Genomic DNA, 115343 nt, shown 5'->3' with positions numbered 1-115343 from the left:
GGTCATAGTCGTTTTTATGGGTTAGGAAAGAGAAAAGACGCCCTCCCCGGCACTGTCATGCCGATGTCACCGATCCGGGTTATCCGGAGATGCGAGCAGCGCTCCCCTGTCGCTCGCGAAGGCCATCAAGGCTTTCCTTTCGGGTGCCGACCACGGATGTACTGGCGGCAACCCTCATCCCGGATGAGCCGGGCGAAAAAGCAGGCATGGCCTGCTTTTTGACGTTCTGGAGCCTGCAAACACCTTCCTTTCGGAAACCGGACCTGTCACCGGGACAGGTTTGTCATTGGCGCCGCAGCTCCCTGCTCCTATGAATAGGCTTTCTCTCCCCAACGATTCGACATTTCATGACCGCCATTGCCCAAGACGTCCTGCCGATCTTCATCCTCATTCTGTTCGGCTTTCTGCTGGTGCGGCTGAAGATCCTCTCGGCTTCGGTCGGTGACGGTCTCGGCGCCTTCGTGTTCAATGTGGCGGTGCCGATGTTGCTGTTCCGGACCATCGCCAATGCCGATTTTCACGGAGCCTCGCCTTTCCGCCTTTGGATATCGTATTTTGCCGGCGTCTTGGTTGCCTGGACCATCGGCCACCTGATCGCGACCCGGCTTTTCGGTCGGGATCGGCGGGAAGGCGTGCTGGCCGGCGTCTCCTCGGCCTTCGCCAACAACGTGTTTATCGGCCTTCCGCTGGTGGAACGGACGGTCGGGCCGGAGGGGATCGTCGCCATGTCGATCCTGCTCGCCATCCATCTGCCGCTGATGATGATCATCGGGACCGTGCTGATGGAACGGGCCGAGCAAAAGACGAGCGGGCAGCCATCGCATGGCATTCTCGCCGTCTCGCGGCAGGTGGGCCTCAACCTCCTGCGCAATCCGCTGGTGATCGGCCTGATTGCCGGCATGGTGGTCCAGATCATTGGCGGGCCGCTGCCGAAGATGATCGACGGGCTGGTGGGCCAGGTGGCCGGCACGGCAGCACCGCTTGCCCTGATATCGCTCGGCATGACGCTCAACAAATACGGAATGCTGGGCAATGTGCGGATCGCCGGCACGATATCGACGGTGAAGCTGGTGGTGATGCCGGCGTCGGTCTGGCTCACCTCGCATCTGCTGGGACTTTCGCCGCAATGGACGGCAGCGCTGGTGCTGACATCCTCGGTGCCGACAGGCATCAATGCCTGGCTGATCGCCAACCGGTTCGGCGTCGGCCAGGGGCTCGCCGCCTCCGTCATCACGCTGTCGACGGCGGTCGGCGTGCTCAGCGTTTCGCTCTGGGCCTTGTTGCTGCTCTGACGCTTCGGCAAAGAAAACGCCCGACCACGAGGGCCGGGCGAAAACTTGCACAGGATTTGAAACAATCAGTCTGCGGCGCCGATTACGGCGTTGCTGGCTGAGCCGGAGCCGGTTCTGCGGGTGCGGCAGGAGCCTCTGCCGGAGCGGCAGGCGCCGTTTCGGCCGGAGCCTCCGCAGGTGCAGCAGCGGCAGGTGCGGCCTCGGTGGCGGGTGCCGCTGCAGCGTCAGGAGACGGCAGCGGAACCGGGTTATCGGCCTGGGTGTGCAGATACATGATCAGGTTGGCGCGTTCGTCGTCCTTCTTCAGACCTGCGAAGCCCATGGCGGTGCCTGGGATGTGCTTCTTCGGCGCCGTCAGGAAGGCGTTGAGGTGGTCGAAGGTCCAGTGCTCGGTGCCGCCCTTGGAGAATTCGGTGATGGCCGCCGAATAGCTGAAGCCTTCGTGGCTGGCGATCGGACGGTCGACAACGCCCCACAGGTCGGGACCGACCTTGTTCGGCCCGCCCTTCTCGATGCTATGACAGCTCGCACACTTCTTGAAGACGCCTTCGCCGGCCTTGGCATCGGCGCTCGCCAGCAGGACGGCGATCGGCGTTGCAGCCGCAGCTTCTTCGGCAGCCGGTGCGTCCCCTGCTTCAGCGACGATGGCAAAGCCTTCCTTCTCGGGGGTTTCCGAGTGGAAGATGCCTTCCGAAGCGATAGACACGGACATCAGCACGAAGACGGTTCCCAGAAGGGCACCGACGGCCATATTCATTTTAGAGTTCATCTGCAAAGCTCCCCATGCAGCCGGCCGATCAGCAACCGGGCGATCTTGAAATCGCGCGGAACCTATGTCTTTTGCATAACACTTGCAACACGATTATGGTCCCGCAACTGGGACTTTTTGACACTTCCGTGCGGTGATTTGAAGGGGTTACGAGAATGAATGCCGGCAAAAGCGACGAAACGCTCGTCCTCATCCCCGCCCGCATGGCATCCACCCGTTTGCCAGGCAAGCCGCTGGCCGATATTGCCGGCCTGCCGATGATCGTGCAGGTGGCAAAACGGGCGCAGGAAGCCGATGTCGGGCGAATCATCGTGGCCGTGGACGATCAGCGGACCCATGACGCGGTCGAGGCCGCCGGCTTCGAGGTGGTGATGACACGGGTCGATCATCAATCCGGCTCGGACCGGATTTTCGAGGCGCTTACCAAGGTCGACCCGGATGGGCACGCCAAGATCGTGATCAATGTGCAGGGCGACCTGCCGACGATCGATCCACAGACCATTCGCGCGGCGCTGCGGCCGCTGGAGGACCCGGCGGTCGATATCGCGACGCTGACGGTCGAGATCGTCGACGACCACGAGAAGACCAATCCGAACGTCGTGAAGGTGGTCGGATCGCCGCTTTCCGACAGTCGTCTGCGGGCGCTCTACTTTACCCGGGCGACTGCGCCGCATGGTGCCGGTCCGCTCTATCATCACATCGGGCTTTACGCCTATCGCCGCGAAGCCCTTGAACGTTTCGTTGCACTTTCACCCTCGACTCTGGAAAAGCGGGAATCGCTTGAACAGCTGCGCGCGCTGGAAGCGGGCATGCGCATCGATGTCGAAGTGGTGAAGACGGTTCCGCTCGGCGTCGACACGCCCGCCGATCTCGACAAGGCCCGGCTGATCCTTTCAGCCTCCTCCAACTAAGGACCTCATTCCCTTGGCTCCCACCAACAAGATTTCCTTCCAGGGCGACTTCGGCGCCAATTCCGACATGGCCTGCCGGGACATGTTCCCGACCATGGAGCCCCTGCCCTGCCCGACCTTCGAGGATGCCTTCGTGGCGCTGGAGACCGGCGAAGTCGATCTCGCGATGATCCCGATCGAAAACACGCTGGCCGGCCGGGTCGCCGACATCCACTATCTCCTGCCGCTCTCGCGCCTGCATATCGTCGGCGAGTATTTCATGCCGATCCGCTTTCAGCTGATGGTGCTGCCGGGGGTGAAGCTGGACGAGATCCGGACCGTGCACAGCCATATCCATGCGCTCGGGCAGTGCCGCAAGATCATCCGCAGCCATGGCTGGAAGGCCGTGGTGGCGGGTGACACGGCCGGGGCTGCCAAGCAGGTGGCGGAAAAGGGCGACCGCAGCATGGCGGCGCTGGCGCCCCGGCTTGCCGCCTCGCTCTACGGTCTCGAGATCCTGGCAGAAAACGTCGAGGATTCGGAAAACAATGTGACCCGCTTCGTGGTCCTGTCCCGGGATCAGGACGAACCGAAGCGGACGAGCCCGGACGAACGCTTCATCACCACCTTCGTCTTCAATGTGCGCAATATTCCGGCGGCCCTCTACAAGGCAATGGGCGGCTTTGCGACCAATGGCGTCAACATGACCAAGCTCGAAAGCTACCAGATCGGCGGCAAGTTCATTGCGACCCAGTTCTATGCCGATATCGAAGGGCATCCGGAGGACGCACCGGTGAAACGCGCGCTCGAGGAGCTGCGTTTCTTCTCCGAGAAGGTGCATATTCTTGGGGTCTACAAGGCGCATGAAATGCGGGGGAAGCTGTAAGGCTCGAGAAAGAACGGCGGCTTACCCCATTGATGCGCAATTCCGGACGCAAAACCGGTTCCCACTTTTGCTGGAATTGCTCAGTGCCGCCATTCGTACCAGTCCTCGATGAGGCGGCGGGCGATCGTGCCCTTGATGGGGAGCGTGCGGCCATCGAAGGATCCCTCTGACAGCATGGTGCCGATCTCGTCGCGGTTGAACCAACGGCAGTCTTCGAGCTCGACGGAATCGAAGGTGATCTCCGTCGTCGTCGCCTCGCCGTAACAGCCGATCATCAATTGATGCGGCATCGGCCATGGCTGGGAAGCATGATAGCGAACGCGGCCGACGGTGATGCCGGATTCTTCGCGGGTTTCACGGCGTACGGCATTTTCGATGGTTTCGCCCGGCTCGATGAAGCCGGCGAGCGAGGAATACATGCCGGCGGGGAACCGTGGGCTGCGGCCCATCAGGCAGCGGTCCTTCTTTTCGTCCACGATGAGCATGATGGCGACCGGATCGGTGCGCGGGAAAATCTCGTTGTCGCATGCCGTGCAGATGCGCTTGTAGCCGCCGATGCGGGTTTCCATCAGGGAGCCGCAGCGGCCGCAGAACTTGTTGTCGGCATTCCAGCGCAGGAGGCTTAAAGCCTGGGCGACTTCGCCGAGCAGGTCTTCGCCGACGAGCGCGTCGCGGAACAAAGCGCGAGGGTCGGCGGGTTTGAACTCGGCCGACAATTCCTCCGGCTTCAGCGCGACGGGGACAGCGAGGCGCGGCTCGCCATTCGCCTGGTGGCCGAGCAGGATCGCCTGGTCGAAATCCGGCTGCAGGGCGGCGAGTTCATAGGGCGCAAAGAGTGGATCGAGGATCTGGCCGTCATGTTTCAGCACCAGCTGGGTGCCCGAAAAGGCGAGGATATGGGTGCCTTCGACCTTGAGCGCGGTTTCAAGCGAAGTTTCGTCGCGATGTTCGCTGTCGCGATCCAGGCGGTTGCCGGAAAAGGCGGTGAGTTCGCTCGGTTCAAGATGGGGGGCGCGATTGAGGAAAATCGAGTTCTTCATTGGAATGCTTCAAGGATCCTGTTCTTCATGGCCGCGATGGCCTCTTCCTCATAGGGGACTGACTGGCCGAAGCCCCAGATCGGGCTGGGCCAGTTGGTGTCATTTTCTACACGCGCGACGACATGGACATGAAGCTGGCGAACGATGTTGCCGATTGCGGCGATGTTGATCTTGTCGGCACCGGTCGCCTTCTTGAGGGCAGCGCCGACAGTGACCTGCTCGAAGGTCAACATCGCCTGATCGAGCGGGGTGAGATCGAAGACCTCGGAGACATTGGCGCGCTGGGGCACGAGGATGAGCCATGGCCAGCGGCTGTCCCTGGCCAGCCGGAGGTCACACAGGCCGAGCTTCATGATCGACACGCTGTCCTGCGCGAGGCGCGCGTCGAGGACGAATGGCTGCAAGGCGTTTCTCCCTTTCGTTTTTTGCGAGCCTAGCAGTTTTTTTCTGGCTTGGCTTGCATTTGGCGGCGTTATTGCCGATATGTCTCCTCGGGAGGTTGGTGGTGGACGAGCCACTCGCCAACCGGGTCAGGTCCGGAAGGAAGCAGCCCCAACGAGCGCGGCACGGGTCATCGTGCCAGCCTCCCACCTCATCTTCATTTCCGGCCTCTTTTTCGACAGGGGCCGTGCCATGCCCGGCTTTGGGCGGCAAGGGGAAGCTGGCAGCGCGATGAGCGATTTGGAGCCGACAGCAGAGGCCAAGGCCGCCCCCGGCGGATACCGCGTTCTCGCCCGCAAATATCGACCGAAGGATTTCACCGATCTGATGGTCGGCCAGGAACCGATGGTTCGCACGCTCACCAATGCGTTCGAGACCGGCCGTATTGCCCAAGCCTATATGCTGACCGGCGTGCGCGGGGTGGGCAAGACGACGACGGCGCGCATTCTGGCGCGCGCACTCAATTACAAGACGCCTGAGATCGACAAGCCGACGATCGACCTGCGCATCCCCGGCGAACATTGCCAGGCGATCATGGAAGGCCGGCATGTCGACGTGATCGAGATGGACGCCGCCTCGCATACGGGTATCGATGACATCAGAGAGATCATCGAGCAGGTGCGTTACCGTCCGGTTTCGGCGCGCTACAAGGTCTATATCATCGACGAAGTGCACATGCTGTCGACGGCGGCCTTCAACGGCTTGCTGAAGACGCTCGAAGAGCCGCCGGAGCATGTGAAGTTCATCTTCGCCACCACTGAAATCCGCAAGGTTCCGATCACGGTTCTCTCCCGCTGCCAGCGGTTCGACCTGCGGCGGATCAGTGCGGGCGATCTCGTCGGGCTGTTTTCGACCATTGCATCGAAGGAAGGCATCCAGGCCGAGGAAGAGGCGCTGGCGATGATCGCGCGCGCGGCCGAAGGTTCGGCGCGTGACGGCCTGTCGCTGCTCGATCAGGCGATCGCCCATGGCGGCGGCATGGTGCATGCCGATGCCGTGCGCGCCATGCTGGGTCTTGCCGACCGGGCACGCATCGTCGATCTCTTCGAGCATGTGGTGCGTGGCGACGTGGCGACCGCACTCTTGGAGTTCGGCAGCCAGTATGAGGCCGGCGCCAGCCCGTCGGTGGTGCTGACCGATCTTGCCGATTTCACCCATCTGGTGACGCGGCTTAAATATATTCCATCCGCCTCGCAGGACCCGTCGCTCTCCGAAGCCGAGCGGGTGCGCGGTGGCGAACTGGCAGACAGCGTGGCCGTGACCACGCTTTCGCGCATGTGGCAGATGCTGCTCAAGGGCATTCCGGAGGTGGAGGCGTCGTCTCGGCCGGCCGGGGCTGCGGAAATGGTGCTGATCCGGCTGGCGCATGCGGCGCATCTCCCCTCGCCTGAGGATGCGGCGCGACGCCTGCTTGAGATGTCGAATGGCGAAGGCGGCGACAGCGCGCCGTCGGCCCCGCGCCCGAATGGCAGCGGTGGCGGCGGCGCTTCGATGGCGATGCGGGTGCAGGCGGTGGGACAGCCATCGCAGGACAGCGCTCCGCGCCCGGCGATGAGCCAGCCGGTGGCGCATCTGCAGAGCGTGCCGGCGGGCGATGCGCTGCCGCGAACCCTGGAAACCGCTCAGCCTAGGGTGCAGGAGGCACCGGCGCCGCTGGTCGAGGTCAACTCGCTCGACGATATCGCCGACCTCTGCACGAAGAACCGAAGCCCGGTGCTGCGCGCACAGCTTCGCCAGTTCGTGCATCTGGTGAAGATCGAGCCGGGGCGGCTGGAGATCCGGCTGGAGACGCAGTGCCCACCGACCATCGTCAACGAGCTGAAGCTTCGGCTGACCGAGTGGACCGGGATCAACTGGTGGGTGACGCTGTCGAACGAAGCCGGCTCGCCGACCTTGGTGCAGACGGAAAATTCGACGCGTGAGGCACGGCTTCTCGACGCCCGGCAGGACCCTGACGTCGCGGCGATCCTGTCGCGCTTTCCCGGTGCCAAGATTACCGACGTGCGGATCAAGGCGGGTGCTGTCGAAGACGACGACACGCCGGTGACCCCGCCTGCGGCGGCAGAATCGGCGGAAGGTGACATTCTTCCGGGCGACGATATCGAATTCTAAGGGCGCCAGGTGCGCCAAACACCAATCGACACGAGACCAAGGAGACGACGATGCGCGACATCATGGGCATGATGGGCAAGGTCAAGGAAATGCAGGGCAAGATGGAGAAGATGCAGGCGGAAATCGCCGCACTCGAAATCGAAGGCAAATCCGGCGGCGGTCTCGTCAGCGTCGTCTTGACCGGCAAGGGCGAGCTGCGCAGCGTCAAGATCGATCCGTCGCTGTTCAAGGAAGACGATGTCGAGATCCTGGAAGACCTGATCGTGGCGGCCCACAAGGACGCCAAGGACAAGGTGGAAGCGCAGACCCAGGAAAAGATGGCATCTGTGACTGCCGGCATTCCGCTGCCGCCGGGCATGAAACTGCCGTTTTAATCCAAACGGCGATGCGGCCAGGGATTTATCCCCTCGCGCAGCCATAGAAGCGTATCGAGCCAGAAGCCGTTTTCATGGCGGGACCGGAAGAGGTCGAAATGGCCGATTTCGGAACCTCCGGCGTCTTCCGGCTTCAGCATGACCTTCTCAAAGGTCGCGCCGTCATAATAGGACGCGGCGCGACGCATGGCGGACGGGGTGGCGAAATCGTCATCCGTCACGCTGACCGCCAGGATTTCGGCGGCGACGGCCGAGAAGCGCGACCGGAGGTCTGACGCTTCGTCCGGGGTATAGCCCCGTTCGATGCGGCGACCGCGAAAGGCCCATTCGAGGGCCACCCCCCTGGGCAGGTCTTCCAGCCAGCCGAGCCTGCGGCCGGGGAAATAACCCAGCATCATGGTCAAAGCCGGCATCACGACATGCCATTTCAAGAGATAGCGCCGGCGCCTGGCGGGACGGTAATCGGGCCAGAAGGCATATTGCGCGCCGATCGTGAGCATGCGGCGGATGCGCGGGGCACGCGCCGCATAACCGGGCAGGAAGCCGCCGATCGAATGGCCGACCACGAGGATTTGGCTTTGCGGGAAATTTTCGGCGGCGAATTGCAGGACGGCATCGAAATCCTTCTCGCCCCAGTCGCGCCAGCGGAAGGCGACGCCTTTCAGCGTTTCCGGTCGTGACTGGCCGATGCCCCGATAATCATAGGTGATGGTGTGGAAGCCGTGGGCGGCGAGGAAGCGGGCATAGGCATGGTAAAAACGTGCGGCGACGCCGGTGGCGGCATTGATGATGACGACGGCTGTGGCCGGTTCACGGCACGGCCAGAGATGGCCGCCGAGGCGGATGCCGTCCGCGCAGCTGATTTCGATCTCTTCCGCATCCATGGCCGGCCTCCCGAACGTGCCGCCATCATCACCCGGTTCTTCCGTTGTGTATACTCACTGGTCAGTATACATTGGTCGCATGGCCAGCGAACGAACGACCCGCGACACCATCATCGATGCCGCCAACCGGCTGTTCTACCGCGAGGGGATCCGCGCGGTGAGCGTCGATGCCGTGGCCGAGGCCGCCGGGCTGACGAAGCGGTCGCTCTATTACCATTTCACCAGCAAGGATGAGCTGATCGCGGATTACCTTCGGCTGCGCGACCATCCGAACCTGCAGCGCTATGCCAGGTGGTATGGGACAGCAAAGGGCGGGCTTGCCGAGCGGATCGGCGCAATCTTCGAGCATCTTGCGACCGAGGCGCGTAAGCCGGGATGGAAGGGCTGCGGGTTCCTGCGCACGGCGGCCGAACTGGTCAACCAGCCGGGGCATCCGGCCCTCAAGATCGGCGCCGACCACAAGAAGCGTGTCGAAGCCTGGTTTGCGGAGATCCTTGCGGAGAACGGCGTGTCGGAGCCGGCGCGCGTCGCGAGACAGGTTTGCCTGCTGATCGACGGTGCGTTCAGTCAGGCGATGCTCTACCGCGATCCGAGCTATTTCCACGAAGCCGGACTTGCCGCGCAGGCGCTGGTCCGCTTTGCCGTGTCGGGTCCGTCGGCTGGTTCGATCTGAACCGGAGGCTCACATCTCGCCGGAGAGGATTGCATCCCTGGTCTTGTAATGCACGGGCGCAGAGAGGTAGCGGGCGCGATCTGTGTCGCTGAGTTTACGACCGTAGGTCGCCATCATGTCCGCCATCGTGACGCGCTCTCCAGCATAGGGGGTGTAGGTGACCGGCTGGCCGGCTTCGACCATGCCTCCCTGGAGCACCCTGGCATAGGCGCCGGGGCGGGCGGCCTGTGTGTAGCGCTTGACGATTTTCGGGTCGCCCATGTGGGCGGCAAAGGTGGCACAGGGCATGCGGGGCGAGGTGATTTCGAGCAGGACATCGCCGATTGAAAAGCGGTCACCGGCGGCGAGCATCTGGCTTTCCAGACCTTCGATCACGAGGTTTTCGCCGAACATGCCATGATGCAGTTCCCGGCCGAGCTCTTTGCTCCACCAGTCGATATCGAGGCTGCCCTGGATGTATACGGCCTGATCGACGCCGCCGTGATGCTTGCGGTCGAGGATTGCATCACCGACGAGGCCTTCGGCATCGATCATGATTGGCCCCTGGATGGCGAGCTTGTTGATGCCGGTCTTGTATTTCTTGCCGGCCAAGACTTCCGGTCGGCCAAGGCAAACGGCGAGGATTTTCATCGGAGATTTCCCTCTTCTGCGATTCCGTTCCTTCCTTATATGGGCTAGAAACACCGCCATGGCAAAACGAGTCACCGGTCCCGAAATCGAGAAGCTGATCCAGCTGCTGGCGAAAGTGCCGGGGTTAGGTCCCCGCTCGGCCCGCAGGGCGGCACTGCACCTGATCAAGAAGAAGGACCAGTTGCTCGGTCCTCTCGGCCATGCGCTGGGCGAGGCCTATGACAAGGTGAAGATCTGCTCGTGCTGCGGCAATGTCGACACGATCGATCCCTGCAGCGTCTGCACCGACGTGCAGCGCGACAGCTCCGTGATCATCGTTGTTGAGGATGTCTCTGATCTCTGGGCGCTGGAGCGGGCAACCGCGATGAACACGGCCTATCACGTGCTGGGGGGCACGCTGTCGCCGCTCGACGGGGTCGGGCCTGATGATCTCAACATCAAAGGTCTGATCGAGCGGGTGGCCAAGGGCGGGATCCGCGAGATCATCATCGCCGTCAATGCCACCGTCGAGGGGCAGACCACGGCGCATTACATCACCGATCATCTGGCCGGGCTCGACGTGAAGATCACGCGGCTGGCGCATGGCGTGCCTGTGGGCGGCGAGCTCGACTATCTCGACGAAGGCACGCTGTCAGCGGCGCTGCGCGCCCGCACGGCGATCTGACCGCTCCTTTGAGGAGGCTTTACATGCTGAGACTGACTTCCATTCCTGTTCGCCTGCTGTTGCTGGCGGGCCTCCTTGTCGGCTCAACGGTGGGTGCTTCCTCGGCTCCATCGAAAAGCCAGGTCGAAGCGCAGTTTCAGCGCTGGATCGCGACCGATCTCTGGCAGGCCGCGAAAACCGGGGGCATCGAGAAATCCGTCTTCGACAGGACGATGCAAGGGGCGGTGCTGAAATGGGATCTGCCGGATCTCGTACCGCCGGGCACCAAGCCGCCGAAGGAGCAGGCGCAGAGCCAGGCGGAATTTTCCTCACCGGCCAGCTATTTTTCCGAAAAGCGGCTGCAGGGGCTGGCGGCGACCGGACGGTCGCTCACCGCGCAATATGGTTCGACGCTGCGCAAGATCGAGGCGACTTATGGGGTGCCGGATTCGGTGCTCGTCGCGATCTGGGGGCGTGAATCCGGCTTCGGCAAGGCGAAGCTGCCCTATCGCGCAATCGACGTGCTGGCGACCAAGGCCTTCATGTCGACCCGCAAGCCGCTCTTCCAGCAGGAGCTGATTTCGGCGCTGCATATCATCGAAAGCGGCGATGTACCGGCCGAGCGGATGATGGGGTCGTGGGCGGGGGCGCTCGGGCAGCCGCAGTTCATGCCGGGCAGCTATCTGAAATATGCCGTCGACTTCGACGGGGACGGCAAGCGCGACATCTGGAATTCGGTGCCGGATGCGCTGGCCTCTATCGCCAATTATCTGGTGAAGAGCGGCTGGCAGAAAGGGCGCGACTGGGGCTACGAGGTTTCCATTCCCGACGGAGTATCCTGCGCGCAGGAAGGGCCTGACCGGGCTAAGCTGGTCTCGAGCTGGGCCGGCGAAGGCATAAAGCGGATTTCGGGCAAGGGCTTTCCCTCGAGCGAGACGAAACAGCAGGCGATGATGCTGGTCCCGGCGGGCACAAACGGGCCGGAATTTCTCGTCACGCCGAATTTCTATGTGATCAAGGAATACAACAATTCCGACCTCTATGCGCTGTTCATCGGCAATCTGGCCGACCGGATCGGTTCCGGTGGCGGGGCGTTCAAGGGCGCCTGGGGCGACGTCGGCAAGATGCTGCGCTCGGATGTGCTTGCCATGCAACAGGCGCTGGTGGCGCAGGGTTATGACGTCGGGAAAGTGGACGGGCTGCCGGGTTACAAGACCCGCCGGTCGCTCGGCGAATGGCAGGCCCGCCAGGGCATGCGGCCGACCTGTTATCCGAACGAGGGGCTGAAGGCGAAGCTGCGGTGATCGATCTGCCCCTCACGGGTGATCGACCGGGTGCTGGTGGAAGACGTCATCCGACGGCGGGATGGCCTGGCGCTCGATCATGCGATGCACATGCGGCGGGGACGCGCCGCGATGCAGTTCGAGCAGGCGGTCGGTGATCTCGGCATCGGCCTTGGTGCGGCGGTGGTTGTGGCGGACGTAGTCGACCCAGGTCGGCACGTGATAGGTCTCGGTCCAGATGTCAGGGTTTTCCAGGTCGCGCATCAGGGTCCAGTTGCGGGCACCATCGCGCAGGCGGATGCGGCGGCGTTCGACCATGACCCTCAAGAATTCCGGGACGTCGGCATCGGTGATCTCGAAATCGATCTGGATGACGATCGGGCCGCTGCGTGGGCGGATGTCGAGCCGGAGCGACGGTTCATTGAAGCGGTTGAGCGGATCGAGATCGAGGGTGGCGAAGGCCGGCATGGGCAGAACGAAGCCGATGGCGACGCCCACCATCATGAGAATGCCGGAGGCGACCAGCGCCTCTGACGAGCCGGCGTTTTCGGCGACGCTGCCCCAGAGCCAGCTTCCCGTTGCCATGCCGCCGAAGGTGGCGGTCTGGTAGAGCGAGAGTGCGCGGCCGACGACCCAGCGCGGGGTCGAGAGCTGCACCACCGTATTGAAGAGTGACAGGGCCAGCACCCAGCAGGCGCCGGCGAGCACAAGCGCTGCGGCCGTCAGCCAGATCGAAGTGCTGATGCCGGTTAAGGCAGCAGCGACGGCAAAACCGGCAAAGGCGGCGCGGACGATATCCTCCGAAGACAGAATTTCACGCAGGCGCTGGTTTCCAAGCGCGCCGAGGATGGCGCCGAAGCCGAAGGCGCCGAGCAGACCGCCATAGGCCAAGGCGCCGCCGGCTAGCTGGTCGCGCGCGACGATGGGCAAGAGCGAGAGGATGGCGGTGGCGGTCAGGCCGAAGACGAAGCCGCGGAACAGCACCTTGCCGAGATTGGGTGACATGGAGACGTAACGGAGGCCCGCCCAGATGGCCTGGCCGAGCTGTTCACGCGGCAGAGGGTTCTTCGGGAAATCCGGGCGCCAGCGGATGAGCGCATAAACAATGGCAAAATAGGAAAGCGTGTTGACGGCAAAGGCGGCCGCCGCCCCGGCGAAGGCGACGATCATGCCGCCGATCGCGGGGCCGACGCTGCGGGTGATGTTGAAGCCCATGCTGTTGAGCGAGACGGCGGCGGCGAGATCTTCGCGCGGGACGATATCGCCGACCGAGGCCTGCCAGGCCGGGTTGTTGAGCGCGGTGCCGCAGCCGATCAGGAAGGTGAAGCCAAGCAGGATCCAGGGAGTGATGAGCCCGAGCAAGGCAAAGAGGGTGAGCAGCGCCGACACCGTGATCATGAAGAGCTGGGCGGCGATCATCACGCGGCGGCGGTCGAAACTGTCGGCAATGGCGCCGGCGACCAGCGAGAGCAGCATGATCGGCCCGGTGTTGGAGGCCTGGACCAGGGCCACCATGTTTTCCGATGTCGAGATGGAGGCCATCATCCAGGCGGCACCGACGCCCTGGATCAGACCGCCGAGATTGGAGGATATGCTGGCGAGCCAGATGCGCCGGTAGAATTCGTTGCTGAGGGGAGAAAGCGGGGAACGTCTGTCGGGCACGGGTGGCTCGTCCTTTGACCGGGGGAGAACTGGCGGAAGCAGCCGGGGGTGAACTTGCAACGTGGAACGCACGAAAGGCAAGATTGTTTTTCGGCCCGGCGAAAAGCTTGCAATTGGCGGGTCGTTGGCGTATATGACATTCAAATTCTTGATCGACAGATGAAGGGTGGGCCCGGAAGGACCCGCTCTTTTTTATTGGCGATCGTATCCAATCGGGAGTAAAACGATTGTCCGAAGAGATGCCGCAGCCGGGTCCCGGCGAAGCACGGATCATCACCGAGACGGGGCTTGACCGTCGTATCGCCGACATCATCGAGCCCGTGCTCGTGGCGATGGATTTCAACCTGGTTCGCGTGCGCATGATGAACCAGAACGGCCTGACGCTGCAGATCATGGCGGAACGCACCGACGGCACAATGACCGTCGAGGACTGCGAAGCCGTATCGATGGCCGTATCGCCGGTGCTGGATGTCGAGGATCCGGTCGACAAGGCCTATCATCTTGAAGTGTCATCGCCGGGCATCGACCGGCCGATGGTGCGCAAGTCCGATTTCACCCGCTGGAACGGCCATCTGGTGAAGTGCGAGACCTCGATCCTGGTGGACAACCGCAAGCGTTTTCGCGGCAAGATCACGGATGTGAACCAGGATGGTTTCACGCTGGAACGCGATCAGGTTGCCTATGGCGAAGAGCCGCGGGTGGTGATCCCGTTCAATACGCTGGCGGAAGCCAAGCTGATTTTGACGGACGATCTGATCCGTGACGCGCTTCGGGCCGACAAGCTGGCCAAGGCGCAGGCCGCGAACCAGAACGACGAAGACGACAGCGAAGAATAACGTTTGACCCATAGCCCGAGAGCAGTTGCCCGGGTGTGAAGACGGAGACCTAAGACAATGGCAGTCAGTGCTAACCGGCTCGAGCTCTTGCAGATCGCAGATGCCGTTGCCCGTGAAAAGGTGATCGACCGCGAAATCGTGCTCGCCGCCATGGCCGACGCGATCCAGAAGGCTGCCCGTTCGCGTTACGGCACGGAAACGAACATCCGCGCCGACATCAACTCGAAGACCGGCGAAATCCGCCTGCAGCGTCTTCTCGAGGTGGTCGAGAAGGTCGAGGACTACTCGACCCAGATCGCGCTGGAACTGGCCCGCGACCGCAATGTCGACGCCAAGCTCGGCGACTTCATCGCCGATCCGCTGCCGCCGATGGATTTCGGCCGTATCGCTGCGCAGTCGGCCAAGCAGGTCATCGTGCAGAAGGTGCGCGAAGCCGAGCGTGACCGTCAGTATGACGAGTTCAAGGACCGCATGGGCGAGATCATCAACGGCACTGTCAAGCGCGTCGAATACGGCAACGTGATCGTCGACCTCGGCCGTGGCGAAGGCATCATCCGTCGCGACGAGATGATCCCGCGCGAAGCCTTCCGTTATGGCGACCGCGTGCGCGCCTATGTCTATGACGTGCGTCGCGAACAGCGCGGCCCGCAGATCTTCCTGTCGCGTACCCATCCGCAGTTCATGGTCAAGCTCTTCACCATGGAAGTGCCGGAAATCTACGACGGCATCATCCAGATCAAGTCGGTTGCCCGTGACCCGGGTTCGCGCGCCAAGATCGCCGTCATCTCGAACGATTCGTCGATCGATCCGGTCGGCGCCTGCGTCGGTATGCGCGGTAGCCGCGTCCAGGCCGTTGTCGGCGAGCTTCAGGGTGAAAAGATCGACATCATCCCGTGGAGCCAGGATCCGGCTTCCTTCATCGTCAACGCCCTGCAGCCGGCTGAAGTCGCCAAGGTCGTTCTCGACGAGGATGCAGAGCGCATCGAAGTCGTGGTTCCGGACGAGCAGCTGTCGCTTGCCATCGGCCGTCGCGGACAGAACGTGCGTCTGGCCTCGCAGCTGACCGGCTGGGATATCGACATCATGACGGAAGCCGAGGAATCGGAACGCCGCCAGAAGGAATTCAACGAACGCACCAACCTGTTCATGGATGCGCTCGACGTCGACGAGATGGTCGGCCAGGTTCTGGCGTCCGAAGGCTTCGCCCAGGTCGAGGAAGTGGCCTATGTCGATCTGAACGAAATCGCCTCGATCGACGGTTTCGACGAAGACACGGCACAGGAAATCCAGACCCGTGCGCGCGAATATCTCGACAAGATCGAAGCCGAAATGGATGCCAAGCGCCGCGAACTCGGCGTTGCCGACGAGCTGCGCCAGATCGACGGCCTGACCTCGGCCATGCTGGTTGCGCTCGGCGAAGACGGCATCAAGACGATCGAGGACTTCGCCGGCTGCGCCGCAGACGACCTGATCGGCTGGAGCGAACGCAAGGACGGCGAGACGAAGAAGTTCGAGGGCCTGTTCTCGAAGTTCGACATCTCGCGTGCTGAAGCCGAAGCCATGATCGTGCAGGCTCGCCTGTCGGCCGGCTGGATCACCGAGGAAGACCTGGCTGCCGAAACGGCTGAGGCCGAAGTGGAAGGCGAAGCCGACGTCGAGCAAGAGGCGTGATGACCGCGCTGACGCCCGACGCGCCGGAGACCGAGGACGACTTCGACCTCTCCGATGCGAACGGACGGATGTGCATCGTCACCCGTGACAGCGGGTCGCCCGATACGCTGCTGCGGTTCGTGGCGGCACCGGACGGAACAATCGTTCCCGACCTGAAGCGGACGCTTCCCGGTCGGGGATGCTGGGTCAGTCCTCGCCGCGAGGCGGTGGACAAGGCTGTGGCGAAGAAGCTCTTCGCCCGGGCCTTGAAGCGGGATGTGAAGGCGGATCCGGACCTCGGCGCCGCCGTCGAACGTCTGCTGATCGCCCAGTTGACGGGCATGATGAACATGGCGCGCAAGGCCGGCCAGTTCATCAGCGGCGCTGCCAAGGTGGAGGCCGCGGTCAGAAGCGGCGAGGCCATCGCGGTGTTCCATTCAAAGGACGCGGCGGCAGACGGCATACGGAAGATCGACCAGGCCCGAAAGGCCTGGCACCTCGGAACAGGAGCCGATGCGGAAATCCCCGCATTCCACCTTCTGACCGGGGCGGAAATGGACGAACTGATGGGCCAGAATGCGTTTATCCATGCTTGCGCGCTTGCAGGGCAGGCGGGTGAAGGTGTAGTGAAACGCGCAACTCTGCTCGAAACCTATCGCGGCCCTGTGCTGCAGGTCTCGAGCGCTGGCCCGAAACCACAATGACGCGGTCACCGTCGAAAGTCGGCCTCCGTGGTTTAGGACAGTATGTGAACGGCGTGGTCTGATGCTCGGCATCCGGCCTCGCTCGAAGGAACGGGAACGGAATGACCGACAACAAAGACGACAAGACTATCGGCGTGAAGAAGACACTCACCCTGAAGCCCTCGGGGATGAGCCAGGGTACCGTGCGCCAGGACATGGGGCGCGGCCGTACGAAGTCGGTCGTCGTCGAGACGGTGAAGCGCCGCCCGACCCGTCCGCTGGACGAAAAGCCGATTACTCCCATTGCAACACCTCCAGCTCAGGCCCCTGCTCCGGTGCAGGCTCAGGCACCGGCACCCGTTGCTGCCGCCCGTCCGGTGGCTTCGCCAACGCCGACGCCGACGCGCGTGCACCAGCCGACGCCGCAGCCGCAGCGTCCCCAGCAGCCGCAGCGCCCGCAGCCTTCGCAGCCGCCTCGTCAGCAGGAGCGCCCGCGTGGCGCCGTTCTGCACGACCTGTCGGCTGGCGAAATGGAAGCACGCCGTCGCGCCCTTGCCGAAGCGCAGGTTCGTGAAATCGAGGAAGCCAAGCAGCGCGTGATCGACGAGGCCCGCCGCAAGGCCGAGGCCGAAGAAGCTGCACGCCTGGCTGCCGAAGAGGCCGCACGCCGCGCTGCGGAACCGCAGCCCGAGCCGCAGCCGGAACCCGAAATCGCTCCGACCCCGGTCGCCGCTCCGGCCGCCAGTGCACCGGCGGCTGCCCGTCCGGGCGCAGCGCCTGCCGCTCCGACTGCTCCCGGTTTCGTGCGTGGCCGCAAGGCGAACGACGAAGACGAAGAGCGCGCATCGCCGCGTGCCGTTCCCGGCCGGGGCAAGGTTGCCATGCCGGTCCCTGCCAAGGTTCCTGCCCGTCCGAAGGTCGAGGAAGACCGTCGTCGCGGCAAGCTGACCGTCACCACCGCCAATGTCGATGACGACGGTACGTCGCGCGGCCGTTCGCTGTCTGCCATGCGCCGCCGGCAGGAGAAGTTCCGCCGCAGCCAGATGCAGGAAACCCGCGAAAAGGTCATGCGCGAAGTGATCCTGCCGGAAACCATCACCATTCAGGAACTGTCGCAGCGCATGTCTGAGCGCGCCGTCGACGTCATCAAGTACCTGATGAAGGAAGGCCAGATGATGAAGCCGGGCGACGTCATCGACGCCGACCTCGCCGAACTCATCGCCACCGAATTCGGCCACACCGTGAAGCGCGTTTCGGAATCCGACGTCGAAGAAGGCATCTTCAACGTCAAGGACGACGAAGGCGAACTCGTGTCGCGTCCGCCGGTCGTGACCATCATGGGTCACGTCGACCACGGCAAGACCTCGCTGCTCGACGCCATCCGCAAGACCTCGGTCGTCTCGGGCGAAGCCGGTGGCATTACCCAGCATATCGGCGCCTATCAGGTCGAACAGAACGGCCAGAAGATCACCTTCATCGACACGCCCGGCCACGCCGCGTTTACCGCGATGCGTGCTCGTGGCGCCCAGGCGACTGACATCGCGATCCTCGTGGTGGCCGCCGACGACAGCGTGATGCCGCAGACGATTGAATCGATCAACCACGCCAAGGCGGCCAATGTGCCGATCATCGTGGCGATCAACAAGATCGACAAGCACGAGGCAAACCCGGAAAAGGTTCGCCAGCAGCTTCTGCAGCACGAAGTCTTCGTGGAATCCATGGGCGGTGAAGTGCTCGACGTCGAAGTTTCGGCGAAGAACAAGCTGAACCTCGACAAGCTGCTCGAAGCCGTGCTCCTGCAGGCCGAAATCCTCGACCTGAAGGCCGACCCGACCCGCACCGCCGAAGGTACGGTCATCGAAGCACAGCTCGACCGTGGCCGTGGCGCGGTTGCAACCGTGCTCGTCCAGAAGGGTACGCTGAAGCCCGGCCAGATCATCGTGGCCGGCGACCAGTGGGGCCGCGTGCGTGCGCTGGTCAACGACCAGGGTCTTCATGTCAAGGAAGCCGGACCTGCGATGCCGGTTGAAATTCTCGGCCTGTCCGGTACGCCGGCTGCCGGTGACAAGTTCGCCGTGGTCGAAAACGAAGCCCGCGCCCGCGAAATCTCCGAATATCGCCAGCGTCTGGCCCGCGACAAGGCGGCTGCCCGCCAGTCCGGTCAGCGCGGTTCTCTCGAACAGATGATGAGCAAGCTGCAGAACACCGGCTTCAAGGAGTTCCCGCTGGTCATCAAGGGCGACGTGCAGGGTTCGATCGAAGCCATTATCGGCGCGCTCGACAAGCTCGGCACCGACGAAGTGCGGGCCCGCATCGTGCATTCGGGTGCAGGTGCCATCACGGAATCGGATATCGCTCTGGCCGAGTCTTCTGACGCAGCCATCATCGGCTTCAACGTCCGTGCCAACGCACAGGCACGCACCGCAGCCGAACGTGGCGGCATCGAAATCCGCTACTACAACATCATCTACGATCTGGTGGATGACGTGAAGGCGGCGATGTCGGGCCTGCTCTCTCCGGAACGTCGCGAGACCTTCCTCGGCAATGCCGAAATCCTGGAGGTGTTCAACATCACCAAGACTGGCAAGGTCGCGGGTTGCCGCGTCGTCGAAGGCAAGGTCGAGCGTGGGGCCGGCGTGCGCCTGCTGCGCGACAACGTCGTTATCCACGAAGGCAAGCTCAAGACACTCAAGCGCTTCAAGGACGAAGTGGCCGAAGTGCCGATGGGCCAGGAATGCGGCATGGCCTTCGAGAACTACGAAGACATCCGCGCCGGCGACACGATCGAGTGCTTCCGCGTCGAACACATCACGCGTACGCTCTAAGAGCGGCCGCTTCGAAACGATATACTTCGGGCGCCGGATCTTCCGGCGCTCGCTGTATTTTGAGACAATGTCGCCTTCGGGCATGACACTTCGTGACAGACTTCATCCGATGCATCCGGACGCAGCCGCCCTGTGGACTGCATGACCGATGCGAAAGGCAAGACGACTATGACAAAACCAACCTCTTCGGCACCTTCGCAGCGCATGCTGCGCGTCGGCGAGCAGGTGCGTGCCGCCATCACCCAGGTGCTTCAGCGCGGGGAAGTGAACGACGACGTCATCGAAAAGACGGTGATTTCGGTTTCGGAAGTGCGCATGTCGCCGGACCTGAAGATGGCGACCGCCTATGTGGCGCCGCTCGGGGTTTCCGACCATGACGCTGTCATCGCAGCACTCAACAAACATGCGAAGTTCATTCGCGGTCGCATCGGCGGCCAGCTTCGGCAGATGAAATACATGCCGGAAGTGCGCTTCCGCGACGATACAAGCTTCGACAACTACCAGAAGATCGATGCGCTCCTGCGCTCGCCGGAGGTCCAGCGCGACCTCGGTTCCGAAGACGACAAAGACTGAGAAACCATATAGATGTCCAAACCCAGAAAGCCCAAGGGCCGTCCGATTTCGGGCTGGCTCATCCTCGACAAGCCGGTGGATTTCGGCTCGACCGAGGCGGTCGGCAAGATCAAGTGGCTCTTCAATGCCCAGAAGGCCGGTCATGCCGGCACGCTCGATCCGCTGGCGTCCGGCATGTTGCCGATCGCGCTCGGTGATGCGACCAAAACCGTTCCTTACGTGATGGACGGCCGCAAGATCTATGAATTCACCGTGACCTGGGGCGAAGAGCGTTCGACCGACGACCTGGAAGGTGAAGTGACCCAGAGCTCCGACCAGCGGCCGAGCGAAGAGGCGATCCGCGCGCTGCTGCCTGATTACACCGGCGTCATCAACCAGATCCCGCCGCAGTTCTCCGCGATCAAGATCGCCGGCGAACGGGCCTATGATCTGGCGCGTGAAGGCGAGACCGTCGAGATCCCGTCCCGCGAGGTCGAGGTTCACCGCCTGACGCTTCTGAAATGCGAGGCCGACCGGGCGTTTTTCGAGGTCGAATGCGGCAAGGGCACCTATGTGCGTTCTCTGGCCCGCGACTTCGGACGAGAACTCGGCTGCTACGGGCATATCTCCGAACTGCGCCGCAGCTATGTGGCGCCCTTTGCCGAGGAGATGATGGTGCCGCTCGCCGAACTCGTGGCGCTTGAGGCGATCGAGGACAAGGACGAGCGTCTCGCGGCGCTGGATGCTTTCCTGGTGGATACGGCGGAGGCCCTGTCGGCCCTGCCGCAGCTGAGGATCACCGAGGACCAGGCGCATCGGCTGCGCATGGGCAATTCGATCATCGTGCGCGGCCGCGATGCGCCGGTGGCCGAACCCGAGGCGGTGGCCTTGTCCGGCAACAAGCTGGTGGCGATCGGCGAAATTGCCAGCGGCGAGTTTCATCCGCGCCGGGTCTTCAACTGACACACGGCCGCCGCCTGCTCTTTTCCATGGCATCTTTCCTTATGCCCGGGAATGGAGTATAGGCGGCACCAGCTTGTGCCCTTGGCGCATGCATTCACGGCCAATGCTGGACGACATCCCGGCGTTTGGCGACCTGTTTCTCCTTATTTAGAAAGGATCCACGATGTCGATCACTGCAGAGCGCAAGGCCGCCCTCATCAAGGAATATGCCATCAAGGAAGGCGACACCGGTTCTCCGGAAGTTCAGGTCGCAATCCTGACCGAGCGTATCACCAACCTGACGGAACACTTCAAGGGTCACAAGAAGGACAACCACTCGCGTCGTGGCCTTCTGACCATGGTTTCGACCCGCCGTTCGCTTCTCGACTACGTCAAGAAGCAGGACGAGGCTCGTTACACCAACCTGATCACCCGTCTCGGCATCCGCCGCTAAACAGTTCCCGGCGGGTCTTCTGTCCAGAAGATCCGCCGGTTGCCTTTCCAGGTCGGGCCAATGGACCCGCACCCCGTCCCGCGCATGGATTTGCCAGGGACGAATGACAGGCCGGATGGGCCGGACCTGTCGATACCAACCGATGACCTGTCATGGGGCAGGATTGTTGGATGCTTCCGCGCCAAAAGGGCGAATTTGCGGGACGACCCGCCGGATCCGAAGCCTCCCACTGTCTTGCCCGTGATCGCGTCAGCACATTGCAGATGCTGCGAGCCCCCTTAACCGGCGGCCCGGTGCTGCATATGAAGGACAAGATATGTTTGATGTTCACAGCGTTGAAATCGAGTGGGCAGGCCGCCCGCTGAAGCTGGAAACGGGCAAGATCGCCCGCCAGGCCGACGGCGCCGTTCTCGCCACCTATGGCGAAACCGTTGTTCTCGCCACCGTCGTTTCGGCCAAGTCGCCGAAGCCGGGCCAGGACTTCTTCCCGCTCACCGTCAACTACCAGGAAAAGACCTATGCCGCCGGCAAGATCCCGGGTGGCTATTTCAAGCGCGAAGGCCGTCCTTCGGAAAAGGAAACGCTGGTTTCCCGCCTGATCGACCGTCCGATCCGTCCGCTCTTCCCGGAAGGCTACAAGAACGACACCCAGGTCGTCGTCACCGTTGTCCAGCACGACCTTGAAAACGATCCGGACATCCTGTCGATGGTTGCCGCTTCGGCTGCGCTGACGCTCTCCGGCGTACCCTTCATGGGCCCGGTCGGCGGCGCACGCGTCGGCTACATCAACGGCGAATACGTTCTCAACCCGCATCTCGACGAGATGGATGAATCGGTTCTCGACCTCGTCGTCGCCGGCACCTCCGACGCCGTGCTGATGGTGGAATCGGAAGCCAAGGAACTGAACGAAGACGTCATGCTCGGCGCCGTCATGTTCGGTCATCGCGGCTTCCAGCCCGTCATCGACGCGATCATCAAGCTCGCCGAAGTGGCTGCCAAGGAACCGCGCGAATTCGAACCGGAAGACCATTCCGCTCTCGAAGCCGAAATGCTGTCGATTGCCGAGACCGAACTGCGCGCTGCCTACAAGATCACCCAGAAGGCTGATCGTTACGCTGCCGTCGACGCTGTCAAGGCCAAGGTGAAGGCGCATTTCTTCCCGGAAGGCGAAGAGCCGAAGTATTCGAACGAAGTCATCGGCGCTGTCTTCAAGCACCTGCAGGCGAAGATCGTTCGCTGGAACATCCTCGACACCAAGAGCCGTATCGACGGTCGTGATCTGGAAACGGTTCGCAAGATCGTGTCGGAAGTCGGCATCCTGCCGCGCACGCATGGTTCGGCCCTCTTTACCCGTGGCGAGACCCAGGCGATCGTTGTCGCCACGCTCGGCACCGGCGAAGACGAACAGTATGTCGATAGCCTCACCGGCATGTACAAGGAACGCTTCCTTCTGCATTACAACTTCCCGCCCTACTCGGTTGGTGAAACCGGCCGCATGGGCTCCCCGGGCCGCCGCGAAATCGGCCATGGCAAGCTCGCCTGGCGCGCCATCCGTCCGATGCTGCCGTCGGCCGACCAGTTCCCCTACACGCTGCGTGTCGTCTCCGAGATCACCGAGTCGAACGGCTCGTCCTCGATGGCAACCGTCTGCGGCACCTCGCTCGCTCTCATGGACGCCGGCGTTCCCTTGGCAAAGCCGGTCGCCGGTATCGCCATGGGCCTGATCCTCGAAGGCGAACGCTTCGCGGTTCTCTCCGACATCCTCGGTGACGAAGACCACCTCGGCGACATGGACTTCAAGGTTGCGGGCACTGCCGACGGCATCACCTCGCTGCAGATGGACATCAAGATCGCCGGCATCACCGAAGAGATCATGAAGGTTGCACTCGGCCAGGCCCAGGGCGGTCGCAAGCATATCCTCGGCGAAATGGCGAACGCCCTTTCGGAAAGCCGTGGCCAGCTCGGCGAATTCGCACCGCGCATCGAAGTGATGAACATCCCGGTCGACAAGATCCGCGAAGTCATCGGTTCGGGCGGCAAGGTCATCCGCGAAATCGTCGAAAAGACCGGCGCCAAGATCAACATCGAAGACGACGGCACGATCAAGATCGCATCGTCCTCCGGCAAGGAAATCGAAGCGGCCCGCAAGTGGATCCACTCGATCGTCGCCGAGCCGGAAGTTGGCGTGATCTACGAAGGCACCGTTGTGAAGACCGCCGACTTCGGCGCCTTCGTCAACTTCTTCGGTTCGCGTGACGGCCTCGTGCACATCTCGCAGCTCGCTTCCGAGCGCGTTGCCAAGACCTCCGACGTCGTCAAGGAAGGCGACAAGGTCTGGGTCAAGCTGATGGGCTTCGACGAGCGCGGCAAGGTCCGCCTCTCCATGAAGGCCGTCGACCAGACGACCGGCAAGGAAATCGTTGCCGACAAGAAGGATGGCGAAGCGGCTGCTGAATAAGCGCGCCTTCGCTCTACCCGATCCGAGGCGCGGGAGTTTATCCCGCGCCTTTTTCGTACGCACCATAACCGTTTCCGTCCGCCCGAAGAGAAGACCAAACCATGAGCCGCGACACGCTGAAGACCCTGTTCCATCCGTTCACCACCGAGGCGGTTCCGCTGCCTGGCGCGGATCAGCGCTATCTCTTCCTCGGCGCCGAGGCCGGCTTCGCAAAACCTGAAGGTTTTGCTGCGGAGCTGACCGTGGTGCAGGACTTCCGGCCGGAATTTCGACGCCTGGAATTGAGCCACCAGAAGCCGGTGGCGGCTGTCGAGGGCGACAATTTCGACGGAGCGCTCGTTCTGTGCAGCAAACACAAGGGTCTCAACGAGGATCATGTTGCCGAAGCCCTGCGTCGTGTGAAAGCGGGTGGCCTTGTCATGATCGCCGGAGCCAAGGAAGAAGGGATCCTTCCGCTGCGCAAGCAGCTCGATCGGCTCGGCCTCGCCCCGGACTCGACCCCGAAATATCACGGCGTTGCAGTCTGGTTCATCGTCCCCGATGACGCGACCGCCGCAATCGCGGCACTTTCATCCAAGACCGTCACCGTCGAAGGGCGGTTCGAGACCAAGGCCGGTCTTTTCTCGCATGCGCATGTCGACGAGGGCTCCGAACTGCTGGCCAGCCGCCTGCCGACCGACTTCGACGGCAATGCTGCCGATTTCGGTGCCGGCTGGGGTTATCTGTCGGTGATGCTGGCCGAGGCTTCGCCTCGCACCAACCGCATCGACCTGTTCGAGGCAAGCCACAGCGCATTGGAACATGCCAAGCGCAATCTCGCCCACAACCATCCTGACCTTACCACCCGCTTCTTCTGGCAGGACCTGGCGACTGAGCCGACCAAGGAGAAGTACGATCTGGTCATCATGAATCCGCCTTTCCATGAGGGCCATGCAGCCGAACCCTCGATCGGTGCAGCGATGATCAAGGGGGCCCATGATGCCCTGCGCAACGGCGGCAACCTGCTGATGGTCGCCAATCGCGGCCTGCCCTATGAGCCGGTTCTGGCCGCGCATTTCAAGCAGCACGGCGAAGTCTGCCGCAACGCCCGCTTCAAAGTTTTGTGGGCCAAGCGCTGAGGCGCCGAAGTCTCACGCCTCAGTGATGGAATGACGCGGGCGACGCGCTCGACTCCGGCTACGCCTTGGCTTACCATTTCATGCCAAGATCTTCCCTTTGGGCGGCATGGAATGGGATGGCGGGTCGGAACCTCACCGATGAACTGACAACCGTGGCCGGACTTGCATCCGCCGTGGTCGTGCATGCGCTGTCCTACGGGATCGACATCAATCCCATCTGCAAGGCGCTGGAGATCGATCCAGCCTGCTTCCAGGACATGACCGCCCGGATCAGTCTCGATCGCCTGTGCCGGCTTCTGGAGGCCTGTGCGCTGCTGTCGGATGACGAAGCCTTCGGGGTCACCAGCGTCAAGGCATATGAGGCGGGATCAAGTGGTCCGTTCGGCTATGGTCTGATGTCTGCCCCGACGGGCCTCGACCTCGTGCGCTTCGTCGATCAGCATATCCAATACGTGACCCATACCAGCTATTCGCGGCTGGTCATCGACGCGCAGGGCGCCCATCTCGCCTGGACATTCGCCCCCCTCATCGTCAAACGCGACCAGTATGTGGACATGTCGGTCGCGCTTGTCATGCAGCGCGTACGGGATCTGGCCGGGCTCACGGCGGATCTCGTCGAGGTCGAGCTGGAGCGACCGAAACCACGCAACCTGCAACCTTTTCGTCAGTTTCTCACGAAGAAGGTGAGTTTTGGCGCCAGCATGAACTGCGTGCATTTTCCCCAAGCCTTCCTGGATACACACAATCCCACCGGGGACCGGCGGCTGTTCGAGTTGATGGATCTGCAATGCCGGAGCCTGAGGCCCGCGACGGCGGAACTGCCGAGCGACTTCGTCGATCAAGTGCGCCGGCACCTGCTGGTGCATGTTTCGCAGGACGAATACCCGCTCTCCGAGATCGCCCCCTATTTCGGCCTCTCGGAGCGGACCTTCCAACGACGGCTGGCGGATCACGGGACAAGTCTCAACGAGCTGCGCGACGGCATCAGGCGCGAGGTGAGCTACAATCTGCTGACCGAGAGCGAGCTGCCGATATCGGAGATCTGCTACAGGCTCGGCTATTCCGCACCCAGCGCTTTTACCCGTTCCGTCACGCGCTGGTTCGGCTCCACGCCGACTGAAGTTCGGGAGCGAAAGTCGGCGTGAACCGCACCCTGCTTGACAAGTCTGGCTGGATGCTGTGTCATCCCCAGACCCTGAGAAACAAGCCTCTCCAGGAAGAGCTTAATTAGCGCGTGTCGATAATTTTTTGGCGCACAGGGGTAACGACAATCTCCTTGATCGCCGTATAACCGCGCGCTGACGCCATGGCTTGCATGGCATTCTCCCATGGTATTTTCCAGCAATGAAAATGATGATGACCGATCCCCAAACGGCGCTCGGGCAGGAGCCCGGTTTCTCCTTGCTGACCGACAGGGAAATTCGTTGTCTGCAACTCGTCGCCGAAGGCAAGCGGCTGGAGGATGCGGGCAATATCCTCGTGCTATCACAGGAAGACGTGAGCCATGCCCTGGCCTCCGCGCAGATCAAGCTCGAGGCACGCAACCTGTTTCATGCCGTCAGTATTGCGATGCTGATGGGTGTGATCCGGCATACCGATCCGTTTCAACCGGAGTAAGCCGTGCTTGCACGGCTGGCGGACCACTTCGGATGGCGATGGCCCGGTGCGGAGACGTACCAGGCCTTTTCTTTGACTCGGTCCGGCGCCCCCAAACGACAATGGGGCGGCCAAGGCCACCCCATCCGGTTTGTCAGCAAAGAGATCGCAGATCTCAGCTGTTGTGGCGCTGGAAGACCAGGGTGGCGTTGGTACCACCGAAGCCGAAGGAGTTTGACAGAACGGTATCGATCTTGGCGTTGTCGATGCGCTTGCGCACCACCGGCACGCCTTCGAATTCCGGATCCAGTTCGGTGATGTGGGCGCTCTCGCCGATGAACTTTTCCTGCATCATCAAGAGGCCGTAGATCGATTCCTGGACGCCGGCTGCACCCAGCGAGTGGCCGGTCAGGGACTTGGTCGACTGGATGTGCGGGATCTTGTCGCCAAAGACTTCCCGGATCGCGCCGATTTCCTTCGAATCACCCACCGGCGTCGAGGTGCCGTGCGTGTTGATGTAATCGACTTCGCCGGTGACAGTGGACAGGGCCTGGCGCATGCAGCGGATCGCACCTTCGCCTGAGGGGGCAACCATGTCGTAGCCATCAGACGTCGCGCCGTAGCCGACGACTTCGGCATAGATCTTGGCGCCGCGGGCCTTCGCGTGCTCCAGTTCTTCCAGAACCAGAACGCCCGCGCCGCCGGCGATGACGAAACCGTCACGCGAGACGTCATAGGCACGCGATGCGGTTGCCGGCGTGTCGTTGTACTTCGACGACATGGCGCCCATGGCATCGAACAGGCTCGACATCGACCAGTCGAGATCTTCGTGGCCGCCGGCAAAGACCATGTCCTGCTTGCCCCACTGGATCATCTCATAGGCATTGCCGATGCAATGGGCCGAGGTCGAGCAGGCGGACGAGATGGAATAGTTGACGCCGTGCAGCTTGAACCAGGTGGCAAGCGTGGCGGACGCCGTCGACGACATCGCCTTCGGCACCGCGAACGGGCCGATACGCTTCGGGCTCTTGTTCTGGCGGACGATGTCGGCCGCCTCTACGATCTGACGGGTGGACGGACCACCGGAGCCCATGATGATGCCAACGCGCTCATTCTGCTGATAATCGGCCTCCTCGAGGCCGGCATCGGCGATCGCCTGCTTCATGGCGACATGGTTCCAGGCGCCGCCCTGGGACAAAAAGCGCATGGCACGGCGATCGACCAGTTCGGTCGGGTCGAGCGTGGGCTTGCCCCAAACCTGGCACTTGAAACCGTTTTCGGCGAAATCGGGAGAAAAGGTGATGCCGGACTTGGCATCCCGCAGCGATGCGGTGACTTCGGCGGCATCAGCACCGATGGAGGACACGATGCCAAGACCTGTTACTACAACCCGTCTCATCTCTCAGACCTTTTTCATGAACTTCAGGTGTGGACGGGGCCGGTTCAGGCCGCCTTGTCCTTCGACAGACCGACCCGCAGGTCGGTTGCCTGATAGATAGTTTCGCCATCGGCCTTTAACCAGCCATCAGCGGTACCAAGAACCAGACGGCCACGCATGACGCGCTTGAAGTCGATGCCGTATTCCAGGAGCTTGGTGTCCGGACGGACCATGCCCTTGAACTTCACTTCGCCCGTGGACAGCGCCATGCCGCGACCGGGCTCGCCGAGCCAGCCAAGGAAGAAGCCGGTCAATTGCCACATGCCGTCGAGGCCGAGGCAGCCGGGCATGATGGGATTGCCCTGAAAATGGCAGGGGAAATACCAGTCATCGGGGCGCACGTCGTATTCGGCGCGGATGTAACCCTTGTCGAAGGCGCCACCGGTTTCCGAGATGTCGGTGATCCGGTGAACCATCAGCATGGGCGGCAGCGGCAGCTGCGCATTGCCGGGACCGAAGAGTTCGCCACGGCCGCAGGAGAGGATTTCGTCGTAATTGTAGCTGGATTGTTTCGTTGTCATCGTTCTTCTTCTTCCCCCCTCTGCTTCACGTATCCGGACCCAATAGACCAAGACGGCGCTAAAATGAAGCCTTTCCGAGTGATGGGCTGCAGACGCGGATATGCGCCGATCGCCGGCCAGACCGGTTTCTTCCTCGTCGCATACAGGAAGCAAATGACCATCACCAGACCCAAAGGGCCGAAAAAGCAGCACATGCCGGGCCTGCTTCGGCTTGTCCCCACCCAAACTATTGAAACCGCCTGACTTTGAGGCTATATCCATCGCAAGGGACAGATATGCCCGCAGACAACTTGGAGTTCGTCTTTGACGATGGCACCCTGCCAAACCGGCATCGAGCTAAAATTGCGCCGTTCGGGCTTGCGCCCGACACGGCAGCGCATTGCTTTGGCCGGCCTGCTGTTTGCCAAGGGTGATCGCCATTTGACCGTCGAAGAACTGCATGAAGAGGCGATCGCTGCCGATTTCCCGGTATCTCTCGCCACCGTCTACAACACGTTGCACCAGTTTACCGAGGCCGGCCTGATCCGGGTTCTGGCCGTCGAGAGCGCGAAGACCTATTTCGACACCAACGTCTCCGACCATCACCACTTCTTCGTCGAGGGCGAAAATACCGTGCTCGACATTCCCGTGAACAATATTTCCATCGACAACCTGCCGGCTCCGCCGGAAGGGATGGAAATCGCTCATGTCGACGTGGTCATTCGTCTGCGCCCCAAACAGGGCTGAACCTCACATCACTTCATCGGGATGTCGGCCAGGCCTGCGTTTGTAGGTCGGGAAGGTCCAACCGAAAAAGAGTGCGCCTCCCCTGATGGTGAAGGCCGCAACCACGCCGGCGAGCGATGCGAGATAAAGTGGCGCGCCCAGTTCATTGGCGAGCGTGAAGACGGCGGCGCCTGCAAGAGCGGCTGTGATGTAGATTTCCGGACGCAGCAGGACGGAGGGCTCGTTGGCCAGCAGATCACGCAACACACCGCCGAAACTCGCCGTCAGGGTGCCGGTGACGATCGCGATCGTCGGCGAACCGGTGGCGGCCAGACCCTTGACCGCGCCCATGACGCAATAGGCCGAGAGACCGATGGCATCGAGCCAGATCAGCAGGCGATAGCGCGATTCGACCAGATGGGCCGTGAAGAAGACCAGAACGCCGACCGCGCAGCAGACCAGGATATAATTGGGATTCAACACCCAGAAGACCGGGGTGCGGCCAAGCACGATGTCGCGCACGGTGCCGCCGCCGACGCCGGTGGCAACTGCGAAGAAGAGAAAGCCGATCATGTCGAGCTGCTTGCGGGAGGCCGCAAGCGCGCCGGTGGCCGCGAACAGCGCAACGCCGGCATAATCGAGATAAGACAGCAGCGACATTCATCCCTCCCCTGGCACTCCCACTGGCGCGCAGGGCCAGATTTGAATCACGCCGTTAACGCCGAGGCAAGCCGGAAGCGCTAGAGTTTTGACACTACCAGCAGCCATCTGATCCGGAGCATCCGATCGTGTCGTTCCTCAAGCACCTGTTCCTTGCCTTCACCGTTCTGCTGGTCGCATCGCATGCGGTGGCCCAGCAGGAACTGCTGAAGGATCCCGAGATGTATGAGAAGACCCACTACGCCAAGCGCTGCAGCGAAGCGAAGTTCGGCGCGGGTTTCATCGAGCGGATCGACATCAACAATGACGGCATCCCGGACGCCGTGACCAACAGCAGCGAGATCATGTGCGACGGCGTTCGCGGTCCGGATTGCACCGCCGAGGGCTGCCCGTTCAACTTCTACCTCCAGGTCAAGGAGGGCGGCTATTTCATGATCGCCACGGCACAGATGTATTCCTATGATTTCATCAAGCGCTTCGGCAACATGGTCTTCGTTCTGAAGATGCATCCACGCTATTGCGAACGCGACGAGGGCGCCGAGCCCTGCGAGATGACCGTGCGCGTGCGCGGCACGAAATTCCTGACCATCTCGAAGAAGTGACGGGCCTCAGGGCGCGGGGAAAATTGTGTCTATTCGCCCCATTGCCCAATAGGCCAGGAGGCCCAGCCATTCACGTGTGGCCGTCGCCATCTGCTGGGCGTTCAGTGTTGGCTGGGTGAAATCGAGGCCGAGGCCGACCTTGCCGGTCGTGCGGAAATCCGTCGGCCACGGCGTGACGGCGATATCCGCCTTGCGGAACAGACCGACCGAGCGCGGCATGTGGAAGGCCGAGGTGATCAGCAGGCAATCAGAGAGGCCGTTTTGCGCGAGAATCTGGCGGCTGTTCTGTGCGTTCTCGTCCGTGTTGCGCGAGGTGGTCTCGGTCACCAGACGATCAGCGGGCAGGCCGAAAGCTCCGAAGAAGCGCAGGGATGCCGCCGCATCCCCCTCATAGGCGCCGCTCAGCGAGCCGTCACCGCCCGACACGAGGATCTTCGCCTGCGGATGGAGCAGTGCCAGCCGGAGCGCCTCGATGAATCGGTCGGCGGACTGGTTGAGCTCGATGCCGCTTCTGGCCGTCGTCACCTCCGTCTCGAAGGCGCCGCCGAGCACGATCATGCAGGCGACATCGGCGGGATCCGAGGCCGGGCGGGGAAAACGGGCTTCGAGCACCTGCAGAAGATATGAGCCGGTCGTGGTGTAGAGCGTGACGAAGAGCAGCAGGAGGGCCGTTGCCAAGGCACCGGTCGCTGCACGGCGCCATCGGACCAGCATCAACAGAAGCGTGAGCAGCCCTAGCAGGAAGACCAGAGACAGGGGCTGGACGGCCATCCAGAAGAGTTTCGACAACACGAACATGGCGCGCTCCTTCGCTTGGACGAACCTTCCGCGTGCAGGTTCGACCCACAGGCTTCCGTAACGTCAGCTTCGCTCAAGCAGGCGTTACTAAACCCTCGTGCCACTGTCATCATTTGGATTTGCACTTTTTCAGGAGGGGACCATGCGCTTCGCCATCGACACCGTGGACGATTCCGGCAATGACCGCATCTATATCGGCACCCCCCTCGACGTCACCGACAACACGCTGCGCCTGCGCCTGCGCGAGGGCGAGGTGAAACTCGAGATCCGCAAGATTATTGATTGGTTCCAGATCGACCGCAGCGAGAACGGGGAAAAGGTGGAGTTGTTTCCGCGGTGAGAGGGTTATTCGTTAGTCGAGATACCAAGGCTATCTCGTTCTGATCGAGAGGTCTGTTACCTACTTGGGCGTATTAGCCTGGTCGCAGGTTGGACTATCCTCAGCTACCCAATTTCCGTTGTCTTGGCAGCGATTAACCGTTCCTTTCGTCACACATAAATAGGCCCCTGGCGAATAGTGCAAGTCGCCATAAATGCACATATTTTCCCGCCATTTGGACTTCTCATCTTGAGTACTGGCATCTTCGGCAAATGCCGAATTGTGCGAACCAAAAATGCCAAGCGCCAACGCAAAAACTATTAGACAATGCCCTCTCATTTGAAGATTTCCCTACCCAGATTTTAAGCCAATCTCACCATAGCATAGCATTGCCAAAGAACACAGCCATACTTATCCCGTCCGGTGGCTATGAAGGCTAGGAATTGGCGCCGCTTCATTTGAGTATACCTTCTCGAAGCGGCAACAAGCTCCGAAGTGGTCGCTTCTTTATCGCTAAAGAGGGAAATAGATTTTGGGGGTCTCAGCCTTCAGTTGCTCGCCCTCACGGACCACTGATATGAGGCAGCTTATAGCCAACTCACGGCCCACTTCGCTTAGAGCCACGAGGCCAGCCGGACGGCGGAGCATGAAGGCACCCTGACGCACGGGCGCAATGCCAGGCAGGAGGTCGCCGGGGCATAGTGTCTGGCAAACGGGGAAGGCCCCTCCCACCGGGGGGAAAGCTCGCCGCCGCTCCTAGGTGATAGGCTCTGAAATGTGTGACCTCTGTGTATCTCCGGGGGTCCCTTAGGGCTTCATGACCTTGTTCCAGTCGATTTCATAACCGACCGCCTGAAGCTCAGTTGCTAGAGCGGACTTCCAGTTCCCCTCATAGGCGGTGTAGATGACCCCATCAAAGTCGCTGGGGGTCTCCACGTCGCCCTTCTTGAGGGCGGCCACTCGCTCCGGTCCCAGTGCCCCCAGAAAGAAACCAAGCTCCAAGATTACGTTCTGTCGGGCGCGGCGCTGGCTCGCCGTTGTCTCATCGTCTGGCGACAAGAGCACCACTGCAAACCCAGCGGTCTGCGCGACCTCCCGAAACTTATGGATGATCGTGCGCCCTTTATTGGGCTGCTCGTGGAGAATGATGGGATCAAAACCGATGGCGGAAAGGAATCTCGCCACGCCTTCTTTCATGCCTTCGTCATGGCCATGCACGATGAACACCTTACGGGATGATAACCGCGATTGATCATCGTCGTCATCGGCTATCAAGGCAGGGGTCTCGCCAATCTCCTCAAGCTTTTCGCGCAAATAAGTGACGGCACTGTCAAGAAGTTGAATTGATTTGAGCCTCTCCTTACTGAGCGCCTCGACGATTTGATAACCAGAGACGGGGCCGGCCATCGAGATGGGATAGTAGAAGTATTGGGCCGTGTAGTACCGTTTGTACTCAATTGTCCCGGCGCCGAAAGTCTCAACCAATGCCGTATCGATTGCCGTACTCAGCGGCCTTGTGGAGGCGCTCGGGTCCCGAGGATCAATCGAACTGGGCTCGAATTGCTGGACACTATCCCGACACCTTTCCAGTCGTTTGATTCCACGCTCAATCTGAGCGCGGGTAAGCTGGGCTGGCCTGAGGTCTGGGGTTGTCGGGCGACTTACCAAATCTGTTCTCCTTTTGGTGATGAACAGGTTGCACCACGCGGATACATGGAGTCGAGACCGAGCAGGGCAGAACCCACGGGCGTTTTACGTGCACAAACGCAAATGGACCTTATCGTGGGACTTCTTTTGGACTTGCCACAAAGGGACATCCCGCGACACATTGGAAAGCATACTATTTTGGGAAGGCCTGAAAAATGGTGGAGCTAAGCGGGATCGAACCGCTGACCTCTTGCATGCCATGCAAGCGCTCTCCCAGCTGAGCTATAGCCCCATCAAGGGTACCGGGTAATTTCCGGCTCCGGGAACCCCGTGGAAAGCACCGCTTCCGGTGGGGTGGCGGCTTGATACTTCCGGTCGTCGGAGATGGCAAGCCGAAAAATGAAAGCCCGGGCATTTTTTTAGGCCCGGGCTCGAAATCCTTGAAAAATCAGACTTCGTCGTCGTCGCCGGGGACGCCAATGAGACCGGTCATGTCGTCATCGTCGTCGTCTTCGTCGGCTTCCAGGAAGGTGTCATCGTCGTCGCCATCGATCTCGACGTCGTCATCGCCCATGTCGGGGATGTCGTCGCCGGATGCCTCGTCGGCGTCCTCGAGCGAGACCAGTTCGACGTCGGTGTTTTCGGTGTCGACTTCTGCGACCTCCTCTTCCTCAGCCTTTTCCATGATGGCTGCGACCGAGGTTTCCTCAAAATAGGAAAGCGGCCAGGACTTGCCCGTGTACGGCGACACGATCGGGTCCTTGTTCAGGTCGTAGAATTTCTTGCCGGTGTCGGGGCAAGTGCGTTTCGTTCCAAGTTCTGCCTTCGCCACTGTCAAAGCCTCATGAAGTCGTGAAGAATAAGGGGCATGCGCCAAGCGCCCGGCGCGAGGCCGGCCAAACTGTAGTCGGTCCCCTTAATCGCTGGCACTGCGTCTGTCAAAGGCAATCTGCGGGGGAAAGATTGGCGTGGCGGCGATCGGTCCGCCGAGCCAGTGGTTATCGCTCGTCAAGCGCTCGATCTTCCGCACCGATCGCCGCTGGTGATGCCGCTTCGCTTGGCAAGCGGAGCCAAGCTTTGTATCACCCATCAAATTCAATTGTGGATCGAGAGGAACCGGCATGATCATCGCCATCGACGGGCCGGCAGCAGCCGGCAAGGGAACCTTGTCGCGCAAGATCGCCGAGACTTACGGCTTTCACCACCTCGATACAGGGCTGACCTATCGGGCAACCGCCAAGGCGCTGATCGATGCCGGGCTGCCGCTTGACGACGAAGCGGTCGCGGAGAAGGTGGCCCGCGAACTCGATCTCGGCGGGCTGGACCGTGAGGTGCTGTCTGCGCACGCGATCGGCGAAGCGGCGTCGAAGATCGCCGTGATGCCGGCGGTGCGCCGGGCGCTGGTCGAGGCGCAGCGGGCGTTTTCCACCCGCCTGCCCGGTACCGTGCTCGACGGGCGCGACATCGGCACGGTCGTTTGCCCGCAGGCGCCGGTCAAGCTCTATGTCACGGCCTCCCCCGAGGTGCGCGCCAGGCGGCGTTATGACGAGATCATCGCCAAAGGGCTGGATGCCGATTTCGAGGCGATTTTCGCCGATGTGAAGAAGCGTGACGAGCGCGACATGGGGCGGGCCGACAGCCCTTTGAAACCAGCCGAAGACGCGCACTTGCTAGACACCTCCGAAATGAGTATAGAGGCCGCATTCTCGGCGGCAAAGATCCTGATCGACGCTGCCCTGACGAAACTGCGCTGATCCGGAACCGGCCAAGCCGCTTTCCGTTTCAGTTGGCCACTTCCCCGTCCCCGCGCCGGACAGCTCTCCACAGAGAGCGGATGGAGGATTTGGTCCCGACCAACACGAACCACCGGCGCAATCCGCATCCCAATGGATGCGACTAGGAGATTTCATGTCTGTTTCTACCCCGTCGCGCGAGGACTTTGCTGCCCTCCTCGAGGAATCCTTTGCCAAGACCGACCTGGCCGAAGGCTATGTTGCCAAGGGCATCATCACCGCCATCGAAAAGGACGTCGCCATCGTTGACGTCGGCCTCAAGGTCGAAGGCCGCATCGCGCTGAAGGAATTCGGTGCACGCGCCAAGGACGGCACGCTCAAGGTCGGCGACGAAGTCGAAGTTTACGTCGAGCGCATCGAAAACGCTCTCGGCGAAGCTGTTCTGTCGCGCGAGAAGGCTCGTCGCGAAGAAAGCTGGATCAAGCTCGAAGCCAAGTTCGAAGCTGGCGAGCGCGTTGAAGGCGTTATCTTCAACCAGGTCAAGGGCGGCTTCACGGTTGACCTCGACGGCGCCGTTGCCTTCCTTCCGCGTTCGCAGGTGGACATTCGTCCGATCCGCGACGTTACCCCGCTGATGCACAACCCGCAGCCCTTCGAAATCCTCAAGATGGACAAGCGTCGCGGCAACATCGTTGTCTCGCGTCGTACGGTTCTCGAAGAGTCCCGCGCTGAACAGCGTTCGGAAATCGTTCAGAACCTCGAAGAAGGCCAGGTTGTTGACGGCGTCGTCAAGAACATCACCGATTACGGTGCGTTCGTTGACCTCGGCGGCATCGACGGCCTGCTGCACGTCACCGACATGGCATGGCGCCGCGTCAACCATCCTTCGGAAATCCTGTCCATCGGCCAGTCGGTCAAGGTTCAGATCATCCGCATCAACCAGGAAACCCACCGCATCTCGCTCGGCATGAAGCAGCTCGAGTCGGATCCGTGGGATGGCATCGCTGCCAAGTATCCGGTTGGCAAGAAGATCTCCGGTACCGTGACCAACATCACCGACTACGGTGCATTCGTCGAGCTGGAACCGGGCATCGAAGGCCTGATCCACATCTCGGAAATGTCCTGGACGAAGAAGAACGTTCATCCCGGCAAGATCCTTTCGACCACGCAGGACGTCGACGTCGTCGTTCTCGAAGTCGATCCGTCGAAGCGCCGTATCTCGCTCGGTCTCAAGCAGACCCTCGAGAACCCGTGGCAGGCATTTGCCTACAGCCATCCGGCCGGCACTGAAGTCGAAGGCGAAGTCAAGAACAAGACCGAATTCGGCCTGTTCATCGGCCTCGAAGGCGACGTTGACGGCATGGTTCACCTCTCCGACCTCGACTGGAACCGTCCGGGCGAACAGGTCATCGAGGAGTTCAACAAGGGTGACGTGGTCAAGGCTGTCGTTCTCGACGTCGACGTCGAGAAGGAACGCATCTCGCTCGGCATCAAGCAGCTCGGCAAGGATGCTGTCGGCGACGCCGCTGCTTCCGGCGACCTGCGCAAGAACGCTGTCGTTTCGTGCGAAGTCATCGGCATCAACGATGGCGGCATCGAAGTGAAGCTGGTCAACCACGAGGACATCACGTCCTTCATCCGCCGCAACGACCTGGCCCGCGATCGTGACGATCAGCGTCCGGAGCGTTTCTCGGTCGGTCAGGTTGTCGACGCCCGCGTCACCAACTTCTCCAAGAAGGACCGCAAGGTCATGCTGTCGATCAAGGCTCTCGAGATCGCAGAAGAGAAGGAAGCCGTCGCTCAGTTCGGTTCGTCCGACTCTGGCGCTTCGCTCGGCGACATCCTGGGTGCAGCGCTCAAGAACCGCAACAACGACTAATCCTCGCTGTTGACTGAATGCAAGAACCCGCCGGGATCGCTCCCGGCGGGTTTTTTGTTGGCCATCCTGACTCCGCGGGGTCAGGCGAAATCGGACAAGCGTCGATAGAGCGCCTGTGCCGGATCTTCGTCTGGAGGGGGCAAGGCCGGTCGCGCGTCCGCAGCGTCGAGCTGCGGTGCGGCCAGGCCGAGATCGATCCGGTCATCCGGGCCGCTCGCATCGCCTTCGAATACCAGGGTTTCCGTATCCTGGTCCGGGGGATCCTCGGCTGCGTCCTCATCCGAGCTTGGCTCCTCGTCTGCGGCTTCGTCAGGGTGTTCCTCCTCATGTGCGCCCCTGCGCACCGGACTGGCGGACTTGGTCTCGACTTCGCTGTCGATGACATAATTGACAAATGCAAGCGGCAGGCCATCCCCGACATCTGCTCTGCGCGCAGCCTCGCCCTGGTGCGAGGGGAGCGTGGAGGCTCCAAGAGCGAGACGCTCCTCCCACTGGATGGGACGATCCAGGGCGGGCGCTTCGCCGTTGTCCGCCAGAGTTTCGGCCGGCGGCGTGGTTCGGGACGGCAGGCGTTTCACATCCGTCTCTTCCGGTTCCGCCGGCATCAGCGCGTCGAGCGCGCGATCGACGACGTCCGTTTCAACCTCGCTTCCATAAAGCGCCAGCAGCGTTCTGATGAGATCGCTCTCAGCCATGTCGTCCAGAAGCTCACTCGGCAAGGTCGGGAGCGTTTGCTGAAGTGTTGGCGATCCAGCTTCGGGCTTTCCACTAGCTTCGTGCGGGTGAACCTTCGCATTGGGCGGTGAAGTCAGGGACGGCGCCATGGTCGGAGAGACCGGATCGGTGCTTCGTGTGGCGCCGGGTTGGGCATTGGCCATGAACGCTGCGGCGCGGTCTGCGGCTTTTCGCGCCGAGACTGGAATGCGGTCGGTTTGCGCGGGTTCGGCGGAAGCCGTCAGCCGATCACGCATCTGGCGGAGCACCCGCAGATTGTCGGAGCCGTCGTTCGCTGACGCCTGTTCTCGCCCTCTCAATGGTTCGCCAGCTGCATGACGCCCATCCTGCTCTCCAGCCCGTCGAACCGCAGCGGGTGGAGCCAAGGTCGCGGAGATCTCCACGGCGGCCGGCGTCATCTGGCTCGACAGGGACGCAGGGGATTGAGACGAAGGCCTGGCGGGCATGGGCACGGCCGGCGAAGCTTGCTGTCCGGCGGCACGGGCATCCCGTGCCGGTTGGCCAAGGGACATTCCGCCATTCTGGCGATAGGAGGAGATCACGGCGCGCGCGCCCGGATCGCGGTCCTTCTGGCGATAAAGTTCCAGATAAATCGCGAGCGTCGCGGCCTCCGGACCCTGCGGATTATGCAACGCCTGGAGCAGAGTTCTCAGCTGCAAGCCGGCAAAGGCATCCGAGAGCATGACCTTCAGCTTCTGCCGTTCCGCAGGCGCCAGTGACGTGATGGCTTCGATCAGGCGGGCGGCGAAAGCTGTCAGCGGCTCACCCGGCTCCTGCTTCATCTTCAGCGCGGCGGCGAGAACTTCGGTGAGCACCACGAGATTCTGCGAGATGCGCTCCGGCGCACTCAGCAGCATCATGTTGAGGTTTCCGGCGATGCTTCCGGCAGCACTGGCGGGATAAGGCTCGACGCCCGCTGCGACCGGCGGGCGTCCCGTTGTGCGGGTCTCGGCCTGGGTGCGGCTCTCCTGTGGCTGCTGATACAGGTTCGTCGGGGCGCTGACGGGACCGATCATGGCGACCTCTCGCGTTCAAGGTGCCCTTTTCCACACGGTCTCTGCCTCTCGCCGAAGCGATCGGGCGCGGGATCGCCAAGGACGGTGGCGGATCTGCCTGCTTTTCAAGGAGGAGATTGGCAAAACATGGTTAACAAAAAGCAAATCTACCGGAGCGGAATGCCGGAGGCTCAAGCTTCGCACATACCTGGACTGGCACCATGCCGGCCGGCGGCTTTCTGCCGCGCAACTTTTGATGGGCGCCAGCATGACATCCAATCTCATCCTGAACACGGATAGCTACAAACTCGGGACCTTTCTGCAGTACCCGGCAGATACACGTTCCGTCAGCGCCTTCGTCACGACGCGCGGCAGCTCGTTCCGCCCGGAGGTGATGTTCTTCGGGCTGCAGATGTTCCTCAAGGATTACCTGTCGCGGCCGGTGACCCGGATGGATGTGGCGGAGGCCGAGGAGGTGGCTTCGGCACATGGGCAGCCGTTCGACAAGGCCGGCTGGCTGCATATCGTCGAGGCCCATGGCGGTCTGCTGCCGCTCCGCATCGAGGCGGTGCCCGAAGGCACGGCGCTTCGCCGGGGCGTTCCGGTGGTCCAGGTGGTCAACACGGACCCTGCCCTGCCCTGGCTCACCTCCCACATCGAGACGTCGCTGCTGCGTGCCGTCTGGTATCCCTCGACGGTGGCGACCACGGCCTGGCGGCTGCGCATGGCGATCCTGCCTTTCCTGGAGCGGACCACGGATGACCCGCACGGCTTGCAGCCGAGCCGGATCAGCGACTATGGCTGCCGCAGCACGTCGAGCGTCGAACAGTCGGCAATCGGTGGTGCGGCGCATCTCGTCCATTTTCACAGCTCCGATTCGCTGCCGGGCATCCTGCAGGCGAGGCGGGCCTACGGGGCGGCCATGCCGGCCTTATCCATGCCTGCTGCCGAACACGGGACAATCACTGCCTGGGGTCCAGATCGTGAGGTCGAAGCCTATTCGCATCTCATCGACCGGTTCAGCGAATTCGGCGCCTATTCCATCGTCTCCGACAGCTATGACCTGCACAATGCCGTCACCGAAATCTGGGGCAAGAAGCTGCAGACAAAGGTGCGGGCGGCCGGTGCGACACTGGTGGTTCGCCCCGACAGTGGCGACCCGATCGACACGCCGGTCCAGGTGGTGGCGCAGCTCGCCTACGCCTATGGCACCCGGCTCAACGGCAAGGGCTTCAAGGTTCTGGACGCGAATGTGCGGGTGATCCAGTCCGACGGGGTGTCCATCCAGGACATCCAGATGATCCTGGGGCGGCTGGAGGGCATGGGCTTTTCCGCAGAGAACATCTCGTTCGGCATGGGATCCGGCCTGCTGCACAAGATCAACCGCGACACGCTGTCCTTCACCATGCGCCAAAGCGCGGCACAAAATGCTGGTGGGGAATGGCGGGAGACCGGTCGGCGGTCCACCCATCCGCAGGAAAAACCGCCGATGGCGGGACGCGTGGCGGCGATTGCCGACGGCACGGACATCGTGGCTATTCCGCTTGCGGAGCTCGGCGCACGCACGAACCTGCTGCAGCCGGTCTGGGAAAATGGCCAATTGCTGAAGGATTGGAGCTTCGACGAAATCCGCGCACGAGCGAGTGTCGCGAGCGTTTCCTCGTAACCGCCTAATCGATCAGGCGCAGGAACATCGGGTAGAGGCCGGCTTCATCCGAAGGGGCCGGGATGCGCTTGCCGAGCGGCTGGTCCGGGCGGCTGCGCTCGTCGACCATGAGGGCATCGAGCCAGGTGGCCGGTGCATAATGCGGGCCTGCATCTTCATCCTGCTGATCAAAGTCGTCGGTGTCCGGTCGGTCCGTATCATACGTGATGGTCGAGCGGGACAGGCTATCGAGAAGGCTATTGGCTGCTTCCGTCATGGTCGCTTTATTTCTACGCTTTGCTGCTGACGAGGCCCTTGAAACACGGGACACCGTTGCCGATTTCACTGCGGTCATGATGCAAAGTCGGAGTTAATGAAAGCTTGGCGCATTCGTTTCATTGCATCTCAATTATCGTCTACAAGAACAGCTAGGCCATGAGTTGTCGACCGCCCGCTTCCCTGCTCGCGTCCGCCTCCGGAGATCTGCTGTCCGCCCTCGACCAGGAGCTTGCCGGCGAGATGGCGGATGCACTCGGACGCGCCGGGCGGAAAGCCGAAATTGCCCTGCTTCACTGCGCCGAGGCGCGCGGCAAAAGCGCCGAGATCCTGTCAGCGGCTGTCGATGAGGCTGCGCAGGCAGTCTTTGCTCTTTCGGTGCAACGGGAATTGTGCGGCATGCGGAACCAGGCGGCGATGATCCGTCAATATGACATCCCGAAAGACGTGATGGCCCGCGTCGGCATCACCCGCAAAGCCTGAAGCGGCCTTTGCGCTCAGCTGTGGGCGAAGATATCCGTCTCGTCCCAGCCGAGCAGATCGAGCTTGGAGCGGGTCGGCAGGAATTCGAAACAGGCGTTCGCATGCTCCATGCGACCATCGCGGACAAGGCGCTCGGTCAGCTTGTCGCGCAGGGCATGCAGGTACAGCACGTCGGAGGCTGCGTATTCGAGCTGTGCCTGGCTCAGCTTCTGGGCCGCCCAATCGGAGGACTGCTGCGCCTTGGAGATGTCGACCTCGAGCAGTTCCTTCAGATTGTCCTTGAGTCCGTGGCGATCCGTATAGGTGCGGCACAGGCGCGACGCGATCTTGGTGCAAAAGACCGAAGCCGTGGTCACACCGAAGGTATGGTAGAGGACAGCGATGTCGAAACGGCCGTAATGGAAGATCTTCTGGCGGGAGGAATCGGCGAGAAGGGCAACCAGATTCGGCGCTTCGGCCTGCCCGGCCGCGATACGGATCACGTCAGCGGTGCCATCGCCAGGCGACAATTGCACCACGCAAAGACGATCGCGGCGGGGCACCAGACCCAGCGTTTCCGTATCGATCGCGATCGCGTCGGTGTACCGCGCCGCATCAGCCGCAGAAATATCGCCTTCGTGGTAGCGGATCGTCGCCATCTAAGTCTCCAGACATTCTCAGGTTCTGCCCGCTATAAAGGAAAGCTGGAGGAGGTACCATCCCGTAGCGGGCATCGGACGTTGGCCAAGAGCCCTGTTACTGAAATCTGAGCCATGCCTGATGCGCATGGAAATATCGGCATCAGTCAAGGGCGCGCAGGAAACGAAGGTTCACTTCATCGTGTAAGCTCAAATTGCGAAAGACTCGAAAGTCATTTTCGACTGCGCGGGCGGTTCGCGTTACGACTGGGCGAAGGAGGCATGCATTTATCGCACTGCTGCGTTGCAACAACGAGGATTGGCAGCCGCGAGGCTTTTGGATAAAACACAAGCATCGAAGCGGCGCACTCCTCCTCCCAGCGCCGCTCGGTAGGATCGGCAATACTCCTCCTCCTCCCAATTGCCGATCGAGTTTAAGAGCCTGGCGCACCTCCTCCCGCGCCAGGCTCTTTTCGTTTCGGCTTCTGCCGACTTCCAAATTGCCCTCTCCCCGCCGTTCGCCGGCATTCCGCTTGATGCTTTGCGGGTTGGCACCATATAAGCTGCTCCGAGCTACAGCGAGGGAGACAAAAATGACGGCAAAATTCGGGACCAGTGGCCTCAGGGGCCTTTCATCGGATCTCATCGGCGCCGTTTCAGCCCTTTACTCCACCGCTTTCGCCCGTTACCTCCTGGCCGAAGGGCTTGCGCAGGCCGGCTCACCGGTGGTGGTCGCGCGCGACTTCCGCCCGTCGAGCCCCGAGATCGCCGCGACGATCATGGCCGCCCTCCGGCGTGCCGGGCTTGAGCCGATCGACTGCGGGACCATCGCAACGCCGGCTCTGGCCCTTTACGGCGCTTCGCTGGGGGCGGCCGGCATCATGGTGACCGGATCGCATATCCCGGCAGACCGCAACGGCATCAAGTTCTACCGGCCCGACGGCGAGATCAACAAACAGGACGAGCAGGCGATCACACGGATCGCCGACGCGCTGGCCGACGATCCCGAGGCGAACCTCGTGGAGAGCGCCGTCGGCGATGAACAGGAAGGCCAGGCGAGTGCGCTGTTTCTAGATCGCAATCTCCATATTCTGCCAGCGGGGTGCCTGGAGGGGAGACGTATCGGCATTTACCAGCACAGCACCGTGGCCCGCGACATGATGGTCGACGTGTTCCAGCATTATGGGGCAACCGTCTTTCCGCTCGGCCGATCGGACGTGTTCATCCCCGTCGATACAGAGGCGGTTTCGGTTGATACCGTGACCCAGCTCGCACACTGGAGTGACGAGCTGGCGCTTGACGCAATCATTTCAACCGACGGCGATGGTGATCGACCGCTGGTGGCGGACGAACATGGTTTGCCGTTGCGTGGCGACCTGCTTGGACTGATTGCGGCGCGGTTTCTCAAGGCCGGCGTTGTCGCAACCCCTGTCACGTCGAATTCCGGCCTCGAACAGGATGGCGGCTTTTCAGTCATCCGCACGCGGGTCGGCTCACCCTATGTGATTGCCGCAATGGAGACGGCGCTGGCGGAAGGCCGCGAGCGCGTGCTCGGCTTCGAGGCGAATGGCGGCTTGATGCTGGGCTCGGACTTCACCGTGGAAGGCACCCTGCTGAAGGCGCTTCCGACGCGCGACAGTTTCCTTCCGGCGCTGGCGGCGCTCGGTATGGCTGCCCAGAACGGACAGTCGCTGTCCGACCTTGCCAAGGCCTTCAGTCTGCCGGTGGCATTGAGCGACCGGCTGGAGAACTTCGCGACAGAGCGGAGCACTTCGCTGATGGCCCATATCCGGCAATCGCGCGACAACCTTGCCGGCTTCCTCGCGCCGATCGGCGCCGTGGCCGGGGTGAGTGATATCGACGGGGTTCGCGTGACGCTTGCCGATGGGCGGGTCATCCATTTCCGACCGTCGGGCAACGCGCCGGAGATGCGGTGTTATGTCGAAGCCAAGACCCATGGCGAGGCCGAGGCACTAATGAAAACCGGGTTGGAACTCCTGCGCGGTTGGGCCGGTTAAACCGGCGGCCGATGCCTGGCGTATTGGTCATGACACAACGCAAGAGGATCTCATGACCAAATGTGCCTGGATTACCGGTTCGAGCTCCGGCATCGGCCGGGCACTGGCCAAACGGCTGGTGGACGACGGCTACCGCGTGGCCGTCAGCGCCCGTAATGCCGAGTTGCTTGCGGCACTTGCCGCCGAACACCCCGGCCGGATCGTTGCCTTTCCGCTCGACGTGACCGATGGCGAGGCCGTGCGTCGCGTCGCCGATGCCGTGACGACAGCCATGGGGCCAATCGATCTCGCGGTCTTTGCTGCCGGTTCCTATACCCGCGATTATGCCGACGACTTCAGCGTCGAGCGGATGCGACAAATGTTCGATCTCAACGTCATGGGAACCGCAAATTGTCTGGAAGCGGTAATGCCGGGCATGATCGCGCGCAAAGCCGGACATATCGCCGTCGTGGCGTCCGTCACCGCGTATGTGGGCCTGCCGGGAGCGGCGAGCTACGGCGCGACGAAGGCGGCGCTGAACAGCCTTTGCGAGGCGCTGCATCCAGAGCTTGCAAGCCATGGGGTCACGCTGAGCGTCGTGAACCCAGGATTTGTGGCGACACCCCTTACAGAGAAGAACGACTTTCCGATGCCCTTCCTCGTGTCGGCCGAAGAGGCAGCCGACATCATTGCCAGGGGTTTGGCCAGCGACACGTTCGAGATCATCTTTCCATGGAAGATGGCGCTTGCCATCCGCCTGCTGCATGCCCTGCCACACAAGCTTCGCTTCGCGCTGACGCGCAAGATGCTGCGCTCCTGAAGGCAGGTGCCGAAGTGGCCGGCTCCGCCTTTTTTGTTCAGGCTGGCTTGTCCAGCCTGAATTGAACCACATCGATGCGGCCGACGCGGAAGCCGACGGCGCAGTAGTGCAGATAAAGCCGCCACATCCGGTAGAAGCGACGGTCGAAGCCGAGGGGCTCGATCGACGACCAGCTGTTGGCGAAGGCATTGTCCCACGCAATCAGAGTCCGATCATAATCCCGACCGAAGCGGAAGCGGTCGCCGATCTCAAGGCCCGCACGGCTCGCATCGCGCTCGAAAATCGTCACGGAGGGCAGCATGCCACCCGGGAAGATATAGGTCTGGATGAAATCAGCGCTGCGGCGGTATTGCTCGAAGCGGCTTTCGTCGATCGTGATCGTCTGGATCATTGCCTTGCCGCCCGGGACGAGGCGTTCCTGCACGGCCTTGAAATAGACCGGCCAGTTCTCTTCGCCAACGGCTTCGAACATCTCGATCGAGACGATCTTGTCGAACTGTCCCTGACAGTCGCGATAGTCTTCGAGCCGGATGTCGACGCGGTCGGAAAGACCGGCTTTCTCCAGACGTTCGCGGGCGAACTTGGCCTGCTCGACGGACAGTGTCAGGCCTGTGACCCGGCAGCCGGTGGCGCGAATGGCGTGTTCGGCGAAACCACCCCAGCCGCAGCCGATCTCCAGCACGTGGTCATCCGGTCCGATGTTCAGCTCACGCACGATGCGGGCATATTTGGCTTCCTGCGCCTCGGCGAGAGACAGGCCGGGCGCCTCGTAGAGAGCCGAGGAATAGGTCATCGTGCGGTCGAGCCACTGGCTGTAGAACGCATTGCCCAGATCGTAGTGGAAGGCGATGTTTCGCCGGCTACCTTTTTTGGAATTCCGGCGCAGCTTGTGGCGCAGCCGCGCGATGCCCTCGAAAATGGCCGAGGATGAGAGGATCTTGCCGAGTTCGGCTTCGTTCGCCAGGGCGAATTCCACGACACTGCCAATATCAGGGCTGTCGAGGTCGCCATCGATGAAGGCCTGGGCGAAGCCCAGAGTACCGCCGGTCAGAATGCGAAGCACCGGCTTGGCGTTGCGAACGCACAGCGTGGCATGGGGACCCGGCAGCCTGCCGACGGCGACGTGTTGACCATAGCCTTCAAACTGGAGGGTCAATCGGCCAGCGGTAACACGGTCAGCCCAGCGGCACAGCAGACGCTGCCAGAACGGCAGGGAGGCGACTACGGACGGCATTTCTCGTTCGGCGTGACTCATCACTTGTTCATCCCATTCTGCAGAACGATCGTCGAGGCGATCGGCTTGGCTGCAGGCGCGTGGCGATAAACCGGAACCCCCTTCAGCCAGAGCCGCAGCGCTTCCCAATGTATCCCCCCCATCACTTTCAGGGTCATCAGGGGATAGGTCACCAGCATGCGCAATAAGCTCGCATCCGACAAGGGGGCGCGTTTGCCGGAAAAGAGCGCCGTCAATATTGGCCCTTCGCCATCGCTTTCACCAATGTGCACGCCGACCTTCTCATCGGGGGGATTGATGCGGAAATCATAGACGCAGTCCATGGGCAGGAAGGGCGAGACATACATTTCCTTCGCACATTGGTGCCTCAAAACCTCCTGCCCTTCCTCGACCGGGATGACATAGGTGTGGCGCTCGTTGAAGGTGTTGCAGACCTCGTAGAGCACGGCCTGCAATCGACCGTCGCGGTGATGGCAAAAATAGACGGTGAGTGGATTGAAGACGTAGCCGAAGATGCGGGGATAGCAGAGCATGCGGATCCTCGAACCCTTGGCCTCAAGTCCGGCCGCCTCAAGCCGCCCTTCGACCCATTGCCGCAACTGGCCGACATGACCATCACCGTGATCTGCGTCATAGACGGCATATAGGGATCGGCGGTTGTGGCCGAAAAAGCGAAGATCCCGGTCGAGATCCGCGATCTCATCAAGGTCGATCAGCAGGGAAAACACGCTGTAGCGCAGCTTGTGCTGCCTGGGGCGAGTACGCACATGCACGACATGGCCGGCATAAATGGCAGACTGCAAGCTCATTCGGCCGCCTCAAGGTGCCGGGTGATGACGATGCGGCCGGACTCGTTTTCGACAGACCAGGGACGGCGTATACCGCCGAGAGCCTCTGCTACCGCAAGGCCGGCCTGCAGGCCATCCTCATGGAAGCCACTGCCGAAATAGGCGCCGCAATACCAGGTGTTGCGATGGCCCTGGAGCTGCCAGATCTGTTTCTGCGCCCGGATGGCAGCGGCGTCGAACAGGGGATGTTCGTAGTTGAAGGTCTGGATCACCTTGGCCGGATCGATCGGGCGGCAGGGATTGAGCGTGACGAACAAGGGCGTTTCGGGATCGAGGGACTGGAGCTTGTTCATCCAATACGTGACGCAGAGCATTTCGCCGGCTTCATCCTTGCGGCTCGCGACATAGTTCCAGCTTGACCAGACAGATTTCCGCTTCGGCATCAGGGCTTCATCGGAATGCAGCACGGCGACGTTTGGCGTGTATTGGAAAGCTTCCAGCAGCTGACGCTCCCGCGTATCCGCATCCTGCAGCAAATCGAGGCTCTGGTTGGCATGGGTCGCGAGCACGACGTCGTCGAAGGTCTCGGCATGGCCGTGGATGTCAATCACCTCCACGCCAACAGCCAGGCGCCGAACATGGGCAACGGCGGTCGACAGGCGGACGGTGCCGCGAAAATCGGCAAGGATGCGCGCGACATATTCGCGGCTGCCGCCTTTCACCGTGCGCCAGCGCGGGCGATCGGTGAGCGTCAGCAGGCCGTGATTGACGAAGAAGCGGATGAAGGCTTGCAGAGGGTAAAGTCGCATCTCGGAGGCCGTTGTCGACCAGATCGCAGCGCCCATGGGCAGCAGGTGGTCTTCGACGAAGCTATCCGCATAACCGGCGGAGGCGAGGTAGTCTCCAAGCGAGACGCCATCCAGTTCCGGGCGATCCAACAAGGCAGGCGCTTCACGGTAGAAGCGCAGGATGTCCTTCACCATGCGCCAGAAGCGGGGACGGAGAAGATTGGTCTTCTGGCCGAGCAGACCGCCGAGGCCAGAGCCTGAATATTCGAAGGCACCATCACCGAGCGAGGCGGCAAAGGACATGTCGGATGCCAGCGTCGGCACGTCGAGATGCTCGAAGAGCTTTACGAGATTGGGATAGTTGCGATCGTTGTAGACGATGAAGCCGGTATCAACAGGCGTATCCTTGCCGCGCCCCGGCGCCAGGACCGTGTTGGAATGGCCCCCCGGGCGACCTTCGGTCTCATAAAGCACGACTTCGGCGCTGCGGGAGAGGAGCCAGGCGCAGGACAGGCCAGAGATACCCGACCCAATGACCGCAATCTTGCGCTTCCCGCCAAATGCGGCCCTCGTAACGCCAATATCCATAAACCACACATTCCCTTGTCGCGAAAATTCTGTTTGCATCTGACTACGCACAAGCTTGGCCAGTGGATCGACCGAAGCTAATAAATTCGTCACGGGTGATCCGATTTTCCGGCCAGGGCGTAGTCGGCTTCATGATCAACATGATTCCCATGCAGGCCGATGCGTGCCACAGTGGTCCCGGGCGTAACGCACGGCAGACTGCCGTGGCCAAGCCCCAGCGAGGGATAAGAAACGTTTCGATGACCGGATCGGTTGATGAGTTAGAGCCGCATAATTTCTCGCAACTCCTGGCTTCCGTCGGTCGTGATCGTGATGTCGAAGCGTTCGAGACAATCTTCAAGCATTATGGCCCCAAGGTGCGTGCCTATATGGCAAAGCTCGCGCGTGACGGGCAGGCCGCCGAAGAACTGATGCAAGAGACCATGCTCGCCGTCTGGAACAAGGCGGCGCAGTTTGACCCGTCACGCGGAAACGTCTCGAGCTGGATCTTCACCATTGCGCGCAACCAGCGCATCGACGCCTTCCGCCGCGCCAGGCGTCCGGTGTTCGATCCGTCGGACCCGGCCTTCGTCCCCGACGATGTGCCAGCCGCAGATATCGAATTCGAAGGGCGCCAGGAGGCAGATCGTCTGCGGCGCGCCATGGAAACCCTACCACCCGAACAACTCGAACTCCTCAAAATGTCATTCTACAGAGAAGCATCCCACAGCATGATTGCAGCCGAACTCGGCCTGCCGATGGGAACCGTCAAATCGCGGATCCGCCTGGCGTTTGCCAAGCTGCGCGCAGCGCTGGAGGAGCGGGCATGACGCTCCAGGTTCAACACCATATCAGCGACGAGCTGTTGCTCGATTATGCCAGCGGCACGCTTGCGGAAGGCTGGAGCATAGCCGTTGCCACGCATCTGGCGCTGTGCCCCAGTTGCCGCGACCGGCTGTCCTTCATGGAACATGCCGGCGGCGAATTGTTGGAGGCTGTCGACATCGATCAAACATCCAGCGCAACAGACAGCTGGCAGGCGATGAAGCGCAGGCTTGCCGCAGAGACGGACAAGCCGGCGGCTCAGGCGAAGCCTCGTGCGGCCGCTGCCAACGATGCGGTGCTGCCGGAACCGCTGCGGTCATATCTGGGCGCCGACGTGGACGGGCTGAAGTGGCGGGCGCTCGGACGTGGCGCCTATCATATTCCGATCAAGACCGGCGACACAGGGAGCCAAGTGCGGCTTTTGAGGATCCCGGCTGGCAAGCCCGTTCCGGAGCATTCTCACGGTGGACGCGAGCTGACGCTGGTGCTCAAGGGCGCCTTCACCGATGGCTCGAGCGTCTTCCGGCGTGGGGATCTGGAAGAAGCAGACGAGACGCTGACGCACCAGCCGGTGGCGACGCCGGAGGAGGATTGCATCTGTCTGGCCGTCACCGACGCGCCGCTCAAGTTCAAGAGCCTGATCGTCAGGCTGGTGCAACCCGTTCTCGGGATATGAACCCGGCAGGCTTCATACCTGCCCTTCACGGAGATGACGAATGATCTATCTGATCGCCTATGTATCGACGGCCGTCGTCTTCTTTGCACTCGACTACGTGTGGCTTACACGCGTTGCGATCGGATTTTACCGGCAGAATATCGGCGAGCTTCTGCTCGCCACGCCGAATTTCGCGGCGGCCGGGATCTTCTACCTCTTCTATGTTGTGGGTCTCGTCTATTTTGCCGTGATGCCGGCGCTTACGGCAAACAGCGTGGTAACGGCGCTGCTGCATGGGGCTCTGCTCGGCCTGCTCGCCTATGGCACCTATGACATGACCAATCTGGCAACGCTCAAGGGCTGGTCGCTTTCGGTCAGCCTCGTCGACATGGCCTGGGGTGCGGTTCTCTCCGCAACGGCTTCTGCCGCCGGCTATCTCGTCGTTTCGCGTTACGCCGCCTGACGACTGGCGGGCGCCGCCTGGCCGCCCTATGTTTCCTCCATGATCAAACCGGACCTCCTGCTGCACCCGACGCCGGGCGGGCTTTATTGCCCCATAGGCGATTTTTACGTCGATCCGGTGCGGCCGGTCGGGCGCGCACTGATTACCCATGGCCATTCCGACCATGCGCGCTCGGGGCATTCGCATGTGCTGGCGACGCAGCAGACCCTCGACATCATGGCGATCCGCTATGGTGCAGATTTTGCGGGTTCGTCGCAGGCTGCCGGATTTGGCGAGACGGTTGATGTCAACGGGATTTCCGTGCGGTTTCATCCGGCAGGTCATGTTCTCGGATCGGCGCAGATCGAGATCGAAAAGGATGGTACACGCATCGTTGTCTCCGGTGATTACAAGCGGGGCGTAGATCCGACCTGTGCCAGCTTCGAACCCGTGCCCTGCGATGTGTTCATCACCGAGGCGACGTTCGGGTTGCCCGTTTTCCATCATCCGCCACCTTCCGGCGAAATCGAGAAGCTTTTGACGTCGCTGCGGCAATTTCCGGAGCGCAGCCACCTGGTCGGGGCCTATGCGCTCGGCAAGGCTCAGCGGGTGATCTCTCTCATTCGCCGCGGAGGCTATGACCAGCCGATCTATATCCATGGCTCACTCACCAAGCTCTGCGACTACTACGAGAGCCAGGGCGTCGATCTTGGAGAACTGCGGCCCGCAACGACCGAGGATAAGAAGTCCGGGAGCCTGAAGGGCGCCGTGGTGATCGGACCGCCGTCAGCCTTCAACGATCGTTGGGCACGGCGTTTCGAAGATCCACTGCCGATCTTCGCCTCCGGCTGGATGATGGTGCGCCAGCGCGCCAAGCAGCGCGGGGTGGAGTTGCCGCTCGTGATTTCCGACCATTGCGACTGGCCGGAACTGTTGGACACCATCCGCGAGGTTGGGCCGCAAGAGGTCTGGGTCACGCATGGGCGTGAGGAAGCGCTGGTGCGGTGGTGCGAGCTCTCCGGCATCGCGGCGCGGCCGCTGCATCTCGTCGGCTATGAAGACGAGGGGGATTGAGCAATGAAGGCCTTTGCCAATCTTCTCGACCGCCTGGTGCTGACGCCGAGCCGCAACGGCAAGCTCACCCTGCTCGTCGATTATTTCAAGTCGACACCGGACCCGGACCGCGGTTATGCGCTGGCGGCGCTGACGGAGGGGCTTGATATCAAGGGCGTGAAGCCAGCCCTGCTCAAGGAACTGGTGCTGGAACGCATGGATCCGGTGCTGTTCCAATATTCCTACGACTATGTGGGAGATCTCGCCGAGACGATTTCGCTGGTCTGGGAGCCGTCCGACACTCAGGACGTGGCGGAAGCGGACGATCGACTGTCGACGATCGTGGAGCGGCTGCAGCGGTTGGGGCGGAGCGAAACGCGCGGGTTGATGCGGGCCCTGCTCGACCGGCTGGATACGTCAGAGCGCTTTGCGCTGATCAAGCTGGTGACGGGTGGTTTGCGAATCGGAGTTTCGGCGCGGCTGACGAAGCAGGCGTTGTCGATTTTCGGCAGCAAGGATGTGACCGAAATCGAGAGCCTGTGGCATGGGCTGAAGCCGCCCTATCTCGATCTCTTTGCCTGGCTGGAGGACCGCACGGACAAGCCGATCCTGGCAACACCGGCGATCTTTCATTCGGTGATGCTGTCGACGCCGATCGAGGACCGGGATATTGCCACGCTCGACCCGGTGGATTTCGCTGCAGAGTGGAAATGGGACGGCATCCGGGTGCAGCTCTCGTGTGCGGGCGGGCGCAACCGGCTCTATTCGCGTTCGGGCGATGACATCTCAAATGCCTTCCCGGACATTACCGAGGCGGCGCGGTTCGAAGGGGTGATCGACGGCGAACTGCTGGTCGGCGGGACCTCGCGGACGAATGCGCCGACGCGCACATTTTCCGACCTGCAGCAGCGGCTGAACCGCAAGACGGTGACCGCGCGGATGCTGGAGGACTATCCGGTCTTCATCCGGGCCTATGACATTCTCTTCGATGGCGCCGAGGATGTTCGACCCGAAGGTTTCCTCGCCAGAAGGGACCGCCTAACCGCCCTGATCGAGCGGCAGATGCCTGATCGGTTCGATCTGTCGCCGCTGGTGCCGTTTTCGACCTGGGAGGAACTGGAGCGGCTCAGGGCAGACCCACCCGATCCCGTCATCGAAGGGGTCATGCTGAAGCGATACGACAGCGTCTATCAGGCCGGGCGCGCCAAGGGGCCGTGGTTCAAGTGGAAGCGCGATCCGATGAATGCCGATGCGGTGCTGATGTATGCGCAGCGCGGGCATGGAAAACGCTCGAGTTATTATTCCGACTTTACCTTCGGGGTGTGGACGGCCGTTCCAGGCGAAGGTGATGTGCTGGTTCCGGTTGGAAAAGCCTATTTCGGCTTTACCGATGAGGAGCTGGAGGTTCTGGACCGCTTCGTGCGCAACAATACCGTGGAGCGCTTCGGCCCGGTTCGCAGCCTTAGGGCCGAGCCGGAGCACGGTTTCGTCGTCGAGGTGGCCTTCGAAGGGCTGGCGCGGTCAACGCGGCACAAGTCGGGAATTGCGATGCGCTTCCCGCGCATTGCGCGGCTGAGGCAAGACAAGCTGCCGAAGGATGCCGATCGGCTGGAGACGCTGGTCGCCATGCTTTGACGACCGGCGTGTTTTACAGGCTCAGCGGCTGGTGAGGCAGCGCGAGACGCTGTCCTGCCAGCCGGCGATGGCAGCTTCCCGTTCGCCCGTTGCCATTGATGGCTCGAAGCGGCGATCGCGCTTCCAGGTGGCGGCGAAGCCGGCCTGATCGGGCCAGAGACCGGCACGGGAGCCGGCAAGCCATGCAGCGCCCAAGACTGTGGTCTCAAGGACGACGGGGCGGTCGACCGGGGCGGCCAGAATGTCAGCGAGGCGCTGCATCGTCCAGTCGGAGGCCACCATGCCGCCATCGACACGCAGCACTGTCTTAGAGCTGGCGCCCATCCAGTCCTTCTTCATCGCTTCGAGCAAGTCATGAGTCTGGTAGGCGACGCTTTCGAGCACGGCGCGGGCAAATTCTGCGGGGCCGGTGCCGCGGGTCAGGCCGAAGATCGCGCCGCGTGCATCGGGATCCCAATAGGGTGCGCCGAGGCCGGTAAAGGCAGGCACGAGATAGACGCGCTGGTTCGGGTCTGCCTTGCTGGCGAGTGCATCGGTTTCGGAGGCTACCTTGACGAAGCCCATCTCGTCGCGGAGCCATTGCACGGCAGCACCGGCGATGAAGATGGAGCCTTCGAGCGCATAGGTGGTCTTGCCGTTCAGGCGGTAGGCGATCGTGCTCAAGAGACGGTTCGACGACGTGACTCGGTCGGTGCCGGTGTTAAGCAGCGCGAAGCAGCCCGTGCCATACGTGGACTTCATCATGCCCGGTTCGAAGCAGGCATTGCCAATGACGGCGGCCTGCTGATCGCCGGCGACGCCGAGGATCGGGATTTCGGCGCCGAGCACGGCCTTGTCGGTGATGCCGAAGTCGTCGGCGCAGTCCTTGACCTCGGGCAGCATGGCGCGGGGGATATCGAGGATCGCGAGAAGTTCGTCGTCGAAGCGGTTTTCGCCGATGTCGTAGATCAGGGTACGCGAGGCGTTGGTGGCGTCCGTAGCATGGACCCGGCCGCCGGTCAGCTTGAAGATGAGCCAGCTATCGACCGTGCCGAAGCAGATCTCGCCGTTGTCGGCGCGCGTCTTCAGGCAGTCAACATTCTTCAGGAGCCAGGAGAGCTTGGTGCCGGAGAAATAAGGATCAAGCAGCAGGCCGGTCTTCTCGGTGAAGAGCGCTTCCAGACCCTTGTGCTTCAGCTCGTCGCAGAAGCGGGCGGTGCGGCGGTCCTGCCACACGATGGCGCGGTGGGCGGGCTTGCCGGTCTTGCGGTCCCAGACGACGACGGTTTCGCGCTGGTTGGTGATGCCGATCGCGGTGATATCGGCAATCGTAATCTTTGCAGCAGTGAGAGCCTTGTCGATCGTCGCGAGCACACTCTGCCATATCTCGTCCGCATCATGTTCGACCCAGCCGGAATCCGGAAAATGCTGGGTGAACTCCTGCTGGGCGACGCCGACGATATGCATCGCGTGGTCGAAGATCATCGAGCGGGTCGAGGTGGTGCCCTGGTCGATGGCCAGAATGTAGCCGCTCATCCGTCTGAAACTCCCTTATAGAAGAAGCCGGGGCGTAGATATCGCCCCGGCGGTTGTCAATGATCAGAGACTGATCCGGATCACTTCTGCCAGCTCTTGACCAGTTCGTCGTAGTTGACGGTGATCGGCTTTTCCTTCTCGTTCTCGATCTTCAGCTGCGGTGCGAGGTTGCCCTTGGCGACTGCATCCTTGTTCCAGTATTCGAGATCATGCTCTTCGGCGAGCTTCGGACCGATGTCACCCTGGACGCCTGCACGCTCAAGACGCTGCAGGACCTTTTCCTGCTCGGCGCAAAGCGAGTCCATGGCTTCCTGGGCGGTCTTTGCACCCGAGGATGCATCACCGATCGCCTGCCACCACAGCTGTGCCAGCTTCGGATAGTCAGGGATGTTCGTACCCGTCGGCGACCACTGGACGCGGGCCGGCGAACGGTAGAACTCGATCAGACCCCCGAGCTTCGGCGCACGGTCGGTGAACGACTTGTGCTGGATCGTCGATTCGCGGATGAGCGTCAGGCCGACATGGCTCTTCTTCACGTCCACGGTCTTCGAGGTGACGAACTGCGCATAGAGCCAGGCGGCCTTGGCGCGGTCATCGGGGGTCGACTTCATCAGCGTCCAGGAACCGACGTCCTGATAACCGAGCTTCATGCCGTCCTTCCAGTAGACGCCATGCGGGCTCGGCGCGAAACGCCACTTCGGGGTACCGTCCTCGTTGACGACGGCGAGGCCTTCCTTGACGAAGTCGGCGGTGAAGGCGGTGTAGGTGAACATCTGCTGGGCGACGTTGCCCTGGGCAGGCACCGGACCGGCTTCACCGAAGGTCATGCCCTGGGCTTCCGGCGGTGCATAGGCCTTCAACCAGTCGAGATATTTCTGGATGGCGTAGACCGAGGCCGGGCCGTTGGTATCACCGCCACGGGCGACGCAAGAGCCGACCGGCTGGGACTTCTCGTTGACCTTGATGCCCCATTCGTCGACCGGCAGACCGTTCGGCAGGCCCTTGTCGCCATTGCCGGCCATGGAGAGCCAGGCATCGGTGAAGCGCCAGCCGAGCGACGGGTCTTTCTTGCCGTAGTCCATGTGGCCGAAGACCTTCTTGCCGTCGACTTCGCGACCGGTGAAGAACTCGGCGATGTCTTCATAGGCAGACCAGTTGACGGGAACGCCGAGGTCGTAGCCGTACTTGGCCTTGAAGTCGGCCTTGTTCTTCTCGTCGTTGAACCAGTCGTAGCGGAACCAGTAGAGGTTCGCGAACTGCTGGTCGGGCAGCTGGTAGAGGTCGCCGTCCGGAGCGGTGGTGAACTTGGTGCCGATGAAGTCATCAAGGTCGAGATTGGGATTGGTGACGTCCTTGCCTTCGTTGGCCATCCACTTGGTCAGCGAACGGGCCTGCTGGTAGCGCCAGTGGGTGCCGATCAGGTCCGAGTCGTTGACATAGGCGTCGTAGATGTTTTCGCCGGACTGCATCTGCGTCTGCAGCTTCTCGACGACGTCGCCTTCGCCGATCAGGTCATGGGTGATCTTGATGCCGGTAATGGCCTCGAACGCCGGTGCGAGCACCTTGGATTCGTATTCATGCGTGGCGATGGTTTCGGAGACGACCTTGATCTCCATGCCGGCAAAGGGCTTTGCCGCATCGATGAACCACTGCAGTTCGGCTTCCTGGGCCGCACGGTCGAGGCTCGACATGTCGCCGATCTCGGTGTCCAGGAATTTCTTTGCCGCGTCCATGTCGGCGAATGCCACGCCGGTCATGGCGAGCAGCATGGCCGCCGTCGTCGTCAAAAGGTGCTTTCGCATTTTCGTCCTCCCTAAGGTTGCGATTGCAGAGTTTCCAGTCCGTCAGGATGGCGACCTCCCGCCGCCATCCGCCGTTGTCCGGCTCTATACGTAGCGAAATACGCCGATGGCGTAGACCACGGACAGAGCGAGAGCCCACCACAGGTTCGGCCCAACAAGACCGAGCCAAGCGAGATGAATGAAGGCGGAGCCGAGCAGCGACACGAAGAGCCGGTCGCCGCGCGTAGTCTCAAAGCGCAGCACGCCGACACGCGGATTGCCGCCGGGTGAAAAATATTCCCAGACCGCCATCGAGACGATCAGCGTCAGGATCGCGATGAAGAAGAGCGCCGTCGGCAGCGTCCAGGCCATCCATGTGAAGTTCATCGACGCCTCCTCAGACGCGGCCCAGGGCAAAGCCCTTGGCGATGTAGTTGCGAACGAAATAGATGACGAGCGCGCCCGGGATGATGGTGAGCACGCCGGCGGCTGCCAGCACGCCCCAGTCCATGCCCGAGGCCGAGACCGTGCGCGTCATGATGGCGGCGATCGGCTTGGCGTCGGTGGTGGTCAGCGTACGGGCAATCAGAAGCTCCACCCAGGAGAACATGAAGCAGAAGAAGGCGGCGACACCGATGCCCGATGCGATCAGCGGAATGTAGATCTTCACGAAGAAGCGCGGGAAGGAATAGCCGTCGATATAGGCAGTCTCGTCGATTTCCTTCGGCACGCCGGACATGAAGCCTTCGAGGATCCAGACCGCCAGCGGCACGTTGAACAGGCAGTGGGCGAGTGCCACCGCGATATGCGTGTCGATCAGACCAAACGCCGAATAGAGCTGGAAGAAGGGCAGCGCGAAGACGGCGGGCGGCGCCATGCGGTTGGTCAAGAGCCAGAAGAACAGGTGCTTGTCGCCGAGGAACCGGTAGCGCGAGAAGGCATAGGCTGCCGGCAGGGCGGCCGCCACCGAGATCACCGTGTTCAGGCACACATAGATGATCGAGTTGATGTAGCCCTTGTACCACGACGGATCGGTGAAGATCACGGCATAGTTGGCGAGCGTCGGATTGACCGGCCAGAGCGATAGCGCGCCGGTGATTTCCGAATTGGTCTTGAAGCTCATGTTGACCAACCAGTAGATCGGCAGGAGCAGGAAGACGATATAGACCGTCGGGATGACGAAGCCGAAGCGCGAACGATCGTCGGAATTGCTCATCGAATGCGCCTCCTTACTGGCTCTTTGCGTCGCTGACGGTCATGACGGTGTAGAAGACCCATGACATCAGCAGGATGATCAGGAAGTAGATGATGGACATGGCGGCTGCCGGTCCTAGGTCGAACTGGCCGACGGCCATCTTGACCAGATCGATCGACAGGAAGGTGGTGGAATTGCCGGGACCACCGCCGGTGACGACGAAAGGCTCGGTGTAAATCATGAAACTATCCATGAAGCGGAGCAGCACGGCGATCAACAGCACCCGTTTCATCTTCGGCAACTGGATGTAGCGGAAGACGGACCAGCGGGAGGCGCCATCGATCTTCGCTGCCTGATAATACGCGTCCGGGATCGAGACGAGGCCGGCATAGCAGAGCAGCACCACGAGGCTGGTCCAGTGCCAGACATCCATGGCGATGACCGTGATCCAGGCGTCGACCGGGTCCTGGGTCAGGTTGTAGTCAATGCCCATGGCATTCAGCATGTAGCCGAGGAGGCCGATGTCGACGCGGCCGAAGACCTGCCAGATGGTGCCGACGACATTCCACGGGATGAGCAGTGGCAAGGCCATCAGCACGAGGCAGACCGGAACGCCCAGCCCCTTTTTCGGCATGTTGAGTGCGATCAGGATGCCGAGTGGCACTTCGATCGCCAGAATGATCATCGAGAAGATCATGTTGCGTCCGAGCGCATTCCAGAAGCGATCGGACGACAAGATCTCGGTGAACCAGTCGGTGCCGGCCCAGAAGAACTCATTGTTGCCGAAGGTATCCTGCACCGAATAGTTCACCACGGTCATCAGCGGGATGACGGCCGAGAAGGCCACCAGCAGGAGGACCGGAATGACCATGAACCAGGCTCTGTTGTTCCAGGTCTTTTCCATTGTCAGCCCTCCAAACCTACGCGCCAGGAATCAGCAAAGATGCCGATGCCTGGCGGGTCGAACGTGATTTTCGGATCGGTCGGGACCTCGGCATTTTCCGAGATGACGATCGACAGCGGCTGGTCGCAGAAGCGGGCGCGGACGATCTTCTGGCGGCCGATATCCTCGACCTTCGAAACCGTGACGGGCATGCCTTCGCGGCCGAGACGGACGAATTCCGGGCGTATACCGAGCTCGATTTTCGACTGAGTGCCGAGCTTCGGCGTGCCGGCGAGTTCAATCGCCTGATCGCCGACGGTGGCCGTCGCACCGGTGACTTTGGCCGGCATGACATTCATGCCGGGCGAACCGATGAAGTAGCCGACAAAGGTATGGCTCGGGCGTTCGAAGAGTTCGGCCGGCGTGCCGATCTGGACGATCTGGCCGTCATACATGACGACGACCTTATCGGCGAAGGTGAGCGCTTCGGTCTGGTCGTGGGTGACATAGACCATGGTGAAACCGGACTGGCGGTGAAGGCGCTTCAATTGCGAGCGCAGCAGCCATTTCATGTGCGGATCGATGACGGTCAGAGGCTCGTCGAAGAGGATCGCATTGACGTCCGAACGGACGAGACCACGGCCGAGCGAGATCTTCTGCTTCTGGTCTGCCGTCAGGCCTTGCGCCTTCTTGCGGGCCATGGGCTGGAGATCGATCATGTCGAGGATCTCGTTGACACGACGATGGACCTGATCTTCCGGCACATGGCGGTTGCGCAAGGGAAAGGCCAGATTGTCGTAGACGCTCATCGTGTCGTAGACGACCGGGAACTGGAAGACCTGGGCGATGTTGCGTGCCTGGGTCGGCAGGTTGGTGACGTCGACGCCATCGAATTCAATGCGGCCATCGGAGGGGTGCAGCAGACCCGATATGATGTTGAGGAGCGTGGTCTTGCCGCAACCCGACGGGCCGAGAAGCGCATAGGCGCCGCCGTCATCCCATTCGTGATGGACCTCCTTCAAGGCATAGTCTCCGGCGGCGCGAGCAGCCGGCGTGTAAGCGTGGCGGATATGGTCGAGATTGATGCGCGCCATGTCTATCCTCCCTCACGCTGCCAGTTCAGGCGCGACGCCAAGGGCGCGGCCCTCGGCATCGAAGGCCATCAGGTGTCGGGTGTCGATATAGACGTCGATCTCCCGGTCGGGTTCGATGTCGTGGATGCCATGCTCCAGGCTCACCCAACGGGCATTGCCATATTCGACATGGATGAAGCTCTCGGAGCCGGCGATTTCGGAAACCAGCGTGCGCGCCGCAAGGCCCGTAGAGCCGACCTCGCCAGACAAGGAGAGATGGTGCGGGTGGAAGGCAATGGTGACGGGGCCATCCGGGATCGCCCCCAGATGGGCCGGCACGGGCAATATCGGCCGGCCGTCGCGCTGGAACTGAGTGCCGACCTTGACGACGTCGAGCGTGTTCAGTGGCGGATCGGCGAAGATGCGGGCCGAGGCGAGATCGGCAGGCTTGCGGTAGACCGAGATGGTGCTGCCGAACTGGGTCACCCGACCTTCACTCAGGGTTGCGGTATTGCCGCCAAGCAGCAGCGCCTCCGAGGGTTCCGTCGTGGCATAGACGAAAATCGCGCCCGACTCAGCGAAGATTTTCGGCAGCTCTTCGCGCAGTTCCTCACGCAGCTTGTAGTCGAGGTTGGCGAGCGGTTCATCGAGCAGGACGAGATTGGCCTTCTTGACGATGGCGCGTGCGAGCGCGGTACGCTGCTGCTGACCGCCGGAGAGGCTGAGCGGCGTGCGATCGAGATAGGGCGTGAGCCGCAGCAAATCCGCAGCCTTGCGGACCTCGCGGTCGATCGTCGCCTGGTCGACTCCCGAGACGCGCATCGGCGAGGCAATGTTCTCGTATACGGGGAGGGCGGGATAGTTGATGAACTGCTGGTAGACCATGGCGATCTGACGCTTCTGCACCGGCACCCCGGTGACATCGACGCCATCGACGAAGACGCTGCCGGAGGTGGGCTTGTCGAGGCCGGCCATCAGCCGCATCAGCGAGGTCTTGCCCGAAAGCGTGGGGCCGAGCAGGACGTTCAGCGTACCCCGCTGCAACGTCAGATCGGTCGGGTGAATGTGATACTCCACCCCCACCTGTTTCGAGACTTTACGCAGTTCCAACATGTTTCCTCGGGCCTCCTCCAAACCGTCGGTCTTTTCCGTTGATGGCTCTCAGGCCGCAGCCATCAGCCCCATATAACCGTCCAGGCCTTCCGCCTCTTCAGGCGTCAGGAACAATCCCTGCTTGGTTCGCCGCCACAGCACATCCTCTGCCGTGACCGCCCATTCCCGCTCGATCAGCCAACGGACCTCCGCCTCGTAGAGCGTGCCGCCGAAATGGCGACCGAGATCCTCGATTGCCCGGGCGCCGGCGAGAATGGCATGGGCGTCGGTGCCGTAGCAGCGAATCAATCTTTCGGCATGCGAACGCTGCAGGAACGGGTAACTCCTGATCAGCTTTTCGACGGTTGCCTCATAGGCGGTGACACCGAAGTCGCCGCCAGGCAACTGGCTGCCGGCCGTCCAGGACGTGCCCTTCACGCCGATGGTCTCACCGATCTTTTCAAGCGCATGCTCGGCGAGCCGGCGATAGGTCGTCAGCTTACCGCCGAAGACGTTCAGCAGGGGCGCCTCGCCCTCATTACCTTCGACCTTCAAGACGTAATCGCGCGTCGCCTCCTGGGCTTTGGAGGCGCCGTCGTCAAAGAGCGGGCGAACGGCCGAATAGCTCCAGACGATATCGCCGGGCACGACCGGTTCCTGGAAATATTCGCTTGCGGCACCGCAGAGATAGCTCACCTCTTCTGGGCTGATGCGAACATCCTTGGGGTCATCGGTATAGTCGCGGTCGGTGGTCCCGATCAGGGTGAAATCACGCTCATAGGGGATAGCGAAGATGATGCGATTGTCCGGATTCTGGAAGAAATAAGCGCGCGCATCGTTGAACTTCTTCTTGACGATGATGTGGCTGCCCTGAACCAGGCGGACATTGTGAACATTGTTGCGGCCAAAGGCGCCGGCGAGCACCTGGTCGACCCATGGACCGGCGGCATTGACGAGCATGCGGGCGCGATGCGTCGATACCGATCCGTCGCGCTTGCGGGTGGTGATGACCCAAACGCCATTCTCGCGCTTCGCCGACGTCACGCGCGAGCGGCTGAGGATGGTTGCGCCGCGAATTTCGGCGTCGCGAGCGTTCAAGACGACCATGCGGGCGTCGTCGACCCAGCCATCGGAATATTCGAAGGCCTTGGAAAAGATCGGCTTCAAGGGTTTTCCGGCGGGATCGCGGCGCAAATCAAGCGTGCGGGTGGCCGGCAACAGCTTGCGACCGCCGAGATGATCGTAGAGGAACAGCCCGAGGCGGATCAGCCAAGCCGGGCGGATGCCCCCCTTCTGGAAGGGCAGAACGAAGCGCAGCGGCCAGATGACGTGCGGCGCCATGGCCCAAAGCACTTCCCGCTCCATCAGCGCTTCGCGTACGAGACGGAATTCGTAATGTTCGAGATAACGCAGACCGCCATGGATCAGCTTTGTGGCACCGGATGAGGTGCCCGAGGCAAAATCATTCATCTCTGCAAGAGCGACGGAGTAGCCACGGCCGGCCGCGTCGCGCGCGATCCCGCATCCGTTGATCCCGCCACCGATCACGAAGAGATCGTAGATAGGCTGCCCCGACATCTTTCCTCCCAGTTTTCGCACTGCAGCATTTGCTGCAATAGCGAAAGCATGGATATCTAAATCGAAATTTAAACGAATGTCAAACGAAAGTTAAAGTGAATCAGGCGTGGCTTCTATTGCGGCGGTTTCGATCATTCGGACATCGTTTTCCACGCAAATGGAGCGGATGCTGTCCGAGGGACAATGGTCGGTTATAAAGGTCTGAACCTGCGAAACATGGCCAATGCGCACCGGCGCCGTTCGCTCGAACTTGGACGCATCCGAGACGAGGATGACATGACGCGCGTTGGCGATGATGGCCTGTGCAACTTTCACTTCCCGGAAATCGAAATCGAGCAAGGCGCCATCTTCGTCGATCGCCGACACACCGATTACGGCGAAATCCACCTTGAACTGGCGGATGAAATCGACAGCTGCTTCGCCGACAATGCCACCGTCGGACCCGCGGACCACGCCACCGGCGATGACCACCTCGATCGACGGAAATACACGCAAGCGATTGGCAACATTGATGTTATTGGTGATGACCATCAATTCCTTATGGTCCACAAGTGCGTCGCCTACAGCTTCCGTGGTGGTTCCGATGTTGATGAAAAGAGAGGAGTTGTCGGGGATGAGGGCGGCCGCTGCCCGACCGATCGCCTGCTTTTCCGTCGCTGCCATGGATCGGCGCGCTTCGTATTTGACGTTTTCATTTCCGGTCGGGAAGACTGCACCGCCATGGATCCGGTTCAGCGCTCGGGCGTCGCACAGATCGTTGAGATCCTTGCGGATGGTTTGCGGTGTGACTGCGAAGCGGGCGGCCAGCTCATCGACGAGCACGCGCCCGTATTCCTTGGCAAGCGCCATGATTTCCGTCTGTCGGGCCGAAAGCAGCATCTCCATCCCCTACTCTTTCGTTTTTCTTCAACTTAAGTGAAAACGAACCAAGGGCAACTGAAAACTCAAATGATGTCAGCGGCGCCTCAACAGCAGGATGAAGGACAGTCCGCCAACGAGCCCCGTGATGACACCGATCGGTACGTCCTCCGGCGCCATGATGGTGCGGGAGACGACGTCTGCGAGGATCAGCGCGATGGCGCCGACCAGGGCCGACAGGGGAATGACACGGACATTGTCACTGCCGCCCGTCAGCCGGACGAAATGGGGCACCAGCAGACCGACGAATCCGATGGCCCCGGAAAAGGCGACCATCACCCCGGTCAGCAGAGCCGTCACGACGAAGAGTTCGGCCCGGAAGCGGGAGACCGGGACCCCCAGGGTAACGGCTGTTTCGTCGCCCATGGCGAGCGCATTGATTTCCCGGGCGCGCAGGACGAGGAAGAGAAGGCAGACAGCCAGGGTCGCGGCAGGATAGACGAGGTGGCCCCATTCGGCGAGGCCGAGGCCACCCAACATCCAGAAGATCACGGTATGCGCGGCGCGGGGATCGCCAAGGAAGATCGCGAGATTGCCGAGTGAGGTGGCAATGAAGGCAACCGCGACGCCCGAGAGCACGAGTCGATCCGGCGCGGCACCCGTCATCCGGGTCACGGCGACGACAGCCATGGTCGCGACCAGCGCCCCGGCAAAAGCGAACAGGGGAACGGTGACGGCCCCGAAGATCAGGCCCGTATGCAGCAGCGCAACGATGGCCCCGAGTGAGCCGCCCGAGGATACGCCGAGCAGATGCGGATCAGCGAGCGGATTGCGTGTGATGGACTGCAGCACCGCGCCGACGACCGCGAGACCGGCGCCGACAAGGGCTGCCAGCAGCACACGCGGCAGGCGTACTTCCCAGACGATGCTGTCGCGGCCAGCCGACCAGGTCTGCTCGAACAGGCCGGGCGCCACATGGTGGCCGAGGATCTGCCAGACCATGCCGACCGGAATGCGCGCCGAGCCGAGCGAGACGCCGAGAGTGACTGAGAGGAGCAGCAGACCAAGCGAGCCTACGGTCCAGAGCAAGATCCTGCTGCCGCGCATTCTGTTCCTGTTTCTATACTGGATTCAATCCGGTCGCGGCCCCGGCGCGCGCCGAGGCCGTTCGGCCCGATTACATGTTGCGCGGGTGGAAAACCTCAGCGAGGCGCTCGATTGCCGCGACATTGCGTGGTCCCGGCGTTGCCTCGACATAGGCGAGCACCACGAAGCGATCGGCCTTGACCGCGTCGAGGTTCTTGAAGGCCGGGTTTTCCTTCATGAAGGCGATTTTCTGCTCTGCAGTGACATCGCCGTAGTCGACGATGACGATGACCTGCGGATTGCGGTCGATGACCGGCTCCCAGGAGACTTCGGTCCAGCTCTTTTCGACATCGTCCATGATGTTGATGCCGCCGGCGGCTTCGATCATGGCGGTTGGGATGCCGAAGCGGCCTGACGTGAAGGGCTTTTCCGTGCCGGAATCGTAGACGAAGACGCGGACGGGTTCCTTGATCGTGCCGATGCGCTCCTGGATCTTTGCAAGTCCATCCTTGTAGCCGGCGACCAAGGCTTCTGCCCGATCCTCGACACCGAAGATGCGGCCGAGGTTGAGCAAGTCGACAAACATGTCGTCCATGGTCGGCTTTGCCTTGGCCATGATGTGGCTGCAGGATTCCGTCAGCTCATAGACCTTGATGCCGAAGGGGCTCAGCGTCTCGGGGGTGACTTCGCCACCGACCTTCATGCCGTAGTTCCAGCCGGCGAAGTAGAAATCGGCATCCGCCTCGAGCAGAACTTCCTTGCTGGGATATTTCGGCGAAAGCTCTGGCAGTTCCTGAACACCTTCACGCAGACTTGCGTCGAGCGTTTTCCAGCCGGAGATGCCGGTATAACCGACCATGTGGTCCTGCAACTTCAGGGCGAGCATCATTTCGGTGAGATTGACGTCGTTGGAGACAGCACGCTTCGGCGCCTCGTCGAAGGTGACATCACGGTTGCAGCTCTTGACCGTCACCGGGAAGGCGGCCGCTGCGGAGGCGACAAGAACAGCGCCGAGGATGGTGGAGATGGAGAGAAGGCGGGGCGAGATCATGGTGCTTCTTTCGAAATCAGGAACTGGCAAGGGAGAAGGAAAACTGCGAGGAGGCGGAGCCGGCGAAACGCTGGCGTGAGGCAAGCACGCCGAAGATGCCGGAGATGGCATGATCGGTAAGAACGTCGTCCGGATGGCCGAATGCCGTCATCCGACCCGACTGCATCAGAGCGACATGGGTGGCAAAATCGGCGGCGAGGTTGATGTCGTGCAGGCTGGTGACGATGGTCAACCGAAGCGTGGCCAGCAGAGCCAGGATCTCGAGCTGATGCCGGATATCGAGATGATTGGTCGGTTCGTCGAGAATGACGATCTCCGGGTTCTGGGCGAGCGCGCGCGCCACGAGAACACGTTGCTTTTCACCGCCGGACAGGGTCGAAAATTGCCGTCTTGCGAGACTGAGCAGGTCCAGATGCCCGAGCGCATGGCGGGCTTCTTCACGGTCCTGCTCCGTCCAGCCGGTGAGGCCTTCGCGCCAGGGGACGCGGCCCATGAGGACGACATCCTGCACGGTGAAGGGAAAATCGGCCGGCATTTCCTGCAGGACAACGGCGACCCGGCGCGCGACCTGGCGGGGTGTCAGATCGGCCATGTCCTGACCGTCGATCTCCACCCGGCCCTCAAGCGGTGCCACGCCGCGATAAAGGCAACGCAGAAGTGTCGTCTTGCCGGCACCATTCGGACCGACGATGGCAAGGCGGTCACCGCCTTCGATGGCGAAGGTGACGTCACGCAACAGAAAATGGGAGGACTTCGGCCCCCAGCCGAGCCCGACAGACCGCAGGGAGATCCCCTTCGTGTCACAACTCATCGACAGCTCTCCCAACCTGGAAGGCGGTCGAATGTCGCCACGTCACCCGCCGAGCGCAAGGCTCATTGCTGCAGATATCCGGCATAGTTTTCCTCCGCAGGACTTCTCCGGAGGCAAAATGGCACCGATAAACGCACGCCACAGGCGCGGTTTGCAAGCCAGATCGTATCCATCGGAACACCCCGTCCGCTACGTTTCTCATTCACTTGACGGCAGGTCTCCTGGCTCGCGAATATCTGTCGTCCATCTGCCTTCCCACGATCACTCGCAGTGGCCCGACGCTTTCGCGCCGCGAGAATGGACGGCAATCCGCTTACAGTTGCGGGGGCAGCCACGGTCTTGGTCCCTTATGGGTCTTCCGCACCGTGTTCCCTATTAATCCCCTCGGAGTCATCCGGTGGGGGAACCGTCCCCTCCTGAATAGAGCCTCTCTGACCGGACGGTCAAGCGGGATCCTTCGTCGTTCGTGCTTGATATGTAATAACATTACATACGTCAATGGGAGTATGATAGAATTTCGCATCATCAAACTGAGCTGGGCGCCGAATGTCTGCGACACTTTGCATTCGGGATTTTCCGAATGCCCGATTTTTGTTCCATCCTGATGGAACAAAGGGAACATCGAGCCGTTTAGTCGTCACAGTCTTTCCTCCCCCAACCTCCCCCGGTAGCGTCAGCGCTCCCACCTCGATCCCGCTCCGGCGGGATCTTTTTCTTGCGGCGGCGATCTTTCCCCTGCCAACGCCCTCCCCCGATCCCTGGCCCGATTTGACAGCAGGCGGCAAAATTGGCAGCACTGTTCCGCAAAGGGAGGCGAGAGCGAATGGCGCGGCGGAGTGAAGGACAGACGAGGCTGGACGATGCCGCGCGCGCGGGCTGGCTCTACTATGTCTCCGGGCGAACCCAGGACGAAATTGCCGCTCTCATGGGAATTTCGCGACAAAGTGCGCAGCGCCTCGTGTCACTCTCGATTGCCGAGCGGCTGATCAAAGTCCGGCTGGATCATCCGATCGCGGCCTGTCTCGAACTGGCGGAAGCGCTGAAGGAGCGCTACGGGTTGCGGCAGGTGGAGATCGTTCCTTCCGACCCCGAATCGGAATCGGCAACAGTCGGCGTCGCAGAAGCAGGCGCAGCCGAGCTTGAGCGCTGGCTCAAGCAATCGGATCCGCTGGTGATCGCCATGGGAACCGGACGCACGCTTCGCGCCATGATCGACCAGCTGTCCCCGATCGAATGTCCGCAGCACAAGATCGTCTCGCTGACAGGGAACATCAGCCCCGATGGATCGGCCGCCTACTTCAACGTCATTTTCTCGATGGCGGACGCGATCAAGGCGCCGCATTTTCCGATGCCCTTGCCGGTTATCGTGTCTTCCCCCGAAGAGAAGGCGCTGCTTCATGCGCAACCACTCGTCGCGCCGACCATCGCGCTCGGACAAAAGTCGGACGTTACCTTCGTCGGCATCGGCGACATGGCGATCACGGCACCGCTTCTGGTCGATGGCTTCCTGAAGCCCGACGAGATGGAAGATCTGCTGCGCGCCGGAGCCGTTGGCGAGATCTGCGGCTGGATCTTCGGCGCAGATGGCAACCTGCTCGACCACCCCGTCAACGACCGCGTGGCCAGCCTCCATATTCCCTCGCGTGAGCACTCGACCGTCATCGGCATGGCGCGCGGCAAACGGAAGCATGCCGCCATCCTCGCCGCCGTGCGAGGGGGGCACATCAATGGCCTTATCACCGACGAAGAAGCGGCCAGGCGGCTTTTGAAGCGCTGACGGGCCAAGTTTTTCTCATTCATATTCATACGTTTGGGCGATTTATGCGGCGCTGCAGCAATGAATCCCGCTTGACTTTGCGCGCGCCACAACTGAGTAATTGCCCATGAGCAAATCGAATGCTCATTTTTCTTCTGGGAGGAAGACATGACATTGAAGACGATTTTGCTGGGCGCCTGCTCGGCGCTGGCGCTTGCCGGCATGGCCTCTGCCGAAACCCTGACGATCGCCACCGTGAACAATGGTGACATGATCCGCATGCAGGGCCTGACCTCGGAATTCACCGCCAAGAACCCCGATATTCAGGTCGAGTGGGTTACACTGGAAGAAAACGTCCTGCGCGAGCGCGTCACGACGGACATCGCCACGAAGGGCGGCCAGTATGACGTGATGACGATCGGCACCTATGAAGTTCCGATCTGGGCGAAGCAGAACTGGCTTCTGCCGCTCGACAACCTTGGCGCCGACTATGATGCCGCCGACATCATCCCGGCGATTGCCGGTGGTCTGACGGTTGACGGCAAGCTCTATGCAGCCCCGTTCTACGGCGAAAGCTCGTTCATCATGTACCGCAAGGACCTGATGGAAAAGGCCGGGCTGACGATGCCCGACGCTCCGACCTGGGACTTCGTGGCCGAGGCGGCCCGCAAGATGACCGACCGCGCCACCGGCGTGAACGGCATCTGCCTGCGCGGCAAGGCCGGTTGGGGCGAGAACATGGCGTTCCTGACCGCCATGTCTAACTCGTTCGGCGCGCGCTGGTTTGACGAAAACTGGAAGCCGCAGTTCGACCAGCCCGAATGGAAAAACACGCTCGACTTCTACGTCAATCTGATGAAGGACGCAGGCCCGGTTGGCGCCTCCTCCAACGGCTTCAACGAGAACCTGGCGCTGTTCCAGCAGGGCAAGTGCGGCATGTGGATCGACGCCACCGTGGCGGCTTCCTTCGTGTCGAATCCGAAGGACTCCACCGTCGCTGACAAGGTCGCTTACGCGCTCGCCCCCGACACCGGTCTCGGCAAGCGCGGCAACTGGCTCTGGGCGTGGTCGCTGGCTGTTCCGGCCGGCACGCAGAAGGCGGAAGCTGCTCAGAAGTTCGTTTCCTGGGCAACCAGCAAGGCCTATCTCGAACTCGTCGCTTCCAAGGAAGGCTGGGCCAACGTTCCTCCGGGCACGCGCTCCTCGCTCTACGCAAACCCCGAGTACCAGAAGGCCGCTCCGTTTGCGAAGATGACGCTGGACTCGATCAACGCTGCCGACCCGACCAAGCCGACCGTCAAGCCGGTGCCTTATGTCGGTGTCCAGTTCGTCGCCATTCCTGAATTCCAGGGCCTTGGCACGACTGTCGGCCAGCTCTTCTCGGCGGCTCTGGCCGGCCAGATGTCCGTTGACGATGCGCTCAAGCAGGCACAGGACGCCTCGACAGCGACCATGACCGAAGGCGGCTACATCAAGTAGTCTTCTACAAAATGAGAGCGGGGCCGCAGTCGACAGACCGGCCCTGCTCCGACCGCCCGGAAGGGGCGCTCAGCTCTCTCAATGTCTGGAATGCGCAAAGTCATGGCTGATTGCAGCCTTGCGACGGTTTCAGGCGTGCATGACGGTTTAAGAGCAGCAAGAGACCGAACGGTCCAGATCAATCGGGAGGGAACCATGGCGACGCGACAGACCCAAACGCTTGCCAGACTGATGATGGCACCGTCCTTGGTGCTGCTGTTTATCTGGATGATCGTGCCACTCGGCTTCACGCTGTGGTTTTCGTTCCAGCAATACAACCCGCTGAACCCGATCCGCGACGGCTTTGTCGGCTTTGCCAATTACGCGCTGTTCTACTCGAATCCCGCTTTTCTCTCCTCGATCATCAACACGCTGCTGATCGTGGGCAGCGTTCTGCTGATCACGGTCATCGGCGGCATTCTCCTGGCCCTGCTGCTCGACCAGCCGATCTTCGGCCAGGGCATTGTGCGCATCCTGGTGATCTCCCCGTTCTTCGTCATGCCACCGGTGGCGGCACTCGTGTGGAAGAACATGATCATGCATCCAAGCTATGGGGTCTTTGCCGATATTTCCCGCTTCCTCGGCGTGCAACCCGTGGACTGGTTTGCCCAGTATCCGCTGTTTTCGGTCATCATCATCGTTGCCTGGCAGTGGCTGCCCTTTGCGACCCTGATCCTCCTGACCGCGCTGCAATCGCTGGACAACGAGCAGATGGAAGCAGCCGAAATGGACGGCGCCGGTTTCCTATCCCGCTTCTGGCATCTGACGCTGCCGCATATGTCGCGAGCGATCACCGTGGTCATCCTGATCCAGACGATCTTCCTTTTGGCCGTCTATGCGGAGATCCTCGTCACCACCAATGGCGGACCCGGCTACGCCTCCACCAACCTGCCCTTCCTCGTCTACCAGAAGGCCTCGCTCGAGTTCAAAATCGGCCAAGCATCGGCCGGGGGCATCATCGCCGTCATCCTTGCCAATATCGTCGCCTTCTTCGCCATGCGCGCAGTCGGCAAGAACCTGGACCGCTGAGCGGAACTAAGAGGACACGTCAATGGCACGCGCTATCAGCACGAAACGCAAGGCAGTCTTCACGGTCACCGCCTGGATCGTCGCCCTGATCATCTTCTTTCCGATCCTGTATACGATCATCACGTCGTTCAAATCGGAAACCGAGGCAATTGCCGGCTTCAATCTGATCCCGTCGGGCACACTCGAAAGCTATGCCGAGGTTCAGGGCCAGTACAATTACTTCAAGCCCTTCATGAATTCGGTGATCCTGTCGGTGGGCTCCACGCTGCTTGCCCTCCTGATCGCCATTCCTGCGGCCTGGTCGATGGCCTTTTCGCCTGGCAAGCGCACCAAGGACATCCTGATGTGGATGCTGTCCACCAAGATGATGCCGGCCGTTGCCGTGCTGTTTCCGATTTACCTGATCTTCCGCAATCTCGGACTGCTGGACAGCCGCATCGGTCTCACCGTCATGCTGACGATGATCAATCTGCCGATCGTGGTGTGGATGCTCTACACCTACTTCCGGGAAATTCCCTCCGAAATCCTGGAAGCAGCTCGCATGGACGGAGCCTCGCTGTGGAACGAGATCGTCTATGTGCTGACGCCGATGGCCGTTCCGGGCATCGCGTCGACGATGCTCCTCAATATCATTCTTGCCTGGAACGAAGCCTTCTGGACGATCCGGCTGACGGCCACCAACGCTGCGCCACTGACGGCCTTCATCAGCTCGTTCTCCAGTCCGCAAGGATTGTTCTGGGCCAAGCTTTCCGCCGCCTCGACGCTCGCCATCGCCCCGATCCTGATCATGGGCTGGTTCAGCCAGAAGCAGCTCGTGCGCGGACTGACATTCGGCGCCGTGAAATAAACCGGTCAGCGGGCCAACAAGCCGAAACGGCTACGGGGAGACAACACATGGGTAACATCGTCCTCAACAAGGTCACGAAATCCTTCGGAGCGACCACCGTCATTCCGGGGATCGACCTGGAGATCAAAGAAGGCGAGTTCGTCGTCTTCGTCGGCCCCTCCGGCTGCGGGAAATCGACCCTGCTGCGCCTGATCGCCGGGCTAGAGGATACCACGACCGGCCATATCGTTATCGACGGCCGCGATGTCACCGACGAAGCGCCCGCCAAGCGCGGCCTCGCCATGGTATTCCAGTCCTATGCGCTCTATCCGCATATGAGCGTGCGCAACAACATCGCCTTTCCCTTGAAAATGGCCAAGCTTGATCCCGCTGTCATCGAGAAGAAGGTGACGGACGCCGCCCGCGTGCTGAACCTCACCAACTACCTGGACCGTCGTCCGGGCCAGCTCTCCGGCGGCCAGCGCCAGCGTGTGGCAATCGGCCGGGCGATCGTGCGCGAACCGTCCGCCTTTCTCTTCGATGAGCCGCTGTCCAACCTCGATGCGTCGCTGCGCGGCACCATGCGGCTTGAAATCAGCGAACTGCACCAGCAGTTGAAGACGACGATGATCTATGTCACCCACGACCAGGTGGAGGCCATGACCATGGCCGACAAGATCGTTGTGTTGAACGCCGGTCATATCGAGCAGGTCGGCTCGCCGCTTGAGCTTTACAACAAGCCCGACAACATCTTCGTCGCCGGCTTCATCGGCTCGCCGCGCATGAACTTCGCCACGGGCGAAGTGGCCGCACCCTACAATGCCCACACGATCGGTTTCCGTCCGGAACACGTCAAGCTCTCTGCGGAGAGCGGCACCTGGGCGGGCGTGGTCGGCGTCGCCGAGCATCTGGGATCCGATACCTTCCTGCACGTGAATGTCGACAAGATCGGCATGGTGACTGTCCGCACCAGCGGTGACTTCCCTGTCTCCCATGGCGACAAGGTTTTCATCACGCCCGATCCAAACCGCATGCACAAATTCAACGACAAGGGACTGGCCCAATGACTGGCAGACTGAACGGAAAATCGGCGATCATCACGGGATCGGCACGCGGCATCGGTCGCGCCTTCGCCGAGGCCTATGTACGCGAGGGGGCAACGGCCGTTGCCATCGCCGATATCGATTTCGACCGCGCCTCGGCGACGGCTGCGGAAATTGGTCCTGCCGCCTATGCCGTGCGCATCGACGTTTCGAACCAGGAGTCGATCGACGCGGCAGTCGCGGCTTGCGTCGACAAGGCTGGCGGCGTGGACATTCTCGTCAACAATGCCGCGATCTTCGATCTGGCCCCGATCGTTGAGATCACGCGCAAGAGCTACCAACGGGTCTTCGACATCAATGTCGGCGGATGCCTGTTCACGCTGCAGGCATTCGCCAAGCAGATGATCGCCCAGGGCCGCGGCGGCAAGATCATCAACATGGCAAGCCAGGCCGGTCGCCGAGGCGAAGCACTGGTCGGCGTTTACTGCGCGTCCAAGGCCGCCGTCATCTCGATCACGCAATCGGCCGGGCTCGACCTCATCAAACACGGCATCAATGTCAACGGCATCGCGCCTGGCGTTGTCGGCAGCGAGATGTGGGACGAAGTGGATGCGCTGTTCGCCAAATACGAGAACCGGCCGCTCGGGGAGAAGAAGAAGCTGGTCGGAGAGGCAGTTCCCTTCGGCCGCATGGGACGCGCGGAAGACCTGACCGGCATGGCGGTGTTTCTGGCGTCTGCGGAAGCCGAATACATCGTGGCGCAGACCTACAATGTCGACGGCGGCAACTGGATGAGCTGACGGCCACAAGGCCGCGCTCATAGCCAAGGAACGGGATCATGACGACCAGACTTTCCCTTGCCCATCTCGCCGAAATCTCGGCCAAGGCCTCGGTGCCGACCTATCGGCGCGAGGACATCACGCCCGGCATCCTGCATTTCGGTGTCGGCAATTTCCACCGGGCTCATATGGCGGTCTATCTGCACGAGCTGTTCAACCAGGGGCGTGATCTCGACTGGGGGATCATCGGCGCCGGCGTGATGCCGTCGGACCAGAAGATGCGGGATACGCTGAAGGCACAGGATTTCCTCACCACCGTGGTCGAGCAGGATACAACGCGTTCGGCAGCAACCGTAACGGGGCCGATGCTCGACGTGATCACCGCGCCGGACTTCGACCGTATCATCGCGACGCTCGCTGAACCCGCCATCCGCATCGTTTCGATGACGATCACGGAAGGGGGCTACTTTATCGATCCGGCCACGGGAAAGTTCGATCCCCATCATCCCGCGATCGTTGCAGACGCACAGAGCCCGGACACGCCACAGACCGTGTTCGGCCTGATCATTGCCGGGCTGAAAGCCAGACGTGCGGCAGGGCATCCTCCCTTTACCGTCATGTGCTGCGACAATATCCCCGGCAATGGCGAAGTGACAGAGGCGACGCTCTGTGGCCTTGCGAAGCTCTTCGATCCTGATTTTGCGCACTGGATCCACGAAAATGTGGCATTTCCGAATGCGATGGTCGACCGCATCACGCCTGCAACAGGGCAACGCGAGATCGGCATGACGCGTGATACCTATGGCATCGAAGATGGCTGGCCGGTGTTCTGCGAGGAGTTCAAGCAATGGGTGCTGGAAGACAAGTTTCCGCTCGGGCGCCCGGCTCTGGAGGCAGTCGGCGTCACGTTCGTGGCGGATGTCGCGCCGTATGAACTGATGAAACTCCGGATCCTGAACGGTGGTCATGCGGCCATCGCCTATCCGGCAGCGCTTCTCGACATTCACTTCGTGCACGAGGCGATGGAGCATCCGCTGATCCGCGCCTTCCTGTCGAAGCTCGAACACGAGGAAATCGTGCCGGTCGTGCCGCCCGTGCCGGACACGAGTCTATCGGATTATGTCGATCTGATTGAACGGCGTTTCCTCAATCCGAAGATCGGCGACACCATTCCGCGGCTGGCCCAGGACGGCTCGAACCGGCAGCCGAAATTCATTCTTCCGTCGACGGCAGACCGACTGGCCAAGGGGCTCGACGTGCAGGGTCTGGCGCTGGTTTCTGCGCTGTGGTGCCGCTATTTCGAAGGGGTCTCCGACAACGGCAAGGCACTGGTGTTCAACGATGCCAACGCGGAGCGGCTGCAGACGGCAGCGCTTGCCTCCCGCTCGAATCCGGATGCCTTCCTGGGGCTTACCGACATCTTTGGTGCGATCGGAAGTCACCCGCTTTTCCGCAACCGTTTTCTTTCCGCGATCAATAGCTTGCGTAGTCAGGGAACGGCCAATACCCTCCAGCGCTACCTGGATGGAACCCTGTCTGACCCATGATGCCAATGCAGCCGATACAACTGGTGATCTTCGATTGCGACGGTGTCCTCGTCGACAGCGAGCCGATCGCACTCGAGGTCCTGGTGGACATGCTGGCGGTAAAAGGCATCACGATGGATACGGACGGGGCGGCGGAGCGCTTTCTCGGGCGCAGTATTGCCTCGATGGCCGAAGTCGTGAAGGAGGAATTCCGGGTCGAAATCGATCAGGTCTTTCTCAGCCAGATGCGCGAAGCGCTCTATGCGCGGTTCAGGCAGGAACTGCAGCCGATCGCCCGCATCGAGCGGGTGATTGCTGGGCTGAAAGACAGGGGCATCGCATGGTGCGTCGCGTCGTCCAGCCAGCGCGAGCGGATCGAGCTGTCGCTGACGGCGACCGGTTTGCTTGACCACTTCAAGCATGCCATTTTCAGCGCCACCATGGTCAAAAACGGCAAGCCGGCACCGGATCTGTTCCTATATGCGGCCGCAGCCATGGGGACCGACCCTTCGGCCTGCGTGGTCGTCGAGGACAGTCCGGCGGGTATCGTTGCGGCCCAGGCGGCTGGCATGGCGGTTTGTGCCTTCACGGGCGGATCGCATACGAACCATGCCTCCTATCAGGCCGCACTCCTTGCGCTGCATCCCGACGCACGGTTTGACGCCATGGAAGAATTGCTCCACTTTGTCGGCGGAGCGAGGAGACCGGAAGACCATTCTGATGCGTGAGCACCTCATGGCCGTGGATGTTGGCACGGGCAGCGCGCGAGCCGGTATCTTTGACCTCGCGGGCCGCCAGCTCGCCCGATGTGTGGTGCCGATTTCCGTTTATCGGCCGCTGCACAACCACATGGAACAGGACAGCGAAGAGATCTGGTCTGCCGTCTGTACGGCGTCCCGGGAAGCACTGTCTGCTGCGGGCATCGGCGAAGAGACCGTCGGCGCCATCGGCTTCGATGCCACGTGTTCGCTGGTCGTGCGCGACCGGGACGGGGCGCCGCTCTCCGTCTCCACCACCGGCACATTGAAACAGGACACCATCTTATGGATGGACCATCGTGCCATTGCCGAAGCGGCTGAATGCAATGCCATCGACGATCCTTTGCTTGCGCGGTTCGGCGGACGGCTCTCGGTCGAAATGCAGCTGCCAAAGCTCCTGTGGCTGAAGCGGCACATGCCTGAAACCTGGGAAAAAGCCGGCCTGATCTTCGACCTGAGTGACTTCCTGACGTGGCGAGCAACCGGCATAGACATGCGAAGTCACTCGCCGCTGGCGTCGAAATGGGGGTACCTCCCACAGCCGCCCGGCGCGCGACCTGATGAATTCTATGCACGCATCGGACTGGCTGATCTCGCGGAAAAGGCAGGGCTTCCGGCGACCTCCCATCCTATCGGCCTGCCCGTCGGCTCCCTGTCGGACGGAGCGGCAGCGGCGCTCGGCCTGACTGCGGGGTGTATCGTTGCGCCGGGGCTAATCGATGCCTATGCCGGGGCCGTCGCGCTGTTCGGCACAAGCCGCTCTCCTGTGGGTGACCATGCAGCGCTGATCGCGGGCACTTCGAGCTGCATCGTGATGTTGTCGGAGAAGCCGATCTCAGGGCCGGGTTGCTGGGGCGGATTCCGCGATGCGGCGCTGCCAGGGCTCTGGCTGACCGAGGCGGGACAATCGGCGTCCGGTGCCTTTCTCGACCACATCGTGAAAGACCATCCAGCAGGGGGCACGCCGACGAAGGATCGCCATCGCGCCCTGCTCGATCAGATTGCCGAGCGGCTGGCGGAAGAAGGACCGGATTTCGGTCTCCCCATCAGCGTATTGCCGGACTTTCACGGGACGCGGTCGCCCGTCTCCGACCCGCTTCTGACCGGCACCATTGCGGGGCTCGACCTCGACCGAAGCCTGGAGGGCCTGCTGCGTCTCTATTGGCGCAGTTGCGTGGCGCTGGCCTGCAGCATCCGCAACATCATCGATCATCTGCCTGAGCAGGCCGGGAACCCGCAGAATCTCTTCCTCGCCGGCGGCCTTGCCGACCATCCCCTGCTTTCGCAACTCTACGCCGATGCGACCGGTTGCGTGATGCATGTTCCGGATGGTTGCGATGCCGTCCTGCTCGGTTCGGCTTTTCATGCGGCCGTGTGCGCCGGCATGTTCGATGGCACCGAGGTTGCCGGCGCTGCCATGCGTTTTCCGCTCAGGGCCGTGCATCCGGATCCGACACGGCAAAAGGCCTTGGCACGGGATCATGCGTTGCTGCGCACCATGATCCGCCATCGAAACGAGTTGGCGGCTCTGCGGTGAGCTGGATCCGCAAGTCTGGCGCGGATCGCGTGAAGTTCGACCATGGCATTCGGCACCGTGCCGTTGGCATTGGTCACAGGTAAAGCACGCGGTGTGTCGCGTTCATCCATAGCGAAAAGGGACCAGCCTCGCGGCCAGCCCCTTTTTCCACATCCGACAGATCGTTGTCGATCAGTCGCTCAACGTGTCGAAGAAATCCTTCATGCGAGCGAAGAAGCCCGTCGATTCCGGATTGTTTTCCTTCGACGACAGCTGCTCGAATTCCTGGAGCAGTTCCCGCTGGCGCTTGGTGAGCTTCTGCGGTGTCTCGATCTGGATCTGAATGTAGAGATCCCCCGTCTGTGCCGACCGCAGAACCGGCATGCCCTTGGCTTTCAACCGGAACTGCTTGCCGGCCTGGGTGCCTTCCGGAACGGTCACGCGCGACTTCGTGCCATCGAGCGTCACCACATCGAAGGTGCCTCCGAGAGCGGCCGTCGTCATCGAGATCGGCACGGAGCAATAAAGGTCTGCCCCGTCGCGCTGGAAGAATTCGTGCGGCTTGACCGACAGGAAGATATAGAGATCGCCGGAGGGACCACCTCGAAGACCCGCCTCGCCCTCGCCCTGCAGGCGGATGCGCGTGCCATCCTCGATGCCCGCCGGTATATTGACGGAGAGCGAGCGCTCCTCGGTCACGCGGCCGTGGCCGTGGCACTTGGTGCAGGGATCGGAGATAGTCTGGCCGCGACCGTGACAGGTCGGGCAGGTCCGTTCGATCGAAAAGAAGCCCTGGGCTGCCCGCACACGCCCGGAACCCTGACAGGTTGAGCAGGTCGTCGGCTTGGTGCCGGGCTTCGCGCCGGTGCCGGTGCAAAGATCGCAGGTGATCGAGGTCGGAACCCGGATCTGTGCCGTCTTGCCCGTAAAGGCCTCTTCGAGGCTGATTTCCATATTGTAGCGCAGGTCGGCCCCGCGTTCGCGGCCGCCCGTGGAGCGAGCACGACCACCGCGACCACCACCCATCATCTCGCCGAAGATGTCTTCGAAGATGTCGGAGAAGCCACCGCCGCCGGCAAAACCGCCGCCACCACCGCCGAAGCCGCCACCACCCTGTTCAAAGGCAGCATGGCCGAAACGATCATAAGCCGCGCGCTTCTGCGGATCCTTCAAGGTCTCGTAAGCCTCGTTGAGTTCCTTGAACTTCTTTTCCGCTTCATCGTCGCCCGGATTCTTGTCCGGATGGTATTTCATCGCAAGCTTGCGGAAGGCGCTCTTCAGCTCCTTTTCATCCGCCGTGCGGCCGACCCCGAGGGTCTCGTAGAAATCTGCCTTTGCCATCGTCTTACAAAGCCCTCAAAGCTTTCCCAACGCTCGTGTGACCGGACGCCGGCTTGCCGGCGAGCTTGTCACAGGCCTGCATGTCTTTTTGAAAGTCGGAAGCCGCTGCCATCGCATCGTCCATCAGGAGCTTGCGCGCATCGCCCTTGCTGATCACGCCATCGGCTGCTGATACGGCAACGAAAGCCAGCGAATGGGCGGCCATATCGCAAGCCGATACCGAACCGCCATTCTCGCGCCGCTGCAGGGCCGCCTCAATGATCTTCCCGAGTTCGCTGCCGATCCGGGAAAGAGAACGCGAGTCCTTCGCAGACAGGGCCTTGGCAACCTTGGCCTCGGCACTGCTTAGCTGCCGATAGACTGCGCCAATCTGCGCGTCCTGCGCAACAACTGACGTTGCCATCATCAATGCGATACAGGCTGGCCCGAAGGCCAGCCCGCTCGATACGATGCGCGTGAAGCGAGCCGGCATCAGGCCGACTTCTTCGCGTCTTCGTCCTTCACTTCTTCATAGTCGGCGTCGACGACATTATCGTCGCCGGCTTCGGCATTGCCACCCTCGGCCTGCTGGGCCTCGTAGATGGCCTGACCGAGCTTCATGGAGACTTCCATGAGGGCCTGGGTCTTGGTGCCGATGTCTTCCGGCGAGGGATCGGAGGCTTCGAGCGCGCCCTTCAAAGCGGCGATCGCATCTTCGATCGCCTTGCGGTCGGTTTCGGAGACCTTGTCGCCGTAGTCCTTCAGCGACTTTTCAGTCGAGTGGACGAGGCTTTCCGCGCTGTTCTTGGCTTCAACCACCGCACGACGCTTCTTGTCGGCTTCGGCATTGGCCTCGGCGTCCTTCACCATCTTTTCGATGTCGGCGTCAGACAGACCACCCGACGCCTGGATGCGGATCTGCTGTTCCTTGCCGGTGCCCTTGTCCTTGGCCGAAACCTGGACAATGCCGTTGGCATCGATGTCGAAGGTGACTTCGATCTGCGGAACGCCACGCGGCGACGGCGGCAGGCCGACGAGGTCGAACTGGCCAAGCAGCTTGTTGTCCTGTGCCATTTCGCGCTCGCCCTGCGAGACGCGGATGGTGACGGCCTGCTGGTTGTCTTCCGCGGTCGAGAAGGTCTGGCTCTTCTTCGTCGGGATCGTCGTGTTGCGGTCGATCAGACGGGTGAAGACGCCACCGAGCGTTTCGATGCCGAGCGACAGCGGGGTCACGTCGAGGAGGAGAACGTCCTTGACGTCGCCCTGCAGAACACCGGCCTGGATGGCGGCGCCGAGTGCAACGACTTCATCAGGGTTGACGCCCTTGTGCGGCTCCTTGCCGAACAACTGCTTCACCACTTCCTGGACCTTCGGCATGCGGCTCATGCCGCCGACGAGAACGACTTCGTCGATATCGGCAGCGGTGACGCCGGCATCCTTGAGGGCTGCCTTGCACGGTGCGATCGTGCGCTGGACGAGATCGTCGACCAGGCTTTCGAACTTTGCACGGGTCAGCTTCATCGTCAGGTGCTTCGGACCGGACGCGTCAGCCGTGATGAAGGGCAGGTTGATTTCGGTCTGCTGCGAGGACGACAGCTCGATCTTGGCCTTTTCAGCGGCTTCCTTCAGCCGCTGCAGGGCAAGCTTGTCGCCCTTCAGGTCGATGCCCTGGTCCTTCTTGAATTCGGCTGCGAGATATTCGACGAGACGCATGTCGAAGTCTTCACCGCCGAGGAAGGTGTCGCCGTTGGTCGACTTCACTTCGAAGACGCCGTCGCCGATTTCCAGAACCGAGATATCGAAGGTACCACCACCCAAGTCGTAAACGGCGATGGTCTTGCCGTCCTTCTTGTCGAGGCCGTAAGCGAGAGCGGCAGCCGTCGGCTCGTTGATGATGCGGAGCACTTCAAGACCCGCGATGCGGCCGGCATCCTTGGTTGCCTGGCGCTGCGCGTCGTTGAAGTAGGCGGGAACGGTGATGACGGCCTTTTCAACCTTTTCGCCGAGATAGGCTTCTGCCGTTTCCTTCATCTTCTGGAGGATCATGGCCGAGATCTGCGAAGGCGAATAACCCTTGCCCTGGGCTTCGACCCAGGCATCGCCGTTGTCGCCCTTGATGATCGGGAAGGGAACGAGGCCCTTGTCCTTTTCAACGGTCGGATCTTCGTGGCGGCGGCCGATCAGGCGCTTGACGGCGAAGAGCGTGTTGGTCGGGTTGGTGACAGCCTGGCGCTTGGCCGGCTGTCCGACGAGGCGTTCGCCATCGTCCGAAAAAGCCACCATGGAAGGCGTGGTGCGTGCGCCTTCGGAATTCTCAATGACCTTCGCATCCTTGCCGTCCATGACGGCGACGCAGGAATTGGTCGTTCCAAGGTCGATACCGATTACTTTTGCCATGTCATTCTCTCCTTGAAGCAGGCCGTCGGAACCCCAATCAGGCATTCCTGACAGCCCCTCGACGTGGATGGTCTGGGATTTGCTACAGCGGTGCTGTGGCTATGACGCGTATATAAGAAGCGGTTTTTCCGACTGCAAGGCTGGAATTCCGCTGAAAATCAGTAAAAAGAAGAGATTGGGCGGCAATCTTCAGGCCGATTTCCACACCACCTCAAGCCGTGTTCGGCATGCCCCATACCATGTCGGGCTTGCCTCTGGCAGGCGCAATGCCTGCCAACGTCAAAATCCTTATTGCCCGAGGATAAGATCGAGCAGCGTGGTGCGCCTGCGGGCACCTTCCTGCGGCGCCTGGCCCACATCGCCCGGCGGTACAGGGCCTTCCAGTACAGGCCAGTTGCCCTGCTGATCCTGCTCGGCAGGCGACTCGCCATTGGCCTGCGGCTGGGCCGGGTAGCGCTCTTCGCCTCCACCGCTCAAAACGTCCGAAATGATCGCGCCGATGGTCGGATCCTGATCGACAGGTGCAGGTTCCTGATAATCACCGCCCGGCAGGGGTGCCGGCGCCAGTCCCTGATGGGCTGCCGCCATGAAGTCGTGCCAGGCGCGCGCGGGCAGACCGCCGCCGGTGACCTTCTTCATCGAATCACCATTGTCATTGCCGAACCAGACACCGGTGGTGAGATTGCTGGTGTAGCCGACGAAGAGCGCATCGCGGAAAGACTGGGTGGTGCCGGTCTTGCCGGCGGCTTCCCAGCCCTTCAACTGCGCCTTCTTGCCGGTGCCCTGATTGATCACGCCCATCATCATCTGGTTCATCTCGGCAACGACCTGGTCACTGATGACACGGGGCGGCTCGATATAGTTGTTCTCGTAGAGCACCGTGCCGTCCGCCTTGAGGATACGCTGGACGATATGCGGGGTCGCCTTGTAGCCGCCGTTCATGAAGGGGGCGTAGGCAGCAGTCAGTTCCAGCAGCGAGACTTCGGATGTGCCAAGCGCAATCGAGGCATTGTTCTGCAGGTCCGAATCAATGCCCATGCGATGCGCGAGCTTGATCACCTGATCGGGACCGACTTCCATCACCAGTTGGGCCGCGATCGTGTTGAGCGATTCGGCGAGCGCATGGGCAAGGGTCACGGGGCCACGATACTTTTCATCGTAGTTCTGCGGCGTCCACGATCCGATGCGGATCGGCGCATCGTTGCGTGTGGAGCCGGGTCGCAGGCCGATTTCCATGGCGGCGGCATAGACGAAGGGCTTGAACGCTGAGCCCGGCTGGCGCTTGGCCTTGACCGCGCGGTTGAACTGGCTTTCCGCATAATCGCGCCCGCCGACAAGGGCCCGGATGGCGCCGGTGCCGTCGATCGAGACGAGCGCTGCCTGGGACGCATTCACCTTGGCGCCTTCGGCGGCCAGTGATTCGGTCAGTGCCGCTTCAGCCTTCTTTTCGAGCGTCATGTCGATTGTGGTTTCGACGACGATGTCTTCAGTGACCTTGCCGATCAGTGCGGTTACGTCGTCGCGCACCATGTCGGCGACATACTGACCAGCCCCGCTCCAATAGCGTTTTGCCTTGGTGGGCGATTGCGACATCGCCGTCTTGATCTCGTCGTCGGTGATGTAGCCCTCTTCCAGCATGGCCTGGAGCACGACCTGGGCGCGGGCTTCCGCCGCCTCCGGGTCACGGGCGGGGGACAACCTGGAGGGGGCCTTCAGAAGACCTGCCAGCAGGGCAGCCTCGCCGAGGTTCACGTCGCGGGCAGACTTGTTGAAATAACGCCGGGCGGCGGCTTCCACGCCATAGGCATTGGACCCGAAATAGACGCGGTTCAGATACATCGCAAGGATCTGATCCTTGGTGTATTTCTGCTCCAGCCAGAAGGCGAGCAGGACTTCCTGAACCTTGCGCTCGACCGTGCGTTCCGGCGAGAGGAAGAGGTTCTTGGCCAGCTGCTGCGTCAGCGTCGATCCGCCCTGCACGGCGCGGCCACTCACCACATTGGTTACGATGGCGCGGGCGAGACCCAAGGGATCGATGCCGAAATGCGAATAGAAGCGTCGGTCTTCGATCGCCATCACCGCCTGGGGAATGAAAGGCGACATTTCTTCCAACGGAAGCGCCTCGCCGCCGGTCGCGCCGCGATTGGCAATCACTGTGCCCTCGACAGAAACGATCTTCATGTTCGGCGGGCGCTCGGGGATGGACCAACTGCTGGCGCTCGGCATCTGTGAGCCGTAATAGGCGATGAGAGCTCCGAGACCGATGGCGCCCCAGATCGACAGGACAAAACACCAGTAGATCAGGCGTCCAAGACCGAAGCCGCCCGAGGTTTCTCGCTTGCGGGGCTGCGATTTCTTACCCTTGTTGGGTCGAGCAGCAGGGGCCGAACGCTTGCCTGAAGAGCGCGCCTTTCGGCCTCCCGCAATGCGATCGTCTGCATCCAGCCGCAGATCCTCGTCCTCGCTCTCCTCGTCGAAGCTCGGCTCAATACGGTCGCGGGAGTTGCCTCGGCTCACCATTCCGGTGGTCTTGCTCCAGATGCTCGTGTGGCCGGCCGGGCGACAAGGTCTGACGCTCGCCTAATGCCGGGTCAATTGGTGTGAAAACCGCCCTTTGAGCCGGTGCGGACATTCATCCGATTGCACAGTAATTGCGGCGATTTAAGGGGTGGTTAAGACGCGGTAAACAGCCGAAATCAAACCCGCTTTACTGGCAGAGATCGGCCCATTCCGCGTCGACCAGCGCTGCCATGCGGTCAGGCGCGATCCGCACCGCAGCATTGGTCGCACCAGCAGCGGGGACAACTTCGGGCCAAGTTTTCAGCGAGATGTCGCAATAGATCTTCAGCGGCGCTGGAAGGCCGAAAGGACAGACGCCGCCGACCGGATGGCTCGTCGCTTCGACCACAGCCTCTGCATCCAGCATGCGCGGCTTGACCCCGAACCGATCTTTGAACTTTCTGTTATCAAGGCGCTTCGTGCCGGCGGCAACGACGAGTACCACGTCCTCGCCGATCCTGAGGCAGATCGTCTTGGCGATCTGGTCCTGCTCGACGCCATGGGCTTCGGCGGCGAGCGCCACCGTGGCGGAACTCGCCTCAGTGACGATCACGGAGAGATCAGGGGCATGGTCGCGGAGAAACTGTCGGACGGATTCAAGGCTCATGCCAGCATCTTAGTCGGGATCGGCTCGATTCTTCAACTGCGCATGCTTGCGGGTCTTGAAACGGGCGGCCGCCTCCACCATCTACAGGTCACCAAGCGATGGACGCGCCGATTTGGTGCCAGGACGGCATGAAATACGAGGCGCATTAAGGAATTGTTCATCATCCCGCGCGATCCTGTGGATCTGGGATGAGTTCGCCACGGCGAGCAGACATCCGAAGCATCGCATGGCACGTTTCCACCCCTGACCACGGATGTACTGGCAGGACAGTGTTGAAACGTAAAGGAAAGGCCGGTTTTCACCGGCCTTTTTGCTTTTCTGGCTCAGGTTTTCACTTGCTGGCAAGCGCATCCAGGATGCGAATCCACGAGCGGATACCCTTGTGGAACGAGTTGAGATCATATTTTTCATTGGGCGAATGGATGCGGTCATCGGTCAAACCGAAACCGACCAGGAGCGAATCCATGCCGAGCATCTTCTGGAAATCGCCGACGATCGGGATCGAGCCGCCCATGCCGATGATGACGGCCGGCTTCGGCCACTCATCCGACAGAGCGTTCTTCGCCTTGGTGAGTTCCGGCGAATCATAAGACAGCTGAATTGCGGGCGAACCGCCATGTTCATGGAAATCGACCGAGCAATCGCCCGGGATGCGAGCCTGAACAAAGGCGCGGAAGCTTTCGCGGATCTTGGCAGGATCCTGGGTGCCAACAAGGCGGAAAGAGATCTTGGCGGAAGCCTTGGCGGCGATCACCGTCTTGAAACCCTCGCCGGTATAACCACCGATGATACCGTTCACTTCCGCCGTCGGGCGGGCCCAGGTCAGTTCCAGAACCGAGCGGCCCTTTTCGCCTGACGGGATCGACAGACCGACTTCGCCGAGGAAGCTTTCGGCGGTGCGGCCGAGGCTGTCCCAGGATGCCTTGATGTTGGAAGGCGTTTCTTCAACGCCATCGTAGAAGCCTGGCAGGGTAACCTTGCCGGTTTCGTCATGCAGGTCGGCGAGGATTTTCGTCAGGATATGTACGGGATTGGCGGCAGCACCGCCAAAGAGGCCGGAATGCAGATCGCGGTCGGCGGCTGTTATCGTCACCTCTTCGCCAACCAGGCCACGAAGCGCTGCGGCGATTGCCGGCGTCTCGCGATCCCACATGCTGGTGTCGCAGACCAGGGCAAAATCGGCCTTCAGCTCTGCGGCATTGGCTTCGAGGAAGGGCTTCAGCGACGGCGAGCCGGATTCTTCTTCGCCCTCGAAGAGAATGGTGATGCGTACCGGCAGGGAGCCCTTGACCGCCTTGTAGGCGCGGCAGGCTTCAACGAAGGTCAGCAACTGGCCCTTGTCGTCCGAGGTGCCACGGCCGGTGATGATCTTGCGGCCATCCTTCTCCTTGATCGCAGGGGCGAAGGGATCGTCTTCCCAGAGGTCCAGGGGATCGACCGGCTGAACATCGTAGTGGCCGTAGAAGAGGACATGCGGCGCGTCGGCGCGATCCGCGGCGTGATGGGCGACGACCATGGGATGGCCGGGCGTGTCCCGCAACGAGGTGTCGAAGCCGAGTTCGGTCAGTTCCTTCACCAGCCATTCGCCGGCCTTGCGGCATTCGGCCTTGTAGGCGGGATCCGTCGAGATGGAGGGGATCCGGACGAGATCAAAAAGCCGATCGAGGCTCTTGGGGAGGGTTTCATCCGCCTTGGCAAGAATGGGAGAGAGATCGGTCATGGGGAATGTCCTGCAGAATTGAAATCGCGGCGGACCATAGAGCAAAGGATCTGATGTTTCGAGGCACAACCTCTGCGAAAATAGGGGTGCGGCAATTTACAGGTCACCGAGAGTCGGCTGCTCAGAGCTTTCGTGCATTGGCGATCGCCCAGCGGATATACTCCTTCAGCAATTCCTTTTCGAAACGCCGGAAGCCGGAAAAGACCGCATCTTCGGCCTCGCACGCCAGTGCAAGGGCCTCTTCGCGCATGGCGCGGGCCTTCTCGGTCAGGAAGATCTGCTGGGCGCGTTTGTCGCGGGGATGGACCCGCCGCTCGATCAAACCGTCGCGTTCCATGCGGGCCAGCGTGTTGGCAATCGTCGCCTGCTCCACATCAACCCGATCGAGCAATTGGCGCTGGGTCAAGCCCTCCTCCTCCCAAAGCTCCAGGAGAACGGGGAATTGGCCCGGAGAGAAACCGAGACGTACGGCCCGGCTCTGCAGAGCGCGGGTCACACTGCGGGCGAACTGCATCGCCAGTTGCGTGGCAGATTCCGGGCGGTCATTGGCCATGGCTCGACAATGTCGCAAGAGAGAGATTCGGAATATGTGTCGGTGACTGTAGCGCGGAAAAACATCGCAGGCGATGCATTCCTATGGCTTACCATTCAGCAGATGCGTGAGGGATTTCGGAGGCCGCCGTGGCTTTGGGCGGGGGGACTGCCACGACGGCTCCGGAATATGGGGACAAAGGCCCGGAGAGGGGGATAAGGCCTTTGCCCGAGTCTGACGCGGCGGGGGACGAGCCTCATTCAGACTACGGCGTGATCAGACGCCGATGACTGGGATTTGTGGTTCCAAATGTGGTTTTTCAAGGGAAACGGGCATTACAAATCGGTAAGCTTTTTGTGAGCAGCGCAATTTGCGGGAGAGAGGTCGAAGCGCCCGGTGCGTCCGGGTTTTTCCGCTGCCGGAGCCAAACCGTCATGGACGTTTCGCCTGCCCCGCGCTATCCATGCCGACATGAAAAAAGGCGATCATCTCTTTCTCGTCGACGGCTCGGGTTTCATCTTCCGCGCTTTCCACGCCATTCCGGCCCTGAACCGCAAGTCGGACGGGTTGCCTGTCAACGCGGTTTCAGGCTTCTGCAACATGCTGTGGAAGCTCTTGCGCGACGCGCGCAACACGGATGTCGGGGTCACACCAACACATCTCGCTGTCATCTTCGACTATTCATCCACGACCTTCCGTAAGGAAATCTACCCGCTCTACAAGGCAAACCGCTCGGCACCACCGGAAGACCTCATTCCGCAATTCGGTCTGATCCGTCATGCGACGCGGGCCTTCAACCTGCCCTGCATCGAGACCGAAGGTTTTGAAGCCGATGACATCATCGCGACTTATGCGCGGCAGGCCGAAGCGGCTGGTGCCGACGTCACGGTCGTCTCATCCGACAAGGACCTGATGCAACTCGTCACGGCGAACGTGCACATGTACGACGCGATGAAGGACAAGCAGATCGGCATTCCAGACGTTGTCGAGAAGTGGGGCGTTCCGCCGGAGAAAATGATCGATCTCCAGGCGATGACGGGAGATTCGACCGACAACGTGCCCGGCATTCCCGGCATCGGCCCGAAGACAGCGGCTCAGCTTCTTGAAGAATTCGGAGACCTGGAAACGCTGCTGGCCCGCGCCGGCGAGATCAAGCAGGTCAAACGTCGCGAGAACATCCTTGCCAATGCCGAGCTTGCACGTGTGTCACGACAGCTGGTCGAACTGCGTACCGACGTGCCCCTGGACATGGACCTCGATGCCCTGGTGCTGGAACCGCAGGACGGGCCGAAGCTCATCGGCTTCCTGAAGGCCATGGAGTTTACCACATTGACGCGGCGCGTGGCCGAAACCTGCAATTGCGACGCAGGCACGATTGAGGCTGCAGTGGTGCCAGTTGAATGGGGCGACGCCGCGCGTGGACCTGATCTCGATGCGAGTTCCACCGCAGCGGTGGACGCCAATCCCACCACGAGCAATGCGGCGCCGGCATCTGGCGCTGGCGCCGCCAGTGGCAAGACGCCAGCAGATCTGGCGCGCAGCCGCGCGGATGGATTTGCCGCCAATCCGATCGATCGATCGACCTATGTCACCATTCGTGACCTGCCGACCCTTGAGCTCTGGGTTGCGGCCGCGCGGGAAACCGGCCTTGTCGCCTTCGATACAGAAACGACGTCGCTCGATCCGATGCAGGCGGAGCTGGTCGGTGTATCGCTCGCGATCCAGGACAACGTGCTGTCACCGGGCTCGACCACTATCCGCGCCGCCTATGTCCCCCTCGCCCACAAGACCGGGATCGGCGATCTCCTGGGCGGTGGTCATGCAGAGGGCCAGATCCCGATGGGCGAAGCGCTCGATGCATTGAGGGGGCTCCTCGAAGACCCTTCGGTGCTGAAGGTCGCGCAGAACCTGAAATACGACTACCTCGTGATGAAGCGCCACGGCATCACGCTACAGGCTTTCGACGACACCATGCTGATGTCCTATGTGCTGGATGCCGGCAAGGGCAATCACGGCATGGACGGGCTGTCGGAAAAATGGCTGGGCCATACGCCAATCGCCTACAAGGATGTTGCCGGTTCCGGCAAATCCTCCGTTACCTTCGATCTCGTCGATATCGATCGCGCCACGGCCTATGCCGCCGAGGATGCGGATGTGACACTGCGCCTCTGGCTGGTGCTGAAACCGCGCCTCGCCGCCGAAGGGCTGACCCGTATCTACGAACGGCTCGAGCGGCCTTTGGTGCCTGTGCTTGCCCATATGGAAGAGCGCGGCATTACCGTAGACCGGCAGATCCTGTCGCGCCTTTCCGGCGAGCTTGCCCAGAAGGCGGCGGCGGCCGAGGACGAAGTCTATGAACTGGCCGGCGAACGCTTCAACATCGGCTCGCCAAAACAGCTCGGCGACATCCTGTTCGGTCGGATGGGACTGCCCGGCGGCTCCAAGACGAAGACCGGACAATGGTCGACGTCGGCTCAGGTGCTCGAGGATCTTGCAGCGGAAGGTGCTCCGCTGCCGCGCAAGATCGTCGACTGGCGGCAGCTGACCAAACTCAAGTCTACCTATACCGACGCCCTGCCCGGCTATGTGCATCCCCAGACCAAGCGGGTCCATACCGGCTATTCGCTCGCCTCGACCACCACCGGGCGGCTCTCCTCGTCCGAACCGAACCTGCAGAATATTCCGGTCCGGACAGCCGAAGGGCGCAAGATTCGTACCGCCTTCATCTCGACGCCGGGGCACAAGCTTCTGTCGGCCGATTACAGCCAGATCGAACTGCGCGTCCTTGCCCATGTCGCCGATATCCCGCAGCTCCGCCAGGCCTTTGCCGACGGCATCGACATTCATGCGATGACGGCGTCGGAAATGTTCGGGGTACCGGTCGAGGGCATGCCGTCCGAGGTTCGTCGCCGGGCCAAGGCGATCAATTTCGGCATCATCTACGGCATTTCCGCCTTCGGCCTCGCCAACCAGCTGAGCATCGAGCGCTCTGAAGCGGGCGACTACATCAAGAGGTATTTCGAACGCTTCCCGGGCATCAAGGACTACATGGAATCCACCAAGACCTTTGCCCGCGAGCATGGTTATGTCGAAACCATCTTCGGCAGACGAGCGCATTATCCCGAGATCAAGTCGTCCAATCCCTCCATGCGCGCCTTCAACGAGCGGGCCGCGATCAACGCGCCGATCCAGGGTTCGGCGGCCGACATCATCCGCCGTGCAATGATCCAGATCGAGCCGGCGCTCAACGCCGCCGGCCTATCCGAACGGTGCCGCATGCTGCTGCAGGTGCATGACGAACTGATCTTCGAGGTGGAAGACGATGCCGTCGATGCCGCAATGCCCGTGATCGTCGATGTCATGGAGAATGCGGCCATGCCGGCTGTCTCCATGCGGGTGCCGCTGAAGGTCGACGCCCGCGCTGCCCATAACTGGGACGAAGCCCACTGAATTTCAGGCACGCCGTTTTGGGCGCGCCGGCACATACAAACAGGGCGTCACCGATCATACTTCCAACGCCCTCTCAACGGAGGATACGCTTTGGCGTTCAAGACCATCAACGGCCATGTCATGCACTACGAACTGATCGGGGAGGCCAAGTCTAAGAACCTGATCGTGTTTTCCAATGGGCTTGGCACGGATTTCCGGATCTGGCTGCCGCTGTTCGACGAGCTCGGTGAGGATGTTTCGGTCCTGCTCTATGACAGCCGTGGGCACGGGCTTTCCGGCGGAGCGGATGCAGCCTTCGGCATGGACGAGCTGGTGACGGATCTTGCCGCCCTTTGCGACGAGCTTGGGATCCGCAAGGCGACCTTCTGCGGGCTTTCCGTCGGTGGTCTTGTCTGCCAGGGTCTCTGGAAGGCACGGCCGGATCTGTTCCGCAAGCTGGTGCTGTGCGACACAGCCCCCCAGATCGGCAGCCCGGCGATCTGGGGCGAGCGCATTGCCGGCATCGAAAAGGGCGGACTGGAGAGCGCTGCGGACAACGCAATGGCGCGCTGGTTCACACCCGGCTTCCATGAAGATCGCGCTGACGAGCTTGCAGGCTATCGGCTGATGATGACACGGCAGTCTGTGGCCGGCTATCTCTCGACCTGTGCAGCGCTTCGCGACACCGATTTCTCTGAAATCCTGCCAACAATCACCGTGCCAACGCTGGCAATCGTCGGCGATCAGGATGGCTCGACGCCGCCGGAGACGGTGAAGAAGGGAGCGGAGCTCATTCCCGGTGCCCGGTTCGAGATCATCGAGGATTGCGCCCACCTTCCGTGCATCGAGCAGCCGGAGGCGCTGGCCGAACTGATCCAGGGCTTCATGCGGCAGAACTGAATGGCCGCGCAAGGTTGACAACCAGCCATCGGGCTTATGCCCGGTGGCGTGGAAGGACGTCCGATCTGGAAAGATACTCCAAAACGAAAAAGCCTGCCGCGGGAGGAGGTGCGGCAGGCTTTCCGAAAAGTTTGAACACCGACTGGGAGGAGGAGTGCCAGTGTTCAATAGAACGGCCTTGGGAGGAGGAGTGGCCGCTCTGCGTCGAAGCTCTGCGGGAGGAGGTGCATTGCTTCGATGACTGTGATCATACGCCGAGTTCTGCCGTTTCCAAGACTTAATGCTGCACTGCAGCTATGCGGAAAGCGCAATGCTGGATGACTAAGAATTAGGCAGAACTTTTGCGCCTCAATACCTCCCGACAGATTTTCCAGGCGTGTCAGGTGTTCCGGATGGAGAGCAGCATGCGGTGCTGCAGCGATGATCTCACGTGCCGGCGCGCTGCGTCTTCGGCTGCCTCGCTGTTGCGGGCCAGGAGCGCGGTGACGATCTCCTGGTGTTCCTTGCAGGCGTCAGCGGCCCGCGTTCCGCGCGACAGCAGGCTTGGCAGGAGGGACATCGTTACAGACAATTGGCTCAGGCTGCGCAGAAGATAGCGGTTGTGCGCGGCCAGCATGGTCATCCGGTGGAACTTGACGTTGATCTCCCCGAGCTCATCAAAGTCTCCGAGATGATCCGATTCCGATTCGGCAATTTCGGCGATGGTGCGAAGCTCGATATCGCTTGCGCTCTGGGCAGCCTGGCGCGCCGCCGCGCCCTCCAGCACTTCCCGCATAAAATAAAGTTCGACGATCTGCTGATGACTGAGGTCGGTAATGATCAGGCCGCGCCTGGGTTCGTTCGTCAGGAGGCCGTCCGCCTCCAGCCTCACGATTGCATCTCGAACCGGAGTTCTCGACACGCCGAAGCGGGTCGCCAGATCCGCCTCGGTCACGCGCTCGCCAATCGAGAGCGTGCCCTTCCGGATCGCATCGCGCACCTTGTGATAGACTTCAGAGGTCAGGTCTCCAGATCCAAGCGGATACTCTCCCGGCTTGGTCTCTGCAGCGGGCTCCTTTTTGTCACTTTTCAGCTTCGGCCGCGCCGCCATTTGTGCCCCACTCATCTGCTCAATGCCGGACCGGTTTCTTAGGGGAAAATGCCAAATGTGGCAAGGACCGCCAGGTACAACCGAATACATCTGCATGGCGCCAGACATAAGCACGAGCGATATCAATCTTCGCCGACAGGTCGGCGAAGATTGAATTCAGGCCTTCCGATCTGTCTTTGCAGCAAGAAGGCGGGACATGGCCGGAATGGATTCCCCGCCGGTGTCAAACTTCGTGATCAGCTCAAAAAGTTCCTCACACGCGGAGGAGCCGAGCACCGGTTCGACGAGCCCCTTGAACTTTTCATGGATATCGGTCCAGCTCAGGGGTTTGTCGGGGTGGCCGAGAACCACATCGACGGAGGTTAGCAGCTGCTGCCCATCGGAAAGGCTGATTTCGAGCCTTGCTGCCACTTCCGACTGGCCCTTCACCGGAATGCATTCGATCTTCGGCAGCAGGTCGGCGATGAAGGGGTCGTTGAGCGTCGTCTCGTTGAAATCAAAGGCGCTCAGACGGTAGCCGGCGATCCCCATTGCGATGCAGAAATAGGTGCTGAACCGGCCTTCAAGACCGGTCTTCGGTGCCGGGTTTCCAGCCGCGATCAAGGCAATCGGGTTCACATATGCGGTGATCTTGGTGATCGTCCGGTTGCCCAGCTGATCTTTGACGCCCCGTGCAGCCTCGGCGGCCGCATGCGTGGCCCTGCAGCTCGCAAACAGCTTGTAGCCGTTTTGCAGAAGGTACCATTGCTTCTCGAAATCAAGTTCGGGGATGACAAAATCCGCATCCTTCAAAAAGGACGGAAGAATCCCCTTGTCCGCTTCGTAGAGGTCTGCTGCAGCAATGAAGCCAGCCTTGGCCATTTCGGCAGCGAGGACGCCGTCCATGGCGGCTTTTCCCGCATGAAACGGCTTTGAGTGCGTTCCGAAGGAACCGACCAGGCCGCCAGCGGTGGTCGCTGCCACACCCAGGGCGTTCGCGGCCCCTTCAGTATCGAGACCGAGAACGACCGACGCTGATGCCGCAGCGCCGGCTCGGCCGAAGATGGATGTCGGGTGAAAGCCGTGTCGCTGAAGGGTCCGCCCGACACCGCTTTGCCCACCGCCGCCGAGCCGTGCCATCACCTCGTAACCGGTGACGAACGCCTTCAGCGCCGTCTCGTCGGATGAACCGAGATGTTCCGCCAGAGACAGCGCTGCCGACCAACACGGACCGCTTGGGTGTCCGCCACCGGCGTAATGGACATCGTCCAGATCCATGGCATGGGTCATGGTGCCATTGAGCAGGGCTGCCATCGCCGGCTGGGTTTGCCCACCCAAGAAAATGCGCGCTTTGCCAGGAGCATTCCAGCTCGCAGCCAGGCGCCTCAGCGATTGAACGGCCGGATCTTCGTGCCCGGCAATGGAAACGCCGATGTAGTCTGCCAGGGCTTGACGCCCCGCCTCCTTGACGTTGGCCGGCAAGCTTGCATCGCCGGCACCGGCGACGAAGCGCGCCAGCGTAGCCGACCGGTCTTTTTGGATGGTCATCTCGTTCATAACTTTTCGCTCCGGCGCTATCGAAACACGCATTGCACTCAAATCAAAACATATGTATGCATCGGTATACACTATGTCAATCCTCGCGGCATTGGCGATCGATGAACGTCGAAAGTCCGAAGCGATCCAGATCGCCATTGCCTGATTTCCGCCTCGATAGCCGGAGCATGAAGCATGTCACTCGCCCTGGAACTCGCCACGCGCGCCGGCGCACTCGATTTTGAGAGATTCGACCCGGAGGCCATCAAGTGGGCCAAGCAGGCGATGGCCGACATGGTCGGTTGCGCACTTCTGGGAGCGAATACGGATACGACCACCATGGCGATCGAGGCGGGGGCCTTCCCTCCTGGGAACTGCCTCGTGCTGGGGCGGAAAATGCGACTTGGAAAACTCGAGGCCGCCTTCGTCAACGGCACCTCTGGGCACGCCCTGGATTATGACGACACCAGCAAATCGCTCTCCGGACATCCGACCGTGATCATCGTCCCGGGCCTTCTGGCATTGGCCGAAGAGCTCGGTTCCACCGGCCGGGATTTCGTCGACGCCTATATTGTGGGTGTGGAAACCGCGACGCGCATGGCCCGTGGTCTCAACTTCTACCACTACGAAAAGGGCTGGCATCCGACCGCGACACTGGGAATTTTCGGGGCGATTGCCGCAGCGGCTCGCCTCATGCGTCTGTCGGAGAAGCAGATGGCGGATGCCCTTTGCATCGGTGCCTCCCTGGCGTGCGGGGTCAAGGCGAATTTCGGCACCCCGGTAAAGCCCATGCATGCCGGATTGGCCGCGCGCAACGGGCTGTTTGCGGCCCTCCTAGCGCAAGAGGGTTTTGAGGCCTCGCCAACGGCGCTGGAAGGCAAGCAGGGCTTCCTTGAGGTCTTCAACGGTGCGGGGAATTACAACGTAGACAAGATGCTTGACGGATGGGCGCGCCCTCTCGATTTGCTGGAGCCGGGAATCTCGATCAAGAAATACCCCTGCGTCTACAGTGTTCACGGGGCAATCGACGCTGCCATTGCCCTGCAAGCGGCGATCAAGCCGGCAGATGTCGAATCCGTGATGGTGCGCATGCATCCGCGTCGCATGCTACCCCATGTTCTCAACCCGGCGACCAGCGCGCTCAATGCCAAGTTTTCGCTTTCCTATGCCGTCTCGCGGGCCCTGGTGAATGGGGCTGTGACGCTCGATCATTTCGAGGATGAAGCGCTTCACGATCCCGATGTCGTCCGCATCATGAATCTGATCCAGATGAAACCTCTGGAAGACCTCTCCCATGACTACGGCGCGGAGGTCACAGTCACACTCAAAGACGGATCGACCCTCACCAATTTCGTTGCGGCTCCCCTTGGCCGAGGGCCCGAAGTGCCCATGCCGGAGACGATGCTGGCGGCCAAGTTCCTGGACTGCGCCGATCGTGCGGTGACGCGGCAGAGCGCCCAGACCGTTTTCGAGATGCTCATGGCACTCGATACCCTCCCGTCGATGCGAGATCTGACCGCCGAAATCAATGCCGGGACGCTGAAGTGATGGCTGCCACCCGCGAGGAGACCCCTACCATGACCTTTGCCCAGGAACTGGCCAAACGCGCCAATGCCATCAGACTGGCCACCGCGCCGGTGGAAGCCGTGCGAGCCGCCACTTTCGCCATTGCGGACACGCTCGGCGTTGCTCTTGCCGGCTCGTCTGCGCCTTATCTCGATGGTCTGGCGTCAGCACTCGGTGCCGCAGGCAATCATGGAGCGGCCAGTCGGATCGGTCGCAAAGGACGTTATTCCGCGCTTCATGCTGCGCTGCTCAATGGGACCGCTGCACACGCGCTCGACTTCGATGACTGCAGCGTCGTCATGTCCGGCCATCCGTCGACGCCCGTCGTCGCGGCGCTGCTGGCGTTGGCCGAGGAACGAGAAGCCAGTGGTGGGGCGGTGCTGGAAGCCTATCTGGCCGGGGTCGAGGTGGAAATGCATCTGGCCCGCGCCGTGATGCCGCATCATTACGACAAGGGTTGGCATCCGACCGCGACGCTCGGCGTCTTCGGCGCGGCAACGGCTTCGGCCCGTCTGCTGGGCTTTGATGACGACCAGTTGGCCAGCACTTTGGCGGTTGCCGTCTCAATGGCGAGCGGGATCAAGTCCAATTTCGGTAGCCCGGTCAAGCCGTTGCATGTGGGGCAGGCCGCATTCAACGGTCTACTTGCCGCAAAAACGGTGGCACACGGGATGACATCGAATGTTGCTGCGTTCGAGCATACCTACGGGTTCTTCGAGGTCTTCAACGGAGCCGGCACCTTCGATCCCGAGAGAGCGCTTGAGGGCTGGGACCGGTTCGAAATCCTCGATCCCGGTATCGCGGTCAAGCAGCATCCGTGTTGCGGCAGCGCCCATTCTGCAATCGACGCCGCCCTTTCGATCCGCAAGGCCTGGGGTCGAGACGTCGGCGACGCCATCGAGACAATCGAGATCTGGACGCACGAGCGGCGCCTGGCGCACACCAACCGGTCGATGCCAGCCACGGGGCTGGAGGCGAAGTTCAGCGTTCAGTTTCTCACCGCGAAAGCACTTCTCGACGGCATGATCAGCCTCGGCGATTTCGATGATGCGCGCTTTATGACGCCTGATGTCAAAGCTCTTCTGCCGCGCGTGGTCGCCCACTCCCATCAGGAGAAGAACGAGTATCTGGGACGCGTTCGGGTCGTCATGAAGGATGGAACGGTCCTCGAAGATAGCGCGACGACAGAACTCGGGCGCAATTCCTTCGACCTTCACGCCAGCGGCGAATTGGAGCGCAAGTTCCTGGATTGTACGCGCGGCCATCTGGGTGAGGCGGAAGCACGGTCGCTGCTCTCCGACATCCTCGCCGTGCAGGAGGCGCCCAATTGGCTCCCCATCATCCGGGCTATCGCAAACGAGAAAAGGGTATGAACATGCTGAAAATCTATGGACGTTCGGATTCTTCGAATTCGGCCAAGGTCTATTGGCTGCTCGACGAAATCGGTCAGACATATGAACGCATCGACTGCGGCGGAAAGTTCGGTGGAAACGACCAGCCCGCGTATCTCGCCATGAACCCCAACGGCAAGGTGCCGACGGTCGTGGACGGTGATGTGGTCGTCTGGGAAAGCAATGCTATCCTTCGCTACATCGCTAGCCGGCACAAGGCGGTTTCGCTGTGGCCGGAGGACGCAGCGGGACGGGCCGCGATCGACATGTGGATGGATTGGAGCGCGACGACGCTGACGCCGCCGCTCGGACGTCTTCGCAAAGCCCTGAAGGCCGGCGAAGAATTTGCCACCGCCCCCGTCTTCGCTGCTTTTCAACTCCTGGACACGCATTTGGAAGGCAGCAGGTACATCGCCGGAAATCAATTCTCGATCGCAGACATTGCCGCTGGCGCCAATATTCATCGTTGGACGTTGCTATCGCTCGAAAAGCCGGAACTCAAGAACATTGCGGCCTACCACCATCGCCTTCTCGAGCGCCCGGCATTCGTCAGCCGCATTGCCCAGTCTTTGAGCTGATCACAGATGGCGGCAGATGTGCCGGAGTGGACAGTCCAGCAGAACGCTGGCTCACTTACGGTACCTGCCGCATCTGCCCGTGATGGCCGCAGGCAATATCTGCGGGCTAGAATTTGGTAAATTTCAACCGGATGCGGTAGCCGTTTGCGATATGCCGGCGCGCGGCCGCTTCCGCCGCATCACCGTCGCCGGCGGCGATGGCGGCCACGATTTCCTCATGCTCCTCCTGGGCGCTCGCGACGCGTTCAGGCAAAGTGTAGGTGGACGCCGGGAGCAGGCTCAAGTGGATACGAAGGTTGTTCAGGGCGTCGATCATGTATTGATTGTGCGACGCATTGGCGATGTAGCGATGCAGCTGCTTGTTTGTCTCACTCAATTTCGCGGGATCGGTCACGCCCCGGTCGTTCTTGACCATCTGCTTCATGACGTCGATTTCATATGGTGACGCATGCTGTGCTGCCAGTCGCGTTGCCATTCCCTCAAGACCTTCGCGCACGGCAAAGAGCTGGCGCGTCTGATCATAAGAGATTTGAGCCACGACAAGGCCGCGCTGCACGCCATGTTCGGCAAGGCCCATGGCGTGCAGACGATGCAGGGCCTCTCTCACCGGGGTTCGGCTAATCCCCAGCTGTGATGCCAGATCCGTTTCCCTCAGGCGTGTGCCGGGAGGCAGGTCCCCCTGCTCAATCGCGTTGAGCAGAAGTTCCAATGGTGAGCTCTTCTCCGGCTCGCCATCTATTCGCAGATCCATTCCTGCACCCAATTTCTCGATAGCATCACTCAGTCTTCAAGAGCGATGATCTAAATGCTGCGTAATTGTATGCATAGAATTTTCTTGCAGCCATCCCGGTTGACTGAAGACGTTACGCGCTCTTCAACCGGGCGAAGCCGGCTTCGATCTCGTCAATGAGATCAGCCGGGTCCTCAAGGCCGACGTGGATGCGGATCGTTTGCCCGCCCGGTGACCACTGAGTGGCGGTACGATACACGGAAGGATTGCTCGGAACCATCAGGCTTTCAAATCCACCCCAGCTCGACCCCATGCCGAAGAGCGTGAAGCCGTCGAACATACGTGCGAGCGCGGTGCGATCAGTCTCGCGGATAACGAAGCCAAAGAGACCGGAAGAGCCGGTGAAATGACGTTTCCAGACATCGTGGTATGGGTCGCTTGCTCGGCCCGGATGCATGATCCGGATCACCTCATCCCTGGACGCCAGCCAGTCTGCAACAGCGAGCGCATTGGTTTCGTGCTGACGCATACGAACGCCCAGGGTGCGAATTCCACGCATGGCGAGGAATGCATCGTCAGGGCTGACACATACGCCGAAGCGAAGATAGGTCTCACGCAGCCGCTCATAGACCGATGCCGTGCAAGCAATGGTGCCAAGCATGATGTCACTGTGGCCTGAGATGTACTTGGTGCCCGCCTGCAAGGAGATGTCGACGCCCTGAAGGATCGGCTTGCAGAAATAGCCGCCTGACCAGGTGTTATCGATGGCTGTCACAACGCCCTTTTTACGGGCGATCGCCGTGATTGCGAGAACGTCCTGAACCTCGAAGGTCTGAGAGCCAGGCGATTCCATCCAGATGAGACGGGTCTCAGGGCGGATCAGCTCCTCGATGCCGGCGCCGATCGACGGATCATAATAGGTGGTCTCGACACCGAAGCGGCTCAGCAGCTGGCTGCAAAATTTCCGCGTCGGGCCGTAGCTGTTGTCGCTGACCAGAAAATGGGCGCCCTGATCCGCAAAGGACATCAAGACAACGGAGAGCGCCATCACACCCGACGGGGCGATCAGGGCGGCATCCGCCTCCTCCAGAGCGCAAATCGCATCCTCCAGCGAATGCGTGGTCGGCGTGCCTCTGCGGCCATATCGCAGTTTGGCTCCATCCTTCGCGTCCAGTTGGCCAAGCGTTGGGAAGAGGATAGTCGATGCGCGATATATCGGTGTGTTTACAGCACCATAGTGTTGTTCAGGGTTGCGTCCACAATGCGCAATTATCGTTTCCTGGCCATGTTTTTTTTGCATGCTGGTTTGCTCTCGATCGACTGAGTGACGCTTGAAATTGTTTGTTGCATCCAACGAAGAACATTTGTATACAAATGTTGCTCAGGCGTCAACCTAAGCGGCGGCCAAGAGGAAAAGGCCCGCTGCAAATGCCAGGTACTCAACGAAGGGGATCCAATGCGTACTTTGAAAGCATGCCTACTCGCCGCAACCGTCGCACTGGCAGCAATGCCGGTTTCTTCCGCATTGGCGGCCAATGGAGATACACTGAAGCAGGTCAAGGAGCGCGGCCTTGTCCTTTGCGGTGTGCACCCTGCCCGCCATGGTTTTGCCGCCCCAGATAGCAAGGGTGTCTGGGAGGGGTTTGAAGTCGACTTCTGCAAGGCGCTTGCGGCCGCCGCCCTCGGCGACGCGGAAAAGGTCCGTTACGTTCCCCTGTCATCACAGCAGCGTTTCCCGGCGATCCAGTCCGGCGAAGTCGATGTGCTCGCCAGAAACGTCACCGCCAACCTGTCGCGCGATACCGCGCTGGGCCTCAATTTTGCGCCGCCGATTTTCTATACGGGTACGGGCTTTCTCGTGCGGGCCGACTCCGGCGTCAAAAAGGTCGAGGATCTTGACGGCGCTGTCATCTGCATGGCGCCGGGAAGCACCACCGAGCGTAACGTCGCGCAGATCTTCGCTGCCCGCGGCCTCAAGTACACGCCTGTGGTGATCGAGAATAACAAGCAGCTCGTCGACGCCTATGTCACAGGTCGCTGCGATGCCCTGACGAAGGATAAGGCGGCGCTTCCGGGCGTGCGTGCGGTTGATACACCAAATCCGGCCGAACACGTCCTGCTGGAAGGCATCTACTCGAAAGAGCCGCTGGCAATGGCAGTCCGTCAGGGCGACGACCAGTGGTATGACATCGTCAAATGGGTGGTCTTCGCAACATTCAATGCCGAAGAGATGAAGGTCTCTCAGGCCAATGTCGACGAGATGCTGAAGTCGGATGACCCTGACATCCAGACCCTTCTCGGGGTGATCGGCGACAATGGCAGCAAGCTGGGACTTGACCAGAAATGGAGCTACAACATCATCAAGCAGGTCGGGAACTATGCCGAAATCTATGAGCGGCACTTTGGCCCGAACACGCCGATCGCACTCGACCGGGATCTGAACCGCCTGTGGAATGATGGCGGCATCCTCTACGGCCAGCCGATGAACTGATTGTGATGCTGCGCCGCGATCGCCGGCGCAGCATGCTCCCTTGGATGACGGCTCGTCATTCCCCTATGTTCAAGGAAAGACAATGTCCTCTTTAGATCCGCCCACAGGGTCGTCTCTCCCGCGCAGCAGCATCTCCGGGATTCTATACAGTGCGGCCTTTCGCTCCATCGCCTATCAGGTGGCCATGGCGATATTCGTTCTCCTTGCGGGATATTACCTCTATTCCAACGTCACGGAGAACCTGCGGGCCCAGAACATCGCCACAGGTTTCCGCTTCCTTTCCGAGGTTTCCCAGTTCGAGATCGGTGAAGCCCTGATCGACTATTCCTCCCGCGATACTTATTTCCGGGCTCTTCTGGTCGGCCTCTTCAATACGCTGGCAGTGAGTGCTGTCGGGATCGTGGTGGCAACGGTGATCGGCTTCTCCGTTGGCATCGCGCGCACCTCGGACAACTGGTTGCTCAGCAAGCTGGCCCGGTTTTACGTGGAGATCGTTCGCAATATTCCCGTTATCCTCCAGGTGATCTTCTGGTCGGTGGTCATCCGCAACCTACCGGCACCTCGTGGCGCATTCGAATTGTGGGGCGCTGGCTTCCTCAGCAATCGCGGCCTTACCATTGCGATGCCTCTCGGCCATCCATCCCATTTCTGGATGCTCATCGGCCTTGTCGCCGGCGTGGTCCTGTCGATCGGCGCCGCGCGACTCGTCAGGCGCTGGAATGAACAGACCGGCAAACATGTCGACAGCCTGTGGGTGTCCCTGGCACTCATTCTGGGACTGCCTTTGCTGATCTGGCTCGCCTCAGGCGCGCCGCTTGACATGAGTGTTCCCGCCCGCACCGGCTTCAGCTTCTCGGGTGGATCCACGTTGTCGCCGGAATTCGTGGCGCTGCTGATGGGGATTTCCATCTATGCGTCCGGCTTTATCGCCGAAATCGTCCGAAGCGGTATCCAGGCGACCCCACGGGGGCAGATCGAGGCCGCCAAGACAATTGGTCTGAAGCCTTGGTTCATCACCCGCTACATCGTCATGCCGCAGGCGCTGCGCGTCATCGTGCCGCCGCTGACGAGCCAGTATGTCAGCCTGAGCAAGAACAGCTCCATCGCCGTGGTCGTCGGATATCCGGACCTGGTCAACATTGGCAATACGGTCATGAACCAGACAGGTCAGGCAGTCGAAGCGGTCGCCATCATGATGATCGTGTACCTGACGATCAGCGTCTGCACGTCCCTGCTGATGAATTTCTACAATCGTCTTGTTGCGATCAAGGAGCGATAGACATGGCTCAGACGGAGATTCTTGAACGATCGACGGATCTGCCGCCGATCTCGGCGTCCGGTCCGGTTCAGTGGGCACGGCGTCATCTCTTCAGCAGCATTGGCCAGACCTTGCTGACCCTCGCTGTGGCAGCCGTCTCGGTCCGCGTTGCGTGGTTCCTGTTGAACTGGGCCATCCTCGATGCCGTGTGGTTCACAACAGATCCGCAGGTCTGCCGCGATGCGGCTGGCGCCTGCTGGGCGGTGATCGTCGAGAAACATCGGCCGATCTTGTTCGGCATGTATCCCTACGATCAACACTGGCGGCTTGTGCTGGTCATCGTCATCTATCTGGCGACCGTCATCGCATCGCTGAGCCCGGTTTGCTGGAGCCGCAGGATTTTGCTGCCGCTCTGGACACTTTCCATCGCTGCAATGACGATTTTGATGTTCGGCGGCGTGCTGGGCTTGACCTATGTGCCGACCAGCGAATGGGGCGGATTGCCGCTGACCATCATCCTCTTCACGGGCTCGGTTCTGTTCGGCATGCCGATCGCCGTGGTCCTCGCCCTGGGCCGACGTTCGCCCTTGCCGGTTGCGAGGGGGCTGTCGGTCATCTTCATCGAGAGCCTGCGCGGAGTGCCGTTGATCACCATCCTCTTCGTCGCCGTCAACATCTTCCCGCTTTTCCTGCCCGCCGGCATGGAGGTGAACAAGCTCCTTCGCATCACACTCTCGATTGCGGTGTTCTTCGCGTGCTATCAGGCGGAGGTTATCCGCGGTGGTTTGCAGGCCATCCCGCGAGGTCAGTTCGAGGCCGCCGCGTCGCTCAACATGACGTATTGGCAAACCACCAGACGCATTATCCTGCCACAGGCCCTGCGGATCTGCTTGCCGGCCATGACCAACCACGTCATTGCGGCGATGAAGAATACGTCCTTCGTCATCATCATCGGCCTGTTCGATATCCTGACGGCGACAACTGCAGTGATGCAGGACCCATTGTGGCGGCAGTTCTACATCGAAGCCTATCTTTTCGTCGCGCTCATCTACCTCGTCTTCGGCCTGGCGCTTTCCAGCTATGCGCGCCGTGTCGAGAGCTGGGTTGCGGTTGGTCGCATCTGAGATCATGAAAGGTCATCTCGTGACAGCTAACGATTCTTCTCCCATGGTCATTCAAATGAATGGCGTGTCCAAATGGTACGGTACCTTCAAGGTGCTCAATGACATTTCGTTGGAAATTCGCAAAGGTGAACGCGTCGTGATGTGCGGACCTTCGGGGTCTGGCAAATCGACCCTGATCCGCTGCATCAACCGCCTTGAAGAGCACCAGAAAGGGCAGATCTTCGTCAAGGGCATCGAACTGACCGACAGCATCAAGAACATCGCGGCGGTTCGCAGCAATCTCGGCATGGTCTTTCAGTCCTTCAACCTTTTCCCTCACCTTACCGTGCTCGAAAACCTGACCATAGGCCCAACGCTCGTCCGGCAGATGAAGCGCAAGGAGGCTGAGGAACTTGCCATGCATTTCCTCCGCAAGGTTCGTATTCCGGAGCAGGCGCACAAGTATCCGCTTCAACTGTCTGGCGGACAGCAGCAACGCGTGGCGATCGCCCGCTCTCTGTGCATGGAGCCGGAGATCATGTTGTTCGACGAACCAACCTCGGCACTTGATCCAGAGATGATCAAGGAAGTGCTCGATACCATGATCGAATTGGCTGAAAGCGGAATGACGATGATCGTCGTCACGCATGAAATGGGCTTTGCCCGCACCGTTGCCGACAGTATATTTCTGATGGCAGACGGTAACATCGTGGAGCGGGCCGGGCCGGAGGAATTCTTCGCCAATCCGAAGCACGAGCGAACGCGAAACTTCCTGGATCAGATATTGAAGCACTGAGCGCTTGGCGGAAAGGGAAGCTCTCACGAGCATTTCGTCGAGAGCTTCCCGTCTGGTCCTGTCGCGATTGACCGCCTTGAAGGGATCCGAACCGACGACCCGTCATAACTTCGGATCCAAGCAGGCAGATCAAGAAGCTGGTTCGACCGAATGTCGGGAAGGCAGCCGTATAGCCGTCCGTCCGCTTCTGTCTTTGAATGAACAGAAGCGGACATCTCAAGTCGGCGCGCATTCGGATCTGATGCCAGCTCTACGCTTCAGGCCTCGATGACGCAGCCTTGCTTATGAAGTGCAGCGTCGACCCAGGTCCGATCGTTTTTGCCTGCACGAATGTTCTCCATCTGCCTGGTCTCGGCCTCGTGTTTCTTTTTCGCTGCGAGGTAGATAGTCTCGGCATCATCGATCGGCACGCTCAGCAGGCCATCGGGATCACCGCAGACCAGGTCGCCTGGATTGATGACCATGCCGCCGATGGAGATCGGGACATTCACCTCGCCGGGGCCGTCCTTGTAGGGACCTCTATGAGTGATACCACAGGCGAATACGGGGAAGGAGCCGACGCTCAACTCGGCGCTGTCGCGGATCGCGCCGTAGATGACAATGCCGCCAAGGCCGCGCTGGGCGGCGTGGGCCACCATCAACTCACCGATGATGGCATTGGTCAAATCGCCGCCTGCATCGACCACCACGATGTCGCCGGGTTCGGCAATATCGAGCGCCTTGTGGACCATGAGATTGTCTCCGGGGCGCGCCTTGACCGTGATCGCCGGCCCGACCATCTTGCTCCCCGTGTAGTATGGCCGAAGTGCCGCTCCCGCCGCAGTCATTCGGCTCATCACGTCGCCGACATTGGCGACAGGCAACTGCCGATATGCCTCGACCCACTGTGCGTCGACTTTGCGCTTGCGACGGCAGACCCGAAATCCAATCATTCCAATCCTCCTTTTGGACCGACCGCACATGTCGCGGCGGCTACGAGTTCCCTGTTGGCGACCGCACAGCTGTTATAGCCTCGCCCCTCAAGCACGCCGATGATGTGTTCGGCACTCTGGACGGCCATGTTGCGGAGAGCCGAACGGCTGGCTCCGCCGACATGTGGCGTCGCGATGACCTGCGGCAGTGTCCAGAGCGGGTTGTCCGGCGCAGGCGGCTCGACTTCGAAACTGTCGAGCGCCGCTCCCGCGATCACCTGCGACTTGAGGGCTGCAACCAGAGCCGCTTCGTCGATCACGGCACCACGGGCGGTATTCACCAGAAAGGCACTGGGTTTCATCATCGCAAGGCGATCGGAATTGATCAGGTGGTGGGTCTGCGGAGACAGGGGGCAGTGAAGACTGACGACGTCAGCGACCTTCAAGACGGCGTCAAGGTCCCGTTCGACCTGGACATCGGCCGTGCCTTTCGAGAAAGGGTCATAGGCCACGATGCGCATTCCGAGCCCGCGGGCCAGCGATGCGGCCCGTTGCCCGATTTCCCCGTAACCGACGACGCCGAAGACGGCGCCTGCAAGGTCGCGGCCGACATATCTGGTTTTAGGCCAGTCCCCATTCTTCACCGCCGTGTTCAGCGGCACAACGTCTTTCATCAGACTGATGGTCAGCGTGATTGCGAGTTCGGCAACGGACTGGGCGTTTGCAGCAAGGGCGCGCAAGACGGGAACGCCTCTTGCCGTGGCCGCCAAGAGATCGATGTTGTCCACGCCACTGCCATGCTTCGCGATCACCTGCAGTCGCGGAGAAGCGTTGATGACCGATTGGTCGATCTGCCCCTGGCGGACAAGGATCGCATCGACGTCCCGATCCCTGGCAAGAGCGGCCAGATCGTTTGATGTCGAATAGGCAGGGGCGTAGATCATCTCGATGCGATGGGCGGCAAGCAGATCTCTTGCCTCTTGGACCAGTTCCGCACCGGTCACCATCACCCGCCTCGGCCGCATGTCACCGGATTCGGCTGCCGCTCTCATCTGCTCCTCCATCGCATTCCAACACCTTAACTCGACCACGGGATGGCCCGTTGACGAAAACCATTTATCGCGTATTGTACCAAATGAAAAGATGTTGTACCTAGTACAACGTACAACATCTTTCGGAGGAACCAATGCCTGGAAATTCAGCCGGCGTCGCAGCCGTAGAGCGCGCTGCATCATTGCTGGAAGCCTTCACCGACCGCGACTTCTCACTGTCGCTGGGCGAACTTTCGCGACGTGTGGAACTCGACAAGTCCACCGTCTTGAGGATCGCGCGGTCGCTCGCGAAATTCGGCCTGCTCATTCGCAACGAGGATGGAAGCTGGCGACTGGGACCCAAGCTGATGAAGCTCGGCAACATCTATCAATCGACGTTTCGGGCCGCCGATATCATCGAGCCCCTCCTGGCCCAGCTAGTGGATCAGACGGGCGAAAGTGCCGCCGTTTACGCCCGTGAGGGAGACGAGCGGGTCTGCCTGTTCCGGCATGATTCCCATCAATCCATTCGTCATTCTGCGCGTGTCGGGGACCTGCTGCCTCTTGATCGCGGTGCGCCGGGACGCGTCATACTCGCTTTCACAGGCAAGACAGGCACAGTCTACGACGAGACCAGAGAGAAGGGCTTTTACGTCGCGTTCGGCGAACGTGACCCACAGGTTGCGAGCATAGCGGTGCCGATCTTCCGCGATGGCGACAAGCTATTCGGATCGCTGGCGCTCACCGGACCACCAGCCCGCTTCACTGAAGAAGCTATCAGCAAAAATCTCGAAATTCTTCAGATGGCCGCCCGCAAACTATCGGCCGCCATGGGGGGACAACCCGGATAGTCACGCGGGACCGGGACCGCTTATTCCAATGGAGGATTGGAAAATGTTGAGACTGACACCACTTTCGCTCGCTTTTGCGGCCCTTGCCGCATCCACGTCGCTTGCCCATGCCGAATGGCCCAATGATCGTCCCATCCAGATGATCGTGGCATTTGCGCCCGGCGGCAGCACGGACGTGATGGCGCGCGCGATTGAACCTCTCCTGGAAAAAGAACTCGGCGCCGACATCGTCATCGAAAACCGCCCGGGGGCATCTGGGGAAATTGCTTATACCGCGCTGTCCAAGGCGGCGCCCGACGGTTATACCTTCTCCTACATCAATACGCCCGGCTTCCTTTCGATGCAGGTGCAGCGCAAGCTCGGCTACGACCCCAAGTCTATCCAGCCAATCGCGCGCATCGTTGACGATCCGGCGGCCGTGGTCGTCCCGGCGTCCTCGAACATTAAGACCCTCCAAGATTTTGTCGATGCCGCAAAGGCTCAGCCGGGCAGCGTTTCGTTCGGCTCGTCGGGCGTGGGAACTGACGACCATCTGGCCATCATCCTTTTGGGTGCAGCAACCGGAACCACCTTCACGCATATCCCCTTCAGTGGCGCTGGCGAGACCCGCACGGCCATCCTCGGGTCGCAGATCTCCGGCGGGGGCCTCAACATTAGCGAGTTTGCGGGTAACGATACGTCTGGATTGCGCATGGTTGCGCATTTCGGGTCCGAGCGGTCCGCCCAGCTTCCGGATGTCCCGACTGCGAAGGCGCAAGGCTTCGATGTCGAGATGACATCCGAACGTGGCATTGCGGCGCCGGTTGGCGTTCCCGCGGAAATCACCGCCAAGTTTTCCGAGGCTGTGAAGCGCGTCATCGAGAGCCCTGAATTCATGGAACAGGCAAAGCAGCTGGCCCTCCCGCTGGCTTATCTGCCCGGACCAGAATGGGAAAAGCAGATGCCAGTTCGCTTGGAGCGGTTCCAGAAAATCTGGAACGAGACCCCGTGGGTGAAGTGATGTCCGGCTCATCCAAGGTGAAGCGGGACTATCCCGATATTCTCGCCGGACTGGTCATGACTGGATTGGGAGCGCTTGGCCTTTGGGCCGGGCGCGACCTTCAATTCGGCACACCGTCCATGATGGGTCCCGGCTTTCTGCCGACCGTCATCTGCGGGATCATAGTGGCCATCGGCCTGGTCGTCCTCATCAAGGGCTTGCTCAAGGAGCATGACAGCATCGGCGCCAGTAATTTCAAGCCGCTTTTCATTCTTGTGGCGGCCATCGCGGGTTTCGCGCTCATGGCGGAAACCTTGGGCTTCGCCATCTCGACGGCCTGGCTGCTCATCGTTGGCAGCCTGGCGGATCAGGAATCCCGTTGGCGAGAGATCCTGATCTCGACGGTCGTTCTGACCGCCTTTGGCGCTTTCATCTTCATCTACGGCCTCGGCGTTCAGATGCCGATCCTGCCTCTCTGATCGGCAGTGGAAGGACTTAGACATGGGATTCCTTGACGTTCTCATCCTTGGCTTCTCGGAAGCCATGACACCCACGAACCTGCTCTTCTGTTTTATCGGAGCGCTTCTTGGCACGCTCATCGGCGTCCTGCCGGGGATCGGGCCCACCGCCACCGTCGCCATCCTGCTTCCCGTCACCTTTTTCCTGCCACCCCTTGGCGCTTTGATCATGCTGGCTGGCATATTTTACGGCGCCCAGTACGGGGGATCCACAACGGCGATCCTGGTGAACTTGCCCGGCGAAGCTTCGGCTGTGGTGACAGCGATCGACGGTTATCAGATGGCGCGGAAAAGTCGGGCTGGTGCAGCTCTCGCGATCGCTGCACTGGGTTCCTTCTTTGCAGGAACCGTTGCAACGATCGGCCTTGCTGTCGCAGGGCCCACGCTCTCGTCCTTCGCGCTGTCTTTCGGAGCAGCCGAATATGTAGCTCTGTGTGTGTTTGGCCTGCTGGCGGCAACGATCTTGGCGCACGGGTCCGTCGTCAAGGCGATAGGCATGGTGTGCCTGGGACTGGTCCTCGGCATGGTCGGCATCGACGTCAACAGCGGCGCCACCCGCCTCGCCTTCGGCTCCACCGAACTTTATGACGGGATCGATTTTGTCGTGATTGCCGTCGGACTCTTCGGTGTGGCCGAGATTGCGAGCAATCTGGAGTTCAAGGAGGCCCGGGGTGTCCTGCAGAGCACCATCGGCCGTCTCTGGCCGACGAGGCAGGAGTTCAAAGAGAGCTGGGCCGCGGTCCTTCGCGGCACCGCCGTCGGCACATTACTAGGCGTGCTGCCGGGGGGCGGCGCGACGCTCAGCGCGTTCAGCGCCTACTCGGTCGAAAAGAAGATCTCCAAAACGCCGGAAAAATTCGGACATGGTGCGATTGCCGGCGTGGCAGGGCCGGAAGCTGCAAACAACGCGGGCGCGCAATCGTCCTTCATTCCGCTTCTGACGCTCGGCATTCCTTCCAATTCCATCATGGCCATGATGCTGGGCGCCATGACGATCCACGGCATCACACCGGGGCCATCCGTGATCCAGAACCAGCCGGAGTTGTTCTGGGGACTGGTCGCGTCGATGTGGCTCGGCAATGCCATGCTGCTCATCATCAATCTGCCCTTGATCGGCATTTGGGTCCGCCTGCTGAAGGTGCCCTACCGTATACTGTTCCCGGCCATCCTCTTGTTCTGCTGCATAGGCGTCTACAGCGTGAACAATCGCGGTTTTGACGTGGCTCTGGTCATCGTCTTCGGGGTGCTTGGATATATCCTGCGCAAGGCGAAATGTGAGGCTGGTCCTCTTCTGCTCGGCTTCGTACTGGGGCCTTTGCTGGAGACCAACCTGCGCCGGGCGCTCCTTATCTCCCAAGGAGATCCGCTCGTCTTCGTCGAGCGCCCGATCAGCGCGATCCTTCTGCTCATCGCGGCCGGTATGCTCCTGACGCTTATCCTTCCGACGATCCGGAGGAGACGCAAGGAAGCGTTTGAGGCGAGCGAGGATTGAGTTGAGCATGCCAGCATCGCAGAATGTCCCAATCCGTGGTCGACTGAAGAACGTTTTGTCTTTGGAAGATTTCGAACTCCAGGCGCGGCGGCATCTGCCGCGCCCCCTCTTCGGCTACATAGCGGGCGCAGCGGAAACAAACGCATCCTTGCGTATGAATGTGGATGCCTTTCGCCGCTACGCCTTCAAGCCTCGCATCTTGCGCGATGTGTCTGCACGGTCGACCGGAACGGAACTGTTCGGAAAGACTTATGCCGCACCCTTTGGCATCGCTCCCATGGGCATCAGTGCACTGATGGCCTATCGTGGCGATCTGGCATTGGCCAAGGGAGCTGCGCAGTCGGGGATTCCGATGATCATGAGCGGCTCGTCCTTGATCCGGATGGAGGAAGTCGCTCAGGCGGCGCCGGACAGTTGGTTCCAGGCCTATCTGCCCGGCGAGGACGATCGTATCGACGCACTTCTCGACCGGGTGGCGGCTGCGGGATTTGCAACCCTCATGCTCACGGTCGATACGGCGGCGCTCGCCAATCGGGAAAACAATATCAGAGCAGGTTTCTCCACGCCGCTCAGGCCGAGCTTCAGCCTGGTCTGGCAGGGTGTGTTACACCCCCGCTGGACGACGGGGACCTTTCTCAGGACGATCCTGCGGCAAGGGATCCCGCACTTCGAGAACTCGTATGCGACCCGCGGCGCACCGATTGTGTCGTCATCGGTCATGCGGGATTTCGGCAAAAAGGACCATCTCAACTGGGTCCACCTGCAGCGTATCCGCGCACGATGGAAAGGCAATCTCGTCGTGAAGGGAATTCTTCATGAAGAAGACGCGCGACAAGCCGTTGAACTCGGTGTCAATGGAATTGTCATATCGAACCATGGTGGGCGGCAACTCGACGGCGCTGTCTCGCCGCTCGACGCTTTGCCCGCAATCGTCAATGCTGTCGGCGGTCGAACAATCGTTATGCTGGATGGCGGTATTCGGCGCGGAACTGATGTTCTCACAGCCTTGGGTCTGGGAGCCCAATTCGTGTTCATCGGCCGCCCGTTCCTTTATGCCGCCTCAGTCGCTGGCATAGGCGGGGTTCGGATGGCAGCGAATATTCTCAAGACTGAGGTGGACCGAAACATGGCATTGCTCGGTTTAAGTATACCGAGCGAGATGTCGGAAGAGCATCTACACGCGTTCTAGCTTGGTACGCTTGGTAATATATTTCTGCTCTGACAGCACGGCGCCGTGCGTCTGCTTTCCGTCATGTTGACGACATCCGGATACAACGGGCAGTGGTTCTCATCGAGAGCAAAAAGGGCCAGCACATTTCCCCTGACGAGGCAGCGCGCGCGGTCGGGCAGTCGCCGCGTCAGTTCGCCCGACTGCTCGACCTTGCACCGGCACGGCTACCCATGCACTCATCCTTCGACCGGGTGGCGGATTATCTGGCCGGGTTTGCCGTTCTCGCTGGCACGCTGCAGAAGATCGCCGGCGACATCATCTGATGCCGCTATCGTCTTTTTTGCTCATACTTTTACCCTGTAACGCCTCCGATCTCATTCCAACAGCACATCAAGCAAGCCGGGTAGCAAGTCCTTCTACGAATGTTGCGTCAAACCCGTGGGCCGCAATCAACGATATCCCAGCAGGTTCTCCACCCGCCAAAGGCAACGGCATCGTGATCTGCGGACAGCCTGAAAGCCCCGCGATGCAGAGCATTTCGATGGAGCGAGCCCGAAAGGCGGCAAAACGCTCCTGCGTATCGTCCCGTCGAGGCGGAACCGTTGGCAGGGTCGGCATCACGAGGACGGCGTCGTGCATGGTCTCCTCGAAGGCCTGACGGAAGCGGGCGCGCTGGGAGACCGCCGTCTCGTAGCTTTCGTGTGATATTTCTCGTCCTGAAATCAGGCGCTGAACAATATCCGGTGCCAGTGTCTGCCGGGCACGCTCGAACAGGACCTGGTTGGTCTGCCAAGCCTCCTTCTGCAATATTGTGGTGAAGCAGCGTGCGAGATCTGGAAGTCCGGTTGTCGACAGCGAAGGTCGTGTGACAACCGGAGCCTCAAGTTTTCTCATCGTGGCCCAGAATGCGTCGGCAATATCCTGATCACATGACGACAATAGGTCCTCCACGATCAGGATCGTCGACGGTGTGCGTGCATCATGCACACCGAGGGACTGCATCACGCGCCGCAGAGTGGCATAATCACGAGTAAACAGGCCGGGTACGTCGAAGCTTGGCGCAAGCGGTCGGACGCCGGCCGGATCCAACAGGCCAAAGCTCGGGCGCCAGCCGAACAGTCCGTTTGCCGTGGCGGGCAGCCGGATGGAACCTGATGTGTCGGTCCCGAGGCCAATGTCTGCAAGCCCGCTCGCGACTGCGACTGCCGACCCGGAGGAAGATCCCCCGGGAATGAGCTCGGGATGCGAAGGATTGATCGGCATCCCGAAATGCAGGTTGTTGCCGATCAGCGAATAGGCCAGTTCATCGGTATGGGTCTTGCCGACAAAGCTCGCGCCGAGATCGAGCAACTGGCGCACCAGCGGCGCCGTCTCTTCCTTGATGCCGGAGCCCGCGAGCAGATACGGGTTCCCGGCTGCGGTTGGATAACCCTTGACGTCAAACAGATCCTTTACCGCAAGCCGGAGGCCCGCCAACGGCCCCGTTTCTGCACTGGCAACGGGCACCGGAGGATAGGGGAGAAATGCATTGGCAAGAGGTTTCATGGATCAAATCTTCAGATGCTGGAGCACGCGTTCGCGCGTGCCGGGGCCGTTCTGATCCTGGTCGTCGATCGCGCCAAGCTTCAGGACGGCCCAGCGATCGGCGACCGAGAGCGCGAAATCGAGGTTCTGTTCCACCAGAATGACGGTCGTTCCGTTGGCATCGCGCTCATGGGCGAGGACTTCGCCAATCTTCGAGACGACCGAGGGCTGCAACCCCTCCGAGATCTCGTCGATGAAAAGCAGGCTGGGCTTAAGCATCAGTGCGCGCGATAGGATCAGCATCTTCTGTTCACCACCGGACAGCGTTCCGGCTTTTTGCTGCATCCTCTCCTTCAGAAAGGGGAAGTAGGTGAATACACGCTCAAGTGCCGGTTTGAGGTCCCGGTCGGTTTTAAGCGCCAGTCGCAGGTTGTCTCGGATCGAAAGATCCTGAAACAACGGCTGCTCCTGCGGCGCATAGCCGATCCCGGCTGCGATCAGTTCGGCAGTGCTTCGTCCGGTAATTGGCTTGCTGTCGACGCTCACCTCACCGTCGGACGGTTTAATCAAACCCAAGATCGACTTCAGAAGCGTCGTTTTCCCCATCCCGTTCTTGCCCATCAGAGCGAAGATTTCGCCGGATTGGATCGAGAGCGTGACACCGTTGACGATGCTGACGGTTCCGTAGCCGCTACGCAGGCCCGAAAGTTCGAGTTTGACGGTCTCACGCATGGGCGCCTCCCGAGTAAATGGTGCGGACGGTCTCCGACTGCACAACGTCTTCGACCGTGCCATCGAGAACCAGCTTGCCCTGATGCAACACCACAATCCGGCTTGATATCTCGCGAACGAAATCGAGGTCATGCTCGACAAGGATCGCGGCAAAGCCGAGGTCCGCTGTCAGACGCTTCAACACTGCGCCGATCGTCATGCGTTCTGCCTTGCTGAGGCCGGCCGTCGGTTCATCCAGCAGAATGAGCCGTGGTTCCAAGGCCACGACCATGGCCAGTTCCAGAGCCTGGCGCTGTCCGTGAGACAGGAGAGACACGGGCCGGTCTGCCATGTCGGTCAGCCCGGTCAGACGCAGGATTTCGATCGCTGCGGCGGGAAGGTCGATCACATCGGGACTGTGCGTCAAGGCAGGCCTCTCGTGGCGCATCCGGACCATGCGCAGACACTCGGCCACGGTCATGCTGTCAAAGATGCTGGCCACCTGAAACTTGCGGCCTACACCGAGTGCCACGACGTCCTGCGGCGGCATGCCGGCAATATCCCGGCCGGCAATTTCGACACGACCTTCGATCTTCTCCGTTCCATCGGACAGGCATCGCATCAAGGTCGTCTTCCCGGCTCCGTTTGGACCCACCACGCTGACAAGCTCGCCTGGCCGAATGGCAAAGTCGATGCTCTTGAGCACGGAGAGCGCACCAAAGGATTTGCCAAGCCCCGTGACGGCAACAACCGGTACGTCAGAGGCCAACCTATTTAAACGGCTCGCTGAAGGAAGCTCTTCAAGGCGATGCTTGCGTCCATCCCGTCCGAAACGCGCTGTCACCAGGGATGCAAGGCCGCCCGGCAACAGGATGATCATGACGACGAACACGCTCCCCACGACGAGTTGCCAGAGGAATGGCAGCTCGCCGGACAGGTTGGCGCTCAGATAGTCGATGCCAATCACACCCAACAGCGGGCCGAAGATGGTGCCGCGGCCACCGAGAGCAGTCCAGACGACCAGCTCCGTGCCGAACACGAAGCCGCTGTTTTCGGGGGCAACGACACCGGAGGCATTGGCGAAGAGAAAACCTGCCAGCCCGGCGACGCCTGCGAGAACAGCCATCAGGACGACCTTGATCCGGGACGGGCTCATCCCGAGATAGGCGACACGCGTCTCGTTGTCGCGGATGGCGACCAGCAGACGACCGGCATCCGATCGCACGAATATGAAGGCGACGACAGCAAGCACGAGCAGGCAGATCCCCGTCAGCCGGAAGAAGCCGGCAAGTCCGAGTGGCAGTGTCTGGTAGCCGACCATGCCGCTCGATGAGCCGGTCCACACGCCACCCGAGTAAATAAGCTGGGTAATGACGATGGGCACCACGAGCGAGATCACGGTCGCATAAAGGGGCGTGGAGCCATGGTAGAAGGACAGCCAGCCGACAGCGAGGCCCAGAACGAGGGGAACGAAAACAGCGGCAATGAGGGCCAAGACGAAGAGAGAGGGGCTCGCGCCGATATGGGTGAGCACCATGGCGGTGGCATAGGCCCCGACACCGAAGAAGGCCGCCTGACCGAAGGTGAGAATACCGGTATAGCCCCAGAGCAGATCGACGGTAATGGCGAGCATCGCGTAGATCATCGACCGTGTCAGGACATTGAGGCTGAAGCGGTCGAGGACCAGAGGGCCGAAGATGACCAGCAACAAGGCGCAAAGCGCGAGGGCTGCCATCAGGGTCAGCCGGAGTTTGTGTTTGTCAGGCACGGGCAAATCCCTTCGGACGAATGCGCAATACGATGGCGCAAAGCAGGGCGACGGTGATTCCGCCAAGGACAGGGCTTAAAAATATGGAGACCAGCACCTGCGCGGCCCCGAAAACGAGACAGGCGGTGGCAAGCGCGCCAAAGGAGGTGCCGGCGACCATGACCAGCATGAAGGCGCCCGTCAGCCAGGCAACACCCATGTTGGGATCAACGCTGGTCAACGGCGCCAGAAGCACGCCCGCCAGTGACGCAAGGCCTGTGCCGATCATGAAGGTCACCAATCGAATCCTGGTCGTGTCCATGCCCAGTGCCCGTGCCAGATTCTCGTTCATGATCACGGCTTGGGCGGAAAGACCGAGACGTGTTCCCTCAAGCAGGAATGCAAAGCCGAGGCCGATCACAAGGGCGGCCACAACGGCAAACAGACGGTAGAGCGAATAGCTCGTGCCGAGAATGTCGAACGTCCCCGGAAGCAGAGCCGGCGTGAAATGGACGTCGCGTCCAAACCAGAGGGTGATGAGCTGCCCGACGACAATGCCCAAGCCCCATGTGGCCAGGATGGCATCCAAGGGACGACGGTAGAGTGGGCGAACAATAAAGCGTTCGGCCAAGGCACCGAGCACGGCGCCGGTGACAAAGGCAAGTCCTGCGGCCAGCCAAGGGTTCAAACCCAATTGATTGGCAACGACCGCACAATAGGCTCCGATCGTCAGCCAGGCCCCATGGGCAAAGTTGATGATCTTCAGCACGCCGAAAATGGTCAGCAGGCCGGAAGCGACAATGAAGAGGATCGCGGCCGTGCTGATGATGTCGAGGAAAAGTGTCATGCGTGTCTTCCCGGGATCGAAGGTGGGGCTTTCGCCCCACCTTGCCAGCAATCAGAGGTTCGGGCACTGCTCGCCGGGATCGACGTCCTTGTAGCTGTCGACCACCTTGACGCTGCCATCATCCTGAACCTGGCCAAGATACATGGTCAGGGGTGCGTGATGCTGCTTGCTCATGGAAATCGTGCCGCGTGGACCGGTAAAGGAGACGCTCGGCAGCGCTTCCAGCACAGAGGCCGTTTCGGTCGAACCGGCCTTTTCGACCGCCGCCTTGTAAAGGTAGATGGCTTCGTATTGCGGCACGGACAGATCGTTCGGCGTGCGAAGCTCCGAACCGAACTTCTTGTCCATGGCCGCCAGGAAGGCCTTGTTCTCCGGGCTGTCGATGCTGGTGACATAGGATGCCGAAAGGAAGATGCCGCTCGCTTCCGCCCCCATGCTTTTTGCCGTGCCTTCATCCACCGCAAGGTTACCATAAGGCAGCGTGACACCGGATGAGCGAAGCTGCTTGGTCAGTGTGACGTTCGGCGCGCCGCCGGCAGTCGAGGTGATGATGGCATCGGCACCGGAGGCCTTGAGCTTGGAGATGACGGCCGTCCAGTCACTGCCGTCCATCGGCAGATATTCTTCACCGACGACCGACGCACCGGATTTCTCGATATAGGCGCGTGCGAATTCCAGCATGCCGCGACCGAAGGAATAGTCTGAACCGATCAGGAAGAACTTTTTTGCGCCCTGCTTACCGGTGAAATTGTCGACGAGCGGCGGCACTTGCTGTTCCGGCACCCAGGCATTGACGAACAGGTTGGCATTGCATGACTTGCCCTCGTAGAACGAGGTGTAGATGTAGGGGACATCGCCCTTGGTGACGATCGGCAGGCCGGCATTGCGCGCTGCGCTGGTTTCCATCGAGATAAGGACATCGACTTCCTTTTGGAAGACCAGACTGTCGAATGCCTTCTGTGCGCCGGCAGCGCCGGACGCATCGTCGGCGATTTCAAGTTCGAGGGGCCGGCCAAGGACGCCCCCCTTGGCATTGATTTCCTCGACCGCCAGTTCGGCGGCTTGAACGACCGATGGCGCGACGACGCTGTTGGCACCGGACAGTCCGACCGGGACGCCGATCTTGATTGGGTCTGCCGCATAAGACGCCGTGCCGAAGGCGACCGAAGCGAGAGCGAGCAGGATGGTTGTGCGTATCATTATGTTCCCCTTTTCTTTGGTAGGCGTGGTTTCGTTTTCAGCGATAGACATCCGTCCGGCGGTCACCGAGCAGATGATTGAAACTGTTGAGGGCGCGGCTTCGCGGCGCACTCGACAGATCGATTTGGACAAGCAGTATCTCTTCGCGGTCGGCG

Annotated in this window: 105 protein-coding genes, 1 tRNA gene, 1 other RNA gene, 1 pseudogene and 1 riboswitch (1 of these 109 cut by a window edge); of the genes and pseudogenes, 58 read left to right on the top strand and 50 right to left on the bottom strand. The window is 61.2% G+C overall.

Annotated features, from left to right (window positions below):
* The first annotated feature begins 347 nt into the window (after positions 1-347).
* Complete coding sequence (locus tag DFO46_RS22015) at positions 348-1292, top strand: AEC family transporter (RefSeq protein ID WP_120279089.1); 945 nt, start codon at positions 348-350, stop codon at positions 1290-1292.
* Between the two features lie 82 nt (positions 1293-1374).
* Here DFO46_RS22015 and DFO46_RS22010 read toward each other — a convergent pair whose 3' ends face one another.
* Positions 1375-2061: a cytochrome c family protein gene (locus DFO46_RS22010; protein WP_120279088.1), complete on the bottom strand. Its 687-nt coding sequence runs from the start codon at positions 2059-2061 to the stop codon at positions 1375-1377.
* Between the two features lie 155 nt (positions 2062-2216).
* On the opposite strand from DFO46_RS22010, the gene DFO46_RS22005 reads away from it, so the two are divergent.
* Positions 2217-2972 (top strand): 3-deoxy-manno-octulosonate cytidylyltransferase, encoded by a 756-nt coding sequence (locus DFO46_RS22005; RefSeq protein ID WP_120279087.1) that lies wholly within the window; start codon positions 2217-2219, stop codon positions 2970-2972.
* A 13-nt stretch (positions 2973-2985) separates the two neighbouring features.
* Positions 2986-3837, top strand: a complete 852-nt coding sequence (locus tag DFO46_RS22000) for a prephenate dehydratase (protein ID WP_110793877.1) — start codon at positions 2986-2988, stop codon at positions 3835-3837.
* A gap of 80 nt (positions 3838-3917) precedes the next feature.
* Here the strand turns inward: DFO46_RS22000 and nudC are convergent, their stop codons facing one another.
* Together nudC and DFO46_RS21990 are read right to left on the bottom strand one after the other, a co-directional pair.
* Positions 3918-4877 (bottom strand): NAD(+) diphosphatase, encoded by a 960-nt coding sequence (gene nudC / locus DFO46_RS21995; RefSeq protein WP_120279086.1) that lies wholly within the window; start codon positions 4875-4877, stop codon positions 3918-3920.
* Positions 4874-5281 carry an HIT family protein gene (locus tag DFO46_RS21990; protein ID WP_120279085.1) on the bottom strand — a complete coding sequence of 136 codons (408 nt, stop codon included), beginning with the start codon at positions 5279-5281 and terminating at the stop codon, positions 4874-4876. Before DFO46_RS21990 ends, nudC begins: the two co-directional genes overlap by 4 nt.
* 90 nt (positions 5282-5371) lie before the next feature.
* Between DFO46_RS21990 and ffs the strand changes: the two genes are divergently transcribed.
* From ffs to DFO46_RS21975, 3 genes are all read left to right on the top strand, one after another.
* Positions 5372-5468, top strand: an RNA gene (gene ffs / locus DFO46_RS21985) — signal recognition particle sRNA small type.
* An 81-nt stretch (positions 5469-5549) separates the two neighbouring features.
* Positions 5550-7430 (top strand): DNA polymerase III subunit gamma/tau, encoded by a 1881-nt coding sequence (locus DFO46_RS21980; RefSeq protein WP_120279128.1) that lies wholly within the window; start codon positions 5550-5552, stop codon positions 7428-7430.
* A gap of 50 nt (positions 7431-7480) precedes the next feature.
* Positions 7481-7804: a YbaB/EbfC family nucleoid-associated protein gene (locus DFO46_RS21975; RefSeq protein ID WP_110793880.1), complete on the top strand. Its 324-nt coding sequence runs from the start codon at positions 7481-7483 to the stop codon at positions 7802-7804.
* Here the strand turns inward: DFO46_RS21975 and DFO46_RS21970 are convergent.
* Positions 7801-8688, bottom strand: coding sequence for an alpha/beta fold hydrolase (locus tag DFO46_RS21970; protein WP_120279084.1), 888 nt, complete (start codon positions 8686-8688; stop codon positions 7801-7803). The two genes, DFO46_RS21975 and DFO46_RS21970, sit on opposite strands and share 4 nt — an antisense overlap.
* A gap of 79 nt (positions 8689-8767) precedes the next feature.
* Here DFO46_RS21970 and DFO46_RS21965 point away from each other — a divergent pair, with 79 nt between their 5' ends.
* On the top strand, positions 8768-9361 hold the full coding sequence (locus DFO46_RS21965; protein ID WP_120279083.1) for a TetR/AcrR family transcriptional regulator: 594 nt from the start codon (positions 8768-8770) through the stop codon (positions 9359-9361).
* 9 nt (positions 9362-9370) lie between these two features.
* Here DFO46_RS21965 and DFO46_RS21960 read toward each other — a convergent pair whose 3' ends face one another.
* Positions 9371-9991, bottom strand: a complete 621-nt coding sequence (locus tag DFO46_RS21960; protein ID WP_183041993.1) for an MOSC domain-containing protein — start codon at positions 9989-9991, stop codon at positions 9371-9373.
* 58 nt (positions 9992-10049) lie between these two features.
* On the opposite strand from DFO46_RS21960, the gene recR reads away from it, so the two are divergent.
* Together recR and DFO46_RS21950 are read left to right on the top strand one after the other, a co-directional pair.
* A complete protein-coding gene (recR, locus tag DFO46_RS21955; RefSeq protein ID WP_110793884.1) occupies positions 10050-10655 on the top strand; it encodes a recombination mediator RecR in 606 nt (201 codons plus the stop codon).
* 23 nt (positions 10656-10678) lie between these two features.
* The gene (locus DFO46_RS21950; RefSeq protein ID WP_120279082.1) at positions 10679-11938 is read left to right on the top strand and encodes a lytic murein transglycosylase; all 1260 of its coding nucleotides are present in this window, start codon (positions 10679-10681) and stop codon (positions 11936-11938) included.
* Positions 11939-11950: 12 nt separating this feature from the next.
* Here the strand turns inward: DFO46_RS21950 and DFO46_RS21945 are convergent, their stop codons facing one another.
* Positions 11951-13579, bottom strand: coding sequence for an MFS transporter (locus DFO46_RS21945; protein ID WP_120279081.1), 1629 nt, complete (start codon positions 13577-13579; stop codon positions 11951-11953).
* A 239-nt stretch (positions 13580-13818) separates the two neighbouring features.
* Here DFO46_RS21945 and rimP point away from each other — a divergent pair, with 239 nt between their 5' ends.
* The 11 genes from rimP to DFO46_RS21890 all read left to right on the top strand — a co-directional run bounded on the left by rimP (position 13819) and on the right by DFO46_RS21890 (position 26714).
* Entirely contained in the window at positions 13819-14415 is a 597-nt protein-coding gene (gene rimP, locus DFO46_RS21940) for a ribosome maturation factor RimP (RefSeq protein WP_120279126.1), read from the top strand.
* Positions 14416-14472: 57 nt separating this feature from the next.
* On the top strand, positions 14473-16086 hold the full coding sequence (gene nusA, locus DFO46_RS21935) for a transcription termination factor NusA (RefSeq protein WP_110793887.1): 1614 nt from the start codon (positions 14473-14475) through the stop codon (positions 16084-16086).
* Entirely contained in the window at positions 16086-16769 is a 684-nt protein-coding gene (locus DFO46_RS21930; protein ID WP_120279080.1) for an RNA-binding protein, read from the top strand. Before nusA ends, DFO46_RS21930 begins: the two co-directional genes overlap by 1 nt.
* A 101-nt stretch (positions 16770-16870) precedes the next feature.
* The gene (gene infB / locus DFO46_RS21925) at positions 16871-19573 is read left to right on the top strand and encodes a translation initiation factor IF-2 (RefSeq protein WP_120279079.1); all 2703 of its coding nucleotides are present in this window, start codon (positions 16871-16873) and stop codon (positions 19571-19573) included.
* Positions 19574-19741: 168 nt separating this feature from the next.
* Complete coding sequence (gene rbfA / locus DFO46_RS21920; RefSeq protein WP_110793931.1) at positions 19742-20146, top strand: 30S ribosome-binding factor RbfA; 405 nt, start codon at positions 19742-19744, stop codon at positions 20144-20146.
* A gap of 12 nt (positions 20147-20158) precedes the next feature.
* A complete protein-coding gene (gene truB / locus DFO46_RS21915) occupies positions 20159-21088 on the top strand; it encodes a tRNA pseudouridine(55) synthase TruB (RefSeq protein WP_120279078.1) in 930 nt (309 codons plus the stop codon).
* Between the two features lie 163 nt (positions 21089-21251).
* A complete protein-coding gene (gene rpsO, locus DFO46_RS21910) occupies positions 21252-21521 on the top strand; it encodes a 30S ribosomal protein S15 (protein ID WP_110793891.1) in 270 nt (89 codons plus the stop codon).
* Positions 21522-21837: 316 nt separating this feature from the next.
* On the top strand, positions 21838-23979 hold the full coding sequence (gene pnp, locus DFO46_RS21905; RefSeq protein WP_120279077.1) for a polyribonucleotide nucleotidyltransferase: 2142 nt from the start codon (positions 21838-21840) through the stop codon (positions 23977-23979).
* Positions 23980-24080: 101 nt separating this feature from the next.
* Complete coding sequence (locus tag DFO46_RS21900; protein WP_120279076.1) at positions 24081-25097, top strand: class I SAM-dependent methyltransferase; 1017 nt, start codon at positions 24081-24083, stop codon at positions 25095-25097.
* Between the two features lie 116 nt (positions 25098-25213).
* Positions 25214-26242, top strand: coding sequence for an AraC family transcriptional regulator (locus tag DFO46_RS21895; RefSeq protein WP_120279075.1), 1029 nt, complete (start codon positions 25214-25216; stop codon positions 26240-26242).
* A 211-nt stretch (positions 26243-26453) separates the two neighbouring features.
* Positions 26454-26714: a helix-turn-helix transcriptional regulator gene (locus DFO46_RS21890; RefSeq protein ID WP_245422688.1), complete on the top strand. Its 261-nt coding sequence runs from the start codon at positions 26454-26456 to the stop codon at positions 26712-26714.
* A gap of 154 nt (positions 26715-26868) precedes the next feature.
* Here DFO46_RS21890 and fabB read toward each other — a convergent pair whose 3' ends face one another.
* Together fabB and fabA are read right to left on the bottom strand one after the other, a co-directional pair.
* Positions 26869-28092 (bottom strand): beta-ketoacyl-ACP synthase I, encoded by a 1224-nt coding sequence (gene fabB / locus DFO46_RS21885; protein WP_120279073.1) that lies wholly within the window; start codon positions 28090-28092, stop codon positions 26869-26871.
* A 44-nt stretch (positions 28093-28136) separates the two neighbouring features.
* Complete coding sequence (fabA, locus tag DFO46_RS21880; protein WP_110793896.1) at positions 28137-28652, bottom strand: 3-hydroxyacyl-[acyl-carrier-protein] dehydratase FabA; 516 nt, start codon at positions 28650-28652, stop codon at positions 28137-28139.
* 309 nt (positions 28653-28961) lie between these two features.
* Between fabA and irrA the strand changes: the two genes are divergently transcribed.
* Positions 28962-29378: an iron response transcriptional regulator IrrA gene (gene irrA, locus DFO46_RS21875; protein WP_110793897.1), complete on the top strand. Its 417-nt coding sequence runs from the start codon at positions 28962-28964 to the stop codon at positions 29376-29378.
* 3 nt (positions 29379-29381) lie between these two features.
* On the opposite strand, the gene DFO46_RS21870 is transcribed toward irrA, so the two are convergent.
* Complete coding sequence (locus DFO46_RS21870) at positions 29382-30017, bottom strand: trimeric intracellular cation channel family protein (RefSeq protein WP_110793898.1); 636 nt, start codon at positions 30015-30017, stop codon at positions 29382-29384.
* A 146-nt stretch (positions 30018-30163) separates the two neighbouring features.
* Between DFO46_RS21870 and DFO46_RS21865 the strand changes: the two genes are divergently transcribed.
* The gene (locus DFO46_RS21865; protein WP_165826429.1) at positions 30164-30619 is read left to right on the top strand and encodes a hypothetical protein; all 456 of its coding nucleotides are present in this window, start codon (positions 30164-30166) and stop codon (positions 30617-30619) included.
* Positions 30620-30625: 6 nt separating this feature from the next.
* Here the strand turns inward: DFO46_RS21865 and DFO46_RS21860 are convergent, their stop codons facing one another.
* The gene (locus DFO46_RS21860; protein ID WP_120279072.1) at positions 30626-31417 is read right to left on the bottom strand and encodes a YdcF family protein; all 792 of its coding nucleotides are present in this window, start codon (positions 31415-31417) and stop codon (positions 30626-30628) included.
* A 142-nt stretch (positions 31418-31559) separates the two neighbouring features.
* Here DFO46_RS21860 and DFO46_RS21855 point away from each other — a divergent pair, with 142 nt between their 5' ends.
* Positions 31560-31757, top strand: a complete 198-nt coding sequence (locus DFO46_RS21855; protein ID WP_120279071.1) for a hypothetical protein — start codon at positions 31560-31562, stop codon at positions 31755-31757.
* A 786-nt stretch (positions 31758-32543) separates the two neighbouring features.
* Here DFO46_RS21855 and DFO46_RS21850 read toward each other — a convergent pair.
* The 3 genes from DFO46_RS21850 to DFO46_RS21840 form a co-directional block, all read right to left on the bottom strand.
* Positions 32544-33221, bottom strand: coding sequence for a nucleotide-binding protein (locus DFO46_RS21850; protein ID WP_245422687.1), 678 nt, complete (start codon positions 33219-33221; stop codon positions 32544-32546).
* A gap of 378 nt (positions 33222-33599) precedes the next feature.
* A tRNA-Ala gene (locus DFO46_RS21845) sits at positions 33600-33675 on the bottom strand.
* Positions 33676-33831: 156 nt separating this feature from the next.
* Entirely contained in the window at positions 33832-34215 is a 384-nt protein-coding gene (locus tag DFO46_RS21840) for a TIGR02300 family protein (protein WP_062277405.1), read from the bottom strand.
* A gap of 289 nt (positions 34216-34504) precedes the next feature.
* Between DFO46_RS21840 and cmk the strand changes: the two genes are divergently transcribed.
* Both cmk and rpsA read left to right on the top strand, forming a co-directional pair.
* Positions 34505-35137: a (d)CMP kinase gene (gene cmk, locus DFO46_RS21835; protein WP_120279070.1), complete on the top strand. Its 633-nt coding sequence runs from the start codon at positions 34505-34507 to the stop codon at positions 35135-35137.
* Between the two features lie 154 nt (positions 35138-35291).
* Complete coding sequence (rpsA, locus tag DFO46_RS21830) at positions 35292-36995, top strand: 30S ribosomal protein S1 (protein WP_110793903.1); 1704 nt, start codon at positions 35292-35294, stop codon at positions 36993-36995.
* A gap of 80 nt (positions 36996-37075) precedes the next feature.
* Here the strand turns inward: rpsA and DFO46_RS21825 are convergent, their stop codons facing one another.
* Positions 37076-38746: a hypothetical protein gene (locus DFO46_RS21825; protein ID WP_120279069.1), complete on the bottom strand. Its 1671-nt coding sequence runs from the start codon at positions 38744-38746 to the stop codon at positions 37076-37078.
* Between the two features lie 247 nt (positions 38747-38993).
* Between DFO46_RS21825 and DFO46_RS21820 the strand changes: the two genes are divergently transcribed.
* Complete coding sequence (locus tag DFO46_RS21820; RefSeq protein WP_120279124.1) at positions 38994-40391, top strand: nicotinate phosphoribosyltransferase; 1398 nt, start codon at positions 38994-38996, stop codon at positions 40389-40391.
* 4 nt (positions 40392-40395) lie between these two features.
* On the opposite strand, the gene DFO46_RS21815 is transcribed toward DFO46_RS21820, so the two are convergent.
* Positions 40396-40647, bottom strand: coding sequence for a hypothetical protein (locus DFO46_RS21815; RefSeq protein WP_120279068.1), 252 nt, complete (start codon positions 40645-40647; stop codon positions 40396-40398).
* 158 nt (positions 40648-40805) lie between these two features.
* Here DFO46_RS21815 and DFO46_RS21810 point away from each other — a divergent pair, with 158 nt between their 5' ends.
* On the top strand, positions 40806-41129 hold the full coding sequence (locus DFO46_RS21810; protein WP_120279067.1) for a DUF6665 family protein: 324 nt from the start codon (positions 40806-40808) through the stop codon (positions 41127-41129).
* A 14-nt stretch (positions 41130-41143) separates the two neighbouring features.
* Here DFO46_RS21810 and DFO46_RS21805 read toward each other — a convergent pair whose 3' ends face one another.
* On the bottom strand, positions 41144-41767 hold the full coding sequence (locus tag DFO46_RS21805; protein WP_120279066.1) for a ribonuclease D: 624 nt from the start codon (positions 41765-41767) through the stop codon (positions 41144-41146).
* A 572-nt stretch (positions 41768-42339) separates the two neighbouring features.
* On the opposite strand from DFO46_RS21805, the gene DFO46_RS21795 reads away from it, so the two are divergent.
* Entirely contained in the window at positions 42340-43764 is a 1425-nt protein-coding gene (locus DFO46_RS21795) for a phosphomannomutase (protein ID WP_120279065.1), read from the top strand.
* Positions 43765-43816: 52 nt separating this feature from the next.
* A complete protein-coding gene (locus DFO46_RS21790) occupies positions 43817-44563 on the top strand; it encodes an SDR family NAD(P)-dependent oxidoreductase (protein ID WP_120279064.1) in 747 nt (248 codons plus the stop codon).
* Positions 44564-44600: 37 nt separating this feature from the next.
* Here DFO46_RS21790 and DFO46_RS21785 read toward each other — a convergent pair whose 3' ends face one another.
* The 3 genes from DFO46_RS21785 to DFO46_RS21775 are packed head-to-tail and all read right to left on the bottom strand — an operon-like array spanning position 44601 to position 47961.
* Positions 44601-45818 (bottom strand): cyclopropane-fatty-acyl-phospholipid synthase family protein, encoded by a 1218-nt coding sequence (locus DFO46_RS21785; protein ID WP_110793910.1) that lies wholly within the window; start codon positions 45816-45818, stop codon positions 44601-44603.
* Entirely contained in the window at positions 45818-46606 is a 789-nt protein-coding gene (locus DFO46_RS21780; protein WP_120279063.1) for a DUF1365 family protein, read from the bottom strand. Before DFO46_RS21780 ends, DFO46_RS21785 begins: the two co-directional genes overlap by 1 nt.
* Positions 46603-47961, bottom strand: coding sequence for an FAD-dependent oxidoreductase (locus DFO46_RS21775; RefSeq protein WP_120279062.1), 1359 nt, complete (start codon positions 47959-47961; stop codon positions 46603-46605). The genes DFO46_RS21780 and DFO46_RS21775 overlap by 4 nt, the downstream gene beginning before the upstream one ends.
* Before the next feature lie 239 nt (positions 47962-48200).
* Between DFO46_RS21775 and DFO46_RS21770 the strand changes: the two genes are divergently transcribed.
* The 5 genes from DFO46_RS21770 to DFO46_RS21750 are packed head-to-tail and all read left to right on the top strand — an operon-like array spanning position 48201 to position 52550.
* Positions 48201-48770: a sigma-70 family RNA polymerase sigma factor gene (locus tag DFO46_RS21770; RefSeq protein ID WP_110793913.1), complete on the top strand. Its 570-nt coding sequence runs from the start codon at positions 48201-48203 to the stop codon at positions 48768-48770.
* On the top strand, positions 48767-49441 hold the full coding sequence (locus tag DFO46_RS21765; RefSeq protein WP_120279061.1) for a ChrR family anti-sigma-E factor: 675 nt from the start codon (positions 48767-48769) through the stop codon (positions 49439-49441). The genes DFO46_RS21770 and DFO46_RS21765 overlap by 4 nt, the downstream gene beginning before the upstream one ends.
* A 40-nt stretch (positions 49442-49481) precedes the next feature.
* Positions 49482-49883, top strand: coding sequence for a DUF2177 family protein (locus tag DFO46_RS21760; RefSeq protein ID WP_120279060.1), 402 nt, complete (start codon positions 49482-49484; stop codon positions 49881-49883).
* A 39-nt stretch (positions 49884-49922) separates the two neighbouring features.
* A complete protein-coding gene (locus DFO46_RS21755; RefSeq protein ID WP_183041992.1) occupies positions 49923-50936 on the top strand; it encodes a ligase-associated DNA damage response exonuclease in 1014 nt (337 codons plus the stop codon).
* Between the two features lie 3 nt (positions 50937-50939).
* Entirely contained in the window at positions 50940-52550 is a 1611-nt protein-coding gene (locus DFO46_RS21750; RefSeq protein WP_120279059.1) for a cisplatin damage response ATP-dependent DNA ligase, read from the top strand.
* Positions 52551-52571: 21 nt separating this feature from the next.
* Here DFO46_RS21750 and glpK read toward each other — a convergent pair whose 3' ends face one another.
* The 12 genes from glpK to DFO46_RS21690 form a co-directional block, all read right to left on the bottom strand.
* Positions 52572-54065 carry a glycerol kinase GlpK gene (gene glpK / locus DFO46_RS21745; protein ID WP_120279058.1) on the bottom strand — a complete coding sequence of 498 codons (1494 nt, stop codon included), beginning with the start codon at positions 54063-54065 and terminating at the stop codon, positions 52572-52574.
* A gap of 80 nt (positions 54066-54145) precedes the next feature.
* Complete coding sequence (locus DFO46_RS21740) at positions 54146-55867, bottom strand: ABC transporter substrate-binding protein (protein ID WP_120279057.1); 1722 nt, start codon at positions 55865-55867, stop codon at positions 54146-54148.
* Positions 55868-55951: 84 nt separating this feature from the next.
* On the bottom strand, positions 55952-56233 hold the full coding sequence (locus DFO46_RS21735; RefSeq protein ID WP_062277451.1) for a DUF2160 domain-containing protein: 282 nt from the start codon (positions 56231-56233) through the stop codon (positions 55952-55954).
* Between the two features lie 10 nt (positions 56234-56243).
* Positions 56244-57062, bottom strand: coding sequence for a carbohydrate ABC transporter permease (locus tag DFO46_RS21730; protein ID WP_120279056.1), 819 nt, complete (start codon positions 57060-57062; stop codon positions 56244-56246).
* Positions 57063-57075: 13 nt separating this feature from the next.
* Positions 57076-57945: a sugar ABC transporter permease gene (locus DFO46_RS21725; protein ID WP_110793715.1), complete on the bottom strand. Its 870-nt coding sequence runs from the start codon at positions 57943-57945 to the stop codon at positions 57076-57078.
* Between the two features lie 2 nt (positions 57946-57947).
* Positions 57948-59018 carry an ABC transporter ATP-binding protein gene (locus tag DFO46_RS21720; protein WP_120279055.1) on the bottom strand — a complete coding sequence of 357 codons (1071 nt, stop codon included), beginning with the start codon at positions 59016-59018 and terminating at the stop codon, positions 57948-57950.
* A 12-nt stretch (positions 59019-59030) separates the two neighbouring features.
* Entirely contained in the window at positions 59031-60110 is a 1080-nt protein-coding gene (locus DFO46_RS21715) for an ABC transporter ATP-binding protein (RefSeq protein WP_120279054.1), read from the bottom strand.
* 48 nt (positions 60111-60158) lie between these two features.
* A complete protein-coding gene (locus DFO46_RS21710) occupies positions 60159-61667 on the bottom strand; it encodes a glycerol-3-phosphate dehydrogenase (RefSeq protein ID WP_120279053.1) in 1509 nt (502 codons plus the stop codon).
* Between the two features lie 90 nt (positions 61668-61757).
* A complete protein-coding gene (locus DFO46_RS21705; RefSeq protein ID WP_110793811.1) occupies positions 61758-62546 on the bottom strand; it encodes a DeoR/GlpR family DNA-binding transcription regulator in 789 nt (262 codons plus the stop codon).
* Between the two features lie 75 nt (positions 62547-62621).
* The gene (locus DFO46_RS21700) at positions 62622-63632 is read right to left on the bottom strand and encodes an iron ABC transporter permease (RefSeq protein WP_120279052.1); all 1011 of its coding nucleotides are present in this window, start codon (positions 63630-63632) and stop codon (positions 62622-62624) included.
* Positions 63633-63702: 70 nt separating this feature from the next.
* Positions 63703-64662 carry an ABC transporter substrate-binding protein gene (locus tag DFO46_RS21695; RefSeq protein ID WP_120279051.1) on the bottom strand — a complete coding sequence of 320 codons (960 nt, stop codon included), beginning with the start codon at positions 64660-64662 and terminating at the stop codon, positions 63703-63705.
* A gap of 16 nt (positions 64663-64678) precedes the next feature.
* Complete coding sequence (locus DFO46_RS21690; RefSeq protein ID WP_183041991.1) at positions 64679-65473, bottom strand: ABC transporter ATP-binding protein; 795 nt, start codon at positions 65471-65473, stop codon at positions 64679-64681.
* 193 nt (positions 65474-65666) lie between these two features.
* A riboswitch (cobalamin riboswitch) is annotated at positions 65667-65899 on the bottom strand.
* A gap of 397 nt (positions 65900-66296) precedes the next feature.
* Between DFO46_RS21690 and DFO46_RS21685 the strand changes: the two genes are divergently transcribed.
* From DFO46_RS21685 to DFO46_RS21645, 9 genes are all read left to right on the top strand, one after another.
* Positions 66297-67250 carry a sugar-binding transcriptional regulator gene (locus tag DFO46_RS21685; RefSeq protein ID WP_120279050.1) on the top strand — a complete coding sequence of 318 codons (954 nt, stop codon included), beginning with the start codon at positions 66297-66299 and terminating at the stop codon, positions 67248-67250.
* A 147-nt stretch (positions 67251-67397) separates the two neighbouring features.
* A complete protein-coding gene (locus tag DFO46_RS21680) occupies positions 67398-68708 on the top strand; it encodes a sugar ABC transporter substrate-binding protein (protein ID WP_120279049.1) in 1311 nt (436 codons plus the stop codon).
* 195 nt (positions 68709-68903) lie between these two features.
* Positions 68904-69776 (top strand): sugar ABC transporter permease, encoded by an 873-nt coding sequence (locus DFO46_RS21675; RefSeq protein ID WP_120279048.1) that lies wholly within the window; start codon positions 68904-68906, stop codon positions 69774-69776.
* Between the two features lie 22 nt (positions 69777-69798).
* Positions 69799-70623 carry a carbohydrate ABC transporter permease gene (locus DFO46_RS21670; RefSeq protein ID WP_120279047.1) on the top strand — a complete coding sequence of 275 codons (825 nt, stop codon included), beginning with the start codon at positions 69799-69801 and terminating at the stop codon, positions 70621-70623.
* Positions 70624-70670: 47 nt separating this feature from the next.
* On the top strand, positions 70671-71669 hold the full coding sequence (locus tag DFO46_RS21665; RefSeq protein ID WP_110793725.1) for an ABC transporter ATP-binding protein: 999 nt from the start codon (positions 70671-70673) through the stop codon (positions 71667-71669).
* A complete protein-coding gene (locus DFO46_RS21660) occupies positions 71666-72445 on the top strand; it encodes an L-iditol 2-dehydrogenase (protein WP_110793726.1) in 780 nt (259 codons plus the stop codon). The genes DFO46_RS21665 and DFO46_RS21660 overlap by 4 nt, the downstream gene beginning before the upstream one ends.
* A gap of 38 nt (positions 72446-72483) precedes the next feature.
* Positions 72484-73971, top strand: coding sequence for a mannitol dehydrogenase family protein (locus tag DFO46_RS21655; RefSeq protein WP_120279046.1), 1488 nt, complete (start codon positions 72484-72486; stop codon positions 73969-73971).
* Complete coding sequence (locus tag DFO46_RS21650; protein WP_183041990.1) at positions 73968-74678, top strand: HAD family phosphatase; 711 nt, start codon at positions 73968-73970, stop codon at positions 74676-74678. The genes DFO46_RS21655 and DFO46_RS21650 overlap by 4 nt, the downstream gene beginning before the upstream one ends.
* Entirely contained in the window at positions 74671-76245 is a 1575-nt protein-coding gene (locus DFO46_RS21645; protein WP_120279045.1) for an FGGY family pentulose kinase, read from the top strand. The genes DFO46_RS21650 and DFO46_RS21645 overlap by 8 nt, the downstream gene beginning before the upstream one ends.
* Before the next feature lie 171 nt (positions 76246-76416).
* Here the strand turns inward: DFO46_RS21645 and dnaJ are convergent, their stop codons facing one another.
* The 7 genes from dnaJ to DFO46_RS21610 all read right to left on the bottom strand — a co-directional run bounded on the left by dnaJ (position 76417) and on the right by DFO46_RS21610 (position 85380).
* A complete protein-coding gene (dnaJ, locus tag DFO46_RS21640; RefSeq protein ID WP_110793729.1) occupies positions 76417-77565 on the bottom strand; it encodes a molecular chaperone DnaJ in 1149 nt (382 codons plus the stop codon).
* Between the two features lie 4 nt (positions 77566-77569).
* Positions 77570-78037 (bottom strand): hypothetical protein, encoded by a 468-nt coding sequence (locus DFO46_RS21635; protein ID WP_120279044.1) that lies wholly within the window; start codon positions 78035-78037, stop codon positions 77570-77572.
* Positions 78037-79941, bottom strand: coding sequence for a molecular chaperone DnaK (gene dnaK / locus DFO46_RS21630; RefSeq protein WP_110793731.1), 1905 nt, complete (start codon positions 79939-79941; stop codon positions 78037-78039). Before dnaK ends, DFO46_RS21635 begins: the two co-directional genes overlap by 1 nt.
* A gap of 288 nt (positions 79942-80229) precedes the next feature.
* Entirely contained in the window at positions 80230-82461 is a 2232-nt protein-coding gene (locus DFO46_RS21625) for a transglycosylase domain-containing protein (RefSeq protein ID WP_120279043.1), read from the bottom strand.
* 187 nt (positions 82462-82648) lie between these two features.
* Complete coding sequence (locus tag DFO46_RS21620; protein ID WP_120279042.1) at positions 82649-83107, bottom strand: YbaK/EbsC family protein; 459 nt, start codon at positions 83105-83107, stop codon at positions 82649-82651.
* A gap of 331 nt (positions 83108-83438) precedes the next feature.
* Positions 83439-84827 carry a dipeptidase gene (locus DFO46_RS21615; RefSeq protein ID WP_120279041.1) on the bottom strand — a complete coding sequence of 463 codons (1389 nt, stop codon included), beginning with the start codon at positions 84825-84827 and terminating at the stop codon, positions 83439-83441.
* A gap of 121 nt (positions 84828-84948) precedes the next feature.
* Entirely contained in the window at positions 84949-85380 is a 432-nt protein-coding gene (locus DFO46_RS21610; RefSeq protein ID WP_120279040.1) for a MarR family transcriptional regulator, read from the bottom strand.
* Between the two features lie 450 nt (positions 85381-85830).
* Here DFO46_RS21610 and polA point away from each other — a divergent pair, with 450 nt between their 5' ends.
* Both polA and pcaD read left to right on the top strand, forming a co-directional pair.
* Positions 85831-88809 (top strand): DNA polymerase I, encoded by a 2979-nt coding sequence (gene polA, locus DFO46_RS21605; RefSeq protein ID WP_120279039.1) that lies wholly within the window; start codon positions 85831-85833, stop codon positions 88807-88809.
* 120 nt (positions 88810-88929) lie between these two features.
* Positions 88930-89688, top strand: coding sequence for a 3-oxoadipate enol-lactonase (gene pcaD, locus DFO46_RS21600; protein ID WP_120279120.1), 759 nt, complete (start codon positions 88930-88932; stop codon positions 89686-89688).
* Between the two features lie 379 nt (positions 89689-90067).
* Here pcaD and DFO46_RS21595 read toward each other — a convergent pair whose 3' ends face one another.
* Entirely contained in the window at positions 90068-90886 is an 819-nt protein-coding gene (locus tag DFO46_RS21595; RefSeq protein WP_210210658.1) for a GntR family transcriptional regulator, read from the bottom strand.
* Between the two features lie 48 nt (positions 90887-90934).
* On the bottom strand, positions 90935-92452 hold the full coding sequence (locus DFO46_RS21590; protein WP_210210657.1) for an MmgE/PrpD family protein: 1518 nt from the start codon (positions 92450-92452) through the stop codon (positions 90935-90937).
* A 36-nt stretch (positions 92453-92488) separates the two neighbouring features.
* Here DFO46_RS21590 and DFO46_RS21585 point away from each other — a divergent pair, with 36 nt between their 5' ends.
* Genes DFO46_RS21585 through DFO46_RS21575 form a run of 3 tightly spaced genes read left to right on the top strand, consistent with a single transcriptional unit; the run spans position 92489 to position 95828 of the window.
* Positions 92489-93841 (top strand): MmgE/PrpD family protein, encoded by a 1353-nt coding sequence (locus DFO46_RS21585; RefSeq protein WP_120279038.1) that lies wholly within the window; start codon positions 92489-92491, stop codon positions 93839-93841.
* A 29-nt stretch (positions 93842-93870) separates the two neighbouring features.
* Positions 93871-95232, top strand: coding sequence for an MmgE/PrpD family protein (locus tag DFO46_RS21580; RefSeq protein ID WP_120279037.1), 1362 nt, complete (start codon positions 93871-93873; stop codon positions 95230-95232).
* Positions 95229-95828: a glutathione S-transferase family protein gene (locus DFO46_RS21575; RefSeq protein ID WP_120279036.1), complete on the top strand. Its 600-nt coding sequence runs from the start codon at positions 95229-95231 to the stop codon at positions 95826-95828. Before DFO46_RS21580 ends, DFO46_RS21575 begins: the two co-directional genes overlap by 4 nt.
* A gap of 106 nt (positions 95829-95934) precedes the next feature.
* Here DFO46_RS21575 and DFO46_RS21570 read toward each other — a convergent pair whose 3' ends face one another.
* Positions 95935-96537: a GntR family transcriptional regulator gene (locus DFO46_RS21570; protein ID WP_245422686.1), complete on the bottom strand. Its 603-nt coding sequence runs from the start codon at positions 96535-96537 to the stop codon at positions 95935-95937.
* 154 nt (positions 96538-96691) lie between these two features.
* The gene (gene metC, locus DFO46_RS21565; protein WP_245422685.1) at positions 96692-97912 is read right to left on the bottom strand and encodes a cystathionine beta-lyase; all 1221 of its coding nucleotides are present in this window, start codon (positions 97910-97912) and stop codon (positions 96692-96694) included.
* A gap of 111 nt (positions 97913-98023) precedes the next feature.
* Here metC and DFO46_RS21560 point away from each other — a divergent pair, with 111 nt between their 5' ends.
* The 4 genes from DFO46_RS21560 to DFO46_RS21545 all read left to right on the top strand — a co-directional run bounded on the left by DFO46_RS21560 (position 98024) and on the right by DFO46_RS21545 (position 102206).
* Positions 98024-99049: an amino acid ABC transporter substrate-binding protein gene (locus DFO46_RS21560; protein WP_245409008.1), complete on the top strand. Its 1026-nt coding sequence runs from the start codon at positions 98024-98026 to the stop codon at positions 99047-99049.
* 82 nt (positions 99050-99131) lie between these two features.
* A complete protein-coding gene (locus tag DFO46_RS21555) occupies positions 99132-100328 on the top strand; it encodes an ABC transporter permease subunit (protein WP_210210656.1) in 1197 nt (398 codons plus the stop codon).
* Between the two features lie 2 nt (positions 100329-100330).
* On the top strand, positions 100331-101431 hold the full coding sequence (locus tag DFO46_RS21550) for an amino acid ABC transporter permease (protein ID WP_110793743.1): 1101 nt from the start codon (positions 100331-100333) through the stop codon (positions 101429-101431).
* 43 nt (positions 101432-101474) lie between these two features.
* On the top strand, positions 101475-102206 hold the full coding sequence (locus tag DFO46_RS21545; RefSeq protein ID WP_120279033.1) for an amino acid ABC transporter ATP-binding protein: 732 nt from the start codon (positions 101475-101477) through the stop codon (positions 102204-102206).
* 257 nt (positions 102207-102463) lie between these two features.
* Here the strand turns inward: DFO46_RS21545 and DFO46_RS21540 are convergent, their stop codons facing one another.
* A complete protein-coding gene (locus DFO46_RS21540; RefSeq protein WP_120279032.1) occupies positions 102464-103138 on the bottom strand; it encodes an RraA family protein in 675 nt (224 codons plus the stop codon).
* Positions 103135-104169, bottom strand: coding sequence for a hydroxyacid dehydrogenase (locus tag DFO46_RS21535; RefSeq protein WP_245422684.1), 1035 nt, complete (start codon positions 104167-104169; stop codon positions 103135-103137). The genes DFO46_RS21540 and DFO46_RS21535 overlap by 4 nt, the downstream gene beginning before the upstream one ends.
* A gap of 134 nt (positions 104170-104303) precedes the next feature.
* On the opposite strand from DFO46_RS21535, the gene DFO46_RS21530 reads away from it, so the two are divergent.
* The 6 genes and pseudogenes from DFO46_RS21530 to DFO46_RS24185 all read left to right on the top strand — a co-directional run.
* Positions 104304-104999: an IclR family transcriptional regulator gene (locus tag DFO46_RS21530; protein ID WP_120279031.1), complete on the top strand. Its 696-nt coding sequence runs from the start codon at positions 104304-104306 to the stop codon at positions 104997-104999.
* A gap of 28 nt (positions 105000-105027) precedes the next feature.
* Positions 105028-105999, top strand: coding sequence for a tripartite tricarboxylate transporter substrate binding protein (locus tag DFO46_RS21525; RefSeq protein WP_245422694.1), 972 nt, complete (start codon positions 105028-105030; stop codon positions 105997-105999).
* Complete coding sequence (locus DFO46_RS21520; protein WP_120279029.1) at positions 105999-106457, top strand: tripartite tricarboxylate transporter TctB family protein; 459 nt, start codon at positions 105999-106001, stop codon at positions 106455-106457. Before DFO46_RS21525 ends, DFO46_RS21520 begins: the two co-directional genes overlap by 1 nt.
* 22 nt (positions 106458-106479) lie before the next feature.
* Entirely contained in the window at positions 106480-107988 is a 1509-nt protein-coding gene (locus tag DFO46_RS21515) for a tripartite tricarboxylate transporter permease (protein WP_120279028.1), read from the top strand.
* A gap of 7 nt (positions 107989-107995) precedes the next feature.
* A complete protein-coding gene (locus tag DFO46_RS21510) occupies positions 107996-109177 on the top strand; it encodes an alpha-hydroxy acid oxidase (RefSeq protein ID WP_120279116.1) in 1182 nt (393 codons plus the stop codon).
* Positions 109178-109221: 44 nt separating this feature from the next.
* Positions 109222-109362, top strand: a pseudogene (locus DFO46_RS24185) (AraC family transcriptional regulator); the annotation flags it as partial.
* 187 nt (positions 109363-109549) lie between these two features.
* On the opposite strand, the gene DFO46_RS21500 reads toward DFO46_RS24185, so the two are convergent.
* The 6 genes in view from DFO46_RS21500 to DFO46_RS21475 are tightly spaced (at most 51 nt apart) and all read right to left on the bottom strand, a layout consistent with a single transcriptional unit that may run on beyond the window.
* Entirely contained in the window at positions 109550-110704 is a 1155-nt protein-coding gene (locus DFO46_RS21500; protein WP_120279026.1) for an amidase, read from the bottom strand.
* Positions 110705-110707: 3 nt separating this feature from the next.
* On the bottom strand, positions 110708-111415 hold the full coding sequence (locus DFO46_RS21495) for an ABC transporter ATP-binding protein (protein WP_120279025.1): 708 nt from the start codon (positions 111413-111415) through the stop codon (positions 110708-110710).
* A complete protein-coding gene (locus tag DFO46_RS21490) occupies positions 111408-113129 on the bottom strand; it encodes an ATP-binding cassette domain-containing protein (protein WP_120279115.1) in 1722 nt (573 codons plus the stop codon). The genes DFO46_RS21495 and DFO46_RS21490 overlap by 8 nt, the downstream gene beginning before the upstream one ends.
* Before the next feature lie 25 nt (positions 113130-113154).
* Positions 113155-113988 carry a branched-chain amino acid ABC transporter permease gene (locus DFO46_RS21485; RefSeq protein ID WP_120279024.1) on the bottom strand — a complete coding sequence of 278 codons (834 nt, stop codon included), beginning with the start codon at positions 113986-113988 and terminating at the stop codon, positions 113155-113157.
* A gap of 51 nt (positions 113989-114039) precedes the next feature.
* A complete protein-coding gene (locus DFO46_RS21480) occupies positions 114040-115188 on the bottom strand; it encodes a substrate-binding protein (RefSeq protein WP_120279023.1) in 1149 nt (382 codons plus the stop codon).
* A gap of 37 nt (positions 115189-115225) precedes the next feature.
* Positions 115226-115343 carry the 3' end of a nitrilase family protein gene (locus DFO46_RS21475; RefSeq protein ID WP_120279022.1) on the bottom strand. It continues 728 nt past the right edge of the window, so only the last 118 of its 846 coding nucleotides appear in the window; its start codon lies off the right edge, out of view; its stop codon occupies positions 115226-115228.

The organism is Rhizobium sp. AG855 (assembly GCF_003610655.1).
In the GTDB taxonomy this organism is placed as follows: domain Bacteria; phylum Pseudomonadota; class Alphaproteobacteria; order Rhizobiales; family Rhizobiaceae; genus Allorhizobium; species Allorhizobium wuzhouense.
Note: the sequence above shows the minus strand (reverse complement) of the source record. Positions and strands in the feature narration are given on the sequence as shown.

Coding starts and splice junctions, on each gene's coding strand:
- DFO46_RS22015 (WP_120279089.1), top strand. CDS start 348: ATGACCGCCATTGCCCAAGACGTCCTGCCGATCTTCATCCTCATTCTG.
- DFO46_RS22010 (WP_120279088.1), bottom strand. CDS start 2,061: ATGAACTCTAAAATGAATATGGCCGTCGGTGCCCTTCTGGGAACCGTC.
- DFO46_RS22005 (WP_120279087.1), top strand. CDS start 2,217: ATGAATGCCGGCAAAAGCGACGAAACGCTCGTCCTCATCCCCGCCCGC.
- nudC (WP_120279086.1), bottom strand. CDS start 4,877: ATGAAGAACTCGATTTTCCTCAATCGCGCCCCCCATCTTGAACCGAGC.
- DFO46_RS21980 (WP_120279128.1), top strand. CDS start 5,550: ATGAGCGATTTGGAGCCGACAGCAGAGGCCAAGGCCGCCCCCGGCGGA.
- DFO46_RS21975 (WP_110793880.1), top strand. CDS start 7,481: ATGCGCGACATCATGGGCATGATGGGCAAGGTCAAGGAAATGCAGGGC.
- DFO46_RS21970 (WP_120279084.1), bottom strand. CDS start 8,688: ATGGATGCGGAAGAGATCGAAATCAGCTGCGCGGACGGCATCCGCCTC.
- DFO46_RS21965 (WP_120279083.1), top strand. CDS start 8,768: ATGGCCAGCGAACGAACGACCCGCGACACCATCATCGATGCCGCCAAC.
- DFO46_RS21960 (WP_183041993.1), bottom strand. CDS start 9,991: ATGAAAATCCTCGCCGTTTGCCTTGGCCGACCGGAAGTCTTGGCCGGC.
- recR (WP_110793884.1), top strand. CDS start 10,050: ATGGCAAAACGAGTCACCGGTCCCGAAATCGAGAAGCTGATCCAGCTG.
- DFO46_RS21950 (WP_120279082.1), top strand. CDS start 10,679: ATGCTGAGACTGACTTCCATTCCTGTTCGCCTGCTGTTGCTGGCGGGC.
- rimP (WP_120279126.1), top strand. CDS start 13,819: ATGCCGCAGCCGGGTCCCGGCGAAGCACGGATCATCACCGAGACGGGG.
- nusA (WP_110793887.1), top strand. CDS start 14,473: ATGGCAGTCAGTGCTAACCGGCTCGAGCTCTTGCAGATCGCAGATGCC.
- DFO46_RS21930 (WP_120279080.1), top strand. CDS start 16,086: ATGACCGCGCTGACGCCCGACGCGCCGGAGACCGAGGACGACTTCGAC.
- infB (WP_120279079.1), top strand. CDS start 16,871: ATGACCGACAACAAAGACGACAAGACTATCGGCGTGAAGAAGACACTC.
- rbfA (WP_110793931.1), top strand. CDS start 19,742: ATGACAAAACCAACCTCTTCGGCACCTTCGCAGCGCATGCTGCGCGTC.
- truB (WP_120279078.1), top strand. CDS start 20,159: ATGTCCAAACCCAGAAAGCCCAAGGGCCGTCCGATTTCGGGCTGGCTC.
- rpsO (WP_110793891.1), top strand. CDS start 21,252: ATGTCGATCACTGCAGAGCGCAAGGCCGCCCTCATCAAGGAATATGCC.
- pnp (WP_120279077.1), top strand. CDS start 21,838: ATGTTTGATGTTCACAGCGTTGAAATCGAGTGGGCAGGCCGCCCGCTG.
- DFO46_RS21900 (WP_120279076.1), top strand. CDS start 24,081: ATGAGCCGCGACACGCTGAAGACCCTGTTCCATCCGTTCACCACCGAG.
- DFO46_RS21895 (WP_120279075.1), top strand. CDS start 25,214: ATGGCGGGTCGGAACCTCACCGATGAACTGACAACCGTGGCCGGACTT.
- DFO46_RS21890 (WP_245422688.1), top strand. CDS start 26,454: ATGACCGATCCCCAAACGGCGCTCGGGCAGGAGCCCGGTTTCTCCTTG.
- fabB (WP_120279073.1), bottom strand. CDS start 28,092: ATGAGACGGGTTGTAGTAACAGGTCTTGGCATCGTGTCCTCCATCGGT.
- fabA (WP_110793896.1), bottom strand. CDS start 28,652: ATGACAACGAAACAATCCAGCTACAATTACGACGAAATCCTCTCCTGC.
- irrA (WP_110793897.1), top strand. CDS start 28,962: ATGGCACCCTGCCAAACCGGCATCGAGCTAAAATTGCGCCGTTCGGGC.
- DFO46_RS21870 (WP_110793898.1), bottom strand. CDS start 30,017: ATGTCGCTGCTGTCTTATCTCGATTATGCCGGCGTTGCGCTGTTCGCG.
- DFO46_RS21860 (WP_120279072.1), bottom strand. CDS start 31,417: ATGTTCGTGTTGTCGAAACTCTTCTGGATGGCCGTCCAGCCCCTGTCT.
- DFO46_RS21855 (WP_120279071.1), top strand. CDS start 31,560: ATGCGCTTCGCCATCGACACCGTGGACGATTCCGGCAATGACCGCATC.
- cmk (WP_120279070.1), top strand. CDS start 34,505: ATGATCATCGCCATCGACGGGCCGGCAGCAGCCGGCAAGGGAACCTTG.
- rpsA (WP_110793903.1), top strand. CDS start 35,292: ATGTCTGTTTCTACCCCGTCGCGCGAGGACTTTGCTGCCCTCCTCGAG.
- DFO46_RS21825 (WP_120279069.1), bottom strand. CDS start 38,746: ATGATCGGTCCCGTCAGCGCCCCGACGAACCTGTATCAGCAGCCACAG.
- DFO46_RS21820 (WP_120279124.1), top strand. CDS start 38,994: ATGACATCCAATCTCATCCTGAACACGGATAGCTACAAACTCGGGACC.
- DFO46_RS21815 (WP_120279068.1), bottom strand. CDS start 40,647: ATGACGGAAGCAGCCAATAGCCTTCTCGATAGCCTGTCCCGCTCGACC.
- DFO46_RS21810 (WP_120279067.1), top strand. CDS start 40,806: ATGAGTTGTCGACCGCCCGCTTCCCTGCTCGCGTCCGCCTCCGGAGAT.
- DFO46_RS21805 (WP_120279066.1), bottom strand. CDS start 41,767: ATGGCGACGATCCGCTACCACGAAGGCGATATTTCTGCGGCTGATGCG.
- DFO46_RS21795 (WP_120279065.1), top strand. CDS start 42,340: ATGACGGCAAAATTCGGGACCAGTGGCCTCAGGGGCCTTTCATCGGAT.
- DFO46_RS21790 (WP_120279064.1), top strand. CDS start 43,817: ATGACCAAATGTGCCTGGATTACCGGTTCGAGCTCCGGCATCGGCCGG.
- DFO46_RS21785 (WP_110793910.1), bottom strand. CDS start 45,818: ATGAGTCACGCCGAACGAGAAATGCCGTCCGTAGTCGCCTCCCTGCCG.
- DFO46_RS21780 (WP_120279063.1), bottom strand. CDS start 46,606: ATGAGCTTGCAGTCTGCCATTTATGCCGGCCATGTCGTGCATGTGCGT.
- DFO46_RS21775 (WP_120279062.1), bottom strand. CDS start 47,961: ATGGATATTGGCGTTACGAGGGCCGCATTTGGCGGGAAGCGCAAGATT.
- DFO46_RS21770 (WP_110793913.1), top strand. CDS start 48,201: ATGACCGGATCGGTTGATGAGTTAGAGCCGCATAATTTCTCGCAACTC.
- DFO46_RS21765 (WP_120279061.1), top strand. CDS start 48,767: ATGACGCTCCAGGTTCAACACCATATCAGCGACGAGCTGTTGCTCGAT.
- DFO46_RS21760 (WP_120279060.1), top strand. CDS start 49,482: ATGATCTATCTGATCGCCTATGTATCGACGGCCGTCGTCTTCTTTGCA.
- DFO46_RS21755 (WP_183041992.1), top strand. CDS start 49,923: ATGATCAAACCGGACCTCCTGCTGCACCCGACGCCGGGCGGGCTTTAT.
- DFO46_RS21750 (WP_120279059.1), top strand. CDS start 50,940: ATGAAGGCCTTTGCCAATCTTCTCGACCGCCTGGTGCTGACGCCGAGC.
- glpK (WP_120279058.1), bottom strand. CDS start 54,065: ATGAGCGGCTACATTCTGGCCATCGACCAGGGCACCACCTCGACCCGC.
- DFO46_RS21740 (WP_120279057.1), bottom strand. CDS start 55,867: ATGCGAAAGCACCTTTTGACGACGACGGCGGCCATGCTGCTCGCCATG.
- DFO46_RS21735 (WP_062277451.1), bottom strand. CDS start 56,233: ATGAACTTCACATGGATGGCCTGGACGCTGCCGACGGCGCTCTTCTTC.
- DFO46_RS21730 (WP_120279056.1), bottom strand. CDS start 57,062: ATGAGCAATTCCGACGATCGTTCGCGCTTCGGCTTCGTCATCCCGACG.
- DFO46_RS21725 (WP_110793715.1), bottom strand. CDS start 57,945: ATGGAAAAGACCTGGAACAACAGAGCCTGGTTCATGGTCATTCCGGTC.
- DFO46_RS21720 (WP_120279055.1), bottom strand. CDS start 59,018: ATGGCGCGCATCAATCTCGACCATATCCGCCACGCTTACACGCCGGCT.
- DFO46_RS21715 (WP_120279054.1), bottom strand. CDS start 60,110: ATGTTGGAACTGCGTAAAGTCTCGAAACAGGTGGGGGTGGAGTATCAC.
- DFO46_RS21710 (WP_120279053.1), bottom strand. CDS start 61,667: ATGTCGGGGCAGCCTATCTACGATCTCTTCGTGATCGGTGGCGGGATC.
- DFO46_RS21705 (WP_110793811.1), bottom strand. CDS start 62,546: ATGCTGCTTTCGGCCCGACAGACGGAAATCATGGCGCTTGCCAAGGAA.
- DFO46_RS21700 (WP_120279052.1), bottom strand. CDS start 63,632: ATGCGCGGCAGCAGGATCTTGCTCTGGACCGTAGGCTCGCTTGGTCTG.
- DFO46_RS21695 (WP_120279051.1), bottom strand. CDS start 64,662: ATGATCTCGCCCCGCCTTCTCTCCATCTCCACCATCCTCGGCGCTGTT.
- DFO46_RS21690 (WP_183041991.1), bottom strand. CDS start 65,473: ATGAGTTGTGACACGAAGGGGATCTCCCTGCGGTCTGTCGGGCTCGGC.
- DFO46_RS21685 (WP_120279050.1), top strand. CDS start 66,297: ATGGCGCGGCGGAGTGAAGGACAGACGAGGCTGGACGATGCCGCGCGC.
- DFO46_RS21680 (WP_120279049.1), top strand. CDS start 67,398: ATGACATTGAAGACGATTTTGCTGGGCGCCTGCTCGGCGCTGGCGCTT.
- DFO46_RS21675 (WP_120279048.1), top strand. CDS start 68,904: ATGGCGACGCGACAGACCCAAACGCTTGCCAGACTGATGATGGCACCG.
- DFO46_RS21670 (WP_120279047.1), top strand. CDS start 69,799: ATGGCACGCGCTATCAGCACGAAACGCAAGGCAGTCTTCACGGTCACC.
- DFO46_RS21665 (WP_110793725.1), top strand. CDS start 70,671: ATGGGTAACATCGTCCTCAACAAGGTCACGAAATCCTTCGGAGCGACC.
- DFO46_RS21660 (WP_110793726.1), top strand. CDS start 71,666: ATGACTGGCAGACTGAACGGAAAATCGGCGATCATCACGGGATCGGCA.
- DFO46_RS21655 (WP_120279046.1), top strand. CDS start 72,484: ATGACGACCAGACTTTCCCTTGCCCATCTCGCCGAAATCTCGGCCAAG.
- DFO46_RS21650 (WP_183041990.1), top strand. CDS start 73,968: ATGATGCCAATGCAGCCGATACAACTGGTGATCTTCGATTGCGACGGT.
- DFO46_RS21645 (WP_120279045.1), top strand. CDS start 74,671: ATGCGTGAGCACCTCATGGCCGTGGATGTTGGCACGGGCAGCGCGCGA.
- dnaJ (WP_110793729.1), bottom strand. CDS start 77,565: ATGGCAAAGGCAGATTTCTACGAGACCCTCGGGGTCGGCCGCACGGCG.
- DFO46_RS21635 (WP_120279044.1), bottom strand. CDS start 78,037: ATGCCGGCTCGCTTCACGCGCATCGTATCGAGCGGGCTGGCCTTCGGG.
- dnaK (WP_110793731.1), bottom strand. CDS start 79,941: ATGGCAAAAGTAATCGGTATCGACCTTGGAACGACCAATTCCTGCGTC.
- DFO46_RS21625 (WP_120279043.1), bottom strand. CDS start 82,461: ATGGTGAGCCGAGGCAACTCCCGCGACCGTATTGAGCCGAGCTTCGAC.
- DFO46_RS21620 (WP_120279042.1), bottom strand. CDS start 83,107: ATGAGCCTTGAATCCGTCCGACAGTTTCTCCGCGACCATGCCCCTGAT.
- DFO46_RS21615 (WP_120279041.1), bottom strand. CDS start 84,827: ATGACCGATCTCTCTCCCATTCTTGCCAAGGCGGATGAAACCCTCCCC.
- DFO46_RS21610 (WP_120279040.1), bottom strand. CDS start 85,380: ATGGCCAATGACCGCCCGGAATCTGCCACGCAACTGGCGATGCAGTTC.
- polA (WP_120279039.1), top strand. CDS start 85,831: ATGAAAAAAGGCGATCATCTCTTTCTCGTCGACGGCTCGGGTTTCATC.
- pcaD (WP_120279120.1), top strand. CDS start 88,930: ATGCACTACGAACTGATCGGGGAGGCCAAGTCTAAGAACCTGATCGTG.
- DFO46_RS21595 (WP_210210658.1), bottom strand. CDS start 90,886: ATGTCTGGCGCCATGCAGATGTATTCGGTTGTACCTGGCGGTCCTTGC.
- DFO46_RS21590 (WP_210210657.1), bottom strand. CDS start 92,452: ATGGCGATCTGGATCGCTTCGGACTTTCGACGTTCATCGATCGCCAAT.
- DFO46_RS21585 (WP_120279038.1), top strand. CDS start 92,489: ATGTCACTCGCCCTGGAACTCGCCACGCGCGCCGGCGCACTCGATTTT.
- DFO46_RS21580 (WP_120279037.1), top strand. CDS start 93,871: ATGACCTTTGCCCAGGAACTGGCCAAACGCGCCAATGCCATCAGACTG.
- DFO46_RS21575 (WP_120279036.1), top strand. CDS start 95,229: ATGAACATGCTGAAAATCTATGGACGTTCGGATTCTTCGAATTCGGCC.
- DFO46_RS21555 (WP_210210656.1), top strand. CDS start 99,132: ATGTCCTCTTTAGATCCGCCCACAGGGTCGTCTCTCCCGCGCAGCAGC.
- DFO46_RS21550 (WP_110793743.1), top strand. CDS start 100,331: ATGGCTCAGACGGAGATTCTTGAACGATCGACGGATCTGCCGCCGATC.
- DFO46_RS21545 (WP_120279033.1), top strand. CDS start 101,475: ATGGTCATTCAAATGAATGGCGTGTCCAAATGGTACGGTACCTTCAAG.
- DFO46_RS21540 (WP_120279032.1), bottom strand. CDS start 103,138: ATGATTGGATTTCGGGTCTGCCGTCGCAAGCGCAAAGTCGACGCACAG.
- DFO46_RS21535 (WP_245422684.1), bottom strand. CDS start 104,169: ATGAGAGCGGCAGCCGAATCCGGTGACATGCGGCCGAGGCGGGTGATG.
- DFO46_RS21530 (WP_120279031.1), top strand. CDS start 104,304: ATGCCTGGAAATTCAGCCGGCGTCGCAGCCGTAGAGCGCGCTGCATCA.
- DFO46_RS21525 (WP_245422694.1), top strand. CDS start 105,028: ATGGAGGATTGGAAAATGTTGAGACTGACACCACTTTCGCTCGCTTTT.
- DFO46_RS21520 (WP_120279029.1), top strand. CDS start 105,999: ATGTCCGGCTCATCCAAGGTGAAGCGGGACTATCCCGATATTCTCGCC.
- DFO46_RS21515 (WP_120279028.1), top strand. CDS start 106,480: ATGGGATTCCTTGACGTTCTCATCCTTGGCTTCTCGGAAGCCATGACA.
- DFO46_RS21510 (WP_120279116.1), top strand. CDS start 107,996: ATGCCAGCATCGCAGAATGTCCCAATCCGTGGTCGACTGAAGAACGTT.
- DFO46_RS21500 (WP_120279026.1), bottom strand. CDS start 110,704: ATGAAACCTCTTGCCAATGCATTTCTCCCCTATCCTCCGGTGCCCGTT.
- DFO46_RS21495 (WP_120279025.1), bottom strand. CDS start 111,415: ATGCGTGAGACCGTCAAACTCGAACTTTCGGGCCTGCGTAGCGGCTAC.
- DFO46_RS21490 (WP_120279115.1), bottom strand. CDS start 113,129: ATGGCAGCCCTCGCGCTTTGCGCCTTGTTGCTGGTCATCTTCGGCCCT.
- DFO46_RS21485 (WP_120279024.1), bottom strand. CDS start 113,988: ATGACACTTTTCCTCGACATCATCAGCACGGCCGCGATCCTCTTCATT.
- DFO46_RS21480 (WP_120279023.1), bottom strand. CDS start 115,188: ATGATACGCACAACCATCCTGCTCGCTCTCGCTTCGGTCGCCTTCGGC.